At 66.1% G+C, this 115343-nt stretch carries 96 protein-coding genes and 1 tRNA gene (1 of these 97 running past the window's edge); 33 read left to right on the forward strand and 64 right to left on the reverse strand.

Going from position 1 to position 115343, the window contains the following annotated elements:
• Positions 1–415: 415 nt before the first annotated feature.
• Together AC1DYS_RS12940 and AC1DYS_RS12945 are read left to right on the forward strand one after the other, a co-directional pair.
• Positions 416–2851, forward strand: coding sequence for a penicillin-binding protein 1A (locus tag AC1DYS_RS12940; RefSeq protein WP_477899662.1), 2436 nt, complete (start codon positions 416–418; stop codon positions 2849–2851).
• Between the two features lie 31 nt (positions 2852–2882).
• Complete coding sequence (locus AC1DYS_RS12945) at positions 2883–3293, forward strand: hypothetical protein (RefSeq protein WP_477899664.1); 411 nt, start codon at positions 2883–2885, stop codon at positions 3291–3293.
• An 801-nt stretch (positions 3294–4094) separates the two neighbouring features.
• On the opposite strand, the gene AC1DYS_RS12950 is transcribed toward AC1DYS_RS12945, so the two are convergent.
• The 3 genes from AC1DYS_RS12950 to AC1DYS_RS12960 form a co-directional block, all read right to left on the reverse strand.
• Positions 4095–7322 (reverse strand): PAS domain-containing hybrid sensor histidine kinase/response regulator, encoded by a 3228-nt coding sequence (locus AC1DYS_RS12950; RefSeq protein ID WP_477899666.1) that lies wholly within the window; start codon positions 7320–7322, stop codon positions 4095–4097.
• A 134-nt stretch (positions 7323–7456) separates the two neighbouring features.
• Complete coding sequence (locus AC1DYS_RS12955) at positions 7457–7657, reverse strand: 2-hydroxymuconate tautomerase family protein (protein ID WP_477899668.1); 201 nt, start codon at positions 7655–7657, stop codon at positions 7457–7459.
• A gap of 16 nt (positions 7658–7673) precedes the next feature.
• Complete coding sequence (locus tag AC1DYS_RS12960; protein ID WP_477899670.1) at positions 7674–8669, reverse strand: NAD(P)H-dependent flavin oxidoreductase; 996 nt, start codon at positions 8667–8669, stop codon at positions 7674–7676.
• Between the two features lie 92 nt (positions 8670–8761).
• On the opposite strand from AC1DYS_RS12960, the gene AC1DYS_RS12965 reads away from it, so the two are divergent.
• Positions 8762–9718: a LysR family transcriptional regulator gene (locus tag AC1DYS_RS12965; RefSeq protein ID WP_477899672.1), complete on the forward strand. Its 957-nt coding sequence runs from the start codon at positions 8762–8764 to the stop codon at positions 9716–9718.
• Here the strand turns inward: AC1DYS_RS12965 and mltA are convergent.
• Positions 9636–11324, reverse strand: coding sequence for a murein transglycosylase A (mltA, locus tag AC1DYS_RS12970; protein WP_477899674.1), 1689 nt, complete (start codon positions 11322–11324; stop codon positions 9636–9638). The two genes, AC1DYS_RS12965 and mltA, sit on opposite strands and share 83 nt — an antisense overlap.
• Positions 11325–11483: 159 nt before the next feature.
• Between mltA and tssJ the strand changes: the two genes are divergently transcribed.
• From tssJ to AC1DYS_RS13005, 7 genes are all read left to right on the forward strand, one after another.
• Positions 11484–11990 (forward strand): type VI secretion system lipoprotein TssJ, encoded by a 507-nt coding sequence (tssJ, locus tag AC1DYS_RS12975; protein ID WP_477899676.1) that lies wholly within the window; start codon positions 11484–11486, stop codon positions 11988–11990.
• A gap of 58 nt (positions 11991–12048) precedes the next feature.
• Positions 12049–13395, forward strand: a complete 1347-nt coding sequence (gene tssK / locus AC1DYS_RS12980; protein WP_477899678.1) for a type VI secretion system baseplate subunit TssK — start codon at positions 12049–12051, stop codon at positions 13393–13395.
• A gap of 94 nt (positions 13396–13489) precedes the next feature.
• A complete protein-coding gene (locus AC1DYS_RS12985) occupies positions 13490–14824 on the forward strand; it encodes a DotU family type VI secretion system protein (RefSeq protein ID WP_477899680.1) in 1335 nt (444 codons plus the stop codon).
• 2 nt (positions 14825–14826) lie between these two features.
• Positions 14827–18420, forward strand: a complete 3594-nt coding sequence (gene tssM / locus AC1DYS_RS12990; RefSeq protein WP_477899682.1) for a type VI secretion system membrane subunit TssM — start codon at positions 14827–14829, stop codon at positions 18418–18420.
• 202 nt (positions 18421–18622) lie between these two features.
• Positions 18623–19339: a type VI secretion system-associated protein TagF gene (tagF, locus tag AC1DYS_RS12995; RefSeq protein WP_477899684.1), complete on the forward strand. Its 717-nt coding sequence runs from the start codon at positions 18623–18625 to the stop codon at positions 19337–19339.
• On the forward strand, positions 19336–21282 hold the full coding sequence (locus AC1DYS_RS13000) for a protein kinase domain-containing protein (protein ID WP_477899686.1): 1947 nt from the start codon (positions 19336–19338) through the stop codon (positions 21280–21282). The genes tagF and AC1DYS_RS13000 overlap by 4 nt, the downstream gene beginning before the upstream one ends.
• A gap of 235 nt (positions 21283–21517) precedes the next feature.
• Positions 21518–22417, forward strand: coding sequence for a DUF4399 domain-containing protein (locus AC1DYS_RS13005; RefSeq protein WP_477899688.1), 900 nt, complete (start codon positions 21518–21520; stop codon positions 22415–22417).
• Between the two features lie 62 nt (positions 22418–22479).
• Here the strand turns inward: AC1DYS_RS13005 and AC1DYS_RS13010 are convergent, their stop codons facing one another.
• A complete protein-coding gene (locus AC1DYS_RS13010) occupies positions 22480–22746 on the reverse strand; it encodes a hypothetical protein (RefSeq protein ID WP_477899690.1) in 267 nt (88 codons plus the stop codon).
• Positions 22747–22930: 184 nt separating this feature from the next.
• Between AC1DYS_RS13010 and AC1DYS_RS13015 the strand changes: the two genes are divergently transcribed.
• Positions 22931–23728 (forward strand): hypothetical protein, encoded by a 798-nt coding sequence (locus AC1DYS_RS13015; protein WP_477899692.1) that lies wholly within the window; start codon positions 22931–22933, stop codon positions 23726–23728.
• Between the two features lie 118 nt (positions 23729–23846).
• Entirely contained in the window at positions 23847–24194 is a 348-nt protein-coding gene (locus tag AC1DYS_RS13020; RefSeq protein WP_477899693.1) for a hypothetical protein, read from the forward strand.
• 109 nt (positions 24195–24303) lie between these two features.
• Here AC1DYS_RS13020 and AC1DYS_RS13025 read toward each other — a convergent pair whose 3' ends face one another.
• Complete coding sequence (locus AC1DYS_RS13025) at positions 24304–24999, reverse strand: hypothetical protein (RefSeq protein WP_477899695.1); 696 nt, start codon at positions 24997–24999, stop codon at positions 24304–24306.
• A 144-nt stretch (positions 25000–25143) separates the two neighbouring features.
• On the opposite strand from AC1DYS_RS13025, the gene AC1DYS_RS13030 reads away from it, so the two are divergent.
• Positions 25144–25437: a putative quinol monooxygenase gene (locus tag AC1DYS_RS13030; protein ID WP_477899697.1), complete on the forward strand. Its 294-nt coding sequence runs from the start codon at positions 25144–25146 to the stop codon at positions 25435–25437.
• A 15-nt stretch (positions 25438–25452) separates the two neighbouring features.
• Here the strand turns inward: AC1DYS_RS13030 and AC1DYS_RS13035 are convergent, their stop codons facing one another.
• From AC1DYS_RS13035 to dbpA, 7 genes are all read right to left on the reverse strand, one after another.
• On the reverse strand, positions 25453–25956 hold the full coding sequence (locus tag AC1DYS_RS13035) for a hypothetical protein (protein ID WP_477899699.1): 504 nt from the start codon (positions 25954–25956) through the stop codon (positions 25453–25455).
• Positions 25953–26735: a 3-hydroxybutyrate dehydrogenase gene (locus AC1DYS_RS13040; RefSeq protein WP_477899701.1), complete on the reverse strand. Its 783-nt coding sequence runs from the start codon at positions 26733–26735 to the stop codon at positions 25953–25955. Before AC1DYS_RS13040 ends, AC1DYS_RS13035 begins: the two co-directional genes overlap by 4 nt.
• On the reverse strand, positions 26732–27973 hold the full coding sequence (locus AC1DYS_RS13045; protein ID WP_477899703.1) for a patatin-like phospholipase family protein: 1242 nt from the start codon (positions 27971–27973) through the stop codon (positions 26732–26734). The genes AC1DYS_RS13040 and AC1DYS_RS13045 overlap by 4 nt, the downstream gene beginning before the upstream one ends.
• 215 nt (positions 27974–28188) lie before the next feature.
• The gene (locus tag AC1DYS_RS13050) at positions 28189–28848 is read right to left on the reverse strand and encodes a CHAP domain-containing protein (RefSeq protein ID WP_477899705.1); all 660 of its coding nucleotides are present in this window, start codon (positions 28846–28848) and stop codon (positions 28189–28191) included.
• Positions 28849–28917: 69 nt separating this feature from the next.
• On the reverse strand, positions 28918–29307 hold the full coding sequence (locus AC1DYS_RS13055; protein WP_477899707.1) for a ribosomal protein L7/L12: 390 nt from the start codon (positions 29305–29307) through the stop codon (positions 28918–28920).
• A gap of 81 nt (positions 29308–29388) precedes the next feature.
• Entirely contained in the window at positions 29389–29760 is a 372-nt protein-coding gene (locus AC1DYS_RS13060) for a VOC family protein (RefSeq protein ID WP_477899709.1), read from the reverse strand.
• 68 nt (positions 29761–29828) lie between these two features.
• A complete protein-coding gene (gene dbpA, locus AC1DYS_RS13065; protein WP_477899711.1) occupies positions 29829–31226 on the reverse strand; it encodes an ATP-dependent RNA helicase DbpA in 1398 nt (465 codons plus the stop codon).
• A 98-nt stretch (positions 31227–31324) separates the two neighbouring features.
• On the opposite strand from dbpA, the gene AC1DYS_RS13070 reads away from it, so the two are divergent.
• Positions 31325–33586, forward strand: a complete 2262-nt coding sequence (locus AC1DYS_RS13070) for a helicase-related protein (protein WP_477899713.1) — start codon at positions 31325–31327, stop codon at positions 33584–33586.
• A 64-nt stretch (positions 33587–33650) separates the two neighbouring features.
• Here AC1DYS_RS13070 and AC1DYS_RS13075 read toward each other — a convergent pair whose 3' ends face one another.
• The 15 genes from AC1DYS_RS13075 to AC1DYS_RS13145 form a co-directional block, all read right to left on the reverse strand.
• Positions 33651–34526 carry a peptidylprolyl isomerase gene (locus AC1DYS_RS13075; protein ID WP_477899715.1) on the reverse strand — a complete coding sequence of 292 codons (876 nt, stop codon included), beginning with the start codon at positions 34524–34526 and terminating at the stop codon, positions 33651–33653.
• A gap of 103 nt (positions 34527–34629) precedes the next feature.
• Positions 34630–35808 (reverse strand): ATP-binding protein, encoded by a 1179-nt coding sequence (locus AC1DYS_RS13080; RefSeq protein ID WP_477899717.1) that lies wholly within the window; start codon positions 35806–35808, stop codon positions 34630–34632.
• 81 nt (positions 35809–35889) lie between these two features.
• Positions 35890–36819 (reverse strand): sigma-70 family RNA polymerase sigma factor, encoded by a 930-nt coding sequence (locus tag AC1DYS_RS13085; RefSeq protein ID WP_477899719.1) that lies wholly within the window; start codon positions 36817–36819, stop codon positions 35890–35892.
• Positions 36816–37574: an SDR family oxidoreductase gene (locus AC1DYS_RS13090; protein WP_477899721.1), complete on the reverse strand. Its 759-nt coding sequence runs from the start codon at positions 37572–37574 to the stop codon at positions 36816–36818. The genes AC1DYS_RS13085 and AC1DYS_RS13090 overlap by 4 nt, the downstream gene beginning before the upstream one ends.
• Positions 37575–37645: 71 nt before the next feature.
• Positions 37646–37741: transfer RNA gene (locus AC1DYS_RS13095), tRNA-Sec, on the reverse strand.
• Positions 37742–37749: 8 nt separating this feature from the next.
• On the reverse strand, positions 37750–39660 hold the full coding sequence (gene selB, locus AC1DYS_RS13100; protein WP_477899723.1) for a selenocysteine-specific translation elongation factor: 1911 nt from the start codon (positions 39658–39660) through the stop codon (positions 37750–37752).
• A gap of 29 nt (positions 39661–39689) precedes the next feature.
• Complete coding sequence (locus AC1DYS_RS13105) at positions 39690–40913, reverse strand: ferritin-like domain-containing protein (RefSeq protein WP_477899725.1); 1224 nt, start codon at positions 40911–40913, stop codon at positions 39690–39692.
• The gene (locus AC1DYS_RS13110) at positions 40876–41736 is read right to left on the reverse strand and encodes a phosphate/phosphite/phosphonate ABC transporter substrate-binding protein (protein WP_477899727.1); all 861 of its coding nucleotides are present in this window, start codon (positions 41734–41736) and stop codon (positions 40876–40878) included. The genes AC1DYS_RS13105 and AC1DYS_RS13110 overlap by 38 nt, the downstream gene beginning before the upstream one ends.
• Before the next feature lie 189 nt (positions 41737–41925).
• Complete coding sequence (locus tag AC1DYS_RS13115) at positions 41926–43041, reverse strand: acyl-CoA dehydrogenase family protein (protein WP_477899729.1); 1116 nt, start codon at positions 43039–43041, stop codon at positions 41926–41928.
• 42 nt (positions 43042–43083) lie between these two features.
• Positions 43084–44559: an L-seryl-tRNA(Sec) selenium transferase gene (gene selA, locus AC1DYS_RS13120; protein WP_477899731.1), complete on the reverse strand. Its 1476-nt coding sequence runs from the start codon at positions 44557–44559 to the stop codon at positions 43084–43086.
• Positions 44559–45596 (reverse strand): formate dehydrogenase accessory protein FdhE, encoded by a 1038-nt coding sequence (fdhE, locus tag AC1DYS_RS13125; RefSeq protein WP_477899733.1) that lies wholly within the window; start codon positions 45594–45596, stop codon positions 44559–44561. Before fdhE ends, selA begins: the two co-directional genes overlap by 1 nt.
• A gap of 24 nt (positions 45597–45620) precedes the next feature.
• Positions 45621–46244 (reverse strand): formate dehydrogenase subunit gamma, encoded by a 624-nt coding sequence (locus AC1DYS_RS13130; RefSeq protein ID WP_477899735.1) that lies wholly within the window; start codon positions 46242–46244, stop codon positions 45621–45623.
• 12 nt (positions 46245–46256) lie between these two features.
• Complete coding sequence (gene fdxH, locus AC1DYS_RS13135; protein WP_477899737.1) at positions 46257–47180, reverse strand: formate dehydrogenase subunit beta; 924 nt, start codon at positions 47178–47180, stop codon at positions 46257–46259.
• 124 nt (positions 47181–47304) lie between these two features.
• Positions 47305–50394 (reverse strand): formate dehydrogenase-N subunit alpha, encoded by a 3090-nt coding sequence (fdnG, locus tag AC1DYS_RS13140; RefSeq protein WP_477899739.1) that lies wholly within the window; start codon positions 50392–50394, stop codon positions 47305–47307.
• 635 nt (positions 50395–51029) lie between these two features.
• Entirely contained in the window at positions 51030–51287 is a 258-nt protein-coding gene (locus AC1DYS_RS13145; protein ID WP_477899741.1) for a hypothetical protein, read from the reverse strand.
• A 77-nt stretch (positions 51288–51364) separates the two neighbouring features.
• On the opposite strand from AC1DYS_RS13145, the gene AC1DYS_RS13150 reads away from it, so the two are divergent.
• Both AC1DYS_RS13150 and AC1DYS_RS13155 read left to right on the forward strand, forming a co-directional pair.
• Positions 51365–52096: a glutathione S-transferase gene (locus AC1DYS_RS13150; protein WP_477899743.1), complete on the forward strand. Its 732-nt coding sequence runs from the start codon at positions 51365–51367 to the stop codon at positions 52094–52096.
• Between the two features lie 52 nt (positions 52097–52148).
• Positions 52149–52997, forward strand: coding sequence for a PA4780 family RIO1-like protein kinase (locus AC1DYS_RS13155; protein ID WP_477899745.1), 849 nt, complete (start codon positions 52149–52151; stop codon positions 52995–52997).
• 9 nt (positions 52998–53006) lie between these two features.
• On the opposite strand, the gene AC1DYS_RS13160 is transcribed toward AC1DYS_RS13155, so the two are convergent.
• The 4 genes from AC1DYS_RS13160 to AC1DYS_RS13175 all read right to left on the reverse strand — a co-directional run bounded on the left by AC1DYS_RS13160 (position 53007) and on the right by AC1DYS_RS13175 (position 57827).
• Positions 53007–53570: an OmpA family protein gene (locus AC1DYS_RS13160; protein WP_477899747.1), complete on the reverse strand. Its 564-nt coding sequence runs from the start codon at positions 53568–53570 to the stop codon at positions 53007–53009.
• A 95-nt stretch (positions 53571–53665) separates the two neighbouring features.
• Complete coding sequence (locus tag AC1DYS_RS13165; RefSeq protein WP_477899749.1) at positions 53666–54466, reverse strand: PP2C family protein-serine/threonine phosphatase; 801 nt, start codon at positions 54464–54466, stop codon at positions 53666–53668.
• Between the two features lie 12 nt (positions 54467–54478).
• Positions 54479–56377, reverse strand: coding sequence for a type VI secretion system-associated FHA domain protein TagH (tagH, locus tag AC1DYS_RS13170; RefSeq protein ID WP_477899751.1), 1899 nt, complete (start codon positions 56375–56377; stop codon positions 54479–54481).
• Positions 56378–56558: 181 nt separating this feature from the next.
• Positions 56559–57827, reverse strand: coding sequence for a lytic murein transglycosylase (locus tag AC1DYS_RS13175; RefSeq protein ID WP_477899753.1), 1269 nt, complete (start codon positions 57825–57827; stop codon positions 56559–56561).
• Positions 57828–57987: 160 nt separating this feature from the next.
• Between AC1DYS_RS13175 and AC1DYS_RS13180 the strand changes: the two genes are divergently transcribed.
• Positions 57988–58959, forward strand: coding sequence for a LysM peptidoglycan-binding domain-containing protein (locus AC1DYS_RS13180; protein ID WP_477899755.1), 972 nt, complete (start codon positions 57988–57990; stop codon positions 58957–58959).
• Between the two features lie 7 nt (positions 58960–58966).
• Here AC1DYS_RS13180 and AC1DYS_RS13185 read toward each other — a convergent pair whose 3' ends face one another.
• The 3 genes from AC1DYS_RS13185 to AC1DYS_RS13195 form a co-directional block, all read right to left on the reverse strand.
• Positions 58967–59779: a tetratricopeptide repeat protein gene (locus tag AC1DYS_RS13185; RefSeq protein ID WP_477899757.1), complete on the reverse strand. Its 813-nt coding sequence runs from the start codon at positions 59777–59779 to the stop codon at positions 58967–58969.
• Positions 59776–60783 carry a polysaccharide deacetylase family protein gene (locus AC1DYS_RS13190; protein ID WP_477899759.1) on the reverse strand — a complete coding sequence of 336 codons (1008 nt, stop codon included), beginning with the start codon at positions 60781–60783 and terminating at the stop codon, positions 59776–59778. Before AC1DYS_RS13190 ends, AC1DYS_RS13185 begins: the two co-directional genes overlap by 4 nt.
• A gap of 62 nt (positions 60784–60845) precedes the next feature.
• Complete coding sequence (locus AC1DYS_RS13195) at positions 60846–62669, reverse strand: protein kinase domain-containing protein (protein ID WP_477899761.1); 1824 nt, start codon at positions 62667–62669, stop codon at positions 60846–60848.
• 229 nt (positions 62670–62898) lie between these two features.
• Between AC1DYS_RS13195 and AC1DYS_RS13200 the strand changes: the two genes are divergently transcribed.
• Positions 62899–63174 carry a DUF2277 domain-containing protein gene (locus AC1DYS_RS13200; protein ID WP_477899763.1) on the forward strand — a complete coding sequence of 92 codons (276 nt, stop codon included), beginning with the start codon at positions 62899–62901 and terminating at the stop codon, positions 63172–63174.
• Positions 63175–63199: 25 nt separating this feature from the next.
• Positions 63200–63682: a hypothetical protein gene (locus AC1DYS_RS13205; RefSeq protein ID WP_477899765.1), complete on the forward strand. Its 483-nt coding sequence runs from the start codon at positions 63200–63202 to the stop codon at positions 63680–63682.
• Positions 63683–63784: 102 nt separating this feature from the next.
• Here the strand turns inward: AC1DYS_RS13205 and AC1DYS_RS13210 are convergent, their stop codons facing one another.
• From AC1DYS_RS13210 to AC1DYS_RS13340, 27 genes are all read right to left on the reverse strand, one after another.
• Positions 63785–64246, reverse strand: coding sequence for a GNAT family N-acetyltransferase (locus tag AC1DYS_RS13210; protein WP_477899767.1), 462 nt, complete (start codon positions 64244–64246; stop codon positions 63785–63787).
• A 27-nt stretch (positions 64247–64273) separates the two neighbouring features.
• A complete protein-coding gene (locus AC1DYS_RS13215) occupies positions 64274–66028 on the reverse strand; it encodes a hypothetical protein (protein WP_477899769.1) in 1755 nt (584 codons plus the stop codon).
• An 85-nt stretch (positions 66029–66113) separates the two neighbouring features.
• On the reverse strand, positions 66114–66293 hold the full coding sequence (locus AC1DYS_RS13220) for a hypothetical protein (protein ID WP_477899771.1): 180 nt from the start codon (positions 66291–66293) through the stop codon (positions 66114–66116).
• Positions 66293–67540, reverse strand: a complete 1248-nt coding sequence (locus AC1DYS_RS13225) for a TIGR02270 family protein (protein ID WP_477899773.1) — start codon at positions 67538–67540, stop codon at positions 66293–66295. The genes AC1DYS_RS13220 and AC1DYS_RS13225 overlap by 1 nt, the downstream gene beginning before the upstream one ends.
• Before the next feature lie 40 nt (positions 67541–67580).
• Positions 67581–68483, reverse strand: coding sequence for a beta propeller repeat protein (locus tag AC1DYS_RS13230; protein WP_477899775.1), 903 nt, complete (start codon positions 68481–68483; stop codon positions 67581–67583).
• 31 nt (positions 68484–68514) lie between these two features.
• Positions 68515–69663: an HNH/endonuclease VII fold toxin-2 domain-containing protein gene (locus tag AC1DYS_RS13235; RefSeq protein WP_477899777.1), complete on the reverse strand. Its 1149-nt coding sequence runs from the start codon at positions 69661–69663 to the stop codon at positions 68515–68517.
• On the reverse strand, positions 69660–70691 hold the full coding sequence (locus tag AC1DYS_RS13240; RefSeq protein WP_477899779.1) for a hypothetical protein: 1032 nt from the start codon (positions 70689–70691) through the stop codon (positions 69660–69662). The genes AC1DYS_RS13235 and AC1DYS_RS13240 overlap by 4 nt, the downstream gene beginning before the upstream one ends.
• Entirely contained in the window at positions 70688–71803 is a 1116-nt protein-coding gene (locus tag AC1DYS_RS13245; protein ID WP_477899781.1) for a DUF2169 family type VI secretion system accessory protein, read from the reverse strand. Before AC1DYS_RS13245 ends, AC1DYS_RS13240 begins: the two co-directional genes overlap by 4 nt.
• Before the next feature lie 16 nt (positions 71804–71819).
• The gene (locus AC1DYS_RS13250) at positions 71820–72374 is read right to left on the reverse strand and encodes a DUF6484 domain-containing protein (protein ID WP_477899783.1); all 555 of its coding nucleotides are present in this window, start codon (positions 72372–72374) and stop codon (positions 71820–71822) included.
• A 25-nt stretch (positions 72375–72399) separates the two neighbouring features.
• A complete protein-coding gene (locus AC1DYS_RS13255) occupies positions 72400–74715 on the reverse strand; it encodes a type VI secretion system Vgr family protein (RefSeq protein WP_477899785.1) in 2316 nt (771 codons plus the stop codon).
• A gap of 110 nt (positions 74716–74825) precedes the next feature.
• On the reverse strand, positions 74826–75638 hold the full coding sequence (locus tag AC1DYS_RS13260) for a papain-like cysteine protease family protein (protein WP_477899787.1): 813 nt from the start codon (positions 75636–75638) through the stop codon (positions 74826–74828).
• A gap of 35 nt (positions 75639–75673) precedes the next feature.
• Positions 75674–77029, reverse strand: coding sequence for a tetratricopeptide repeat protein (locus AC1DYS_RS13265; protein WP_477899789.1), 1356 nt, complete (start codon positions 77027–77029; stop codon positions 75674–75676).
• A 27-nt stretch (positions 77030–77056) separates the two neighbouring features.
• Entirely contained in the window at positions 77057–79768 is a 2712-nt protein-coding gene (gene tssH / locus AC1DYS_RS13270) for a type VI secretion system ATPase TssH (RefSeq protein WP_477899791.1), read from the reverse strand.
• Positions 79761–80840: a type VI secretion system baseplate subunit TssG gene (gene tssG / locus AC1DYS_RS13275; RefSeq protein ID WP_477899793.1), complete on the reverse strand. Its 1080-nt coding sequence runs from the start codon at positions 80838–80840 to the stop codon at positions 79761–79763. The genes tssH and tssG overlap by 8 nt, the downstream gene beginning before the upstream one ends.
• A gap of 199 nt (positions 80841–81039) precedes the next feature.
• Positions 81040–82917, reverse strand: coding sequence for a type VI secretion system baseplate subunit TssF (gene tssF, locus AC1DYS_RS13280; RefSeq protein ID WP_477899795.1), 1878 nt, complete (start codon positions 82915–82917; stop codon positions 81040–81042).
• Entirely contained in the window at positions 82917–83435 is a 519-nt protein-coding gene (gene tssE, locus AC1DYS_RS13285; RefSeq protein WP_477899797.1) for a type VI secretion system baseplate subunit TssE, read from the reverse strand. The genes tssF and tssE overlap by 1 nt, the downstream gene beginning before the upstream one ends.
• 94 nt (positions 83436–83529) lie before the next feature.
• On the reverse strand, positions 83530–84321 hold the full coding sequence (locus AC1DYS_RS13290) for a type VI secretion system accessory protein TagJ (RefSeq protein ID WP_477899799.1): 792 nt from the start codon (positions 84319–84321) through the stop codon (positions 83530–83532).
• Between the two features lie 3 nt (positions 84322–84324).
• Positions 84325–84828, reverse strand: coding sequence for an Hcp family type VI secretion system effector (locus tag AC1DYS_RS13295; RefSeq protein WP_477899801.1), 504 nt, complete (start codon positions 84826–84828; stop codon positions 84325–84327).
• A gap of 137 nt (positions 84829–84965) precedes the next feature.
• A complete protein-coding gene (locus AC1DYS_RS13300; protein ID WP_477899803.1) occupies positions 84966–85445 on the reverse strand; it encodes an Hcp family type VI secretion system effector in 480 nt (159 codons plus the stop codon).
• A 100-nt stretch (positions 85446–85545) separates the two neighbouring features.
• A complete protein-coding gene (gene tssC / locus AC1DYS_RS13305; protein WP_477899805.1) occupies positions 85546–87039 on the reverse strand; it encodes a type VI secretion system contractile sheath large subunit in 1494 nt (497 codons plus the stop codon).
• A 25-nt stretch (positions 87040–87064) separates the two neighbouring features.
• Positions 87065–87577, reverse strand: coding sequence for a type VI secretion system contractile sheath small subunit (tssB, locus tag AC1DYS_RS13310; protein WP_477899807.1), 513 nt, complete (start codon positions 87575–87577; stop codon positions 87065–87067).
• A gap of 32 nt (positions 87578–87609) precedes the next feature.
• Positions 87610–88617 (reverse strand): type VI secretion system protein TssA, encoded by a 1008-nt coding sequence (gene tssA / locus AC1DYS_RS13315; protein ID WP_477899809.1) that lies wholly within the window; start codon positions 88615–88617, stop codon positions 87610–87612.
• 89 nt (positions 88618–88706) lie between these two features.
• The gene (locus AC1DYS_RS13320) at positions 88707–92339 is read right to left on the reverse strand and encodes a beta strand repeat-containing protein (protein ID WP_477899811.1); all 3633 of its coding nucleotides are present in this window, start codon (positions 92337–92339) and stop codon (positions 88707–88709) included.
• A gap of 8 nt (positions 92340–92347) precedes the next feature.
• Positions 92348–93970, reverse strand: coding sequence for a ShlB/FhaC/HecB family hemolysin secretion/activation protein (locus AC1DYS_RS13325; RefSeq protein ID WP_477899813.1), 1623 nt, complete (start codon positions 93968–93970; stop codon positions 92348–92350).
• Positions 93971–93987: 17 nt separating this feature from the next.
• Positions 93988–96117: a CHAT domain-containing protein gene (locus AC1DYS_RS13330; protein ID WP_477899815.1), complete on the reverse strand. Its 2130-nt coding sequence runs from the start codon at positions 96115–96117 to the stop codon at positions 93988–93990.
• Positions 96118–96227: 110 nt separating this feature from the next.
• Positions 96228–97922, reverse strand: coding sequence for a sensor histidine kinase (locus AC1DYS_RS13335; protein ID WP_477899817.1), 1695 nt, complete (start codon positions 97920–97922; stop codon positions 96228–96230).
• Positions 97923–98036: 114 nt separating this feature from the next.
• Positions 98037–98648, reverse strand: a complete 612-nt coding sequence (locus tag AC1DYS_RS13340) for a response regulator (protein WP_477899819.1) — start codon at positions 98646–98648, stop codon at positions 98037–98039.
• Positions 98649–98999: 351 nt separating this feature from the next.
• Here AC1DYS_RS13340 and AC1DYS_RS13345 point away from each other — a divergent pair, with 351 nt between their 5' ends.
• Positions 99000–99806, forward strand: coding sequence for a hypothetical protein (locus AC1DYS_RS13345; protein WP_477899821.1), 807 nt, complete (start codon positions 99000–99002; stop codon positions 99804–99806).
• 28 nt (positions 99807–99834) lie between these two features.
• Here AC1DYS_RS13345 and AC1DYS_RS13350 read toward each other — a convergent pair whose 3' ends face one another.
• Positions 99835–100155 carry a hypothetical protein gene (locus tag AC1DYS_RS13350; RefSeq protein WP_477899823.1) on the reverse strand — a complete coding sequence of 107 codons (321 nt, stop codon included), beginning with the start codon at positions 100153–100155 and terminating at the stop codon, positions 99835–99837.
• Between the two features lie 285 nt (positions 100156–100440).
• Here AC1DYS_RS13350 and AC1DYS_RS13355 point away from each other — a divergent pair, with 285 nt between their 5' ends.
• The 12 genes from AC1DYS_RS13355 to AC1DYS_RS13410 all read left to right on the forward strand — a co-directional run bounded on the left by AC1DYS_RS13355 (position 100441) and on the right by AC1DYS_RS13410 (position 112692).
• Positions 100441–100818, forward strand: a complete 378-nt coding sequence (locus AC1DYS_RS13355) for a response regulator (RefSeq protein ID WP_477899825.1) — start codon at positions 100441–100443, stop codon at positions 100816–100818.
• A gap of 123 nt (positions 100819–100941) precedes the next feature.
• A complete protein-coding gene (locus AC1DYS_RS13360) occupies positions 100942–103845 on the forward strand; it encodes an adenosylcobalamin-dependent ribonucleoside-diphosphate reductase (RefSeq protein WP_477899827.1) in 2904 nt (967 codons plus the stop codon).
• A 96-nt stretch (positions 103846–103941) separates the two neighbouring features.
• On the forward strand, positions 103942–104115 hold the full coding sequence (locus tag AC1DYS_RS13365) for a DUF1328 domain-containing protein (RefSeq protein WP_047495600.1): 174 nt from the start codon (positions 103942–103944) through the stop codon (positions 104113–104115).
• Positions 104116–104303: 188 nt separating this feature from the next.
• Positions 104304–104954 (forward strand): DUF4254 domain-containing protein, encoded by a 651-nt coding sequence (locus AC1DYS_RS13370; RefSeq protein WP_477899830.1) that lies wholly within the window; start codon positions 104304–104306, stop codon positions 104952–104954.
• A 104-nt stretch (positions 104955–105058) separates the two neighbouring features.
• Positions 105059–106192 carry a glycosyltransferase family 9 protein gene (locus AC1DYS_RS13375; RefSeq protein ID WP_477899832.1) on the forward strand — a complete coding sequence of 378 codons (1134 nt, stop codon included), beginning with the start codon at positions 105059–105061 and terminating at the stop codon, positions 106190–106192.
• 211 nt (positions 106193–106403) lie between these two features.
• A complete protein-coding gene (locus AC1DYS_RS13380; RefSeq protein ID WP_477899834.1) occupies positions 106404–106835 on the forward strand; it encodes a CBS domain-containing protein in 432 nt (143 codons plus the stop codon).
• A gap of 11 nt (positions 106836–106846) precedes the next feature.
• Positions 106847–107014: a zinc ribbon-containing protein gene (locus tag AC1DYS_RS13385; protein WP_477899836.1), complete on the forward strand. Its 168-nt coding sequence runs from the start codon at positions 106847–106849 to the stop codon at positions 107012–107014.
• A 365-nt stretch (positions 107015–107379) separates the two neighbouring features.
• Entirely contained in the window at positions 107380–109593 is a 2214-nt protein-coding gene (locus AC1DYS_RS13390; protein ID WP_477899838.1) for a LamG-like jellyroll fold domain-containing protein, read from the forward strand.
• A 107-nt stretch (positions 109594–109700) separates the two neighbouring features.
• The gene (locus AC1DYS_RS13395; protein WP_477899840.1) at positions 109701–110450 is read left to right on the forward strand and encodes a fused MFS/spermidine synthase; all 750 of its coding nucleotides are present in this window, start codon (positions 109701–109703) and stop codon (positions 110448–110450) included.
• A gap of 140 nt (positions 110451–110590) precedes the next feature.
• Complete coding sequence (locus tag AC1DYS_RS13400; protein WP_477899842.1) at positions 110591–111742, forward strand: ABC transporter substrate-binding protein; 1152 nt, start codon at positions 110591–110593, stop codon at positions 111740–111742.
• Positions 111743–111877: 135 nt separating this feature from the next.
• On the forward strand, positions 111878–112108 hold the full coding sequence (locus AC1DYS_RS13405) for a hypothetical protein (protein ID WP_047495613.1): 231 nt from the start codon (positions 111878–111880) through the stop codon (positions 112106–112108).
• 92 nt (positions 112109–112200) lie between these two features.
• Positions 112201–112692: a low affinity iron permease family protein gene (locus AC1DYS_RS13410; RefSeq protein ID WP_477900821.1), complete on the forward strand. Its 492-nt coding sequence runs from the start codon at positions 112201–112203 to the stop codon at positions 112690–112692.
• A 166-nt stretch (positions 112693–112858) separates the two neighbouring features.
• Here the strand turns inward: AC1DYS_RS13410 and AC1DYS_RS13415 are convergent, their stop codons facing one another.
• Complete coding sequence (locus tag AC1DYS_RS13415; RefSeq protein WP_477899845.1) at positions 112859–113236, reverse strand: response regulator; 378 nt, start codon at positions 113234–113236, stop codon at positions 112859–112861.
• A 286-nt stretch (positions 113237–113522) separates the two neighbouring features.
• Here AC1DYS_RS13415 and AC1DYS_RS13420 point away from each other — a divergent pair, with 286 nt between their 5' ends.
• Positions 113523–115343 carry the 5' end (the start) of a HAMP domain-containing protein gene (locus AC1DYS_RS13420; RefSeq protein WP_477899847.1) on the forward strand. Its footprint extends 4512 nt past the window's final position, so 1821 of the gene's 6333 nt are visible here — the first part of the coding sequence; the start codon lies at positions 113523–113525; its stop codon lies off the right edge, out of view.

Below are 115343 nucleotides of genomic sequence, written 5' to 3' on the forward strand. Positions count from 1 at the left end.
GGCGTCGAGGGGCGTCGAGGAGCGCAGGGGTTTGGGGCCGCGTGCGCAGCACGCTTCGTCAACTGACTTCGCGCGGCTGTCTGAGCGCAGCGGCCGCAGGCCGCGTAGCGAGTTCGGCGCGAGGCCCCAAACACCGAGCACCGCAGAACAGTCGGCCATCGGCCGACCGCCACCGTCGGGTCGCCTTTTCTTTGGTGACTTTCTTTTGGCGAAGCAAAAGAAAGTTACTGCCCTGTCGGGGGCATATCCCGACAGCAGCCTCACGCAGTGAGAAGAAGCCCCATGCGAATGCACTCGCGCCCGTGCCTGCGGTGGTAACCAGCCCGCACGGGCACCCTCAGAAGCGAGCCCAGCCGACCCCCATTCAGCCTCCCGTCCTACAGCGCCCAACCCCGAGCTTGCGCACCATCACGCGATGACCACGCCGCCACCCAACCCCGAAGAACATCAACCCCCACCTCCGCGGCGAACCCGCCTTCGCCTCGCACTGCGCGTCTCGGCGATAGTCACGGTCGTGATGCTCGTGGTGGCCACCGGCTACGTCTTCGCCCTGCTGCGCATGTCCCCAACAGCCGACGACCTGCGCGAAGCCGAAGCGGCGCGCCCCTCGGTCCTGCTGTCGGCTGACGGCGAACTGCTCACCACCTTCGGCCGCACACAGCAGCAGCACGTCACGCTGGCCGAGATTTCGCCGCATGTCATCAAGGCCTTGATCGCCACCGAAGACCGGCGCTTCTACGAGCACCGCGGCATCGACATCAAGCGCACGCTGAGCGCGATCTTCCACACCGCGACGGGCAGCACGCAGGGCGGCTCGACGCTCACGCAGCAGCTGGCGCGCAATTTCTTCCCTGAAGAGATCGGCCGCGAACGCTCGCTGCACCGCAAGGCCAAGGAGCTGGTGACGGCCTTGCGCATCGAGCAGATCTACACCAAGGACCAGATCATCGAGGCCTACCTCAACACCGCGCCGTTTCTCTACAACGCGGTCGGCATCGAGATGGCGGCGCGCACATACTGGGACAAGCCGGCTGCCGAGTTGACGGCTGCAGAGAGCGCCACGCTGGTCGGCATGCTGAAGGGCCCGCGCTACTACAACCCGGTGCTCCACCCCGAGAGGGCGCTGCGCCGCCGCAACGTGGTGCTGGCGCAGATGGTGAAGACAGGTCTGCCTGAAGCGGAGTACCGCGCGCTGATTGCGCAGCCGATGCGCGTGACGCTGACTCGCCAGACCGAGAACCTGGGCAGCGCACCGCACTTCGCGGCACATGCCCGCAAGTGGCTCGTCGAGTGGGCCGATGCGAACGACCAGGACCTTTACGCCGATGGGCTGGTGATCGAGACCACGCTCGACACGCGCTTGCAGAAGGCGGCCGAAGAAGCGGTGGAGAAGCAGGCCGAATCGCTGCAGCAGGTCGCGAACATGGAATGGAGCCAGCCGAATCTGGCGGCCACCTCAGGCGGGCTCGAGAGCTATGCGCAGCGGCGCAGCAAGGTCGAGCCCTTTGCCCACTTCTGGAAGCAGCGCGGCGACCTGTTGGCGGCTGCCGTGCGAGACACGCCCGAGTTTCGAAGCGCGATCGAAGGCGGAGCCAGCGAAGCGCAGGCCTTCGCGCGCCTGAGTGCCGACGCTGCATGGATGAAACGCCTCAAGGCACAGAAGACACGCCTCGAAGCCGGCTTCGTGGCCATGGACCCGGCCACCGGCGAAGTGAAAGCCTGGGTCGGGAGCCGCGACTTCAACGTCGACCAATACGACCACGTGGCCCAGGCCGAACGCCAGCCCGGCTCGACCTTCAAGCCATTCGTCTACGGTGCCGCACTCGAGAGCGGCTTGCGGCCCGACCATGGCTACATCGACGAGGCGGTGGAGATCCGCAGCCCCGACGGCAGCGTCTGGCGGCCCACCGACATGGCAGGCGCCAGCGGCGCCATGCTGAGCCTGCGCGAAGGCCTGGTGTATTCGAAGAACAGCATCACCGCGCAGGTGATGCAGGACGTGGGCGTGTCGCGCGTGGTCTCGCTCGCCAAGGCGGCCGGCGTCGACCAGAGCCGGCTCGACCCGGTGCCCTCGCTTGCGCTGGGCACGAGCCCGGTCACCTTGCTGGAGATGGTCAACGCCTACGCAACCATCGCGAAGGAAGGCCAGCACCACCAGCCTGTTTTCGTGAAACGCATCCGAGACCGACACGGCAAGGTGATCGCCGAGTTCGGCTCGCAGGCGCAACGCGCGATGTCGGCCGACTCGGCGGTGGAGCTGATCGACATGATGCGCGGCGTGGTGTCGCAAGGCACCGGCACCATGGTCAAGACGCGCTTCGGCATCGTGGCCGACATCGCGGGCAAGACCGGCACCACCCAAAACAACACCGACGGTTGGTTCATCTTGATGCACCCCCAGCTCGTCGCGGGCGCCTGGGTCGGCTTCAACGACTCTCGCGTCACGATGCGCAGCAACTACTGGGGGCAGGGCGGGCACAACGCCGTCTTGCTCGTCGGCGATTTCTTTCGCGACTCGCTCAAGAGCGGTCTCATCGACCCGAAGGCACGCTTCGCAGCGGCCAAGCAGCCGCCGCAGGTGATGGCGAACTGGTCGTCAGGTGGCATCGACCGCGACACCGGCGCTTCTATCGCCCGGTTGGAGGTCGACCCGCATGCGTCGGATGAACAAGGCGCACCAAAGAGCTCCGAAGAACTCGACCGCGTGCTGACCAACCTGAGCCGCCGTGATTCACACACGTCGACGGCCGGTATCGCAGAGTCTGTTTCCCCACCGCCGCGGCCACGCGAGATGCCGGCACAACTGCTGCGGATCCGCAGCGAAGCTGGCGCGCCGTTGGCCGTCGACTGATTGAACTTACTTTTACCGAAGGAGTGACGACATGGCCCGCAGCAGCATTCTCGGAGGCGACCTCGCTCCCAAACAAGCGAGCGGCAACGACACCGATGCCCTGGGTCCGAGCGACACCTCGGACAGCGGCAGCGACATTCAAGGTGAACCGGAACTCGAAGGCAACTACGACCGCGAAGGACGCCTGGGCGCTGGGCACACCGATCGCGGGGGCGACAGTGATGGCGCCGGGACCGGCGAGCGCGGTTCGGCGTTGCCGGATGAGTTCGTTGAAGAAGGTTCGGACATTTCGCCGGATCACATCGAGGCGATCGGGCCCAGCGTGGGGGCTGATGAGAACGATGTGTCCTCGGAGGCGGTGAGGGGTGGAGTGGGGGATTTGGCGGAGGAGTCGGATGATGACTCTGATGAGGAAGATGAGGATGAGGACGAAGAGGATTGAGGCGCTGTCGCTCTTCGCGTGCCACCTAGTGCCTGCCTGCATTCGCATGAGGGTTCTTCTCACTGCGTGAGGCTGCGTCGGGATGTCGTCCCGACAGCCGACCTACTTTTCTTTGCTTCGCCAAAGAAAAGTAGGCAAAAGAAAGGCGACCCGACGGTGGCGGTCCGGCTACGCCGGACTGCTCTGCGGTGCTCGGTGTTTGGGGCCTCGCGCCCAACTCGCTTTGTTCGCTGCGCTCACGCCGCTCAGACAAACGTCGCGAAGTCAGTTGTTGATGCGCGCTCACGCGCGCGGCCCCAAACCCGTGCGCTCCTCGACGCCACCCACGGGGACCCACAGCAATGCGGTCGTTGCTCCGCAACTTCCCCACACCTCGCTTCGCATCGGGCGCGAGCGCAGCGACGCGTCATCCAGCCGATGCGAAGCGAGCTGAGTCCGGTGTTCGGGTCCCCGTGGGTGGCGTCGAGGAGCGCACGGCTTTGGGGCCGCGTGCGCAGCACGCTTCGTAATCTGACTTCGCGACGTTTGTCTGAGCGCAGCGGCCGCAGGCCGCGAAGCGAGTTTGGCGCGGGCCCCAAAGCACGAGCACCGCAGAGCAGTCGGCCTTCGGCCGACCGCCACCGTCGGGTCGCCTTTCTTTTGGTTCCTTTTCTTTGGCGAAGCAAAGAAAAGGGACTGCCCTGTCGGGGGCACATCCCGACGCAGCCTCACGCAGTGAACAAGAGATACGCGAAAGCAAGCACAGGGCTCCGGTACCTCAGCTCAGCCTCAGCGGGCGACCAAAGGCGCCACCCCCGGCAGTCACATCTGCTCCCTCAACCCCCTCACCACCCCCTCCAACGCCCCCTGCAAAACCTCCAACCGAGCCCGAACCTCCACATCCACCTTCCCACCCCGCAGCCGCGCATCCAAATCCAACGCCAACGTCTCCAGCACCACCGCCCCAATCGCCCCCGCCGCACCCCCCACCGTGTGCACATCACGCAAAGCCGCATCAGCCGCAGAGTCACCCGACAGATAAGCCCGAACCCCCGGCAACCCATCCGCATACAGATCAACAAACAGCTTGAGTGCCTGTAAATAGCTCTCCACATGCCCCGCACAGAACCGCAGCCCACGTGCGGTGTCCAGCCCGAGCACACGCGGCAGCGCCTTCACCGGAGCGGGCGGCGAAGGCGCAGCAGATGCCGGCGGTTCATCGAGCGCACCATGACCTGAATCGACACCCGCCACCCGGTTCTGCTCGATCACCAGCCAACGCAGCAAGGTGTCGTAGAGGGCAGTCGGCTCGACCGGCTTGCCCACGTGGTCGTTCATGCCGGCGGCCAGGCACGCTGTGCGGTCTTCGGCGAAGGCGTTGGCCGTCATCGCGATGATCGGCACGTCGGCGAGGGCAGGTTGGGCGCGGATGGCGCGTGTGGCTTGCAGGCCGTCCATCTCGGGCATCTGCATGTCCATCAGGATCAGGTCGTAGCGGCGCTGTTCGGCCATGCTCACGGCGCGCAGGCCGGTGTCGGCCACATCGACCTGCAGGCCGACGGAGTGCAGCAGTTCGCGTGCGACCTCCTGATTGACGAGGTTGTCGTCGGCCAACAGCACGCGGGTGCCGGCGTGGTGCTCGCGCAGTTGCGCCGCAGCGGGTCGGTGGGCCGATGTGGTCGGCGGCGGCACGGACTGGTCCGATGCGATCTGCAAGCGCGCCGTGAACCAGAACAGGCTGCCGACGCCGGGCTCGCTCTCGACGCCCACCGAGCCACCCATCAGTTCAGCCAGGTGGCGGTTGATCGCGAGGCCGAGGCCAGTACCGCCGAAGCGGCGCGTGGTGGAGCTGTCGGCCTGCTCGAAGGCGGTGTAGATGTGATCGAGCTGGTCCGCGGGAATGCCGACGCCGGTGTCGCGCAGCTCGAACCGCACCAACAGGTTCACGCCGTCTTGCTCGACCACCCGGCAGCGCAGCGAGATGCTGCCGCGTTCGGTGAATTTGACGGCATTGCTCAGCAGGTTGACCAGTGCCTGCGACAGCCGCACCTCGTCGCCGCGCAGCATGGCGGGCAGGTCACCTCGGTCAACGTGCAGCTCGAGGCCCTTGCGCCGCGCCTCGTCGGCGATGAGGCTGCAGCTGCGCGAGAGCAATCCGTCGAGCTCGAAGTCCAGCGCTTCCAGGTCGAGCTTGCCGGCCTCGATCTTCGAGAGGTCGAGCACGTTGTTGATGATGTTCAGCAGGTGCTGCGCGGCTTCGGCTACCTTGCCGAGCCGGTCGCGGCCCAGCGGCTCGCGCGTGTCGCGCAGCAGCAGGTGCGTGATGCCGATGATGGCGTTCATCGGCGTGCGGATCTCGTGGCTCATGTTGGCCAAAAAGGACGACTTGGCGCGTGCGCCGGCCTCGGCCTTGTCGCGCGCCACCACCAGCTCTTCGTTGAGTGCTTCGAGCCGTGCCTGGGCACGCTTGCTTTCGGTGATGTTGGTGGCCATCACCAGCAGGCCATGGATGCCGTCCGGGTGGCGGTCGGGGATGTAGTGGATGAGCCACGTACCTTCTTCGCCCGACGCGCTGACCTCGTGGCGTTCGAAGCGCTGCGGCTCCCCGGCGAGCGCGCGCAACACGTGCGAGCCAGGCTGCGGAATGCGGCCAAGCACCTCTTCCATCGTGCGGCCGATGATGTCCTCGCCGGTCTTGCCGAACCAGTCGCAATAGACCTGGTTGGCGAACTGGCAGCGTTGCTCGCGGTCCCAGTAGGCCAGGCGGCCGGGGATGTTCTCGGCGATGGTGCGCGTGAACAGCTCGGCCTCCGTGAGTGCCGCGTTCAAGGCTTGCAGGCGCTGCTCCGCCTCCTTCATTTCGGTGACGCCGGTGGCGATGAAGTAATAGCCCTGCACCTGGCCTTGGCGCAGGTCGGGCAGGCGGCTGATCCAGAAGTGGCCGAGCTTGCCGCCGGCACCGCGTATGTCATTCGGTAGGCTCACGGCTTCGCCGGCGAACACGCGATCGAGTACGCCGGCGGGTGCGGGCGTGAAGTCGTGCCCCATCACGTCGGCCAGGTTGCGGCCGAGAATCTGTTCGCGCGTGATGCCGAACCAGTTCAGGTAGGCCCGGTTGGCAAACCGCACGCAGAGCTGGCGGTCCACATAGGCGAGTAGCGCGGGCTGGGTGTCGGTGATGGTCTGTGCGAAGGCGGCGGTCTCGAGCCGTTCGGCGACCGCCAGCTGCAGCTCGCGGGTGCGGTCATGCACCAGGTCTTCGAGGTGGTTGCGGTGCTGCTCCAGTTCCTCTTCGACCTGCTTGCGCTCGGTGATGTTGCGAACCAGCCCGAGCACAGCGGGCTCGCCACGGTAGGCCGTGCGGTTGGCGACAAGCTCCAGGTCGACGAGCCCGCCGTCCTTGCGCAGGAAGCGCACTTCGTAGCTGCGCACCGGCTCTTCGCCAGTGCTCACGCGGCCGCGGAAGCGCTCCATCCAGACCTCGTAGTCTTGCGGCGCCACCACGCGCTCGAAGGGCAGGCCGACGAACTCGTCGTGGGCGTAGCCCAGCATCGCCGGCAAGGCCGGGTTGGCGAAGACGAAGTGATAGTCCTGAGCGACGAACACGCCGTCGGCCAGCGCATTCATCAGCGTGCGGTTGGTCTGCTCGCTGAGTTGCAGTTCTTCTTCGGCGCTGCGCCGAGCCGTCACGTCGTGAAAGACACCCAGCGTTGCCGGGTGGCCGCCCCTCTCGATGCGAGAGCCCGAGACGGCGATGCGCACGCTGCCGCCGGTGGGCAGTGCCACCTGGTACTCGTTGTAGCTGGTCTGGTAGACACCCGACAGCAGCGCATCCACGGTGCTTCGGTGTGTTTCTTCCTGCGCGGCTCCCAGCAGCCGGCCGACGTTGGCGCCGAGAAGTTCCTCCCGGGTGCGCCCGATCATGCGCGCAGCATGGTCGTTGGCGTAGACGATGGCGCCATGCTGCACGACCACGATGCCGGCGACGGCTTTCTCGACCAGGCTGCGGTACCAGCGTTCGTCGTCAGTGACAGCCTGGGCAACGGTCATTTCTCACCGGCGTTCGCCTGCAGTTGGAATGGCGCCCAGCATGCGCCAGCCGATAGTGGCTGGCAACCCAAATACGCGGTGTTGCCTTTGCGCTGGCGCAGGTCATCTCGTTTGATGACGTGGCGCGTACGAGGTCATTGCTTTCGTCGCAGCTCCGTCACCTGCTTGCCGCCGATGCCCCAGTTGTCGGTGTCGACCTCGTCGATGATGACGAAGGTGGTCGCGGGGTTCTTGTTCAGCACGCGCACCAGCAGCTCGGTGACGCCGGCGATGAGCTCGGCCTTTTGCGCCGAGGTGGCGCCTTCGCGGGTGATCTGGATGTTGACGAATGGCATGGGTGGGTTCTCCTTTTTACGCAATGAATTGGGGAGCCTGGCGCAGCCGCATCGCGGCCTCGCCGATCAGGCGCTGCATGAGTTCGGCGACGCTTGGCAGGTCGTGGATCAAGCCCACGGTTTCACCAGCGATCACTGCGGCGGTGTCGAAGTCGCCTGCGGCTCGCGCTGCGGCGTAGCGCTCTGCCACTTGCGGCTGTTCTCGCAACAGCTCCATCTCATGGCCGAACCAGCGGCGTAGGTGGTCGTTCTGCAGGCAGCGGCCGGTGTAGGGTGCAGGCCAGACGTTGCGGCGCGACATGTCGAACACGATGCTGCGCAGGGTGTCGTCGCCACTGGCAGCAACGATGCGCTGCTTGGCGGCGGCAAAGCCGGCCGCTTCTTCGGTGGCGTAGAGCCGCGTGCCCAGGGCCACACCGGCCGCGCCGAGCATCAGCGCAGCGGCGAGGCCGCGGCCATCGGCAATGCCTCCTGCGGCCACCACTGGCACGCCGGACCCGGCCATGTCGACCAGCGCTGGCACCAGCGCCAGCGTGCCGCGGCTCACCCCGTGGCCGCCGGCTTCGCCACCCTGGGCGACGAGCACATCGGCCCCGGCGTCGAGCGCGGCACGCGCCATCGCTTCGGTCTGCACCTGGCAGACGAGCAGGGCGCCGCTGGCCTTGATGCGCGCGGCGAACGGGGACACGTCGCCGAACGACAGCCACACGGCGCTGGGTTGCGCTTCGAGCGCGATGTCGAGCAGCTGCGGCTGGCGCGCGAGGCTCCAGGTAATGAAGCCGATGCCGAAGCGGCGGCCGGTCTCTGCGGCCCAGGGCTTCAGCAGTGCCAGCTCGCGGCGCAACCAGGCTTCGTCGCCGTAGCCGCCGCCGAGGAATCCGTAGCCACCGGCCTCAGCCACGGCGCGCGCCAGGCGGGCGTCCGCCACGATGTCCATCGCGGCGAGCAGCACCGGGTGGTCCACGTTCAGAAGTTCGGTGAGCGGCGTTTTCAAGTGAAGTGTTGAGTCCATGGCCCCAACCTTAGTGCTGCATCAGCATCTTGAAAAGTGAATTGTTAAGATGACTTCGTTCTCTGATCGAGATAGTACGTGAGGTACGCACCATGGATCCACTTTCCCTTTCAACCTTCTCGGCGGTTGCCCGCAAGGGCTCGGTGAGCGCAGCGGCGCAGGAGCTGCACACCGTGCAGTCCAACGTCACTTCGCGCCTCAAGCAGCTCGAAGCGGAACTCGGCGTGGTGCTCTTCACCCGCCACAGCCGCGGCATGCTGCTCACCGAGGCCGGCACACGGCTGCTTGGTTATGCACGACGCCTGAGCGAGCTGAGCGACGAGGCGCGCTCGGCGGTGCGAGACGATGGTCGCGTACAGGGCAGCCTGAGGCTCGGCTCGATGGAAACGACTGCCGCGGTACGCCTGCCTGCGGTGCTCGGCCGCTTTCACCGCGCCCACCCCGACGTGCAGCTCGAAGTGCGCACCGGTCCGACGGCCGAGTTGCTGGAGCACGTGCTGGCTCATCGGCTCGACGCTGCCTTGGTGGCAGGGCCGGTCGACCATGCCGACCTCGCCGGCGAAACCGTGTTCCGCGAAGAGCTGGTGCTCGTGGCCGCACGTGATGGGCAAGACCTCGATGCGCGGCTGCGTGCTGGCGGGCTCACCGCCATCGTCTTTCGCCAGGGCTGCTCGTACCGGCAGCGGCTGGAAGCGCATTTCTCGTCACGCGGATGGCTGCCGTTCCGGCGGCTGGAGTTCGGCACGCTCGAAGGCGTGCTCGGCTGCGTGGGCGCCGGCATCGGCGTGACCATGCTGCCGCGAAGCGCGGTAGAAGGCTACCGTGGGGTGGACGATTTGGAGGTGAAGGCGCTCACGCCCAAGCCGATGTGGGTCGAGACCTTGCTCGTGCGCCGCCGCGATGCCCAAGTGGGTGTGACGCTGCGTTCCTTCAGCGCGGCGTTGAAGGCTGACGACGCACCGGGCGTCAGTCCACCTCGGCGCAAAACTCCCCGTCCGGCACCAGGCACAAACCCGCCTCGGCGCCCGGCAGCGACAAGCCGCGCGTGACGAGCTTGCTCGTGGTGAGCCGGTTGGCCTCGGCGGTGGGCAGCAGCACCCACATCTGGCCGCGGTGCTTCGTGCTGCGGGCCATCTGCCCCGCTTCGTTGCCGAAGCCCCAGAAGTAGTCGGCGCGCACGGCACCGCGAATGGCGCCGCCGGTGTCTTGCGCGAACACGAGGCGCTGCATCGAGATCGTCGAGCCGGCCGGTGCCGGCGCACTGAGGAACACGGGGTAACCCAACGGCGTGACGCGCGGGTCGACCGCCACTGAACGCCCTGGTGTCAGCGGCACGCCCAGGGCGCCTTGCGGGCCTTCGGTCTGCGGCCGGTCACTCACCGTCTTGAAGAACACGTAGCTCGGGTCGGACGACAGGCGGCCAGCGACCGCAGGCTTGGCAGATGCGACAGGGCGGTTGGCTGCCGGTGCCGCCGAGCCGGCTGCTGGTTTGCGCGCGCCCTTGAGCAACTCATCCACCAGCGGGTCGGCCTTGGCGGCCGGAGGCGCGGTGCGCGGTGGCGCAGCCACCACGGCACCGCCGCGGGTGAGCACCGGCGCTTGTTCACTCGTCTCGGCCGGCGCGTCGCCCTCTATGGCGAATTGGTCGGCTTGCTCCGGTGCATCGCTGATGCCGCGCGTGGCCACCCGCGCGCTCGCCTTGGGCACCACGCGCAGCGGCTTGAAAGGGTGGCCGTTCTGTTCGGCGTATTGCAGCCGCAGGATCTGCCCGCTCGGCAGGCGCACGCGGCCCGAGCCCTGCACCTGCATGGCATACAAGGCCAACGGGTCGTTGACCCAGATCACCACCGGCGCGTTGATGCCCTGTGGCAGGCCCAGCGCGTCGAGTTCGGCGCGGGTGTAGTAAGGCTCGGCGCGCGCGCCGGGGCTGCCGGCATTGCCGACCAGGCGCACGCGCAGGCGACGGTCTCGGTCGTCGAGCTCGAAGCGGCGCAGGTCGAGCGCGTAAGTCGCCACGTCACTCGCAGCAGCCAGCATCAGCAGGTTGCCTTCGGGTTTGACGCGCACGACCGAGCTGCGCTGCGCCTTGGGCACGCGCGACCAATCGATCGTGAAGAGGTCGCGCGGCACGCCCATCACCGGCGTGTTGAATTCAGCATCTCGCTGCGGTTGGCCCTCTAGCAGCGGCTCGAAGTAGCCGGTGACGTCGCCATCGCCCTTGGCGTCGGTGTTCAAGATGCGCAGCAGCGTGAAGCGGCTTTCGAAGAAGCGGCGCATTGCCGGTGTGTTGGGCGGCACGGTCTTGGCCGCGTTGCAGATGTCGCGCCAGTCCTCGCGCTTCTGCAGCACGTCGCACGAGTTGCGAAACGCGCTCCAGCTCGCACGCATGTCGTCTTGCTGCCAGCCCGGCAGCTCGTCGTAGGCGGCGACCTTGAACATCGCGTTGCGCGTGCGGACCTCGCTCGCCGTTTTGGCGCCAGGCTTGGCGGGCGAGGGTGGGGGTGGCTTGGTGTTCGACTCGACCATCGGCTCAGCGGTGGCCGGTGCCGCGGGCTTGCTCTCTGCCACGGGTGCCTTGCTGGACGCGCAGCCCGCCAGCAGGCCGGCTGCGGCAAGGGCAAACACCAGGGTCGCGCGGATCGGCTGCAGGTTCATGCGGCAAGCCTATGCCGCCACTGCGGCGCTTCCTACTGACCTTCGTCAACCCTGTGTTCGTTGGCCGCGCGGATTACCTTAGTCACGCCGCACGCGCAGGCGTCGCCGGTATTCTGCGGACGAACCGTCCAGGCTTCGCGGCATTGAATGAACACACCCATGCAACTGACTTCAAGCTCGTCTCCTCTTGATCGCCGCCGCCTGTTGCTGGCCGCGGGCGTGTTGGCCGGAACCTCGTTGTCCGGCTGCGCGATGCTCGGCATGGGCGGCCCGGCAACGCTCAAGGCCGACGTGGTGGCCGGCGCCCAGGTCAACCCCGATTCGCGCAAGCGGCCTTCGCCGGTGGTGGTGCGTGTCTTCGAGCTGAAGACGTCCACATTGTTCGAGCAGGCCGATTTCGTGTCGCTGTTCGAGAAGGAGCAGGCCGTGCTCGGCGCCGAACTGGTGAGCCGTGAAGAGTTCGTGCTGCGGCCGGGTGAGACCAAGCCGCTGAACAAGCCGCTGTCGCCCGACACCAAATTCATCGGCGTGATGGCTGCCTTCCGCGAGCTGGAGCGCGCGCGCTGGCGCGTGATCGTGCCGGTGGCTGCGGGCAAGAAGAACGTGATGAACATCAGCCTCGACGACATCGTCCTGCAAGCCAAACGCACGTCGCCTTCGATGTGAGCCGGCTGCACGCGGCCCGGCCTCTTCGAACCTCCACCTCCACTCCAAGCACAACAACATGAGCTGGCGCGCCAAAGTCGTGTGGTCTTCGGGCATGTTCTTGCAGCCCCATCACTTCCAGCAGGAAACGCGTTACCTGGAGCGGCTGGTCGATGCGCGTGCGCGCTGCATCTCGCCGTTCGCCTGGGGCTTCAGCGAACTCGAACTCGACGAAGGGCTGCTGTCGCTTGGCAAGCTCGGCATCTCGCGCGCGAGCGGCCTGCTGCCCGATGGCACGCCGTTCAGCATGCCGCAGCTCGACCCGCTGCCCGCGCCACTGGAGGTGTCGTCCGACGTGAAGGGCGAGATCATCTACCTCGCCATCCCGCTGCAGCGTGAAGGCCTCAACGAGGTGGACTTTGCGGGTGTCAAGGCAGGCGACTCCGGCGAGTTGGCCCGCTACAGCGCGATCGAAGAAGACGTGCGCGACAACACCGACTCGGCCGACGAGCCCACCACCATCCAGACCGGCAAGCTCAGGCTGCGCCTGGTGCGGGCCAAGGAGGCCAGCGAAGCCTACGCCTTGCTCGGCGTGGCGCTGGTGGCCGAGCGCCGCAGCGACGGGCAGGTGACGCTGGAGCGTGCCTACGTGCCGCCGCAAGTGGCGATCGAAGCCACGGCGCAGCTCTCTGCCAACGCGTCGTTGTTGCACGGCTTGATCTTGCAGCGCGCGCAGGCACTGGCCGGCCGCATGGGGCAGCTGAGCCACGGCGTCTCCGAGCTGGCCGACTTCTTGATGCTGCAGACGCTCAACCGCAACGAGCCGGTTTTCAGCCAGCACGCCGCCACGCCGAATGCGCACCCGCGCGAATTGCATGGCGACTGCCTGCGCTTGGCGGGTGATCTCGCCACGCTGTCGAGCGCGGCACGCCGCCCGCCGGAATTTCCGCCGTACCGGCACGACGATCTGGCGCGCACCTTCACGCCGGTGTTCGACGAACTGCGCCGCATGCTGACGGCGGTGCTGGAGCAGAACGCGCTGCAAATCGACCTGGTCGACCGCAAGCACGGCGTGCGCACGGCCGTGGTCACCGACCTCGAACTCGCGCGCAGCGGCACCTTCGTGCTGGCCGTCAACGCGCAGGTGCCGGGCGAGCAGCTTCGCCAGCGCTTCCCGGCGCAGACCAAGATCGGCCCGCCCGAGAAGATCCGCGACCTGGTGAACTTGCAACTACCCGGCATCGGGCTGCGCTCGCTGCCGGTGGCGCCGCGACAACTGCCGTTCCATGCGGGCTACTTCTATTTCGAACTCGACCGCAGCACGGCCGACCTGTGGAAACCGATTGAGCAGAACGGCAGCTTTGCCATGCACACCGCGGGCGACTTCCCGGGGTTGGAGCTGGAGCTGTGGGCGATCCGGAAGTAGACACATCTCCGTTCGGGCTGAGCCCGTCGAAGCCAGCGGTGCGCACGCCGCTTCGACGAGTCCAGGCGAACGGGTGGCCAGTTGAGAGCACCTCATGAGCACCTCGAACCCCGACGATCCGTTTGCCGACATCGACACCGGTCGCACCTTCATCATGCCGACGCCGGGGGGCCGGGGGGCGGCGCAGAGCGCGCCGATGCCGCTCTCGTCTTCGCGCATGAACCTGCCGACCGGGGCCGACGTGGCGCCCGACATCGGCGTGGCCGAGAGTGGCCTCAACCCACTCGTCGCGCTGGCCAACCCGCTGCTCGCTCTCGTGCCGCAGATTCGTGCCACCACCCAGCTGCCCGACCCGGCCGGCCTGCGTGAATCCATCGCCCAGGGGGTGCGCGAGTTCGAGGCAACGGCGCGGGCCAAGGGCATCGCGCCCGAGCGCGTGCTGGCCGCCCGCTACATCTTGTGCACCTTGCTCGACGAGGTGGCCGCCACCATGCCCTGGGGTGCCTCGGGCCAGTGGGGCCGGCACAGCCTGCTGGCGATGTTCCACAACGAAACCGGCGGCGGCGAGAAAGTCTTCCAGCTGATGGCCAAGCTGGCCGAGAACCCTGCCGCCAACCGCGACCTGCTGGAGCTGATCTACGCCGTGCTGTGCCTCGACTTCCAGGGCCGCTACCGCGTGGTCGATGGCGGCAAGGCGCAGCTCGAAGCCGTGCGCGAACGGCTCGCGCAGATCCTGCAGAAAGAGCGCGGCCCGTACGCGCCTGCGCTGGCGCAGAACTGGATGGGCGAGAAGCCCACGCGCCGCTCCATGCTCACCTGGCTGCCGCTGTGGGTCGCGGCGGCGCTTGTCGTGCTGCTGCTGGTGGCCATCTACATGTTCCTGTCGTTCCGCCTGAGCGGAGATTCCGACCCGGTGTACGGGCGCATCCAGGAGCTTCGGCTCTCGCCGCCGCAGCCGCCGGTCAAGCAGCCTGCGCCGACGCCGCGCCTCGCGCAGTTCCTGGTGGCCGACATCAAGGCCGAGCAGGTCGCGGTGCGCGACGAGGTCGACCGCAGCGTGATCATCATTCGCGGCGACGGCCTGTTTGCCCCCGCCAGCGCTTCGCTCACCGCCGAGCGCGAGGCGTTGATGAAGCGCATTGCCGAGGCGCTGAAGCAGGTGCCGGGTGCCGTGGTCGTGACAGGCCACACCGACAACGTGCGCATCCGCACGGCGAGCTTCCCGTCGAACTGGCACCTGTCTGAAGAGCGAGCCAAGACCGTGCGCGAGATCATCGTCAGCAACGGCTTGCCGGCTGCGCGTGTGCGCGCCGAAGGTCGTGCCGACGGCGAACCCGTGGCGCCGAACGACACGCCCGCCAACCGCGCGCTGAACCGGCGTGTGGAGATCACCCTGTTTGTCGCGCGCACTGCCGCCGCGGGAACCTGAACATGAAGAAGATTCTCGGCCTCATCTTCAACCCCTGGGTGCTGCTGGTCCTGGGGCTGCTGGCCCTGTCGCTGGTGATCTGGATCGTCGGCCCGCTAGTGGCCATCGGCAACTGGCGCCCGCTCGAGAGCGTGACAGCGCGGCTGGTGTTCATCGGCCTGATCGTGCTGCTGATCGTGCTGCGCAATGTGTGGAAGGCGCTGGGCTCGCGCAAGAAGAACGACAAGGTGGTGAACCAGCTGCTGGCACCGGCTGCGTCAACCGACCCGGCCGATGGCGAGATCAAGACGCTGAACGAGCGTTTCACCAGGGCGCTGCAGACGCTCAAGACCGCCCAGTTCGAGCAGCCCAAGACCGGCCTGGCGGGGCTGTGGAGCGGCCTGTCGTCACGCGTCGGCAAGCGCTATCTGTACGAGCTGCCGTGGTACGTGATCATCGGCGCGCCCGGTTCGGGCAAGACCACCGCGCTCGTCAATTCGGGCCTTAACTTTCCGCTCGGCTCGGCCACGGGCGAGCATGCCGTGCGCGGCGTGGGCGGCACCCGCAACTGCGACTGGTGGTTCACCGACCAGGCGGTGCTCATCGACACCGCCGGCCGCTACACCACGCAAGACAGCCAGAAGAGCATCGACAGCAAGGCATGGGAAGGCTTCCTCGGTTTGCTCAAGCGCAGCCGCCCGCGCCAGCCGCTCAATGGCGTGCTGGTGACGGTCTCGGTGACCGACCTGCTCACGCAGAGCGCCGCCGAGCGCAACCTGCATGCGGCCACCGTGCGCCAGCGCCTGCAAGAGCTGCATCAGCACCTCGGCATGCGCTTCCCGATCTACCTGCTGGTCACCAAGTGCGACCTGCTGGCAGGCTTCATGGAAACGCTGGGCGATGCCGACAAGGAGACACGCGCCACGCCCTGGGGCATGACCTTCAAGCTGGACAAGCAGCAGCACACCGACTTCAGCGCCTTCGGCCCCGAATTCGACGCGCTGGAAAAGCGCCTCACCGACGGCGTGATCGGCAAGCTGCAGCTCGAGCGCGACCCGCAACGCCGTGCGCGCATCTATGGCTTCCCCCAGCAGTTCGAGGCGCTGCGTGGCCTGTTGAAGGACTACCTCGACCAGGTGTTCTCTCCCTCGCAATTCGAAGCCCACCCGCTGCTGCGCGGCGTGTACTTCGTCAGCGGCACGCAAGAGGGCACGCCGATCGACCGCATGCTCGGCCGCATCGCCCGCACCTACCGGCTCGAGCGCACGGTGCTGCCGCCCAACCAGGCCAGCGGCAAGAGCTACTTCCTCGCGCGCCTGTTGAAGGAGGTGGTGTTCGCCGAAAGCGGCCTCGCCGGAACCGACCTGAAGTGGGAGCGCCGCCGGGGCTACCTGGCGCTCGGCGCCTATGCGCTGGTGGGCCTGTTCGCCACGTTGGGGTTGATCGCCTGGGGCGTGAGCTACGTCGGCAACCAGCGCTACGTCGACAAGGTGAGCACCACCGTCGAAGAAGTACGCAAGCTGGTACAGAGCACACCCAACCGCAACTCGCCCGACGTGCTGGTGCTGCTGCCTGCGCTCGAAGCGACGCGTGACCTGGCCCGCACGGGCATCGGCGAGTCGGTGCCGTGGTCGCTGGGCTTCGGCCTGTACCAGGGCCGCAAGCTCGACGCCGCCTCGAAACAGGCCTATCGCCGCATGCTGATCGACGCGGTGCTGCCGCGCATCGCGCTCGGCATCGAAGAGCAGCTCAAGAACGGCAATGACAACCCCGAGCTGCAGTACGAGGCGCTGAAGGCCTACGTCATCCTGTACGACCCCGAGCGCTTCGACCCGGCAGCCCTCAAACTGTACGTGACGGCCGAATGGGAAACCTCGCTGCCGCGCTCGGTGACCACCGAGCAGCGGGCCGAACTCGAATCTCACCTCGATGCCTTGCTGTCCGAAGGCCCGGTCGTCTCGCCGCTGCCCGAAGACAAGACGCTGGTCGCGCAGACGCGCACGCGGCTGGTGGCCACGCCGCTCACCGAACGCATCTTCCGCCGCATGAAGCGCCAGGGTGTGGGCTCCGAGTTCCCCGACTTCAGCATTGCCAAGGCGGCCGGGCCGGGTGCTGCGCTGGTGTTCACGCGTGCCAGCGGTGAGCCGCTCACCAAGGGCGTGCCTGGTCTTTTCACCAACGAGGGTTATCACAAGGGTTTCCAGCGCGAGGTGGAGCGCGTGTCGAGCCAGCTGGCCGAAGAAGAAAGCTGGGTGCTGGGCGTGACCGACAGCAAGCGCCAGAGTGCACTGAAAGACCTGGACATCAAGCTGCAGCTCAACGACGAAGTGCGCCGCCTGTTCCTCACCGAATACGCCAAGGTGTGGGAAGACTTCATCGCCGACATCAAGATGGTGAAGACCTCCAACCTCGCACAGGCGGTACAGATGTCGCGCGTGCTGTCGGCGCCCGACAACCCGCTGGTGCCGCTGTTGAAGGCCATGTCGCGCGAGACCACGCTGCGCGAGAGCAAGGACGTGGCGGGCAAGGTCGAGACCAAGGCGCGTGATGCCTTGCAGCGCTCGCGCGAAGAGCTGTCGCGCCTGCTCGGCAGCAAGGCCGGCGTGTCGGCCGTGGCGCCGGGGCAGGCCATCGAGAGCATCGTCGACGACCGCTTCATCGGCCTGCGGCAGATGGTGTCGTCGCCCGACGGCAAGCTGCCCGCGCCGGTGGACGGCACGGTGGCGCTGATCAGCGAGGTCTACACGCTGCTGACCGCGGCCGACACGGCGGTGAAGGGCGGCAACGTGCCGCCACCGTCTGAGGTGCCGAACAAGGTGAAGGCCGAGGCCGCGCGCCTGCCGGAGCCGGTGCGCTCGCTGCTCAACACCTTGTCGGTGAGCGGCACCTCGGCCGCGCTCGAGATCACACGCAGCAATTTGGGTAATGCCATCAACTCCGAGATCGGCGAGTTCTGCCGCCAGGCCATCAGCGGGCGCTACCCGTTCGCGCGCAGCAGCCAGCGCGATGCGACGCAGGAAGACTTCTCCCGCGTGTTCGGCCCCGGCGGCCTGTTCGACACCTTCTTCCAGAAGAACCTGGTCAACTTCGTCGACACCTCGGCGCGGCCGTGGAAGTTCAGGAGCGTCGACGGCGCCAGCATGGGCACCGACAGCTCCACGCTGCTGCAGTTCCAGCATGCGGCCGTCATCCGCGACACCTTCTTCCGCGGTGGCGGCAACCAGGTCGGCCTGCGGCTCGACTTCAAGCCGGTGGAGATGGACGCAACGATCACGCAGTTCATCCTCGACGTCGACGGCCAGCTCGTGAAGTATGCGCACGGCCCGCAGATTCCCGCCAGCATCCAGTGGCCCGGGCCGCGCGGCAGCTCACAGGTGCGCGTGCAGATCACACCGGTGACTGCGAGCGGCAACTCGGGCCTGGTGAACGACGGGCCGTGGGCGCTGTTCAAGCTCTTCGATCGCCAGCAGCTCGAGAACGCCGGCGCGCCCGAGCGCTTCCGTGCGACCTTCAACGTGGATGGGCGCAAGGCCGTCTTCCTCATCACGGCGAGCAGCGTGCGCAACCCCTTCCGCCTGCCCGAGCTAGAGCAGTTCTCATGCCCCGGCAAGCTGTGATCTTGGCTTTGGCGGGAGGTTTCCACATGGGATGTGGGTTGAACGCCAGCGTTGACGCAAAGAACGCAAAGGAACACCGCGGAGAACGCAAAGAAAGCCTTCTTGTTTTTTCTTTGCGACCTTTGCGTTCTTTCTTTGCGACCTTTGCGTCAACGCTGGCGTTCAAAGACCGCACCCCGTCACGGCCCTGCAAGGCGCTGTCATGAACGAGAAGTCTCTCCTCGAGCTGCTCGAAGGCACGGGCATCGAGGCGCCCGGCTGGTACGGGAAGATGGCCATGCTCGGCGACTTTGCCAGCCGGCGACTGCCGCAAGACTTTGTCGACGCGTGCGATGCGTGGCTGGCGCGTGGCGTGGAGCAAAGCCGCGCGCAGCTCGGCGAGCGCTGGCTCGACGTGTACCTCACCGGCCCGATCTGGCGCTTTGCCTGGGCGCCGGGTGTGGTGGATGCCAGGTGGTGGATCGGCGTGATGATGCCCAGCGTCGACAAGGTCGGCCGTTACTTCCCGCTGATGATCGCCCGCAGCACAACGGCCTTGCCCGACACGGCCAGCGGCTTGAGTGCGCTGGAGGCCTGGTATGCACACCTAAGCGCCACGGCGCTTGGCACGCTGCGGCCGGGGGCCACGCTCGAAGACTTCGAATCCACGCTGGCCCGTGCGCCAGCCCGCGAGGAAGGGGCGCCGGTTGCCACTGCGATCACCAGCCCGCTGCCGGGTCGCGTCAGGCACACTTTGCCCGGTGCGGCTTCGTTGCAAACCTGGGCGCAAGGGCTGTTGGCGGGCGATGCGTTGCAGCGTTTCGCCGGCCAGAGCCTCTGGTGGCCCGACCATGCAGAGTCGCCCGACAACAGCCTGAGCGTGTCGCCCGGTTTGCCGCCTGCTCAGCATTTTTCCGAGCTGCTGGAGGGTCGCTGGTGAGTTCCCCCGTTCCGCCCTCTGACGAAAAGAAGGCCACAGAAACGCTCGACATGGGCACCCGCACCGGGCACGGCGGCGACATCGAGATCGACGGCAGCGGCAACACGCTGCCGCTGGGGCACCGCGTTCAGGAATACGTGATCGAGGGGCTGGTGGGCGAGGGCGGTTTTGGCATCGTCTACCTCGCACGCGACACGCAGCTCGGCCGCGTGGTCGCGCTGAAGGAGTACATGCCGTCGTCGCTCGCCACACGCGCAGCCGACCACCAGGTGTCGGTGCGCTCGGCGCGCCACCGCGAGACCTTCGAACTCGGGCTGCGCAGCTTCGTCAACGAGGCGCAGCTTCTTGCGGCCTTCGACCACCCGTCGCTGGTGAAGGTCTACCGCTTCTGGGAGGAGCACGGCACGGCCTACATGGTGATGCCGTACTACCGGGGCCCCACGCTCAAGCAGTGGTTGACGGAGAACGGCGCTCGACCGGACGAAGCCTGGCTGCTCTCGCTGCTGCACCCGCTGATCGATGCGCTGGAGCTGATGCACCACGAGCGCTGCTATCACCGCGACATCGCACCCGACAACGTGTTGCTGCTCAAGCAGCAGGCCACCCAGCTCGGCCGCCCGCAGGTGATGCGGCCGGTGCTGCTCGACTTCGGCGCTGCGCGCCGCGTGATCAGCGATGCGACGCAGGCGCTGACAGTGATCCTCAAATCCGGCTACGCGCCGATCGAGCAGTATGCCGAATCGACCTCGATGAAGCAGGGCGCCTGGACCGACGTCTATGCCTTGTCGGCGGTGCTCTACGCCGCCATCACCGGCCGCGCGCCACTGCCGTCGGTGAGCCGCATGGTCAGCGACGATTTGCAGCCTGCGTCCAAGGTGGGGGCGGGGCACTACACCGCGGAGTTCTTGGCTGCCGTCGACAAGGGCTTGTCGGTGCGGCCCGAGGGCCGTCCGCAGGACATGGCCGCCATGCGCGAGCTGTTCAGCTTCGGAGCGGGCACGCCGACCGTGGCGAGGCCTGTCGACAACGAAGCGACCGTCATCGTGCCGCCGCCGGCTGGCCGCAGCGACGCCGATGACGCGACGGTGCTGATGCCGCCAGCACCGCCTCCTAAGCCCCCCGTGGCCGGGCCGCGGCCAGCTGCACCGCCGGAGCCACCGATCAAGCTGCTGAACCCCGATCCCGCGCCACCGCCATCGCGCACCGGGCTGTGGGCGGGTGTTGGATTGACGGTTGTCGTGCTGGCCGGAGCGGGCTGGTGGTTCGGTGTGCACGATCGCTCAGCGGCACCGGCTCCGGCGGCACAGTCGGGCATCACCGATCCTTCGCTGCCTTCGGCCTCTGCGCCGGTGGCTCGCATCGAGCCACCGGCATCAGCGCCTGCCGTGGCGGCACCACCGCCACCCGCCGCACCCTTCGGCATCGTCACTGCGCTGCAAGACATCGTGCGCCACGCCGACCCGCTGCTGGGCGTCAATGCGCTCGCCGACAAGTCGGCCTTGGTGATCGGCAGCGACAAGCTGCAGTTCCGCGTCAAGTCATCCGAAGCGGGCTACGTGTACGTGTTCTTCGCCGGCACCGACAAGAACCACATGTACTTGCTGTTCCCGAATGCCATCGACAAGAACAACCGCGTCGAGGCCAACAAGGAGATGCTGCTGCCGCGCAAGGGCTGGCAGATCACTGCCGGTGGCCCACCCGGCACAAACCACATCGTGACCATGGTGTCGCGCCAGCCGCGTGACCTGTCGCAAGCCGGCTTGCGCTCGTCGAAAGAAGAGATCCCGGAGTTCGACCTGGCCCAGGCCCAAGCCATGTGGGCCACACGTGCCGGCAACGACAACCCGTTTGTTGGCAAGGCAGTTTGCTCATCGGGTGCCGCCTGCGATTCGAGCTTTGGCGCGACGCTGCTGACCATCGACGAGATCGACAAGGGGCGCTGATACGGAGAAGAGTCTGTCGCCCGCGACTTGCTCTCACGACGTTTCCTTGCTTACGGGTTTACGCCGAGAGTTGGCTCGACGTCTCTTAGCTCGCGAGTGCATCACGCTCGGACTGGGGGGTTGGCGCTCTTTGGGTCTGCATCGACACTGATCCTTGCAGTGTTCTCAACGTTTCAGGAGACCCATGGATCACGCGTCCCGACTTTCGAATCTTTCCCTGGCAACAGGGTGCGCAGTGGCCAAGAGAGCACTTCTTTCCATCCTTCTGTACGGCGCGGCGGCTTCGGCCTCTGCGGCGCTGCTGCCCACTGACAACGCCGAGCGTGATTGCTGGACCAGCTACACCCGCGAGCGCACCCAGACCAACCTGAAGGAGCTCACCAGCGTCGACTTCTCCAACCTGCGCGCCGGCTATGCGGTGTCGTCACCGGTGCTGGTGGAGTTTGCGGTGCGCGGCATGGGCGTCGTGCCGGCAGGCAAGCCGCTGAAGGGCACGGGGCACCATCACATCCTCGTCAATGCGCGTTTGCCGGCCAGCATCTCGGACACCATTCCGTTCAACGACAAGCACAAGCACTTCGGCAAGGGCCAGACATCGACGTTGCTCGATCTGCCGGCGGGCCGCCACACGCTGCGCCTGCTCTTTGCCGACCACGAGCATCGGCCGTACTTCGTCTTCAGCCCCGAGATCACGATCGACGTGCTCGGCCGTCGGAGCGACACACCGCGCCCGAAGATCGACCCGAAGAACTTCAATGCGAGCTGTGCCGCCTGGTACCAGGACGAGATCTCGCGCCCGCGTCCGCCCGATGAACCGCTGTACTTGAGCAACCTGCGCGGTGGCGAAGCGGTCACGAGTCCGTTCAACGTGCGCATGGGTGTCGACGGGTTCGGCATCTGTGCGGCAGGGCAGTCGGCCGAGAAGAGCGGGCACTTCATGCTTGAGCTGCTGACACGGTCTGGCCGCAAAGCCGTGCAGTCGATCGACCTGTCGAACGGCGCCACACAGACCAACGTGGCCGCAGCCACCGGCGCCTACATCCTCAGGCTGCGCTTCATCGACCCGGCCACCGGCAACGACCTGCTGAAGCCGAACGAGCTGCCGATCGAAGTGAAGGGTCAGGAGCGGCTCTGACGCGTGAGCGTCAAAGCTGCCTCGGGCTGCGCTCCCCAGTGTGAGCACAGCCCGCGTCGAACTCAATGGGTGATGCTGCGCGTGTGCTCCTGAATCGCCTTGGTGTGCGTGGCGGCGATGTCTCGCGCCAGCCCGATCAGCTGGGTGCGGGCCACGGTGTCCTTCACCTGTGCGGACAGCGCGGCCAGGCTGGTGGCCACGCCGAGATCGCGCGAGATTTCCGGGTCCCACGGCGGCACCCAGTGGAGCTTGCCGTCGGCGCCGATGATCCAGAAACCACCATCGCCGCCGAAGCCAGGGCCGAATGCCATCGATGCTGCTTTTGCCATGAATGTCTCCCATGTGGTCGTGAACAGCGAAGGTGCTGCTCAATGAACTTAGTTGTGCCAGCCTTGCATTGCGAGGCAGACACCTAGTTCAAAGATGGGGGAGACGCGCTCGAATGGGCGCGCCGTTTGCTCCGGTCACGTGAACCCACGTGCCTCGCTGAGGCGGGTGCAGGAGGACATGGAGATGGACCGTAAGACTGACGGCGAACCGGTAAATGTTTCTACCCCAGCGGCCCATGGCGTCGAGCCCGAGGTACCGCTGTGGAGAGGCCTCGCGTTGGGCGTGGCCGTGGCAGTGGGCGTGTCGGCCAGCATCGTGATCTTCGGGCGGCCCCATGCGGCGCCGTCGCCTGCCGCCCATGCGCCAGCTGCGGTGGAAGAAGCCTACGAGGCCGACGGCGCAGACGAAGCCACTCAGGTGGCGCGGTGGGCCGCCCGTTCGGGCGATGCAGGGCGCCGCCCGTTCATCATCGTCGACAAGGCCAATGCCCGCGTGATGGCCTTCGATGCCAAGGGCCAGCTGCGCGCCAGCACGCCGGCCTTGCTCGGTGCCGCGCGCGGTGACGACTCCGTCCCCGGCATCGGCACGAAGAAGATCGCCGACATCAAGCCCGAGGAGCGGATAACGCCTGCGGGCCGCTTTGTCGCGCGGCCGGGTGTGAACCTGGACGGCGAAGACATCGTCTGGATCGACTACGACGCCGCCGTGTCCATGCACCGCGTGCGCGCCACCAAGGCCAGCGAGCGCCGCTTGCAGCGCCTTGCGTCGCCGACCATTGCGGACAACCGCATCTCGTGGGGCTGCATCAACCTGCCGGCCGCCTTCTACGACGCGCAGATCAGCCCGATGGTCAAGGCGTCGCCGTCGGTGGTCTATGTGCTGCCCGAGACCCGCCCGCTGCGGGAAGTGTTTGCCATGGGCCGCCGAGCCGAGCGCCATGCTGCGCTGAGTGCTTCCTGGAAGAGCACTCCGTCACCCTGAACACGCACCTTAAAAACCGCTCAGCTCTGACCTCAGAGCTGAAATGAAAACCGGGCCCGAAGGCCCGGTGTCAGGTCGTGGATAGTCACCTCAGTTGCGATCGGCGCGCGGTGCAGCTGTGTCGGTGCTGCTGGTGGATGAGTCGGTGCTGGTCGAGCCGCTGCTTGTCGAGCCGGTGGACGGCGTCGAGGTGCTGGACGAGCTGTCGGTCGATGGCGCGCTCATGGTGCCCGAGGGCGCTGTCTGCGTGTCGGTCGATGTGCTCGGCGATGTTGACGTGCTGGGCGTCGTGGTCGTGCTGCTGTCCGGTGTGGTCGCAGGCGTCGTCGCTGGCGGGTTTGTGTCCGCAGGCGAGGGTGCGGTCGTCTGGGCGATGCTGATGCCGGCTGCCGTCACCAGCGCCACCACGCCGGCAATGCTCACGCTCTTGGGTAGGTTCTTCATCTGTCTGACTCCTTTTCCGTAAGAGATGCCGGCTTGGGGTGCCGACGCGAGACACCAAGCCTCGGTAACGGAAGCGGGCAAGTGGTGTGCCCAAAACCTCGTAGTTACCCGGAGTCAGACGAGAAAACCGATCACTTCACCAGCATTACCCGCATGCCCAGCGGTTTGCCACCGACGCGGTCGAGCACCTGGATCGTGGTTTCCCGTGGCTTGAAGCCCTCTGGGAGCGGCTGTGCGCCCCGAACGACCTCGTGGCTGCCCAGGGCGAGGGTTACCGGCTTCAAGGTCACCGTGGAGTCAGGGCCGCGGGTCGAGGTGCCGGCCACCACCAGTTGCAACACGCCCGTCATCGGCTTGCTGCCCGCGCGTTGTTCGCGTGTGAGCACCACGTCGTAGGCCAGCATGCCGCCCTGGACGGTGAAGCGGCCTGAGCGCACTTCGACACTGCCACCCCGCGGGTCGGGAGGCAGCGAGGCCACCACCGCGCTCATGTCTTCGCGCAGGCGCTCGGTGGCGCCGCGCGTGGCGGTGAGTTCTTCGGTGAGGTTCTTCTTGTCGGCCAGCGCCGCAGAGAGCTTCTGGCTGGTGTCGGCCAGCTCACGCTGCAGGCGCTGCCGCTCGGTATCGGCCGTCTCGTAGGCGCTGCGGAGCGTGGCCGTTTCGCTCTGCGAAAGCCGCGGCGGCAGATAGCGCTCCTGCACGAGCACCACGCCTGCGGCGCCGACGATCACGCCGCTGAGCAGCAGCACCAGCCAGCGCGGTGGGCGCCCGCGCTTGCGGCGGGTGCCATAGGGTTGCAGAACGACGGGTTTGGATTGACCGAACATGCGTGAGCGTCAGTGCGTTGACAGCGGGGCACGAAGGGTACAACCATCCCGAACGCCCCTTGAAACATGATGTGCCAGACCACCCGCGGCGCATCTTTTACCCGCTTGTAGGCCAATGTCTTTCAACCAACGGGAGAGCCGAAGATGTATGGATTGATCGGAAAGATGGTAGCCACCGCTGGGCACCGAGACGAGCTGATCTCGATCCTGCTTGAAGGCACGGGCCAGATGCCCGGCTGTCTGAGCTACGTGATCGCCAAAGACCCGGGCGAGGCCGACGCGATCTGGGTCACCGAAGTGTGGGACAGCGAGGCGTTGCACCGCGCCTCGCTGGCGCTGCCTTCCGTGAAGCAGGCGATCTCGCGCGGCAAGCCGCTGATCGCCAGCTTCGGCAGCATGGTGGTCACCGAGCCCGTCGGCGGCCACGGTCTGGCGTAGTCGCTTGCAGGCCGCTCAGCGCGGCTTGCGGAACTCGTCTTCGACCCAGGCCGTCGCGCTGGCCATGTTCAGCTTGAAGGTAGGTGTCACGCGCACCTGAGCGAGCTGCTCGCCCAGCGGGTTGCAGGCGGTCAGCACGCCGTGAGGGTCGTCTTCATCGGGCACGATGTCGAGCGTCACGTCGATGCGGCCCGACTCGGCGCTGACCGAGATACTCTTGTGCCTTTGCGCATGCAGCTGCTGCTCGTGGCGTCGCAGCACCTCTGCCGCGGTCTTCACGAGGGTGTTGAAGGCGTTGGTGTCCAACGGCTTCGGGTTCTTCTTGTCGCGGCCCATGGTCCAGGGGCCGACGAGCGCAGGTTCGGGCTCGCCGTCCTTGATCATCTCGACGGCCCAGCCGTCGTCGTCTTCGTTCTTGACGACGCGCGCCGTCCAGCCGTTGTCGCGCCACAGCGTGGCCTCGTGGATCGACTCCGGCAGCTCGGCCTCAGACATCTCGTTCGGTTCGGTGAAGCTCATTGCATGAACCAGCCGTGGCTCACCACCATCGATTGGCCGGTGAGTGCGTTGGAGTTGAAGCTCGCGAACAGCAGAGCCACTTCAGCCACGTCTTGCACGGTGGTGAATTCGCCGTCGACGGTCTCCTTGAGCATCACCTTCTTGATGACGTCTTCTTCGCTGATGCCCAGCGCCTTCGCCTGCTCGGGAATCTGCTTCTCGACCAGCGGTGTGCGCACAAAGCCCGGGCAGATCACGTTTGCACGGATCTTGTACTTTCCGCCTTCTTTCGACACCGTCTTGCACAGGCCGATGAGCCCGTGCTTGGCCGTCACGTAGGCCGATTTCAGCACCGAGGCTTCTTTCGAGTGCACCGAGCCCATGTAGATGATGCTGCCGCCGTTGCCAGACTTCTGCATGTGCGGCATGCAGGCCTTGGTGGTGAGGAAGGCGCCGTCTAGGTGGATGGCGAGCATCTTCTTCCAGTCGGCGAACGGAAACTCTTCGACCGGATGAACGATCTGGATGCCGGCGTTGCTGACCAGCACGTCGACCCCGCCGTAAGCGGCGACCACCTCGGCAACGGCCGCGTTGACCTGCTCTTCGCTGGTGACGTCCATCGCCACGGCCATCGCCTTGCCGCCGGCCTTGACGATCTCATCGGCCGTTGCCTGGGCTGCCACCTTGTTCATGTCGGCGATCACGACCTTGCCGCCTTCACGCGCATAGACGACGGCGATTTCCTTGCCGATGCCGCTGGCGGCGCCGGTGACGATGCAGACTTTGTCTTGAAGCTTCATGGGGATTGCCTCCGGGTGGGTGGGGTTGGGTTGTCGGATGGGGCGTGTTTGACGTGTTCGCGTGCCGTGGCCTTGACCACCGGGGCGTCCGAGGTGAGGTCGAACACGTGCACGCCGGTCTGGCTGCGCTCGTGCTGGATCCAGCGCGGGTCATGCAGGGTGTGCACCATGTCAGCTCGGCCTGCGTCCCAGTGTTCCTGCATCGACAGGCGCGAGAACTCGAAGTCCTTCGACTGGCTCTCGTAGTGCTTTCTGCGGTAGATGAGGTGCACCACGTCGACGGCATTTTCGCTGCGCAAGCKGGCGAGGGCTTTCACATCGGGGTCATCCCGCAAAGACGGCGGCAGCTTGGCCATCAGGCGCTTTGCTGTCTGCGCGATCACTTGCATGTCGAGTTGCACGTCGGTGTTCATGCGGGTGCGGCTGGAGAAGCGGATGTCCTTCTCGCGCTCGCTGACTTCGCTCATGGTGGTGGGCAGCGTGCCGAGTGCGGCAAACAGGTCAACCTGGAAGACGACGCGGCGGCGCTTGCCGGGCTGGTCGAGCACATGCTGCAGCGGCGTGTTGGAGACGAGGCCACCGTCCCAGTAGTACTCGCCGTCGATCTCGACAGGCGCGAAGCCCGGAGGCAGTGCGCCGCTGGCCATGATGTGCCGCGCGTCGATGCGTTGCTTGCTGGAGTCGAAGTACGCGAAGTTGCCGTTGCGCACGTTGACGGCACCCACCGAGAGCCGCATGGCGCCGCTGTTGATGCGGTCGAAGTCGACCAGCCGCTCCAGTGTCTCCAGCAGCGGCGTGGTGTCGTAGTAGCTGATGGCTTCGAGCGTACCGCGCAGCTGGAAGGGGGCTGCCGGGAAGCGCGGCTTGAAGAAGCCCGGCACGCCGAACACGGCCGCTTGCGACGCGCTGAGTTCGTTCAGCGTTTCGCGTGTGCTGACCGGGGCGGACGAGGGCATCTGCACCGCGGAGCTCACCAGCTCCCAGAACTCGCGCAGCCTCGCCACGCGCATGTCCGGTGCGTTGCCTGCGATCAGCGCGGCGTTGATCGCACCGATGGAGATGCCCGCCACCCAGGTGGGTTCGCAGTAGACCTTCGAGAGCGATTCGAACACCCCGGCCTGGTACGCGCCCAGTGCACCACCGCCTTGCAGCACGAGGATGCAGTCGTCATCGGCATGGCTTGCGGGGCGGTGCGCCGACTGCGTGGCACGGGCTGGTCTGGCTCTGGGCGGTGTCATGCGGTCGTTCGATGGTGGCAGGTGCAGGAGCGCAAAGCATAGCGCTGCGCTGCAGTGCAGCAATGTGTAGTGGCTTCGATGGTCGCGTCTTCTGAACGGTATGTGAACCGGCGCAAGAAATGCCGACCGGCTGACTCGAATGAATGTCAGGCTGCGCGCATCAGCATGCGAACACGAAGAGACTGAAGAAAACGGCAAGGAAAGGGCTGCCGGCGTCAAGACTTCACGCGGCCTGATGGAAGCGAACTCTGCCCACTGGAAGGCGTCAACACGATGGAAGGATTGAGCTGCTCGCGACGCAGCCAACCCAGAACGCGGTCGTTGCCAACGTGCAAACGGCCCTCTCTCTGCTCCAACGGGTACCGCTCGCGCGTGGACCCGAACGGGCCGGCGTTCTGCTGCACGACTTCGATGAAGTCCGCGCCGACCTCACTCACGATGGCCACGTGCCCGTAGCGGTTCAGCACCCATGGTGCGAACACGATCAGATCTTCCGTTGCCGGGCTGGAGCCTGCGCCATTCCGGTACTGAAAGAGCAAGCGCTCCTTGTTCAATTCGCCGTCGGCCAGCTTCGGGGAGAAGAACTCCTTGGCGTGGCCCATGGAGTTCGGCATCTTGTGTTTGAAGCGCTCGTAGTAGTAGCGCTTGACGAATTCCACACACTGGAAGCGCAGCCCCAGGTTGTACCCATCGCTCGTGGTTGCTCGCCCCAACGTGCTGTTGATTGCGCCGTTGTAGTACACGGCCACCCCATTGAACTCGTCGAGCTTGTCGCCGAGGGAGTGCGTCGGGTTGATATTGAAGCGCGTCGCGATGAAAAAGCAGAGAACTGACAGCGTGACGAGGAATGCTGTGATTTTGGCAATGCGACTCATTGAATCCAACGTTCGCGAGGGAGCGGGAGCTCAGGTTTCTCTGTATTTGAACTCCGCATTTGAACGCATTCACCGAAAGAAGAAATACAGCACAAGCAGTGCGAGCCCAACCGCGACGAGCCAGGAGAGCCGAAACCGCCGAGGTACTTCCCCCGGTGAGTACCTGGACGCAGCCGGAGATGCTTCGACGGCGTCCTTGGCCTCCTTGAGACCCATGCCGGTCTGCTCGCGCAGCAACCGAATGGCTTCGATCTTGTTGCCGGCTCGCATGGCCTCCACGACCTGTACGGGAAGCGTGCCGGGCATCTGTGGATACTGAACCGCCGGACCGCCGTGCTGCCCTTCGGCATCGATGCGGTCCTTCGCTTCCTTCAAGCCCAGACCGGTCGCCTCGCGCAACAGTTTGATGGCCTCGATGGCACGCCCGGCGCGTAACGCGGCCTGAACTTGCGGCGGCAATTGGTCTTTTGAAGTCGGCATTGATCAGTCCAGGGATGGCGCGCTCCATGCGCTCTGGCGAGAGCTATCTGTCACGGCCTATCAAGCCGTTGGTGCATGAAGTGCGACCCGGTTTCCTTCACTGTCGAGCACGACAGCCCGAAAGCCGTGGGGACCAATCTGATGAACGGCCTGAAGCACCTGGCCACCTTGCGCCGCAACCGCCTGGACAGCCTGCGCCAGGCGCCCCTCGGCGTTGAGATAGATGAGTGGGCCGACTTTCGACGGCGAGTTGTCGCCGTCCGGCGAATACAGGCAGCCTCCCACTTCGTTTCCGGAATGCTCCAGCAAGCCGAAGACGAAACCCGGGCCGCCTTCCTTTGTGACGGGGCGGCCCAGTACCGCCGAGTAGAAGGCGATTGCACGGTCAAGTTTGACGACGGGGATATCAACCCAGACGACGCAGTTGCTCATCTCATGCTCCTTTCAAGCCCATACGCAGATCAACGAACAGCAATGATGGGCGCCGCAATCGGTGGAGGTCAACCCTCCAGCAACCGCAGCTTCACACTGCGCCCCTTGACCTTGCCGGCCGAGAGCTTACGCACCACCTGCTGCGCGATGGCCCGCTCCACCGCCACGTAGGTGGAGAACTCGTTGACGTTGATCTTGCCGATCTGCGTGCCGGCGAAGCCCAGGTCTTTGGTGAGTGCGCCCAGCACGTCGCCGGCGCGGATCTTTTCCTTGCGGCCGCCGAGGATCTGCACGGTCCGCATCGGTGGCGTCAGCGGCTCGGCGCTGGTGCTCTTCAGCTCGGCGAGCGGCTGCCACTGGCTGGTGATGTTCATCGCCTTCTCGATGTTGCCCACGCGCCCCATCTCGTTCATGCTGGCCAGCGTGAAGGCCCAGCCTTCTTCATCGGCGCGGCCGGTGCGGCCGATGCGGTGGGTGTGCGTGTCGGTGTCGGCCGCCACGTCGACATTGATCACGGCTTCGAGCTGGGCGATGTCGAGCCCGCGTGCGGCGATGTCGGTCGCCACCAGCACGCTGCAACTGCGGTTGGCGAACTGCACCATCACCTGGTCGCGGTCGCGCTGCTCGAGGTCGCCGTGCAGCTCGAGCGCCGCGAAGCCTTGCGCGCGCAGCACCTGCACCAGGTCTCGGCATTGCTGCTTGGTATTGCAGAAGGCCAGCGTGCTGACCGGCCGATAGTGGTTGAGCAGCAGCGACACGGCGTGCAGCCGCTCGTCGTCGCGCACCTCGTAGAAGCGCTGGCGGATCTTGGTCTCGGCATGTTGCTGCAGCAGCTTCACTTCCTTGGGCTGCTTCATGAAAGCAGCACTGAGCTTGGCAATGCCTTCGGGGTAGGTGGCCGAGAAGAGCAGCGTCTGGCGCTGCTTGGGACATTGCTTGACGACTGTTGCGATGTCGTCGAAGAAGCCCATGTCGAGCATGCGATCGGCTTCGTCGAGCACCAGCGTGTTGAGCGCGTCGAGCTTCAGGTTGCCGCGCTCCAGAAGATCCATGATGCGGCCCGGCGTGCCGATGACGATGTGCGCGCCGTGCTCCAGGCTTGCCAGCTGGTTGCGCACCACCGTGCCGCCGCACAGCGTGAGCACCTTCACATGGTCTTCGGCGCGCGCCAGGCGCCGCACTTCGAGCGTGACCTGTTCGGCCAGCTCGCGCGTGGGGCACAGCACCAGCGACTGCACGGCGAAGCGGCGCACGTTGAGGTTGGCCAGCAGCGCCAGCGCAAAGGCAGCGGTCTTGCCGCTGCCTGTCTTGGCCTGGGCGATCAGGTCGTGCCCGGCCAGCGCCAGTGGCAGGCTGGCCGCCTGGATCGGCGTCATGCCGGTGTAGCCCAGCTGCGCCAGGTTGGCCAGCATGGCCGGGGGCAGCGGGAGGGTGCTGAAAGAAGGGACTGCGGGAGAGGTGCTCATGCGCGATTATCGAGGGCGCGGCCAGGGAGCCCCGCCGCGCAGCTCCGCTCGCATGCCATGCCCGGCCGCCCGATGCGCCGGGGCGGTTAGAGTCCCCTATGCCCCTGAACACGACAAAGAGCACGGCCCACAGCCTGCCTGAGACCCTGAACCTGCCCAATCCCCGCCATGCCAAGCGGGTGCCGCCCCACATCGACAAGGAGCAGTTCGCCCGCATCCGCCAAGCGGCGTACGTGCTGCCACAGGTGGTGAAGCCGGGCGACTACATCGCCGAGCGCACGGCCGGCTTCGAAGAACACCTCGACAAGCTGGGCCTGATCCTGCTGCAGAAGGCGGTGGCCGGCGCCCGCCCCAGCCGTTGGATCGCCCCGGATCTGCTGGACAGCGCCGTGGCCCATCTCGACGCCCTGGGCACCGGCCCCACCGTGCGGCCGCTGATGCTCGAGCGCGGTGCCGCGCTCGAGGCTCTGGGTGTGTCGCGCGATGCGGGTGTCTGGACGCGACTGATCAGCCACAACCTGCAGCTGGCAGAGCCCGGCTGGCGCGTGCCGGTGCTGTTCCGCGTGCCGGTCGACGCCGCGCCGGTCTGGGCCTTCTACCGCACGGGCGACAAGGCCGCGCTGCTCGCCGCACTGGGTTCGCCACCCGAATACCCGCACGCCGCCGAGCTGGTGGCGCACCTGAACGCGCTGGTGGCCCGCAGCCGCGCCCATAAGCCGCGGCACATCGAGTCGCTGCTGCCGCGTCTGCAATCGGAATGCGCCACGCCCAGCACAGCGGCCGATTTCACCGAGCTGAAGGCCGCCTGCACACGCGCGCAAGACCGCTGGGAACACCGCGTCACCGAACTCGAGACGCTGGAGGGCCTGAACAGCGAGCTGGCCTTCCAGGGCTACCCCGACACCTTCGAGAAGGCGCGGCGCCTGCAGCGCACCGTGACGCTCTACGTCGGCCCGCCCAACAGCGGCAAGACGCATGCGGCCTTCGAGCGGCTGGCCCAGGCGCACGACGGCGCCTACCTGGCTCCGTTGCGCCTGCTTGCACTCGAAGGGCGCGACCGCCTGGTCGGCCGTGGCGTGGCCTGCTCGTTGCTCACCGGCGAAGAGAACGTGCCGGCCGACAACGCGCGCGTGGTGTCGAGCACCATCGAGATGGTCGCCACCAACAAGCCGATCGACGTGGCGGTGATCGACGAAGCGCAGATGATCTTCGACCCGTACCGCGGCTGGGCCTGGACGCAGGCGATCGTCGCGGTGCCGGCCAACGAGGTGATCATCATCTGCTCGGCCTATGCCGTGCCGGCGATCGAGAACCTGCTGGGCCTGTGCGGCGAGCGCTGCGAGGTGCGGCACTTCGAGCGCAAGCAGCACGTGCAGCTTCTGCCGCACCCGGTGCCGATCTCGCAGCTGAAGCTCGGTGACGCGGTGGTGGCCTTCAGCCGGCGCGACGTGCTGATGCTGCGCGACCAGATCGCTGCCAACGGCCACCCGGTATCGGTGATCTACGGTGCCTTGCCGCCCGAAGTGCGGCGCCGCGAGGCCGAGCGCTTCGCCACCGGCGAGTCGCACGTGCTGGTGGCTACCGACGCCATCGGCATGGGCCTGAACCTGCCGATCCAGCGCGTGCTGTTCAGCACCATGACCAAGTTCGACGGCCAGGCCGACCGCACGCTGAACGAATCCGAAGTGCACCAGATCGCCGGACGCGCAGGGCGCTTCGGCATGCACGACGAAGGCTTCGTCGGTGTGCTGAAAGAGGCCGAGCCCTCGGCCGCGCGCGTGCTGAAAGAGCTGCTGCCGAAGGCGCCGCGCGCACCGCGCGATTTCAAGGCGCCAGTGGCGCCCAACGGCTGGCATGTGGACACGATCTCGTCGCGCCTGCACAAGACGGCGCTGCGCGAGGTGCTGGGCGTGTTCATGGAGCAGTTGAAGCTTGACGACGCGCACTTCGCGGTGGCCGAGCTGGAGCAGATGCTCGAACTGGCCGAGCAGCTCGACAAGAGCGCCGCGCGGCTCACGCTGAAAGAGCGTTTCATCTACGCCCAGGCACCGGTCGACACGCGCACCGAGTCACAGGTACAGGAGTATTTGGACTGGAGCAGCAGCCACGCGCTCACCGGCAAGGCCGGCAAGCCGTGGTTCCTGGATGCGGTGGACAGCCACAGCCGCCTCGACCGCATGGAGCAGGCGCTGCGGTCTTGCACGCTCTGGCTGTGGCTGGACCTGCGCTTTCCCGGGGTCTACGGCCACGTGGAAGAGGTCGTTGCGCTGCGCAGCCTGCTCAACGACGGCATCGAGCGCCAGCTGAAGGGCAAGCGCCCTCTGGCGCAGGTCAGAACGGGGATGAGGCGGCGCCACTGAGCGGGCCGCTCAGCGCCCGATAGAACGCTGCGGAGGGCGGCAGTGCCACCCTCCGCCAACGCCATTACTTGCTGGCCGGCGAGGCGGCAGCAGCCGGTGCGGAGGCCGCGCCACCCACCACTTCGATCTTCGCGGCAGCCTTCAGGGTGTCGAGCTGCTTCTTCACGTTCTGCTGCATCAGCTGCTGGCTGAGTTGCGGCTTCACGGCTTCCATCGGAGGCGCTTGCACCGCACGCGAGTCTTCGAGCAGGATGACGTGGTAGCCGAACTGGGTCTTCACCGGCTCTTCGGTGAACTTGCCTTTTTCGAGCTTGCTCAGCGCCGCGCTGAACTCCGGCACCATGCGTTGCGGGTCGAACCAGCCCAGGTCACCGCCGCTCGGCTTGGAGCCTGCATCCTTCGACTTCTCCTTGGCGAGCTTCTCGAAGGCCGCTGGCGTCTTCTTGAGCGTGGCGATGATGGCCTTGGCCTCGGCTTCCTGTTCCACCAGGATGTGCCGAGCCTTGTACTCGGTGCCGGCCGTCGTCGACTTGATCCGCTCGTACTCGGCCTTCAGCATGTCGTCGGTGACCGGGTTCTTCTTGACGTAGTCCTCGACGTAGGCATTGGCCAGGGCCGACAGCCGGATCGCTTCCATCTGGTTGACGAACTCAGGCGTCTTGTCGAGGCCTTGCTTGGCGGCTTCTTGCGCCACCACCGTCTGCAGCACCAGGCTGTCGACGATGGCCTGGCGCGACTCCGGCGTGGCCGGGCGGCCTGACCCGTCGCGCTGCTTGGCGACCAGATCGATCGTGCCGTCTGTGATCGCAGCGCCGTTCACCGTGACCTCCGTCTTGCCGGTGGGTGCTGCGGCGGCCTTGTCTTTGCCCCCGCCGCAGGCGCTGAGAACAAGCAAGGAAATGGCACTGGCCAGAAGGACGCCGGATTTGACGGTTCGCATGGGTAGATCCTTGGATCGTGTTGAATAACCTCGGAGTATCGCAAGCCGCGATCACCCCGAATCGTCACCGCACGTAACGTGAATTGCACCAGCAAGGGAACGCCTATGGCAGGCGGTCGACCTTGTTCAGTGGTGGGTGAGCGAGACGCCGGACGCAGATGCGCGGCAGCCTGAGTTCGAACCGGGTGCAAGAGTCGTTGGAAGAAACCTCCACCGTGCCGCCATGGGCCGTGGCGATCTCGCGGACGACGTACAGCCCGAGGCCCAGGTTGGCGCCTGCCACTTGTGAGTCGGACGCGCCTTCGACACCATCGGCGCGCGTGAGCGGGTCGAACAGCTTTGGCAGCAAGCTCGGCGAAATCGGATTGCCATCGTTCTCGACGGCAAGCACCACCTCGTCGCTGTGCGTTCCATCGAGATGGACCCGAACCGGCGAGTTGGGAAAGCCGTACTTCAAGGCGTTGAACACCATGTTGGACAAGGCTTGATGCAGGCGCCTGGCATCCCATTCACCGTGGAGATTGCCGTGTGAACTGAGCTCGAGAATCCGCCCTGAACTGATGGCATCAATCTCCTGCAAGGTGTTCTGGGCGAACTTGTCGAGCTGAAGAGGCGCTGGATCGATGGGCAGGCCCGAGCCAAGCCGGTGACGCGAATACTCTACCAAGTCATCGAGAAGCGCCTTCATCTGCCCGACGCTGCGTTGCACCACGGCCAGCTGGCGCGCATCCTCCGGGCGCGTGCGCAGGGCCAGGGCGGCATAGCCTGAAATCGTGGCGAGCGGCCCCCGAAGGTCATGGCCCAGCATGCCGAGGAACAGATCGCGCGTTCGGTTCACTTCCGTGACGAACACACTCAAGGATTCGGCCATGGCCTGGTCGACGGCCTCGTTGAAGCGGGTGACGTCGTCGAGGTCCTGAACCTGCACGTCGCTCGACGAAGCGCTCCAGAGCCGCAAGACCGTGGCGCGCAGGGCCCGGTACTCGGCCACCATTTGCTCCACCTCGAACCCCTGGCGCTCGCGCTGGCGGGCATGGCTGCGCGACGGGACGCTTCTCAGGGCGGGCGCTGCGTCGCTCTGGCCTTCGGATTTCGCCTGCCGCTCGTCGTCGTCTTGCGGTCGGCGCATGTCTGCAGAAATCTCTTGCAGGATCAGCCTGCCGTGGTCGAGCAGGGCGACCTCGTCCATGTCGGCGGCGGCGGGCATCTGGTTGCGCGCAAACGCAACCCAGTCCAGCAAGATTGCATCGAGATTGGCATTGATGAAGCTGGACAGGCGCATCCGTCATTCTGCGCCCCAATGTGGAGTCGCGCCCGGTAGCGGCAAAACTTGCATGCTGCCGACGCCGAAGGCGGCACTGTTTCAGCAGGTGCCGTCTGCGGACGCGGCGTCCGCTGCGATCGTCAGCTCTGCATCGGCGGCAACGTAGCGAACATGGCGGTAGTCGTGGATGTAGCTGACGCGGTCGTCGCGCCATTCGAGCCACATGAGGTAGCTGGGTTTGGGATCGGCGCGGTCATCGAAGACCGCGATCACCTCGCGGCCCTCCAGCCAGGCGGGGGCGAGCCGCACGGCATCGCTCCTGGCGTAGATGGTGAAGAACATGCCGACATCTGCCTTGCCGGAGCGAAGCGGGTACGACAATTGGTTGAGCTTCACGTCGTCGGCGAGCAGTGCGCGCAGGCCATCCCAATCGCGCTGGTTGAAGAGCGCCACATAGCGCAGCACGGCCGCAGAGGCCGTCGATGCGGCGGGGAGTGCAATCGCTGTGGCGTTGATCTCGCGCAGGCGCGCACGGCCGCGGGCCAGGTGGCCTTTGACCGCATCGACCGTGAGATCGAGCAGCGCAGCAATCTCCGTCAGCGACTCGTCGAGCACGTCTTTCAGGATGACGACGCTGCGCTGCAGAACGGGCAGTTCGGCAAAGCGCGACACCGCTGTCTTGACCGCTTGTTGGCGCATCAGCATCTCCACAGGATCAGGGTGGGTCGGGTCAGCGACGTCTGCAGCGGACTCCATCGAATCGGTTTGCCGGAGCACCCGGCCGCGCAGCAGATCGAGGGCGCGGTTGTGGGCGATGCGAAACAGCCAGGGCCGAAGCGGCGTGGCCTCGTCCAGCGATGGCAAAGCTCCGAGCGCGCGCACGAGAGTGTCTTGCACCACGTCTTCGCCCTCGATGACAGAGCCCATGAGACGCGCGCAGTAGCGGTGCAACTCGGGTCGCAGCTCTGCGGCCACGGCCACAAGCTGGGCCTGGCGCTCATCGTTCGATGGGGTCTGCGTTGCGCTCAAGCGGTCGCTTCCTCGAGAACGGTGATGCCGGTGTCGCCTTTGAGCCCGAAGGCGAAGCCCTTGGCGTATTGGGGGTCGTCCAGCACGGCGACGACTTTCTCGCCAAACATCTGCGGTGGCATCGGCGCACCGAAGCGCGCGAGGAAGGCCTCCGGCGTGATGCCCATGGCGCCCGCATAGGCACGCGCACCGGTGTCGCCAACGCCGGTGCCGCCGATCATCTGCTGCGGCACGATCACCTGGAAGCGAATGCCCAGGCTCTTCTGTTGCGAGATGCCGTTGGCGTACTTGGCCATGAACCACAGCATGCGCTTGGCGCCGGCGTAGCCGCCCGACATCGGCGAGCCGTTCTGCGCGGCACCGCTGGAACCCACCAGCACACGACTGCCGGGCTTGAGCGGCAGGTTCAGCGTTGCCTGCAGCCAATGGAACCCGGCCTTGACGTCGGTTTCCCAGGGCACGGTGAAATCGGCCCAGCTCATCTGGTCCAGTCGCCCCATGCCCGGCTTGGCGCCGGCGTTCAGCACCAGGATGTCTGGCTGTATCTCGGTGAGGATGCGCTGAGCGGCCCACTCGTCTGCCACGTCGGCAGTGAGGGTCGCGACACCGTGATGCGCGCGGACGGATGCGAGCGTGTCGGCGTCTCGCGCCACGACCGTGACCCTGGCGCCCTGCGCGACGAGTGCGCCGACCAATCCCAGGCCCAGGCCGCGGCTTCCGCCGGTCACGACGACGTTCATGTCTTTGAGGCTCATTTGCTCTGCTCCGATGTCCAAGGTATCGCTAAGACGATCGAAGCAGGTAAAAGGAGTCAAGCAGGAGTGAGTGGCGGAGGGGAATGGGAGTCGAACCCACCCGGCGACGCATGGCGCCACCCACCGGGTTTGAAGCCCGGCCGTCCCACCAGGGACGCTTCCCCTCCCGTGTCTGTCAAGGCATTGTGGACGTGAACAGCGAGGTGTCGCTGCGCACCCTGTGCGCTTCGCCGACACGGCGCAGCAGGCCGATGCGGTCGAAGTATTCGAGGATCTGGATGGCCCGTTTGCGGCCGAGGGCGGTGGCGTCGCGGAAGCTGGCTGCCGTCACTTCGCCGTGGGCCTCTGCCGCCACTGCGCGCGCGTGGTCCGCCAAGCGCTGCATCGTGGCGGGCGCGTAGTAGAGATCCTTTACGACCTGGTGCATCTCGCCGCGCTGCGCCAGCCTTGCGAGCGTGGTGCGCATCAGCACCTCGCCTTCGCGTGTGTCGCGCGCCAGGTCACGCACCCAGGTGCCTTCGAAGGTGGCAGCTGCCAGCAGCGGCGCGACCTTCTGGGCCAGTCGCTCGTCCGTTGCAGAAAGCCGCAAGCCATGCTCGGGCAGGTGCACGAACGCACCGTGCACGACGACCACGCCCTCGGCCTGCATGCCGGACAGCAGCGAGCTCCACAGCGGCTGCGCGAGGCGAGGCGCCGCAAGCCGGCGCAGGCGCGCGCTGTCGGGGCCGAGCACGTCTGGGTCACGCGCGTGGAATGCTTGCAGCGCATCGAGCACGGCAGCTTTCACGCTCTCGCGTTGCGTGGTACCCAGCTGCCAGTCGTCCGCAGCCGTTTGCGCCTCGGCCAGAAGCCCTTCGGCCGCAGCCCAGCGGTGCCGCGACAGGCCGTGCGGTGCGGTGTTGAGCAAGGCGGCCCAGCGCTCTGATGCCGTTGGCAGCGACCATGCCGCGAGTTCGGCCAGCCGCTGCGGTGTGCGCCGGTAGCGCATCGGCGCGAACGGATCGAGAACGATGCCGCCGCCGATCGTGCGGCCGGCGGAGTTGTCGCGCAGCACGATGCGCTCGCCGTGCCAGGCACCGACCGGCGCGCGCAACACGAGTTGCACGAACGCTTGCTGACCGGGTGCGAGGCTGTCTGCCGAGGCCGTGCCGCCCAGCACCGCCACCGTGCCCATGGTGTCTGCGGCACCGAGGTGCACGTGCACCGGCGTGCCCGAACGCAGTGGCTTGGCTTCGTCGTGCCACAGCGTGAGCAACGCATCGAGCCGATCCGTGGCGACGCCTGCACCGGCCGTGACCAGCCATTGGCCGCGCGACACCTCGTGCTTGTCCACGCCCGCCAGCGCGACGGCGCAGCGCTGGCCTGCGTGCGCCTGCGTGGCGGCGCGGTTCTGCGTGTGCAGGCTGCGCACACGTGCGCGTCGATGGTTTGTCGATGGGCACACCTCGAGTTCGTCGCCGACCGCGATCTGGCCTGCGTGCACTGTGCCCGTCACCACGGTGCCGACACCGTCGAGCGTGAACGCACGGTCGATCGCCAGCCGGAATGCTTCGCCCGCCGTTTCGCGCACGGCCGTGTCGCGTGCGGCAGCGAACAGCAGCTCTCGCAACGCAGCCAGTCCGTCGCCAGTGTGGGCCGAGACGGGCAGCACGGGCACGTCGGCGAGCGGGCTGCGTGCGAGCAAGGCGGTGACCTCGGCCTGCACTTGTGCGATGCGCACTGCATCCACGCGATCGCACTTGGTGATCGCGACCGCGCCGCGCGTCAGGCCGAGCAGCGAGAGCACGGCCAGGTGCTCGCGCGTCTGCGGCATCACACCGTCGTCGGCGGCTACCAGCAGCAGGGCGAAGTCGATGCCGGTGGCGCCGGCGAGCATCGTGTGCACCAGGCGCTCGTGGCCGGGCACGTCGATGAAGCCAATGCGCTGCTGGCTGTCAGCCCCGGGAACATCGAGGAATGCATAACCGAGTTCGATCGAGATGCCGCGCGCTTTCTCTTCCGGCAAGCGATCGGTGTCGACCCCGGTGAGCGCGCGCACCAGCGTGGTCTTGCCGTGGTCGATGTGGCCTGCGGTGCCGACGATCATGTTCCAACGATCATGTTGCGATGCCCGGCCTACATGAAGTTGCGCGTGTGCAGATCGGCCAGGCGCTCGGCCTCGGCGCGATCGAAGCCGAGACGGCTCAGCCGGGCACGCCGGCCCGCGGCCATGTCGAGCTTGAGCTGCTGCACGGCCGCATGGCCACGCGCCACGGCCGACGGAGTCAACTCGCCGCCGGCCAGCAGCACCAGCGCGTCGAACACCTCCTCGTTCAGCCCGGCAGTGTTGGCGAGCGCGTCGAAGCGCTGCTCGATGGCGTTGCGAAGCCTCACCTGGTAGTCCGGCTCCACCAACAGCCGGTATTCGAGGTGGGCCATGCCGAAGGCCACGTGGCGCGCCTCGTCGCGGGCGGCCAGCCGCGCGATCTGGCGGGTCACCGGGTCGGGTGCGTACTCATGCAAGAAGTTCAGCAGATTGACGAAGCTGCCTTCGCCCAACACCGAGAGCAAGAAGGTGGCGACCGAGAAATCGGGCGCATCGAACAGCGTGCGCAAGGATTCCTGGCCACCCGCGGTGGACAGTGCCTTGAGCGGACCGCGAAGCGTCGCACGCCGCGTGAACACCTCGACGTGTCGCGCTTCATCGGCGCACTGCACGGCGAGCAACTGCAGCACCTCGCGGTAGTGCGGGTGGATCTGCCCGAGGTGGCGCGCGGGCACCAGCAGTGCGGCATTCTCGTTCTCGATCAAGTAGGCCATCACCTGCACGACGGCGGCTTCGACCTCGGGCGCCAGCTCGAAAGGCAGTTGCCAATCGATCGCGGTGGCCGGGTCCCACTGCGCGGCTGTGGCCTGCGCATACAGATCGGCGGCGGTCGCTGCCCACAGCTCGTGCCGGCGGCGCAAGGCGAACGCGAAGGGTGGGCTGCCGGCTTCCACTGTGGCGCCCCGGGCTGCGAGGCCCCAGCCCGGCAGCGCTTCGGCCGCAATGCCGTCTGCGTCATCGGCGTTGTCTGCACTGCCTGCCATGCTCGCGCTGCGCCAGCGGCCAAGGGCCGAGCCGCCGCGTTTCACGCACGCCTGCACCGTGCCGTCATCGCCAGCTTCGAAGCTCACGGAATGGCCTTGTGCGCGGCACCATGCAACGAGGTGCATGTCCCACGCAGGCGCGGTGCCTCGCACGCGCAGCACCGCCCCGTCGGGCAAGGCCACGAGCGCACGACGGATCAGGAGCAGGGCGCCCTGGTCCAGCCCGAGCGATTCAATATCGATAGTCGGAGGCAAGGATGCGGCCGTCATGGCTGTAGAAGTGTTCGTCGTCGACGGCACGTTCGAGCAGCGCGTAGCCGCTGGTGCGGCCGACGCGCCACTCGCGCAGGCCCTCGAGCTCAAGCAGCGGCCGCACCTGCGGGTCGTCCCAGCGCATCGCCATCAGCAGCGCGGTGAAGCGATCGATCAAGGCCGCAGGTGCGCCCGGGCTGGTGGTGAAGTTGCAATGGTCGTAGGGCGCAGTGCGCGCGACGATGCGCGTGCTGCCGGCGGGCAGCGTGCCGTCGAGGCCGAACGCGAGGTGGTTGCCGTCGATCAGGCAGCAGGCGTCGACCTCACCGGCGAGCAGGGCCACGGCGGCAGCGCGTTCGCCCCCGATGTGGTCGCCGTGTTTGCCGCCGAGCACGTCGAAGCGGCGCAGCTTGAAATCGCGTTCGGCCACCAGGCCTTGCTCGCGCAGGTGGCCGAGCGGGATGAGCGTTGCCTGCGGCGAATCGATGGCGCCGCTGCCGAGCGTCTTGCCGCGCAGATCGGCGGCGGTCTGCAGCTTGCTGTCGGCCCGCACGACGATCACCGAATGCAGGTCGCAATCGGTGTCGCGCATGGCCACGGCCTGCACGCTCTGGCCCTTGGCGCGCGCCATGCGATCGGCGCGCACCCACGCCAGCGGCGAGTTCCAGGCGAGGTGGATCGACCCGTCGAACTGCGCCTCGACTTGGCGCTCGTAGTTGGAATAGAGCACGTAGTCGAACGCCAGCCCGTGCTGCGCGAAGAAGGCCTTGAAGCCTTCCCAGATGGTGACGACCTTGGGCGCGTAGGCCACCGCTCCCATCATCAATGTCGGTTCGGTCATGACTGCCCCTCGTCCGCCGAGTACGTCGTCCGATCCCCCGAGGGGAACGCAGGCCGCGGCTCCATGCCCGCCTGCGCGGGCATGGACGGCCGGAGTGCGAGCCGCGTCTCGCGGCTCGCGCGGGCCGGCTTGGGAGCGGCCCGGCGCCCGGCCCGCTTCCGGCTTGACACGGTTCTCATCAGGCGCTCCTCAGAACAGCGGCAGGCCGGTGATGGCCTTGCCGATGAAGTCGTAGAGCACGTCGGAGGTGGGTGCCATCACGCTCGATGCGCGCGCATCGCGGAACAGTCGCTCTACACCAGCCTCCTTGCGGAAGGCGGCGCCGCCGCAGACGCGCATGGCCGTGTCGGTGACCTCCAGCGCCGACTCGGCGGCGGCGGCCTTCACTTCGAGCACCCGCAGCATGGTGTCGGCGCGGCTGGTGGTGATGGCGGTGAGCGTGTCGTCGAGCAGTGCCTGCGTCATGTCGGTCTGGATGCGCGCGCGGGCCAGGTAGGCGCGGATCGTCGGCAGGTCGGCGAGCGAGGTGCCGAGGTGCAGGTGACGCGTGCCACCTACGTGGCCGATCGCGCGCGACAAGGCGCCTTCCATCAACCCGACCGAGCACGATGCGCTGAGCACCGAGAACCAGGGCAGCACCGCGCCCATCATGGTGTCGAAGCCCTTGCCGTCTTCGCCGAGGCGCTGGTCGGCGGAGATGCGCACGCCTTTGGCGGTGATCGGCGTGGAGGCGTTGCCGCGCAGGCCCAGGCCGTCGAAGGCGCCGGGCTGGCTCAGGCCGTCTTGCTTGGCGTCGACGAACCACAGCGTGCTGGCCCCTTCAGCAGCCAGCGGCTTGCTCGACCAGACGTAGCTGTCGGCCTCGAAGGCCGAGGTGACCCAGCTCTTGCGTGCGTCGAGCAGCACGCTGCTCCCCTCGGCGCGCGCCGTGCCGGTGGGTGCCCAGAAGTGGCTGCGCGAGTCCGCTTCAGAGAACGCGAGCGTGCTCAGGTGCTTGCCTTGCGCGATGGCCTGGCGCACCGGCTCCTTGCCGGCCTGCTCGATGACGGCGGTCGCGCAGTAGTGCATGCAGACGATCATGGCCGTCGACGGACACGACTGTGCAACGCGCGACACCACCTGGCTGGCCTCGCGCAGGCCGAGGCCGAGACCACCGACCGACGTGGCCGACACCAGGCCCAAGAGCCCGGCCTCGCCCAGCGCCGAGATCGTCTCTCGTGGAAAGCGGGCTTCGCTGTCGGTGCGCAGCGCGAGCGGCTCCACGGTGTCGGTGACGATCCGGGCGAGGGCGTCGAGATGGTTCAATCGTTTCTCCTTGAGTTGACGTGACGGGGACTGGTTTCGCGATCAGCTCAGCAGCGCTCGAAGCGCGGGCAGCTGGCTGGTGAATGAGGTGCTGTCTTCGAGACAGCGAAGGTCGAGCAGAAGGCGGTCTTCGGCGATGCGGCCGATCACCGGCTGGGGCAATGTGCGCAATGCGCCGGCCAGCGCGTCGAGCGCGGTGCCGGTGCCTTTCTTCGACGTGCCGGCCGGCGCGAGCGCCAGGCCGGCCGAGGGCAAGCGCTCGATCGGCAACGAGCCGGAGCCGATCTGCCCCTGCAGCTCGACGACCTCGGCGGTAAAGCGCGGCGCCACGGCTTCGGCCACGGCCGGCAGCAGTGCATGCGCCTGTGCGCGGATGGCATCGGCGGATCGCGTGAGCAGGCGGAGCGTCGGCAAGTCTTGCCTGAGTCGCTCGGGTCGCAGGTAAAGCATCAGCGTGGCTTCGAGCGCAGCCAGCGGCAGTTTGCTCATGCGCAGCGCGCGCTTCATCGGGTACTTGCGAATGCGATCGACGGCTGCCTTGCTGCCGACGATCAACCCGGCCTGCGGGCCGCCCATCAGCTTGTCGCCGGAGAAGGTGACGATGTCGCAGCCGGCGGCCAGCATCTCCTGCGGCAGCGGCTCGCGCGGCAAGCCGTGGTGCGCCAGGTCGACCAGCGAGCCGCTGCCGAGGTCGGTGGCCAGTGGCACGCCGTGCGCGTGCGCAATGCCAGCAAGCGTGGCCTCGTCGACAGTGGCGGTGAAGCCCTGCACCATGTAGTTGCTGGTGTGCACCTTCATCACGAGTGCAGTGCGCTCGTTGAGCGCCAGCTCGTAATCGCGAGGGTGGGTGCGGTTGGTGGTGCCCACCTCGACCATGTGCGCGCCGGCGCTGGCCATCACGTCGGGCATGCGGAAGGCCCCGCCTATTTCCACCAGCTCGCCGCGCGAGACGATCACTTCGCGCCGGTCGACGTGTTCATGAGCCAGCGCGGCGATGGTCAGCAGCACTGCGGCTGCGTTGTTGTTGACGACGGTCGCCGCCTCGGCACCGGTGAGGGTGCACAGCAGCTCTTCGACGATGCTGTCGCGGTCGCCTCGGCCGCCTGAGGCCAAGTCGTACTCGAGGTTGTTGGGCGCGGCCATGACCTTGAGAAGGTGCTGAAGCGCCGCGTCGGCCAGCACGGCCCGGCCGAGGTTGGTGTGGATGACGGTGCCGGTGAGGTTCAGCACCGGGCGCAGGCGGGGCGCGAGACGGGTATCGACCCGGGCCGCAAGCGCCGCGGCCAGGGTGTCGATCTGCACCTGGCTACGTTCGATGCCGCCCGCCAACACCTGGATGCGCAAGCCGTCGAGCAGCCCACGCGCCTCGCCTGCCACCAAGGTGTGGCCATGGGCCACGAGCAGGCCGCGCACAGCTTCTGTACGCAGCAGCTTGTCGATCGAAGGCAGATCCTGGGGCTGGGCCCTTTCCCTGTCTGACCCCGAACCGTGAACCACGGATTCGTCGGTCGCGGCCATCAGCCGCCTCCGCCGTCGGGTGGGTGCGCCGGGCCGCTCTCGGGCGACGCCTCGTCGGGGTCGCCGAAGAGCAGCATGAGGTTCACGCCGTGGCGCTGGAAGCCGGCTTCGGACACCAGCAGATCCAACGTCACCGAGGCGAGGTCATCGGCCACCGGTTCCACATGGGCATCGCGTTCCATGTGAACGATCTTGAGGTAGTGGCCGCATTCGTCGCAGGTCTCGGCTTCGACCGGCTGCTTGGCGTGGGACGACGCACCTTCGGCAAGTTGCAGCGACTGGTAGTGGATGCCCTTGGTGCTGAGGCAGTGCGAGCACTTGATGCGCACCATGTGCCATTGCGCCGAGCAGAGCGAGCAGTGCAGGTAGCGGTGGCCGGCATCGCCGCCGATGCGCGACACGCTGGCGGTGGGCCGGCTGCCGCAGCAGGGGCACAGGGTCATGTCGTCAGTGCGACCGAAGGGCGCGGGCTGATCGGCAGTGCGAGCCGCTTCGGTGGCCAGCACGAGGTGCGTCCAGTAGGCCTGCAGCGCGGCTGCGATCAAGGGGGCTGCGGCCAGATCGAGCCCGAGCATCACGCCGTTGAGAAGCCGATCGGCCTGTTGCTCGATCCAGTCGTCGTCGAGCTGGGCCGCCGCTTGAAAGGCAAGCACCGGGGCCTGCGCCGGGCTCCCATCCAGGCGGGGAAGCAGCTTGCCGATCAGCTGGCGCAGCCCGTCGCGCCAGACCGGGTCGCGTGTCCACAGCGCAGAAGGCAAAGGCGGCAGGCCGGCACGAGAAGCGGCATCGAGGGCGGCGCGGTCGGGCAGGGCGGCAGTGGGGTACGCCTGCAGCAGCTCGTGCTGCACATGCGTGAGCTCGGCCATGAACAGCAGAAAGTCGCGCATCGAATGGCCGTCGGCACGCTGGCGCAAGCGCATCTCGCGTTCGCCGAACAGCGTGGAGCGCTCGGGCAAGCGCAGGTACGTGACCAGCTGGCCGGCCTGGACGGCAATTTCTTCCGGTGAGAGCAGTCGGCTGGTGGACGTCAGGGCCATCGATGCATCGGTTCGGGTTGCTGCCTACTTCTCGCGGCTGATCTCTTGGTGCCAGAGCGAGTGGTTGTGTCTCGCCCAATTCTCACTGACCTTACCGCGTGTCATGGCCCGTATCGACCCTTTGACCCAGATGGCGGCATAGACATGCACGATGACGCTCAGGATCAGCACGACCGCCGAGATGGCGTGTACGACGACCGCGATGCGCCGCAGCGGGATCGCGAAGTAATCGGCGAACCACGGCTGCCAGAACACGAAGCCGGTGATGAACAGCAGCACCAGGCTGATGCCGAACAACCAGAACACCGCCTTCTGCCCGCCGTTGTATTTGCCGATGGGCGGCATGCCGTGCTCGTCGCCGGTCTTGATCAAGCGGGGCGCCGCCTTGACCCACTCAGTGTCATGCGGCTTCCACACGTTCTCGCGCCACACCTTGCCGAACAGGATCACGAAGCCGAGCACCATCAGCACGCCGAAGAACGGGTGCAGGATGCGCGTCCACGTGCCGCCGCCGAAGAGCGCGGTCAGGAAGAAGAACGCAGGGTGGAAGAACGCGAGGCCGGACAGCCCGGCGCAGATGAACAGCAGGGCCACCGCCCAGTGGTTCATGCGGGTGCCGGCGGGGTAGCGCTGGTAGAAGCGTGTCATGGCGGTGCTCCTTCAGGCGTCTTCGTGCTCGCGGCGACCATCGCCGGGCGGCTTGGTTTCATCAGCGTCACCATCGGCCTCGACCGGCCCGACCTTGATGTAGTGGAAGAAGCCGGCCACGGCAGCGCCGATCATGGCCGCCACCGCGAGGGGCTTGGCGGCACCCTTCCACAGCGAGACCCAGGGGCTGATCGACGGATCGGCCGGCAGGCCGTGGTACAGCGCGGGCTTGTCGGCATGCTGCAGCACGTAGACCACGTGGGTGCCGCCCACACCGGGCGGGTCGTAGACACCGGCCTGCGCGAAGCCGCGCTCCTTCAGGTCGGCGACGCGCTCGGCGCCGTAATCAAGCATGTCTTCCTTGGTACCGAAGCGGATGGCACCGGTCGGGCAGGCCTTCACGCAGGCCGGCTCCAGGCCCACGCCGACGCGGTCGGAGCACAGCGTGCACTTGTAGGCCTTGTTGTCCTTCTGGCTGATGCGCGGCACGTCGAACGGGCAGCCGGTGATGCAGTTGCCGCAGCCGATGCAGTTCTCTTCGATGAAGTCGACGATGCCGTTCGTGTACTTGACGATCGCACCGGGTGCCGGGCAGGACTTCAGGCAACCGGGGTCCTCGCAGTGCATGCAGCCATCCTTGCGGATCAGCCACTCGAGCTTCATCTCTTCGTTCGGTTTCTGCGTCTCCACTTCCGAGAAGCGCATCACCGTCCACGACTGCGCGCTCAGGTCGGCCGGGTTGTCGTAGACGCCGACGTTGTGGCCGACCTCGTCGCGCAAGTCGTTCCACTGCATGCAGGCCACCTGGCAGGCCTTGCAGCCGATGCAGCTGGGAACGTCGATCAGTTTGGCCACCTGAGGCGTGGTGCGTGCCTGCGGACTCGGCGTGGTGGTCGCCGAGCGCGCGGCGATGTCGAGGGATTGCAACGAACTCATGCGAGGTGCTCCTTGACGTCCATGACGAGTGACCGAGCGAACACCGCGGAACCGGCTCTGCCGGGCCGCTGGTGTTGCCCCCTTGAGGGGGCGCGCGAAGCGCGTAGGGGGTGGGTCATGTTCATCAAGCTTTCTCGATGTTGACGATGAACGACTTGTACTCAGGTGTTTGGGTGTTCGCGTCACCGACGAACGGCGTGAGCGTGTTCACCAGGTACCCCTGCTTGGCCACCCCGACAAAGCCCCAGTGGTTGGGCAGCCCGACCGTGTCGATCTTTCTGCCGTCGCAATCGAGTTGCGGGATGCGCTTGGTCACGAGGGCCACGCATTTGATGAACCCCCGCTTCGACGACACCTTGACCATGTCGCCATTCGCGATGCCCTTGGCCTTGGCCAGCTCCTCGCCGATCTCGACGAACTGCTGAGGCTGGAGCACCGCGGATGTCTTGACGTTCTTGGTCCAGTAGTGGAAGTGCTCGGTCAGCCGGTAGCTGGTCGCGACGTAAGGGAAGTCTTTGGCCGAGCCCATGCTTTCCAGATCGCCCTTGAACACGCGCGCCGCCGGGTTGGCACGGGCCTTCGGGTTGTTCGGGTGCATCAGGTTCGCCAGCGGCGACTCGAAGGGTTCGTAGTGCTCGGGCAGCGGGCCCTCGGCCATGCCGGTGGGCGCGAACAAGCGGGCCACCCCCTCGGACGTCATGATGAAGGGCTGCACGCGATCGGCATCGCCGGGGTTGGCGTCGGGCCGGATGTCCGGCACGTCGGCACCGCCCCAGGCCGTGCCGTTCCACTGCACCACCTTGCGTTTGGCATCCCACGGCTTGCCGTTGGGTGCGCTGGACGCAGCGTTGTAGAGGATGCGGCGGTTGGCCGGCCAGGCCCACGCCCAGTTGAGCGTCTGCCCGATGCCCCACGGGTCACTGTTGTCGCGCCGCGCCATCTGGTTGCCGGCCTGCGTCCAGGCGCCGGCGTAGATCCAGCAGCCGCAGGCTGTGGAGCCATCGTCGCGCAGCAGGCCGAAGCCCGATACCTGCTCTCCTGCCTTGGCCAGAACCTTGGGCGGCGCCTTCGGGTCTTTCGGGTCGGGCGGTGCCAGCACGTCGGCCAGGGCTTTGCCGTTGTATTCCATCGCCAGCTCCTCGGCCGAGGGGCTGTGCGGAATCTTGTACGGCCAGGTCAGCTTGACGATGGGGTCGGGGAAGGCGCCACCGTCCTTCACATACGCCGTCTTGATGCGGTTGAAGATGTCCGCAATGATCTCCGGGTCTCCGCGTGCTTCACCGGGTGGGGGCGCGCCTTTCCAGTGCCATTGCAGCCAGCGGCCCGAGTTGGTGAGCGAGCCGTCTTCTTCGGCGAAGCAGGTTGACGGGAAGCGGAAAACGGTTGTCTGGATGTCTTCGCTCTTCACGTCGTTGTACTCGCCGTAGTTCTTCCAGAACTCGGCTGTCTCGGTGTTGAGCGGGTCGATGATGACCAGGAACTTGAGCTTCGACAGCCCGTCGACGATCTTCTTCTTGTTGGGGAACGAGCCCACCGGGTTGAAGCCCTGGCAGATGTAGCCGTTCATCTTGCCCTGGTTCATTAGCTCGAAGGCCTGCAGAACGTCGTAGACCTTGTCGATCTTGGGCAGGTAGTGGAAGGCCCATGAGTTTTCGGCCGTGGCCGCCGCACCCCACCAGGCTTTTTGCAGACTGACGAAGAACTTCGGGTAGTTCTGCCAGTAGCTCATCTGGTTGGGCCGCAGCGGCTTGAGCGCGCGGGGCTTGTAGTACGTGTCGAGGTCCTGCTCGGACTCGCGGGCCAGCGACAGGTAGCCCGGCAGCGAGTTCGACAGCAAGCCCAAGTCCGTCAGGCCCTGGATGTTGCTGTGGCCGCGCAGCGCGTTCATGCCGCCGCCGGYGATCCCGATGTTGCCCAGCAGCAGCTGCATGATGGCGGCGGTGCGGATCATCTGCGAGCCCTGGCTGTGTTGCGTCCAGCCCAGCGCGTAGAGGATCGTCATCGCCTTGTTCGACGCAGACGTCGTGGCGATCATTTCGCAGACCTTGAGGAACTTGTCCTTCGGCGTGCCGGTGATCCGGCTCACGAGTTCGGGTGTGTAGCGCGAATAGTGGCGCTTCATCACCTGCAGCACGCAGCGCGGGTGCTCGAGCGTCGGGTCGACCTTGGCGAACCCCTTTTCATCGAGTTCGTAGCCCCAGCTCGAGTTGTTGTAGCTGCGCTTTGCCTCGTCGTAGCCGGTGAACAAGCCGTCCTGGAAGCCATAGGCTTCGCCGACGATGAAGGGGGCGTTGGTGTAGTTCTTGACGTATTCCATCTGCAACTTGTTGTTGCCGATGAGGTAGTTGATGACGCCGCCCAGGAACGCGATGTCGCTGCCCGCGCGGATCGGCGCGTAATAGTCGGCCATGGCGGCCGAGCGCGTGAACCGCGGGTCGACGACGACCAGGTTGGCCTTGTTGTGGTGCTTGGCTTCGATCACCCACTTGAAGCCGCAGGGGTGCGCCTCGGCGGCGTTGCCGCCCATGATGAGTACGAGGTCAGCGTTCTTGATGTCCACCCAGTGGTTGGTCATCGCACCGCGTCCGAACGTCGGGGCCAGACTGGCCACCGTCGGTCCGTGTCAAACGCGCGCCTGGTTGTCGAAGACGAGCATCCCCATCGAGCGCATCGCCTTGTGCGTGATGTAGCCCGATTCGTTGCTGGATGCCGACGCGCACAGCATGCCGGTGGTCGTCCAGCGGTTGACCACCTGGCCGGCTGCGTTGTTGGCCACGAAGTTGGCGTCGCGGTCGGCCTTCATCAGCTTGGTGAGGCGCGTCATCGCGTCGTCCCAGGAGACGCGCTTCCACTCCTTGCTGCCAGGCTCGCGGATCTCCGGGTACTTGAGCCGGTTCTCGCTGTGCACGAAATCGAGCAGCCCGGCGCCCTTGGGGCAGAGCGTGCCGCGGTTCACCGGGTGATCGGGATCGCCCTCGATGTGGATGATGTCGGCGGTGACGTTCTTCGCCCGATCACCCAGGCTGTACATGATGACGCCGCAGCCCACCGAGCAGTACGGGCAGGTGTTGCGTGTTTCGGTGGTGCGCGCCAGCTTGAAGTGCCGCGTCTCGGCCAGCGCGGTCGCTGGCGAGAAGCCCAGCGCCACGAGAGTGGACGCTGCCAGCCCCGCACCGCTGACGCGGAAAAACTGCCTTCGGTTCATGTCCATCAAAAAGCCTCCTGCGACGCACCGGCCGCGTGAAACACCAGAATTGAAGTGAACGGCAACGGCCTCATGCTGCACGCCCGATGCGAACCGAAAGCCGGCTCGCAGAGAGGCCGAGTGCAGCGAATGAGACCTGTCATTTCGAAGCGGCAGTGCTGGGCGCTGAAGCTGCGCCATCTCCGCCGGTGGGCGCCGATGTGTTGCCCGCGCCGGCCTTGCCGGTTCCCTGATTCGTCACCATGCCGCCGATCGCTGTGGCGCCATCGGCAGGGCCGGCTGCAGACGAGGCCGGCAAGTCGCCGGAATGAGGTGTGACTGTCGCGTTGGCTGCGCTCGCGCCGTTGGCCGCTGGCGAGGTGGTCGGGGTGGGCGATGTTGCATCGCGGCGTTCACACGCCCCCAGCATGAGCAGGGGCGCTGCGAGCGCTACCCAAGCGAAACGGACGCAAGGCAGTTTCATTCGATCCCCAAGGATGAAGAAAGAGGCCGCGCTAGACGGCCGGTGCGATTTGCCGCGCCGAGTGTAAGCACACGGCCCCGCGCACCGCAAGTTGAATCAACCTATCTGGGTCGTTGCATGCCCGACGGGCATTCCGGAAAGCCGATTCTTCGGCCCGGTCTGCTCTCTGCCCCAAAGAGGCTCAGTCCGGTGGCAACTTGTTCAGCACCGATCGAATCCGGGCAATCGTGTCTTCCACGCGCGCATGGATCGAAACCTCCAGCCCGAGGGTGCGGCCGATGGCGTTGACGCGTGCCGGGTTCAGCGGAATGCCGCCGGCGTCGATGGCGGCGATGAGGTCGATGGCGCGCTGCCTGTCTGAAAGAGGCACGTTCTCCGGAGACGGGACCAGTAGATCCTTCATCCACCGGAACGGGCTCGGTTTGCGCGGCATGCTCATGCGCCGATCATCCGCCTTTCGCCAAGCGTTTCCGCCCACTGTCAGTGAGCCTTGCGACAGCCGACTACAGTCGCGCAATGAGCTATGAACTTCATTATTGGCCCACCATCCAGGGCCGCGGCGAATTTGTTCGATTGGCGTTGGAGGCTGCAGGCGCACCGTATGTGGACGTGGCGCGGGGCGCCGGCAAGGCCGGGCAGGGAATGAAAGCCATGCTGCACTGCATGGAAGACGAAAAACTCGTCCACCCGCCTTTTGCGCCACCGTTCCTGAAGGACGGTGCGGTGATCGTCGGGCAGACAGCGGCCATCCTGCACTACCTTGGGCCGCAGTTGAAGCTGGTGGCTCGCAGCGAGCAGGCGCGTGTGTGGACGCAGCAGATCCAGCTCACCATTGCCGACATGGTGACCGAGGCGCACGACACGCATCACCCCATCGGCAATGGCCTCTATTACGAAGACCAGAAGGCCGAGGCGCTGCGCCGCGCCGAGCAGTTCTGCCGCGATCGCCTGCCCAAGTTCCTGCAGTGGTTCGAGCGCATCGTGGTGCGCAACCCGGGTGGCCCGCGCTACCTGGTGGGTGGCAAGCTGAGCTATGCCGACCTGTCGTTGTTCCAGCTGATCGAAGGCCTGAGCTACGCATTCCCGAAAGCGACGCAGCGCGTCTTGCGCTACACGCCCAGCATCGTGCAGCTGCGCGACCGCGTGGCTGCGCTGCCACGCGTGGCCGCCTACCTGGGCAGCGACCGGCGCATCCCGTTCAACGAAGAAGGTATCTTCCGCCGCTACCCTGAGCTCGACATCGGCTGAGACCTGTGCAGCGACTGCGCAGACCCGTGATGCCTGACAGGCAGAATGCGGCATGAAACCTCCGGCAAGACTCCAATCCCTCATCGAAGAGGGTCTCATCGACACCGTGGTCCGCCAGCTCATGAGCGGCAAGGAGGCCATGGTCTTCGTCGTCAGAAGTGGCGGTGAAACGCTCTGCGCCAAGGTCTACAAGGAAGCGACCCACCGCAGCTTTCGCCAGGCCGTCGACTACACCGAGAACCGCAAGGTCAAGAACACACGGCAGGCCCGCGCGATGGCCAAGGGCACGCGCTTCGGCCGCGAGGCACAAGAAGCGGCCTGGCAAAGCGCCGAGGTCGATGCGCTCTACCGCCTGGCTGCCGCCGGCGTGCGTGTGCCCAAGCCGCACAACTTCTATGAAGGCGTGCTGCTGATGGAACTGGTGGCCGACGAAGGCGGCGACGCCGCGCCGCGCCTCAACGACGTGGTGTTCACGCCGGAAGAGGCCAAAGCCCACCACGCCACGCTGCTGGTCGAAGTGGTGCGCATGCTGTGCGCGGGCGTCGTGCACGGCGACTTGTCGGAGTTCAACATCCTGCTGTCGGCCGACGGCCCGGTGATCATCGACTTGCCGCAGGCGGTGGATGCCGCCGGCAACAACCACGCGAGCCGCATGCTGCTGCGCGACGTGGCCAACCTTCGTGGCTTCTTCGGCCGCTTCGCGCCCGAATTGCTGCACACGCAGTACGGTCCCGAGATCTGGAGCCTCTACCAGCGCGGCGCGCTGAGCCCGGACACTCCGCTCACCGGCCGCTACGAACACCAGGCCGGCGCGGTCGACCTCGGCAGCATCATGCGAGAGATCGACGATGCGCGCGCCGAAGAAGCCGCACGGCGTCTGCGCATGCAGACCGCGCAGTAGTGACGCGGTTTACTGCGTGTTCGTCACGATCGTGACGCGGCGGTTCTCGGGTGCGGTCGGCACCTTGCGGTTGAGCAGGTCCGTGTCGCCCTTGCCCTCGGCCTTGAGGCGGTCGGCGGCGATGCTGTGGGCGGTCACCAGGTAGCTGCGCACGCTCTCGGCGCGCTGCTGTGAAAGAAGCATGTTGGCGTCGTGCAAGCCGCGCGGGTCAGCGTGACCTTCGACGTTGAAGGTGTACTCGGCAAGTCGGTCGTTCTTCAACGCCGCGGCCACCACGTCGAGCTGTTGCTTGGCCGGAGCCGTGAGCTCGGACGAGTTGGTCTCGAAGGTGATGAGCAGCGAGGCGCTGGCCTTCTTCGGCGGTGCAAGTACGGCGTCGGTGCTGCGGCTGACTTTCAGACTGCGCGTCAGCACCGGGGCGGGCGGTGGCGTGAGGGCATCCAGCAGGTTGGATTCGGTGACCTTGTCGCCCTTGAGCAGCGTGGTTTCGTCGGCCCAGGTGGTGGTGCAGGTGCCCGCCAGCAAGAGCAGGGCGGCGGCAGTTTTCGACAGGGTGTTCAGGGTCAGGCGCATGAGAGATCTCCGGGCATCGAAGCTTGGTGTGGATTGTTGAGCGATTGGCAAACGGACTGGAAGCGACCAAGGTCATGCAAGGGGTCTTCAGGGTCTCAGCCTGAAAACGGTCCCGGCACGGTTTCGCCCCACAGGCTCGAAAGCCGCGTGGTCTCGGCCGGGTCACCGACCCATACCGCGATGGCGCTGTAGTTGTCTTGCCGCGGCGTGGCGGCGGTCTGGATGGCATCGGCCATGCGTGTGAGCCACTCGTCTGGTGACTTGGATGCTGCGAATGCGGTTTCGATGGCGTGTTTGTCGAAGTGGTCCCACCAGCCGTCGGAGCACAGCAGGAAGGCGTCGCCATCTTCGACGGCCATGTGGCTCTCGATGGTGTTCGGCTCGATGCCGCCTTCGGCCCCCATGGCGGCAAGCAGCTGGTTCTTCTTGGGGTGCGTAAGCGCTTCTTCGGGCGTGAGGTAGCCGGCATCGACCATGCGCTGCACCACGCTGTCGTCTTGCGTCACGTGCAGCACGCGGCCGTGGCGCAGCATGTAGAGACGCGAGTCGCCCACGTGCGTCCACAGGGCTTCTTCGCGGCGAGCATCGATCCACAGCGCGACCAGCGTGGCGTGCATGCGGTCGCGGCTTTTCTTGTCCTGCTTCTGCGCAAGCGCTTCGTTGGCGTCGCACACAAGCTGTGTCAGGTAGGCCGGCGTGGCCTGCGAGGCCGATTGCAGACCGAGCGCCGTCATGCGCACCACGATGTCGGAGGCGATGGCACCGCCGCGGTGGCCTCCGGCGCCATCGGACAACACGGCGTACCAGAACGAGCCGCTCTGGCCGTGGCGCAGATCGTCTTCGTTGTGGGTGCGCCCGCCCACCTCGCAGCGGGTGGCGATTTCGACCTGCAGCATGGAGTGCTTCGGTTAGACGGGGTGCCGTGCAGCGTCGAGCCGGTCCAGCTGGTCTTCATACGCGTCGATGAAGGCCTTGCCGAAGAGGTCGTGGAAGTCGTCCTGCGCATCGTCTCGGATGCGCTTGTAGTGCTGCAGGTAAAGCTCCCACAGCTTCGCGCGCCGGTTCATCGGCAGCACGCTGTCGAGCACGCTGTGGCTTGAGATCTTGCCTTCGAGCTTGGAGGGCTCGAAGCGGTCGAGCACGCCGGTGAGCGCGGCCCGCATGCCGGCCATGGTGCCGATGGCGTGGCCCAGCAGGTCGTCCATCACGTCGGTGACCGCGGCTGGGCCCATCATGAAACCGCGCATCGGCGGCTGCAGCAGCTGCTCGATGGCGACGCCGGCATCGGGCGAGAACTTCAGCGGGTTGTTGTTGCGCGCCTGGATGGTGGTGACGTCGGCCTTCAGCTCCTGCTTGGCCGCGGCACGCACGGCCACGAGCTTGATGGTGCCGTCGATCGAATGGTTCAGCACCTGGCCGATGACCTTCATCAGCTCCGGCGTGAGGCCTTGCGGCAGCTTGATGTTGACGCCGGCACCTTGGCAGAACGCAGCCCAGAGCTGGTCGGTCGGCGCGTTGGCTGTGCCCGTCGGGGGCAGGGCATCCAGCGGCGCCGGGGCCGAATCGAAGGTGGGGCGCGAGGGCTTCACGCCGGGCACGGTGCCCTGGGGCGTGAGGTCTTGCGGCCGCACCTGCAAGGGCGGCGAAGGCACCGGGCGCGGTGCGGGTGCGGGGGGCATGGCAACCGCCGGCGGCTTGGGCGTGGCCCTGATGACCGTGACTTCCGGCGGAGCCGCGGCCACGGGAGGCTTAACCGGCGCCACCGGTGGCGCCGCAGGCTTCACGGCGGGCGGCACATAGGCCGCCTTCATCTCGGGCGTGTGGTTGAAGTCGGACGGCCGGGCCGATGGTGGCTCGGCCGCAGCACCGCCGCCGAACATCGCCAGCGGGTCCTTGTTCTCGCTGTTGCTGCCGGGCGTTGTGCCGGGTTTCGGGGCGGACAGGAACGCTGCCAGCGGATCGGCGCCGGGTGCGGCCGGAGCATTCAGGCCGAACATCGCGTCCAGGCTGCCGCCGGGTGGCGAAGCGGCGTTGCCGAGCAGGTCCCCCAAGCCCAGGTCGGCCGGCAGGGCCGTCGAGGGCGCCGCCTTCGGGCTCCCGCTCATGAACGAGTCCATCGCCGCACTTGCCGGTGCGGCGGGCGGCGACGACGGCAGGTCGGCGAAGGGGTCGAAGTCGTCGGGCAATCGTGCCACCGGCGCCGCGGGTGGCGGGGGCGCAGACGGCGGCATGACGGGCGCGCGCACGTGCACGGCCGTGGTCGGCGGGTTGGCGGGGTGGCCGTCGAGCAGGCCGGCGAACGGGTCGCTGGCGTTCGATGAGACGCCGCTCCCGAGCAAATCGGCGAAGGGGTTGGATGGACTGGTGGCCGCCGGTGCAGGCGCCCCCGACAGCGGCGCACGCAGCTTGGGGTTGGTGCGGCTCTCGGTGGCCGAGGCTTTGATGACGGTGCGCGCGTCGACCGGTGCTTCGGTCGGTGGCTCGGCGCTGTCAGACACGGTGGCACGCATGCCGTAGCCACCGACGAGGATCTCGTCCCCGTGGCTCAGCGTCGAGCCTTCGCCGGGGTTGACCGGGCGGCCGTTCACCGTGATGGCGTTGGCGCTGCCCACGTTGCGGATGGAGAAGTTGCCGTTGCTGAACCACACCTCGGCCTGCAGACGCGAGATGTGGCGCTCGGGGTCAGGCAGCGTGAGGGTGTTGGTGTCGGAGCGGCCTATGGTGCCGCCGCGCTCGTCGAAATGGCCGGTGATGGCCTGGGACAGGGTTTCGCTTTTCAGTGTGTGGGCGCGAATCACGAGATTCATGGGGGCTCCATTGGCGGGCTGGCCTTCTCTGACCGGTTCAAGAAGACATGGCTTGCCAGAGTTGCCTTTATCGGGCGCGGGGTGACGAATGGCAATCAACGAAAGTCATGCGGCACCGCGCGCCGCTTGTGCCACGTGTGAAATTCCCGCTGTCGGTCGCCGACTGGACGGGGCTCCTGAGCTAGCGAATGCAGGCTTGCTCGGGTGGCGTTTCTCGCCGCAGCTGTTGCAGCAGCGCGTCGGTGGTGCGCCCGGTCACCTTCCAGCCGAGCCGGGTTTCCTCGTCCGAGATGGCGAGGCGGGTCTTGGTCCCCGGGCGGCCGTCGGCCTTCAGCTCGGGGTGCGAGGTCGACAGCAGGCACTGAAGCTCCTGGATCTCGCGCCGCGTGAGTCCCCTCTGGTTGTCGCTCCAGGTCACGGGGATGGCGGGGAGGCCTTTGAGGGCGTCGGCCAGCAGGCCGATCGAGAACGCGTAGTTGAGAGAGAAGTTGTACTTGTAGTGCGCCTCGAAGTTTGACGAGGCCAGCAGGTAGGGGCCTTCGGTGTCGTCGTTGAGGCTCAGCAGCACGAAGGGGGTGTCCACGGGCACGCCCTCCAGGGGGCTGATCGGGACGACGCCCAGCCGCTGCCATTCGGCCAGCGGGCGGCGATTGGCATCCAGCAGCTTCTTGGCCACGGTGGAATACAGCGTGCCGCCGAACGCCTTCTCACGCAGCGCGAGCGAGCGGTCGACAGTTGGCGGCAGGGTGACTGCCAAAGCCCAGGGCAGGCCGGGCAGCCAGCCATCGGCGCGAACCTTTCTGGCGGTGAGCATCAGCGCATCGGGCACGCTGTGGATGCTGTCGACCTTGCCGTCCTGGTCGCCATCTGCCAGTGGTTCGCCAGACTTTCCGCGATGCTCAAGGTACGTGGAGGGAATGAACTGCGTGAGCCCGAAGGCGCCGGCGAACGAGCCGAGAAATTCCTCGGCTGCCACATCGCCCAAGCGCAGCACCTCGATCGCCGCATACAGCTGTCGCCGCGCCCGCGTCTTGGCTGCGGCCGTGGCAGAGATGGGTCCGCAAGCCCGGTTGGCCAGGGCTTCGACGACGCGGTAGCCGCCCTGGTGGCGCCCGAAATCGGTCTCGACCCCGAAGAAGGCCACCACGGTTTCGGGCTCGACGCCGGTCTGCGCCTGGATGTACTGCAGCTGCGGGCGCCAACGCTCCAGCACCTCGCGCCCTTCGACGACCTTCTGCTCGTCGACCAGGAAGCCCGCGTACTCCCAGGTTGGGTTGATGAACTCGGGTTGCGGTATGCCAGGCTCGGCGAGCTTCGGGTCGTAGGCGATGCCGGTCATGAACTTGTCGAACACGGCCGGTGCGATGCCCGCCTGCGATTGGGCGCTCGCACGCAGCTGCCGCAGGCAGGGCGCGATGTCGGTGTCGGCAGCCTGGGACGGCAGGCTCACGAAACCCATCAAGAGGAGCAGGGCGATTCTCATGCTGTTGCGGGCCATGCTAACGCGCTGATGCAGCACAGCGTTCAGTGTCAGGCTGCACAGCGCCAAGGTGGTGGCACGCAGGGTGATGCAGGCACAATGTGCCGGTTTTGAGCATCCAGGCACCCACATGACCCCATTCACTTGCCAAGGCAAGGCGCCTGCCACTGCGCTTGTGTTGACGGCCATCGTCACCGCGCTCCTCGCCGGCTGCGGCACCAATACGCCGAAGCCCGAAGCGGCGCCCGCGCCGGCCACGTCGACGACCTTGCCTCCCTTGTCGTCCACCTCATCGCAAGCGCCCATGCAGTCGCCGGCCCCAGCTCCCACAGCGGCTGCCCAGCAACAGGCACAGAAGTCGGCGCAAAGCGTGGTCGAGCTGCTTGAAGTGGGCAACGAAGAGCAGGCACGCAAGGAGCTGCAGAACGCCTTGTCGCTGGATCCGAACAACAAGCTGGCCGTGAGCCTGATGAAGCAGATGACCGAAGACCCGGTCGCCACGCTGGGCAAGGAGTCGTTCCCGTACGTGGTTCGCAGCGGCGACACCTTGTCGCGCATCTCTGGCCGCTTCCTCGGTGACATCTACAGCTTCCACATCCTCGCTCGCTACAACAACATCAAGGTGCCGCGCCAGGTCGGCGCCGGGCAGACGCTGCGCATTCCGGGCAAGGCACCGCCGCCCGGGGCGTTGACGGCGAACGAGCCGGTACGGCCTGCGGCGGCTCGGTCCGATGCGGCAGTTGCTGCGCCGACACCTCCGGTGCCCGCACCGGCTGTCGAGGCGGTGAGCCCGGCAGAAACGGCTTTCCGCAGCGGCGATGCGGCCTCCAAGGCTGGCATGCTGGAGAAGGCTCTCTCGGACTACAAGAAGGCAGCTGCGCTTGGCCACCCAACGGCCGCAACCCAGGCCGATGCCACGGCCAAGCGGTTGATCGACATCCATTCGCGCAATGCGATGGCCGCGATGGCCCGCCAGGATCTCGACGGCGCCGTGCGCTCCTGGGACCGCGTGCTCGAGATCGAGCCCGACAACGAGACCGCGCGCCTGGAAAAGCAGAAGGCACTGCGCCTGAAGGACAAGGTTAAAGCCCTGCCGGGTTGATGAGCCCTCAGGGGCGGGCGTTGCTCGCCCCTGAAGCCGCCGGCTTGTTGCCCGGCAGCTTCAGCAATGAATTGCACCCCGGGTGACGGGGTGACACCTGCAGGCAACGCTTGACCGCTGCCTGTGCGCCGGCCGGGTCCTTCGGCTGAAGCCCCCACGCTTTCTTGTAGTACAGCTCGGCCAGCAGATCGCGTGCGGCTTGGTCGTTCGGCGCGGCCTTGAGCTGGCCCGCCATCTGGTCGATGGCTTCGTCGATGTCGCCTTGGCTCGCGAGGTTCGACGCCTGCTCCATCAACAAGGAATTGGCCGGAGCAGGTGGCTGGGCAGGCTGTGCGCGGGCCGGCAGTGACAAGGTCTTGCCCGGCTTCAGAAGGTGCTCTTGCCGAATGCGGGCGCGCTCGATGGCGCGCAGCGAATCAGCGGCTTCCTTGTTTTGCGGCTGCAGCGCCACGGCGCTCAGGTACAGCTGCTCGGACAACGGCAGGTTGCTCTTGAGCTCCACGCGCGCGCGGGCCAGGTAGTCCTGCACCATCGTGTCGATGCGCTTTTGCAGTGACGCCAGCCGGCCGTCGTACTCGCCGGGCCTCAGCAGCACGAGCACCTCCCAGGTCGCTGCCGCGTCGGCGAGCGCGCCTTGCTCTTCCAGTGCCATGGCCTTGTCGAGCTGCTGCCGTTCGAAGGCACGTATCTCGTTGGATGCGGCGGTCGCGGGCGGCTCGGTGGCTGGTCGGGATGATCGTGTCGTTGCGGGCGTGCCGCAGCCGCTCAGCAGGGCAACGGCCAGCATCGACGCTGCCAGGTATTGCAAACGATGGGTCATGGCAGCGAGATAGGCCGGCTGATTTGCAGCCGGGCCTTGAAGGCTTCCAGATCGTGGTTGCCGTAGATCATGGTTCGCCGCAGCATCAGCGGTGTCGCGTAGAAGGGTGTGCCGCCGGGGTTCACCGTCACGCCCAGCCGGTAGTTGTTGCGCGCCAGCACGTCGAGCACGATCTCGTTGGCGTCGCCGTACGGGTAGGCAAACTGCTTCACCGGCAGTTTCAGGCGGCGCTCGATCTGCTCGCGCGGCACGCGGGCTTCGGTGTCCAGGCGCTGCCGATAGGCGGCTTCGCTTTCCTCGCGCAGGCGGTTGATCAGGTTGGCGTGGGTCTTCGAATGCGCCTGGATGTCGATCAGGCCCGAGGCCGTCATCTCCTGCATCTGCGGCCAGGTGAGCGCGTCGCCGGCGCCGACGAAGTCGGTGTACAGGAACACCGTGGCCGGAAACGCGTGCTTCTTCAGCAGCGGATAGGCGTAGCGGTAGTAGGACTCGTAGCCGTCGTCGAAGGTCAGCACGACCGACTTCGCCGGCAGCGCCTGCTTGCCCTCGAGAAAGGCCGCCACGTCTTGCAGCCGCAGCACGCGGTAGCCGTTGGCGTCGAGCCAGTCGAGCTGTTCGGCGAAGGCCGTGGTCGACACCGTCATGCGGTTCGTCGAGTTGCCCACGCGGTGGTAGCAGAGGATGGGAATGGTCTGGAAGCGGTCGCTCTTCACGCCCGTCGGGTTGGTGGGCTTGAGCGGCACGATGGTGGGATAGTCCGCGCGCGGCTTGGCACCGGGGTTGGCCTCGGCCACCTCCCAGTCGCGTTGGCCGCTGCCGAGGAAGCGCGCCGCAATCGACCCGTACGTGTCTTGCGGGTGCGGCAGGTAGAGCAGCCAGCGGTCGTTGCGAGCCAGCACGCCTTCGTTGGAGGCGGCACTCGGTGGTGCCGGTGCAACCGGCGCGGGGCTTGGCGACGGCGTGGAGCAGCCGCCCAGTAGCGCCAGTGCGAAGGAGAGAAGCACAGCCCAGCCCGCGGCGCGACGGGCGCACGGAGCCGGCTGCAGAGCAGTCGCGCGGCGCACGGTCAACGCGACAACTTCTGGGTGTCGCCGCTGGCTCCGGGTGCCGATGCGGGAGCGGGTACGGTCGGCTTGATCGCGGGTGGGCGCGGCCCCGGCGTTTCCTGCGCTGCCGGCCGATTGGGCATGAAGCGCTGCTGCAGCGCCTGCGCCATGCTGTCGAAGGCCTTGAACAGCTCGCCGAATTCGTCCTTGCGGTCTTCGGTGATGCGGTGTTCCAGCCGGCCCATGGCCACCTCGCTCATCGACTTGGTCAGTGTCTTGATGGGCCGCGCAAACCAGTTGGCCAGGAAGTACATCGCCAGCGCCACCGCGATCACGGTGACCAGCACCAGCACCACCATCAGCGTGAGGCTCAGGCGCGCCACGTAGGCCAGCGGCTTCTCGGCAATGCCCAGCGCCACGCGGCCCACGGCCTTGCCCTGGAAAGTCATCGGTGCTTCGAAGCCGAGCACGTTGCCGTTTTCATCGACATAACGCGTGACCGTCACGCCACCGGAGCGCGTTCCCAGTGCCTGGCCGGTGCGCGCGGTGTAGGGCTTGCCGACCCACGCGGCCTGGCTGGAGGCGCGGACCACACCGGCGCGGTCGATGACGGTGATGTCGGTGAAGTCGCGTGTCTTCATGATCTCCTGCACGGACACCTCGACCGCCACCCATTCGTCGGACAGCGCCGAGACGGCGTTCTGCGCCGCGATGAAGCGGCTGAGCGACGCGCCATAGTCGGTGACCTGCCGCATCATCGCGGCCGTCTGCTGCTGGTTGACCACGCCGCCGGTTGCGGCCATCACCACGAACACCACGAAGCCCATCGTCAAGGCCCACTTGACGCGCAGCGGCATGATCTTCGATTTGCCTTTTTCGCGCGCCTCGTCCTCGAGCTCGCGCTGCAGGCGGATCATCGCGTCTGCCAACTCACGGCCGGTCTGGAAGCGGCGATCGGGATTCTTGGCCAGGCAACGCTCGACGATGCGGCGCAGGTCTTGCGGAATGTCAGGCCTCAGCTTCTGGATGGGCACCGGCTCGTCGTTGGCGATCATCACCGCCAGCGCCACGATGCTGTCGGACTTGAACGGCGCCTGACCCGAGAGCATCTGGTACAGGATGATGCCGACCGAAAACAGGTCGGACCGCCCGTCGACCTTCGAGCCCTTGGTCTGCTCGGGCGACATGTACTGTGGTGTGCCCAGCACGTCGCCGACACGTGTGTCGCCACCGGCCGACGAAGAGGTGACGTGCGCAATGCCGAAGTCGGTCACCTTCACGAGCTGCGCGCCCGAGACGCACATGATGTTCGACGGCTTGATGTCGCGGTGCACCACACCCTTGCTGTGCGCGTAATCGAGTGCCTTGCCGAGTTGGATGCCGAGCGAAATCACATCGCCGAGCGGCATCGGCCCCACGCGCGACATCAGCTCGTTGAGCGGCTCGCCCTCGATCAGCTCCATCGCCATGTAAGGGCGGTGGTCGATCTCGCCCACGTCGTGCACCGTCACGATGTTGGGGTGCGACAGGTTGCCAGCCGCGCGTGCCTCGCGCAGAAAGCGGCCGCGGTATTCCTCTTGCTCGCAGTATTCGGGGTGCAGAAACTTGATGGCCAGCGCGCGATCGATGCTCGGGTCGTGCGCCTTGTAGACGCTTGCCATGCCGCCGCGGCCGATGCGGTTGATGACGCGGTAGCGCCCAACCTGCCGTGGCGCATTGGCGGCGCGGTCGGCACGGTCTGCGGTAGGCAGGGTGTCGAAACGCGATGGCGCGCCCGTGCCGCCAGTGACGCGGGTCGAGTCGGTGTCGAAGAGAGAGCGGCCGGGGGTATCGGGTGATGACATGGAGCTAGCCTTGGTTCGCACGGCGCGTCGCCAGGGTGGCAGTTATCGACCCACGCTCGGCAATTGGCAATCAACGAAAGTCATGATGACATGCACGGGGTTACGTCCGCTTGCATTACCTTTGTCATGTGCCTCGGCGTGGGGGCCGATGCGACACTTTGAAATTCAGCCGTCAACACCATGAGCGGGTTCTCCGTATCGTGATGCTGGCCGACCATGGAGAGCCGCCATGTGCAGAAACATCCGAACCTTGTTCAACTTCGAGCCGCCGGCCACCGAGCTGGAGATACGCGACGCTTCGCTGCAGTTCGTCAGAAAACTCTCCGGCTTCAACGTGCCGTCCAAGGCCAACGAAGCCGCCTTCGACCGCGCGGTAGAAGACGTGGCTGCGGCCGCACGCACGCTGATCCAGTCGCTCGTCACCACGGCCGAGCCCCGGGACCGCGAGATCGAAGCGGCGCGCGCACGCGCCCGATCGGCCGCGAGATTTGGCACCCGCACCTGATTCACTCACTGTTACCCTCCACCGCATGACATCACACACCTTCACCGCCTTGACGCTGGCCCTCGCGTTGACAGCCTGCGCCGCACCGTCGCCGCAGCCCATGGTCGACGCCGCCACTGCGCCGCTGAATGACCTGAACATCATTCACGCGACCATTCCCCCTGTGCTCGTCGAGGCGCAGAAGAAGCCCTATGCCGCACCTGCGGACAGGAGCTGCGTGGCGCTCGCGTCCGAGCTGAAGGCACTGGATGAGGTGCTCGGCCCCGACCTCGATGCGCCGGCCTCGATGGCCAACCCGGGTTTGATCGAACGCGGCGCGACATTCGTCACCGACGAAGCCGTGGGCACGGTGCGCAGCGCCGCCGAAGGCGTGATGCCCTACCGGAAATGGGTGCGCAAGATCAGTGGTGCCGAGCGCTATGCGAAAGACGTGGCTGCGGCCATCGCGGCGGGCACGGTACGCCGCGGCTTCGTCAAGGGCATGCGTGTGGCGGGCAGCTGCGCTTGAGCTGACTGGTGACACGTTCACCGTGAGCAGCCTTCTACCGTTCGGGCCGAGGTATCGAAGCCCTTCGATGCCGCGGGTCAAACGGGGCCTGCCTGAGGCAGGTCAGCCGCGAAGCATGTCGCGGTAGAGGCCTGGTTTGGAGCCTTCGATTTCGACGGCTCCCGCCACGCGCCGGAAGAAGTCCTTCGGTCCGACGTATCCAGCGACCGCGTAGGCATAGCCCATCGCCTGCATGTCGTGCAGGCACGCCAGCAGCAAGGCCTCGCCGACACCGCCACGACGCGCGGCAGGCACCACCCCGATGGGACCGAAGAGCCCGCGCGCCGTGGCGTCATAACAGGCAAACCCGATGGGCGCGCCCGCCTGGGTGGCAATGAAGATACTTACCGGCCGGTTGGCCAGCGCCACGCGCGCTTCACTCGCCCAGCCGCTGCCGAATTGCGAGATGACCCAATCGATCACCACGCCCTGTTCGGCACCGATGGGTTTGCGCACCGAGACACCATCTGCCAGCACGTGCGACGCCGTGGTAGGCAAGGCATAAAGCTTGATCAACATGTCCATGGCGGGATTGCACCACAGGGTGTCGGCTCATGGTGAGATCAGGGCACTCATCATTGTGGCGAAGGCATAGGGCAGCTTCGAGCGAGCGGGCGAGCTGGTTGGCGACCCAGCAGAGATGGCCGAGATCGTCAGGAAGTAGACCTCGCCCGGTTGCATCAGATCGGGCGGCACGACCATCGAGGTCTCGCTCGTGTAGAAGCGGCCCACGGTGCGCGATTCGCTGCGCGGGCCGGTGGCGAAGAGCCGACGCAGCGTGACGAGGTAGCGGTCGGGCGCGCCGATGGCCGGTGTTGTCCAGCTGAAGGTGGGCGAGGCGCCGACAGCCAATTGGTTGGCGAACAAGCTCTTGCCGTTGACGCTGGGCGAGCGTACCGGTGTCATGCGGGGCTTGAGGTTCAGTGCCGGGTCGGCCGATGCGGTCGGCACCAGGTCCACGCCGTACAAGAAGCGCTCGAAGGGCAGGGCCACCGTGGCGCCAGGTGCCATGTAGCGCACCGTGAAGCCGTAATACGACTCCATGATCTGCGCCCAGTCGCTGGGGAAGGGGTTGCCGTAGTGCACGCGGCCGAAGTCGAGGGCCGTGCTGCCGAAGGTGTTGAACTCCATCAGCGAGAAGGCGCCGCTGGGAATGCCGTAGTCCGGCGCGAGGGCGGATGTGCTCAAGGCCAATGCCGTCGATGAGCCCACGGCGGTGGGGTTCACCTCGGCCAGGCGGCTGGCGAACGAAGGCCGGTCCCACTTCAGCTTCAGCGTGCTCGAAGGTGTGACGTCGAGGAAGCTCGAATTCACGGCGCTCGGTGAGCCATCGGTCTGCGTGAGTGCCGGCATTACCAGCGAGCGGACAAGGGTGCGGTAGTCGTTGCCTGCAGCGGTGCCGAGCTGGTTGAGATAAGCCTGATCGCCCTTGGTGGCGGACAGCAAGGGGATGAAGATCGCACCCGTCGGGTCGGGCCCGAAGTCGAGCCCGAAGTTGCCGAGCGCCGTGTCGCCGGTGACTGGCGCGTTGGTGACCGATGGGCTGGTCAACGGCAAGGTGAGCGAGGTGCCTTGCATCGGCACACTCCACGCCAACCCGTCGGTCGACTGCCATGCATTGAGGTTGCCCGCATTGACGGTGAGTGGCGTCGGGTTGTTGGCGAACTCGGAGTCGACGCGTCCGAAGCGATCGGAGCCCCAGTCGATGAACGGTGAATCGGTCCACACCCAAGTGGTGTTGATGTGCACCCAGTGGCCGCCTTCCGGTACGCCGTTGATGAGGTAGCTGCCATCGGGGCGCTGGCTCGTCGCAGCGATGCGCTCGAAGCCGCCCAGGCCGTCCGGCGCCAAGGCTTCGACTGTCGAGCCCATCAGGTCGAACGGGAGCTGGGTCGCGCCGGTGGCGGTGTGATACGAGTCGGAGAACAGGCCGGTGACGGTGCGGCGTTGCACCGCCACCGAGGCGGGCAGAGTGCTCGGTTTCTCAATGGCGCGCTTGATGACCAGGCGGATCGATGCCGCCTGCACCTTCTGTGTTTCGTCAGCGCTGAGCCCCGTGACCGTCCCCGCCACGCTCGGCGCGGGGAACAGGTGCGCAAGGTTCGCACGAATGGGCACATCGCTGGCCCAGAACGGCAACGGCATGACGCGCTGGGTGGTTTCAGTGGGCGGTGACGTGGGCGCTGCAGGCGCGTTGTTGCCGCCATCGCTGCCACCTCCACCGCAAGCGGCCAGCGACAACACGGCGGCGGTCAACAGGGCATGAATCAGAGGACGGACAACACGATCGACTTGCAGGTCTGACATGGCGTTTGCTCCTGGATTGAGTCAATCAATCTAGGCCTGCAAACCACCCCTGTCCGGTGACCAAAGTCGCCGCGACGACTTCAAGTTAGGGATGGCCGGGGCCGAACCACAGCCAGGCTGACACGGCGCTGAAGATGATGCCGATGATTAGCCAAGCCTTGGCTTGCGGGACAAGCTTGCCTGCGCTCACGGCGCGCCAACCGGCGAGGAGCAGGAAAAGGGGGCCGAGGATGGTGAAGACCATGCGTGCGTCGATCGATGGCATCAGGCCTCCATCTGGGCGAGCAGGCGCTGTTGCCGGTGAGCGGGTGCGGCGCAGTTGAAGAGCACGCTGCCGGGTTTGAGCAGGCTCATGTACAGCGCCGCAGCCATTCGGCGACGCTGCGTGTGTTCCTTGAGAACCTTGAAGCAATGGTTGATGGAAGGCGGCGCACCGGCGAACAGCCGAATGCCCGGTGGGTACTGGCCGGCATTCTTGTTCCACCACGCGCTGAGCTTCGGTGGATCAGGCCAGGGCAGGCTTTCGTCTTCGTCGAGCGCGACGTTGTCGTCATTCGGGTCATCGCTCGGGCCACCCGGCACTTTCTCGGGCGGCTTGCGGTCGAGGTCGAGAAAAGCGAGGTCGATGCCAGTGATGAAGCTGAAGGCCTCGCCAGCCACGCGGGCGTGGCTGGCGTCTTCCATGTGCTTGAAGAGCCAGGGCACGACTTGCGCGTCTCCGGCCCAACCAGCGGCCTTGATCAGGGTGCGCGGCGGTGCACCATCGGCTGCGAGTTGCTTGACCAGCGCACGAGCGGCATCTGCGTTGCAGGTAAAGAGCGCAAGCGAGAGCATTTCCAGCTGGACGGGGCCGGGTGCCAGCGCCAATGCTCGCAGTGTGCTCAATGCCGCGCTGCGATCACCCAGCAAGGTGGCCGACCATGCTGCTGCCGAGTTGACGATCCCGGGCTCATCATGCAGCCGGGCGATGCAGTCGGGCAGCAGATCAACGCGGCCCAATTCCCCGGCTGCCCGCAATGCACGGGCTCGCAGGCGCAGGTCAGGCTGCTCCGTCGCAGCTTCCAGCGCAGCGCCCGGATCAACGCGATGCTGTGCGCAAGCCGCCATGCCCAGCCAGCGGGCGCCAGCTGATCCATTTGCCAGCAACTGGGCGGTGAACCCGCGCAGCAACCCGGGTGTCACCCAGCCAAAAGCCGAGGCCAAGGCGCGGGGTGCGTCGGGCACGACGTTCAGCAGTGACAGCAGGCGGTCGATCTGAGCGGCATCGCGGCGCTCGATCGCGAGGACGGTGGCGACGAACATCTGGCCGACACCAGGCACATCGAGCGCAGCCCGGCTCAGGCCTGCACCGAGATCGCCGGAAACCGACAACCCATCCAGATGCGCCGCCAGACGCTCGTCGGTGCGGCCAAGTTGGAACAGCTTCACATGAGGCGCACGAACCAACACGCCACGAACCGAGCGCAACGCTGCGGCGTCATCAAGGTGCTGGGCGACGACGACCGGGATCATGGCTCGCTGAGACGTGGTGTCTCGGACTCCCGATGGGCGATCATTCCAGTCTCGTCCAACTCTGGCCATCGTGCAGCATGACGTCCTTGGCGCCGATCGAGCACAACACGCCATCGCCGGTCGCCAGCTTGTAATAGGTCTCCGGCTCGTCTTCGCCGAAGTCCGCGGCGTCGAGCGCCTTTCCATCAAATGTCAACAGTTCCACCGTCGAGCACAGATACAGGCGATCCTGATGCCAGGCGACTCCCCAGATGTCATCGGAGTATTCGAGGCCTTCAATTGTCTGCCACTGGTTGCCGCGGCCAACAACCAGGGTGCCACTCTGGCCAGCCGCATACACCTTGCCATCGCCGGCACAACAGACATCATTGAGAATCATGTTCGTCGGGCTGTCGATCTGCGTCCAGGCGTGGCCGTCGAAGTGGCAGATCGAGCCATTCCATCCGACGGCATAGAGATCGTTGGAATTGAACCCATCGATCGCCTCGAATCCGCCGACCTCCAGGCTCTTTCCGGAGGCATGCAGGCCGGAGTCGATGGCAGCCCATTTGCCTCCCGAGCGCTTGTAAACCTGCCTGCCCATGCCGACTGCATAGATGTCGTTCTCGATCGTCCGGACTCCGCGCAACGGGCCGCTGTCAGAGACAGTCTTGAGCTTTGGCGTTACCTTCTCATTGGACTGAACGCCACCACCTCGAACGTACACCTCACCGAACTCTCCAACGGCGACCAGTTTCGGTGTGCTCGCTCTGTCGACGCCAATACCGGCACAGAGCCAGTCCTGGTCGCCTCCGTTGAGCCAGGTCCCGCTTTTCCAGCCGAGGAACATGGCTGAATCGATTTTTTTTGCGGCGAGCTCGTCGTTGGACACGAGGTAAAGGATGTACTCCTTGTTAACGACGCAGCCATTGATGAACGAAAACTCGTCTTTCCACTTGGACATTGCTTTCTCCGGATTGTCTGTCTTCTCGGTCTCAAATCGACCCACTGGTTCTCGCGTCCTTGATGGCTTTCTTGAGAGATGCGAGAGCTGAATCGGCTTGCGTGAGATCGGTGCTTCCTGTCTTGACGGCCTTGATCTCGGTGTCGTTTCGAATGCCGCATTGACGATGATAGTTGTCGAGCTGTGCATCAATGCACTTCTTGCTGCATTTGGAATTCGGGAAAACCTTCGTCATCGCCTCATGGGCACTTTTCTTGGCCTCGCCATAAGTGGTCGTCTTCGCACTGACGGTCTTTCCACCCGTCAACTTGAGCGTCCCGTCCGGGCAGCCAGCGGCTACTGCACTCTGGTAGGAGTGCATCAGCCCGTGGGTGCCCACGTTTTGCGTTGGCCCCTCGGCGCAAACGCAGGGAGCATCGTTCTCCTTGTAGTTCGATATTCCTTGCAGCGGCGTTGATCCCTTTCCACCTCGCCCCTTGTCGAAAAGTGCGCTCGCCTCGATCAGATGGTGAGGCGTCTGCGGCGGGCAGCATGTGTTGGGGCTGTAGGTCTGGAGCGCACAGCGACGCGCTGCCAGGCAATCATTTGCGCCGGTCTTGGCAGCGAGATTGAACGCCGTCTTGCTCTTCTTTCTTCGCGACGGCTTGGCGGCGCCCATGCCAGCACAGGGGTCAGCGACGCCCTTGCATGCTGTTTCGATCTTCTTGACTTCACTGGCGCAGGCGCCTTTCGGATTTGCTACCGACGCCTTGCTGAGGTAGGGCCACGTCGGCGTGTCACCGGGAAAGGACGCGTGGTTGTGGGTCGTCAGGTCGAGGTTGCGTACAAGGTTCTCGCCTTCGACCTTCACATCCATGGACCAGGCGTTGAAGTAGACCTTGCCGGTGTTCTTGCTTGTGACCATCCCCTTCTTCGGGGCCGCGCCAGCTTCATCGCCCGAACTCTTCTTGAAGCAGCTCTTGTTCTTGAGCATGATCTCTTCGCCCGAGATCTTCACCGAGGTCGAACCGTCGGTGGCGTCTGCATCCAGTCCAGTGTTCGGATATGGAATGGGTACCCCCGGTGGGGTGGCTGGCGTCTGAGGTGGGGTGAAGCACACGTCGGGAAACGCGCAGATCGCCTTGCCAGACCCCTGCTTGCAGGAGACCTCCATGTTGTTGGCATATACCTCGTTGCTCATCGCGCCACCCGGTATTGCAACGACATCGCAGCACGCTGACCCGCGTCGTTGGCCATATGGACCAGGATGTTGGTCCCCACGGTGTAGCCCTTCCTGCAGGCAGCATGCGCCATGGAGACGATGCTGAAGCCGGAAACCGCGCCCATCTCGCCGGTGCATTCCGCCGGATGCCAGATGTCGAAAGCCTCTTTCCGCTGACGGAGCAGGCGCGCCAGAACAAGCGCAGCTTCCTTGAAGTAGTACTGCTCGCCGGAGTTGTCGGTGATGCGAAAGTCCATGTCGTGCATCTGGCATTCCGCATCGGCCAACGCGGCCTTGACGGCTTCTGACAGGCCATCGCCACGCAGGGGCTGTTCGCTGTCGATGTGCGCCGCTTCGCGCGCGAACCCGATGCCGGTGCAGACCAGCTCAGGGGCTCCAGGAGTGGGCGGTCCGATCAGCAAGGCGCCGGCTCCTTCGCCTGGCATGAAGCCATTCGAGTTGCCCTCGGTGAGCAAGCGGCCGTTCTGCTCGTAATGGCTGAGCGTGGGCCATGCCAGCAGGCTGTCGGTTGCGACCACGAGAACGCGCCGCGGCTGTGCTTGTGATACCAAGGCACGTGCCCTCGCCAACGCCACGGCGAGGCCCACACGGCCCTGGGTGACGATCGCCGACTGCGAATGGAACCGCACGCCCAGCTCGCCTTGAATCTTCAGCAGAAGCGCGTCGTCCAGCCCGGCTTGCCGACCTGGCCTTTCGGCCTCGGCCACGCACAGGATCAAGGGCAACTCCGACCAGTCGCTCTTCGGAATGTCTTCAAGTGCCCCTGCGATGGCCATCGAAGCCATCTGGGCGAGCTTGGTCAATCCGCGCACTGGCTGACTGAGAGGCACTTCATGGGCCATGATCCATCCTCCATCGGAATCGATGAATCGGGTTTCAACAGGGTTGGTGACCTTGGCGCGAAATGCCGCGCAACTCGACGCTGCGTCGAGGCCGACTGAAGTGACGAGGCCAGTACGAAGGATGGCAATCGGAAATCCGCTCACAGGGGCTCCGCCAGGTTCTTCAGGGCTGCTGCTCTGGACGGAACCATCACGACAGGGATCGGGAAGTTCACCTGGTCGCGCTGTTGCCACCACTCGCTGCCTCGTTTGCCGATCATCACCTGGGCGATCTCGTGCATGCTTTTCTTGAGCGGCCGGGCAACGCGCCAACTCATCGTGAAGCGTTCGTGGTCGGGTTCGAACAGGATGGTGTCCAGGGTCGCGGCGAGATCTTCCCGCTCCCCGTGCTTCGGGAAAATATGCACCGGAGCTTCGAAGTGGGGCAGCACGAAGTGGCGCGATCCATCGGACGTGAAGCCGTTCAGCACTACATTCATCGGCCCTTTCGGCACCGGCACCTGCTGGTCTTCAGGCGCGGCCAGGTAGTAGCGCTCGTCGAAGTCCTTCGGCAGAAACGGGAACACTTCGGCCAGCCACTTGTCGTCGTAGGTGCCAGCGAAGCGCGCGCGTTGCGGCCAGCCTCGGCCGACCGGGCCGAGCGACATCGGTTTGCATTTGTCTCTCGGGGAGTTGACCGCGTTGCCGAGCTCTTCGGTATTGGGCAGCGGTGTGCCATCGACCCAGGCGTTCTTCAGGTGCTTGTGCCAGCCCCGTCCGACAGGGTTGGGCAGGTAGGCGTCGTGTTCGCTCTCGTCATCGCTGTAGCGATCGGCACCGCCGAAGGCCAGATCGTATGAAATCGGCATCGTCGAGAAGGGCTGCGGCACCGATGCGCTGATACCGGTGAGACCTGCTTGCCAGACACGATCGCCAATGACGTCAAACGACTTTTCCATCGACGCGACGCGCAGGCCCACACGCATGCGTGTGACTTGTCGACCTTCGGGAGCATGCGCGCTGCCCAGCAGCAAAACGTCGCAGGACTGCTTGCGGGGGGCAAAGTCGATCTCGTGGACCGGCGAGCTGAAGCCGGGTTCACCCGTGAAGGTGTCGGCCATGATCAGCGGGAGCTGCTTGTCGGCAAGGCGCACGGGTTCGCCGGTCTTGGGCAGCGTGAAGGTGCCCTTGATCACGATCACCAGAAGCTCGCGCCCGCTCGGCTCGAGCCCCATGTTGAAGCCCGCGACCATGCGGGTGGCGTTGATGAGTTCCATGCGGGAGTCCGCGGGCTCAGTTGAGTTGAACCGATCCGCCTTTGATGCGGTTCACGCCGGTCGAACGGCTCGACACATAGCTGCCCTGGATCAAGACCTTGCCTGCCTTGGTGAGCGTGATGCTGGCCTTGCCACATTTGAGTACCAACTCGTCCCTGGCGCTGACAATCATGCGTTCGCCATCGGCGTCGATCTGCACGTACCCCGGGGCATCCGGCGCGAGGTTTTCTGCCTGGCGCAAGACACCCATGACGATGGGGCGCGAGGCGTCACCGCCATCGAACGACAGGACCACCGACTTGCCGATGTGTGCGCCATGCAGATCGAGCACGGAGCGTGCGCGCAGTGCTGCCGTGCCGGGCTGGCCGGGGTAGATCACCAAGGGTGACAGCCCTTCGTCGGCGATGGCGACCAGCTCTCCGATCACGACCTCTGGAACAGGCCGCGCACTAAGCGAGACCGCTCTCGACAACAACAATGGTGCCAGTGCGTCGTGTTCCACAACCTGCCCGCAGGGTGTGTCGGTATCGGCCAGCGCCAGTGGTTCGTCGATGGAATCTCTGCTACCCATGTGGGGCCTCCGTGCAGTTTCGTTTTCAGTTGTGAAGAATCTTTGAGCCCTTCATCACGATGTCGCTACTCGCCTTGGCGTTGATCTTGCCGGAGCCTTCGATCGTGATGTCCTTGCCCTTGATCGTGATGGTGCCGTCTTTCTTCATCGTGATGCTGGCATCACCAGTCTTGATGGTGATCGAATCCGCGGCCGTGATGCTGAGGTTCTTGCCCACGGTCAGCGAGTCGTCCTCGGCGATGGACGTGGTGCGCGCCTTGCCCACCGAGGTGGTCTGGCCGCCGCCCACGCTCAACGCCCGGTCCGCGCCGATGGTGTTGTCTTGCTTCGAGCCAACCGAGGTGGTCTGGTCGGCGCCGATCGTGTTGCTCTGGTTGATACCCACATTTGTCGACTGGTTGGCACCCACCGTGATCGATTGCGCCGCACCCACCGCAATCTCTTGTGCCGCCCCGATGGCCACCGATTCGTTCACGCCCACAGCGCGTGTGCGTTGGAGTGCCACTGTCTCCGTCTTGCTCGAACCGATGGTGACCGAGCGGTTCGATCCGATCGTGATCGTCTCGTTGGCACCAACCGACTCGGTGCGGTTCGCGCCAATGGAGATGTCTTCGTTCGCCCCCACGCTCTCGTTGCGGTTCACGCCGATCGTGATCTTCTCGTTGTTGTCGACGGTTTCCGTGCGGTCGTGGTGGACCGTGATCGTCTCGTTGTTATCGACCGTCTCCGTGCGGTCATGCTTCACATGCACCGTCTCATCATGGTCGACGGTCTTGGTCCGGTCATGCCCGACCCAATGCGTCTCGTCGTTCTCGACCTCGATGTCCTGGTTCTTCTCGGCGTGGATCCACAGCTGCTCTGACCCGGCCTTGTCCTCGAAGCGGATCGCGTTGGCGTTGCCGTAGCCGCCGCCTTTCGACGAGCGGGTGAGGATGCCGCTTTGCGTCGCGTTGGCGGGCAGGTCCCAGGGAGGCATCTGCTCGGCGTTGTAGACGCGGCCGGTGATGAGTGGCTGGTCGGGGTCGCCTTCGAGGAAGCTGACCACCACCTCCTGGCCGATGCGTGGAATGTGGATGGCGCCGAAGTTCTTGCCGGCCCAGGGGTAGGAGACACGCACCCAGCAGGAGCTCTTCTCCTTCATGTCCTTCTTTTTGGCTTCGCGGTCCCAGTGGAACTGCACCTTCACGCGGCCGTACTTGTCGGTGAAGATTTCTTCGCCGCCGGGGCCGACGACAACGGCCGATTGCGGGCCTTGCACGAAGGGCTTGGGCGTGCGGCGCGGCGGGCGGAACTGCTGGTCCGACGGGATGGCGGAGAAGTCGCACTGGTAGCTTCCACCGCTACCGCCGCCCGACTCTTGCGCTGCTACGTGCGCGCGGATCGACAGGGCGGTGATCAGGTACTCGGCGTTYTGGTCGTCGCGCGGGTGGCGGTCTAGCTTGAGCAGCTTGCCGACTTCGATGCTGTGGCCGTTGGATGTGCCGCGCAGAGACTGGAAGCGTGACTGCATTTCGTCCATGCGGTCTTCGGCGAGTTGGGTGCCATCGGCGGCCTGGATGTAGTCGCCCTGGAAGTCAAACATCTCGTAGTCCGACAGGTCGTAGCTGCGCGCCTTGTCTTTGTCGACTTTCAGGTCGGTGGAAGGGCGCTCGAAGTCGTAGCTGGTGAGCACGGCCTTGCCGGTTCTCACTTCACGCGAGAACGACCAGTTAGACACGTATTCGGTGTCGGGCGGCGCGCTGGCGGTGTTCTCGAAGTAGGGCAGCGTGTCGTGGCGCTCGACGGCGTTGTGCGCGCTTTGCGAATCGACGAGCACGAGCTTGTGCTTGCCGTCGGTGTGTTCGAAGTACCAGTAGATGCCTTCGTGCTCGAGCAGGCGTGCAATGAAGTTGAAATCCGTCTCGCGGTACTGCACACAGTACGTCCACTTGCGGTACGAGCGGAAGAGCTTGAACTCGAAGTTGGCGACGCTGTGGTCTTCGAACACCTTCTTGACGATGTCGGGGGCGCTCAGGTCCTGGAAGATTCGGCAGTCGGAGGTGCGTGTCAGGAACCAAAGCCAGGGCCGCACGGTGGCCTGGTAGCTGTAGTGGCGGCCGCGGTGCGCGCCGATGGCGAAGCGGGTCACGTAGCCGTTGAAGTGGCGCTTGGCGTCGTCGGGCAACTCGGTGTGGACGGTGATCGCCTTGCCCAGCAGGTCTTCCGGCTTGATGGTGGCGCTCGGGCTCAGCAGAGAGATTTCGATCTCACCGAGCATGCTAAGTCCGGCCGACGCGGCCATCGACTCGAAGATCAAGTCGCTTGGCGGCAGCGGTGTCGTGAGCGTGATGGATGCTGGCATGTCGTTGAGCTCGGGCCGCGCTGTTCGCGCGATGGTGAGAAGGTAAGGGCGGGCCGTTGCGGGGTAAAGCGACGAAAGTCATAGCTGGGCCAAACGCACCCGTTTGAACGCTAACTCCTCAGCCGTGCCGGTCCCTGGATCATTTGGCGGAAGGCGGTGCTGAACTCGGCCATCATGTCGTCGAAGGTCCAGCTCTGGATGCCCGCCGTGACGCTGACCGATTGCGGGTCGTAGCGCAGACAGGCCGTGCCGGCTTCGCTGCCGTCACCGCGCATGCCCGCCAGAACCCATGCATGGCTCCCACTGCTGCCGCTGTCTTCATCACGCCAATTGCTGGCCACCATGATCGGCCCCTGGTGCAAGGTGGTCGCGAGGGCGGAAGGCGTCCAGGCACCGTGTCGCAGGTAGCGCAAGCCCAGGCGTTCGGCCAGGCGTTCGTGGGCACTGTCGGCCGCGCTGTCCAGGCCTATGGCTCCGCGGCGAAACACGTCGTGCCATCTCTCTCCTACTTCATCACTGTGACCCCGACCGGGCGGCAGAGACCGCATCGTCCAGGGGGCTGCCTCGCCTTCGTGCACGGGCCGTTCAAGTTCCACGTTGTGCCCCAGCAGCATGGCCAGGCTGGCCATCTCACAGCCGGTGAGGTCGGTTCGTTGGTGAACGAGCGTGATGTCGTGGCGTACGTTGAAGGTTTCGGTCTGATGCAGAGCGATCCAAGCCGTAAGGTCGCAGGCATCGTCCATCGGCAGCAAGGCGCGCAGGAACCCGGGTGCAGCGGTCTCACGACGGCGTTCAATGGGAAGCCAGTTTGCTCGTCGGAACGCGGCCAGAGCGCTTCTCGTCGCCACGTCGAACTCACCCGATTCAGTCACTCTTTGGTCGGGGACCCGCAGAGCGAGATAGTGCTGCAGTTCCTGGATCAAGGCGGGGCTCGAGCCGGCGGACACGACGATGTGCGTCATGCTGGGCGCTCCTGGTTGCGTTGCGCGGCCACCAGCCAGCCGTCGACGTGCTTGCCTGCTTCGGATCGCAACACCACCTGCGCCAAGTGCCGTGGCGAGAAGCCAGCGGCGACGACGGATGACTCGATATAGCCCCGTGCATGCGCATATCGCCCGTGCGGGTGCAGGCGGAAGGAGGGGCTGTCTGGCGTGAGCAGTGCTTCGACGGTGAACACCAGCAGCCCATTGGGACGCAATGATTGCATCGCAGCTCGCATGGCGCCGCCCAGCTCACCGAAGTAGCAGAACGTGTCGGCACAGATCAAGGCGTCGTACTTCGCAGGGTTCGCATTCATGTGCGCCACCAGTTCGGCGTGCTGCAGGCTGTCGTAGACATGCCGACGCTCGGCCTTGTCGAGCATGCCTTGCGAGAGATCGCAGCCGCTCAGGTCGCTTGCCCAGTCGCGCACCATCGGGCCGCACAGGCCGGTGCCGCAGCCGAGGTCGTGGATGTCGAACTGCCGTGCGGGCGGCGGCAGCAGTTCGCGCAGCAGGTCAGCCACGAGCTGCGGTGCGCGGTAGCCCAGGGCCGAAAGGTTGGCGTCGAAGGTAGCGGCGAAGGCGTCGAAGGTTTTCTCCACGTACGCATCGCTCGCCCGCTCGGGCACGGCGCCGCCGGAGCAGGCGGCGAGGTGGTGCTTGATCACCGGGTTGTCGGGGTCGGTGGCCAGCCATTCGCGGTAGAGCTGCGCTGCCTCATCGAGCCGGCCCAGTTGCACCAGTGCCTTGGGCACGGCGTTACGTGCCTGCAGGTGGCGCGGCCACAGCACGATGGCCTGGCTGTGAGCCTTGAGCCCTTCGTCGACGCGGCCTTGCTCCAGCAACGTGAGTGAAAGGTTGTACCAAGCCTGGGCGAAATCGGGCTTGGCTTCGAGCGCCCGGCGGCACAACGCTTCGGACTCGGCGTGCTCGCCGCGCTTTCGCAGCATCGTCGCCAGGTTGTTCAGCGCGTCGATGCTGTCGGGTTGGATGGCCAGGCAGTCGCGGTAGGCGTTGACAGCCTCGTCGAAGCGTTGCGTCTCCACCAGCACGTTGCCCAGGTTGTTCAACGGCCCGGCGCGCCCCGGCATGCCGGCGATGGCCTGTCGGATGAGCGTGAGCGCCGCTTCGCTGTGGCCACGCGTGTGCTCCAGCACACCCAGGAAGTGCAGCGCGTCGGGCTGACCGGGCCAGCGCTGCAGGATGGACAGCAGCACCGGCTCGGCCTCGGCGTGCATCTTGTCGCGCAGCAGGTCGACGGCTTGCTGCAGCATCTGCCGCTGCGCCAGGCGCGCGACACCGCTCACGGGTTTCGATGCTGCTGGGGTCTTCATGTCGCCTGACCGAACGACGATGTGTCGCTAGTCGAACGCATACGCAAAATCACCCGCGTCCACGCTCAGCTCCACCTTCTTCAGCGGCGCGCCCGAGGCCAGACGCGTGAGGTACTCGTGGCTGATGCGCGGCAACACGGTGTTGGTGAGCAGCGCGTCGATCACGCGGCCGCCGCTTTCCACCTCGTTGCAGCGGCTCACCACCAGCTTGACCACCTCGTCGCTGAAGGTGAAGGGGACGTCGTGGTTGGCCTCCACGCGCTTCTTGATGCGGTTGAGCTGCAGGCGAACGATCTGGCCCATCATCGTCTCGCTCAGCGGGTAGTACGGGATGGTGACGATGCGGCCCAGCAGCGCCGCCGGGAAGACCTTCAACAGAGGCTCGCGCAGCGCCTTGCCAATGGCCTCGGGGCTCGGCATCAGCTCCGGGTCCTTGCACAGCGTCATGATCAGCTCGCTGCCGGCGTTGCTGGTCAGCAGGATGATGGTGTTCTTGAAGTCGATGAGGCGGCCTTCGCCGTCTTCCATCCAGCCCTTGTCGAACACCTGGAAGAAGAGCTCGTGCACGTCCGGGTGCGCCTTCTCCACCTCGTCGAGCAGTACCACGCTGTAGGGCCGGCGCCGCACGGCCTCGGTCAGCACGCCGCCTTCGCCGTAGCCCACATAGCCCGGTGGCGAACCCTTGAGCGTGGAGACGGTGTGGGCCTCCTGGTACTCGCTCATGTTGATGGTGATGACGTTCTGCTCGCCGCCGTACAACGCTTCGGCCAGGGCCAGCGCCGTCTCGGTCTTGCCGACACCCGAGGTGCCCGCGAGCATGAAGACACCGATCGGCTTGCTCGGGTTGTCGAGCATCGCCCGCGAGGTCTGGATGCGCTTGGCGATCATCTCCATTGCATGGTCTTGCCCGATCACGCGGGCGCCGAGCAGCTTGGGCAGGTTGAGCACGGTCTCTATCTCGTTGGCCGCCATGCGGCCCACCGGGATGCCCGTCCAGTCGCCGACCACACTGGCCACGGCCTGGTAGTCGACCGTTGGCAGGATCAGCGGGCTCTCGCCTTGCAACGCGGCCAGTTCGTCCTGCACGCGCTTCAGCTCGGCCAGCGTGGCTGAACGGTCGGCATCGGAGAGTTTGGGCACATCGACTGCAGCGGCCTCCGCTCCCTTCTCGAGCTTGCTGCCCGTGCCTTCCACCGGCTGTGCGGCGCCGCGCAGCTTGGCGCGCAGGTCCAGCAGCTGGTCCACCAGGGCCTTCTCGGCCTGCCAGCGCGTCTGCAGCTTGTCGAGCCGCGCTCGCTCGGTGGTGAGTTGCTGCTCGACGAGGGCGGAGCGCTTCTTCGTGTCGATGCCGATCGCGCCTTCGCGGCCGATGATGCCTTGCTCGGTTTCCAGCGCCTCGATGCGCTTCATGCAGTCGTCCACCTCGGCCGGTGTGGCGTGCAGGCTCACGGCCACGCGCGCGCAAGCGGTGTCGATCAGGCTCACCGATTTGTCGGGCAGCTGGCGGCCGGGAATGTAGCGGTGCGACAGTTTCACCGCGGCTTCGAGCGCCTCGTCGAGGATCTGCACCTTGTGGTGCTTCTCCATGGTCGAGGCCACGCCGCGCATCATCAAAATGGCGCGTGGCTCGTCGGGCTCGTCGACTGTGATGCTCTGGAAGCGGCGTGTCAGCGCCGGGTCTTTCTCGATGTGCTTCTTGTACTCGGCGAAGGTGGTGGCGCCGATGGTGCGCAGCTGGCCGCGAGCGAGCGCTGGTTTCAGCAGGTTGGCTGCATCACCGGTGCCGGCCGCACCGCCGGCGCCCACCAGCGTGTGCGTCTCGTCGATGAACAAAATGATGGGCTTGGCCGAAGCCTGTACCTCATCGATGACCGAGCGCAGGCGCTGTTCGAACTCGCCTTTCATGCTGGCGCCGGCCTGCAGCAGGCCGACGTCGAGCACGCGCAGCTCCACCTCCTTCAACGAGGGCGGCACATCACCGCGCGCAATGCGCTGCGCAAAGCCTTCGACCACCGCCGTCTTGCCCACGCCTGCCTCGCCGATCAGGATCGGGTTGTTCTGGCGGCGCCGCATCAGGATGTCGACCACCTGGCGGATCTCATCGTCGCGCCCGACGATCGGGTCCATCTTGCCGCCGCGTGCCTGCTCGGTGAGGTCGGTGGTGAACTGCTTGAGTGCTTCCTGCTTGCCCATGGCGGCAGGCGAAATCGCGCCGCTGGCCTCGCCGGGGGCGGCACCGCTCTCGCTCGCTGCCTGCTGGTCTTCGGGCGAGCCGCCGACGATCTTCAGGAAGTTCTCCGTCAGGTCGTCGGTTTGGATGCGTTCGAACTGCTTGCTGATCGACATCAGCACGTTGCGCAGGTTCTTGGTCTTGAGCAGGCCGATCACCAGGAAGCCGGTGCGCACGTGGCTGCCGCCGTACATCAGCGAGCCGTAGACCCAGCCGCGTTCGACCGCGTCTTCGACGAAGCTCGACAGGTCGGTGACGGACGAAGCGCCGCGCGGCAGCCGGTCCAGCGAGTTCTGCAGGTCGGCCACCAGGTTCGAGGCATCCATGCCGTAGTGCTTGGTGATGCGGTGGATGTCGGAGTCCTGGTTCTGCAGGATCTGGAACAGCCAGTGCTGCAACTCCACATACGGGTTGCCACGCAGCTTGCAGAACACGGTGGCACCCTCGATGGCCTTGTAGGCCAACGGATTGAGCTTGCCGAAGAGGGCGGAGCGACTGATTTCAGCCATGGTGATCTCCCAGTGAAGAAGGCCTCGCGACCAGGCGCGAGGGATGCAGGCGAAGCTCGCCGCGGTCAGGGTGAGGCGTCTTGCGGCCCAGCCAGGTGCTGCGGCCCAGCGGCGTCTTGCCGCCGACGGCGAGCGCCGGCACTTCATCGCCTTTGAGGACGAGCTGCACGTCCCACAGCATGTCGAAGCCGAGCAGCTGGCGCATCCAGTCGCGCAGCTCGATGAGCGAGGGTTGGCCTGGCAGAAACTGCTGGTACTGCGCGAACGTGAGCGGGCCGATGTGCAGGCGCAGCTTGTACTGCCTGTCCCACACCTTCGCGCCGGCGACCACCGAGACACCCAGCGGCGCACTGCGGCGCGCGCCGGGGCGGCCCAGCCGGCTGCGGTCTTCGGCGCGCAATGGCAGCCAGTGGCCCACGTAGGGCTCGATGCGAATGGGCACGTCGAAGTACTGGCGCAGCACCTTGGTGATGGCCTCGGGGTTGCGCGTGGGCCGCGCCAGGTGGCCGGCGGCGAAGCGCTTGGCTGCGTCCGGCACGGCGTCGGCATTGCGCATGGACGCGGGTGCCTGGCCGAAGAATGCGCTGACCCATTTGGCGAACTGGTCGTCGTTCGGCCGGTCGGCTTGCACGCTTGGCTGACTCTGCGCCCAGGCGCGGTAGAACAGCAGCAGTGCGCGGTGGTGGAAGATGTCTGCAAAGCGCGCCAAGGTCGCGTCGCCATGGTTCCGCTGGCGATCGCGCGCGTACTCGGTGACGTGCAGCGGCAGCGGGCCCATCGGGCCGAACAGGCCGAAGAAGCGCGCGCCGAGCCGTGGCGGCTTGTTGCTGTCCGCCTTGAACGACATCAACGCCGCGGGCGCGAAATCGAGCTCGGGGTCTTGCCCCATGCGGATGGGCTCGGCATTCGGGCGCAAGGCCTTGCCCAGCCGTGGTGACGCAGGCGCGAGCGATTCGATTTGGCGCAGCACCGCGTAGAAGTCGTGAGCCCACGGCTCGGCGGCGAGGCTCTGAAACAGGCGCTCCCGGCGTTCGTCGAGCTGGCGCGCTGAATCGTTGGATGAAGACACCATGATCAGTGCGTTAGAAAGCGAGCGAAGCGACGCGCTTCATCAAGCAACGCCCCAAGCCCGGATCTCCCAGGCCGATGGGTGGCGCCCCTTGGGGGCCGAGGCCGGACACAAATAGTCCGGGGGACTGTTTGCGCCTGACGAGGAGCTGGGCCACCTGGACCAGCGCGGCCTGCAAGGCGGAGCGAAGCGACTGGGGGGCTCATAACACCGCATGACTGCCAATGCGCGGCTTGCAGCGCATGATTTCGCCGCGCGACGCGGAGCGCAGCACGGTCTCGCAGAAGCTGTTGGCTGCCGCGTGACGGGCAAAGAACTTGTCGAGCACGTTGCCAAGCAGGAACGCGCTCGACCCCTGGAATCCCAGCTCGTCGACCAGCGCCGTCACCTCGACTCCGCAGCCGAAGGTCAGCGGGCCGGGGAAGGGCAGGCGGCGCACGACCGACGTGGCCTCCAGCCACTGAATGCTGTCGACCTGCTTGGTCCAGGCCACGTCTTGCTCGGGGCCGTGCAACGAAAGCAAACTGCGCAGCGCAGAGGCCGCGCGTTTCGGGTCTTCACCGGCGATGCTCAGGTAGTTGAGCGTGAGCAGGCTCACCATGGACCAGCCCACGTCGCCGCGGGCGAGGCGTTGCGCCGGTCGGGTCGGGCCGCGCAGCGTTTCGATACGACCCGCGGGGCCGGCCGAGTCGAGCACCCAGGTGGTCGAGTTGCCGGGCAGCAGCGTGGGCAGGTCGCGGTTCGTCACGAGGGCGGAGACAGACAACTGGCGGATGTCTTCGCGGTACGGCGCGTTCTGCGTGTCCACGAGAGACAGAAACGCCTCTTGTCCCACATAGGCGGAACGTGGCCCGTCGAGCCGCTGGCGCGACGACAGCATGCGCGGCTCGCGCCGCACGGTGTAGTAGGCGCCGTGGCTGCGCGCAGCGTCGTGGTAGCTGGCGTAGAGCGGCAGGAACTTCTGCTCCGCGACCTGGGCAATGCCGTAGCCAGTCACCGATTCCAGCGTGTGGATCTCGTAGTCCATCGGCCGCGTGCGGTCGGGCACCACGTGGTGCTCCCAACTGCCCGTGCCGAGTTGGATGCGATCCAGCCGCTTGGGAAACAGGTTGACGGCAGGCGTACAGAAAAGCGCGAGGCTGCCGGCGTCCACCAGCGATTCAAGGGCGGCCTCCCCGCGCGAAAACAGCACGACGATCTCGGCCTCGGCACTGTCCACCGTGGCCAGGCGGCGCGCCAGATCGTTGATCTCGAAAAACAGGAAGCGCTGCGGCATGGCCGCCAGCTCTTGCAGCAGGCGGTGGCCGCTGAACCCGCGCAGGGTCTCGGGCAGCAGGGCCTGGTCGTCGTCGTAGCCGACGGGCTTGACGGAGTCGCCATCGGCAAAGCCCGCGCTCGGGCTGCGCCCGTTCGGTCCGCCGGGTGCGCTGACCCAGGTGCCCACCGTGTTGCCCAGCACCAGCTCGTGCAGGCGGAAGGCCACGTCGTCGGGTGCCGAGATGAAGAGCGGCAGCTTCTCCAGCTTCAGCTGCTTGAACTTGAGCCCGCCGTGCAGCTTGAGCTTGATGCGCAAGCCGCCGCGCAACTGGCGCGCCACCGGCAAGTGGGCCAAGGGCAGGTCGGGTGCGTGGCTGAAGTACTGCACCGAGTCGATCTCGATCGGCCACAGCGTCACCTCGTGTGCGGTGCGGAACTCGCAGCGTGTGTTCTGCCCGCGCGTCAATTCGCTGGTGAGCGAACTGCCGCGCTTGAGCGTGAAGCCCCGTGCCAGGTTCGGGTCCAGCGGATCGGGCCGCATGCGCGCAATCATCATCGACGGCACGGGCGACAGGAAGCCGGGGTACACCGTCTCGAGCAGGTGCTGCACGAAGCGCGGGTGCTCGGCGTCGATCTTGAGCTGGATGCGCGCGGCCAGGAAGGCAAAGCCCTCGAGCAGGCGCTCGACGTACGGGTCGCTGACTTCAAGCCCATCCAGCGACAGCCGCGCGGCGATCTTCGGGAACTCGGCCGCGAACTCGGCACCGACCTCACGCAGGTGCGTGAGCTCGTCGTTGTAGTGGCGAAGGAGATTGGGGTCCATCAGCCGATGACTCTGCGAGCGGACCCGCTGGCGTCTCGCACCTCCACCTGGCCGGCCTCGAGGTCGACCTGGGTGCGCAACAGCAATTCCAGTGGCACGGGCTGCGCCCACATGAAGCCGCGGATCTCGAACTCGATGACGTTGTGCGTATCGAGCACGTTGGAGGCTTCGAGGGCACGGACTTCGAGCGAGTCTTCCATCACGCGCGGCTCGAAGCGCAGGATCGCCTGCTTGATGGTGCGCTCGAGCAGACTGACGTCCACACGTGACGCAAGCTGGCCGGACATCGCCGGCAGCCCGTAGTTCAGCACCGAGTCGGCCGCCTGCGGGAACAGCGTCGCCACGTTCTTGTTCAGTGGCTGCACGGAGTTGAGCAGCCACGAGAGATCGCGCAGCACCGCATCTCGGATCTGCGACTTGTTCATCACGCGGTTGTCGTCGGCCTCGACCTGGGATTGCGGCGCGAAGTCGGTCAGGCGGTCCAGCAGTGCTGGCTGCAAGCGATCGCGGAGGTTCATGTGGCCACTCCAAGCGGGTCGAGCGCCGGGCCGCCCCAAGCCGGCCCGCATCCCCGTGGGGGATCGGCCGATGTACTCATCGGACGAGGGGTTGTCATACCTCGAGCTTGATCTCGCGTGCTTCCAGCAAACCCATCTCGGCACTACTTGTCGAGAGAAGACGTTGGCCGAGACCTGCGAACTGGTCGGTACCGATCGGCAACCATTCGGTGGCGCGGGCAAGCTTGAGCTTGCCCTCGGGCTGCTCGCGTGTGCCGGGGTAGCAGGTCGGCACGAGCGCCACCGTGTCGCCGCCGTTGGTGAAGGTCAGGTGTACGGGCGCCCAGACCATGTCGCGCAGGTCTTCCGGCGCTTCGACGGTGATGGCCGAGAGCGCGTTGAAGGGAATCCAGGTGTAGCGGCCGTTGAGCACCGCTTCGAGCACGGGGCCGATGCGCGAGTCGGCATCGGCGATCCAGTCGAAGGGCTCGCCGTTCAGGCTGCCGGCGGTGGTGGGCGCTTGTTCGAAGGCATTCGCCCTCAGGTGCTGCGCCTGGGCCGACTGGCCCTGTGCGTCCTGCCCCAGCGCTTCGATCAGCATCGCAACCCAGGCCGCCGGCTGGCCGAAGACGACGGGGGTGGTCTTGCCGGCGAACACCGAGTTGCGCACCGCTTCGCATTTGATGGCTTCGCGGTAGGTGTTGACCATCGACAAGGTGCCGTGGTCAAGCTCGCCGCAGACCTCGAGTTGCGCCATCGCGCGCTCCCACTGCCCGAGCACGCTCAGCAGTTGGAAGAGGAAGACGCGCAGCTTCGCGTCGCCCGGCTTCTCGCGCACCTGAGCCTGCAACGCGGCCAGCGCCTGGGCCGGGTCGCCGGCGGAAAGCAATTCTTGTGGGGTGGCCATGGTTCAGACCGGCAGGATCTCGTCCTGGAAGGTGGTGCTGCCGCCGCGTTGGCCAGTGGCCTGCTGCAGCTCGTAGTTCACCTCGATCTTGGTGAAGGCGAAGCTGATGCGTTCGAGTGCGTCGCCGTCTTCGCCGCATTCGATGTCGAGCGCGCTCACGCGGGCATTGCTGAGCTTGATGGTGAAGTAGTCGCGCTGTCCTTCACCGGCTTTGCGCATGGTGAGCTTGGCTTCCTTCACTTCGTCGTTGGTGGCCAGCACGCTCATCAGCGAGGTCGACGACGAGTCGATGCGCTTGGTGACGGTGAGGTTCTTGTAGCTGCGCCGCCCGGTGGCCTGCGCCGAACCGAGTGCGGAACTCGCGCTCATGCCCCAGGCCCAGCCGTGCACCGAAATCTCCTCCTTGTGGTCGACCGCCTGGCTTTCGCCTTTCAGCTTGCCGGCGCGCTTGGTCTGCACGGAGAGAAAGACGTCGATGGCACCGCCGGGTAACGGGGATGAAGGCATGGTGAATCCTTTTGCGCACGCCGTCTCGCACGGTGCGCCATGCTGCGATGAGGTGGACGCAGCCTCGTGGCCGCGTCATCGCCTCGGGTTGCACCTCGCGAGAGGTGCGCATTTCCGTCAATGAGAGACGCGCAGGCTCAACGCGTTTCGGTGGTCGCGGTGTTCCAGCCGAACTTGACTTCGCCACCCAGACCACCCTTGTCGTCCTGGGCCTTGTAGGCGAACTCGATGTCCTTGTAGGAGCACATCACTTCTTCTTCGATGTTGCCCTCTGAGCCGGCTGACGGTGCCACGCTGGTCACGAACACTTCTTTCAGGGTGACCACGAGGAATGCCTTCTGGCCCTCGCCGGCCTTGCGGGCGGTGAGCTTGGCATCCTTGAAGTGCTTGCCTGCCGCGCAATGCTTGGCCAGCACGGGCGAAGCCTTGTCGTAGACGTGGCTGAATTTGAACGAACCCGGCTCGGCCTTGCCACGGCCCGAGCCGCCGCCGGTGTTGGCGCCGGACGGCTGCGTCACTTCCCAGCTCCACGAGAGAAGCTCGATCTCTCCCTTGTGGTCCTTGTGTGTGGCTTCGCCTTCGACGCCGTCAAACTTGATGTGAAAGTCACCGCTCATGATGAAAACTCCTAGATGGTTTGTAGATGAAGCTGCCTGCGCTGGTTATGACGCTGAATGGCAAGAAACACTGATCGATCGATTCGGAGGCCTGTAGTAACTACTGCTGCTTCTGCGAAGGCAGCTTGGAGACGAGACGCAAAGACACCGTGAGCCCTTCGAGTTGGTAGTGGGGCCGCAGGAAGAACTTCGACGAGTAGTAGCCGGGATTGCCAGGGATCTCTTCCACCGTCACTTCAGCCGCCGCGAGTGGCTTCTGTGCCTTGGTGGTCTCGGACGAATTGGCCGGGTCGCCGTCGACGTAATTCATGATCCAGTTGTTGAGCCACTTGGCCATGTCTTCCCGCTCCTTGAAGGAGCCCACTTTGTCGCGCACGATGCACTTCAGGTAGTGCGCGAAACGGCAGGTCGCAAAGAGGTAGGGCAGGCGTGCGGCCAGGTTGGCGTTGGCCGTGGCATCGGGGTCGTCGTACTCCGCAGGCTTCTGCAGCGACTGGGCGCCGATGAAGGCCGCGAAGTCGGAGTTCTTGCGGTGCACCAGCGGCATGAAGCCGTTCTTCGCCAGCTCGGCCTCGCGGCGGTCGCTGATGGCGATTTCGGTCGGGCACTTCATGTCGACGCCGCCGTCGTCAGTGGGGAAGGTGTGCGTGGGCAGGCCTTCCACCGAACCGCCGGACTCGATGCCGCGAATGCGCGAGCACCAGCCGTATTGCTTGAACGAGCGGTTGATGTTGACCGCCATTGCGTACGCCGAATTGGCCCAGGTGTATTTGGTGTGGTCGGCGCTGCCGGTATCTTCCTCGAAGTTGAATTCCTCGACCGGGTTGGTCTTGGCGCCGTAGGGAATGCGCGCCAGGAAGCGTGGCATTGCCAGGCCGATGTACTTGGCATCGTCACTCTCACGCAGCGAGCGCCAAGAGGCGTACTCCGGTGTGGTGAAGATTTTGGTCAGGTCGCGCGGGTTGGCCAGTTCTTGCCACGAGCCCATCTGCGCCAGGGTCGGGTCAGCCGCAGCGATGAAGGGCGTGTGGGCGGCCGCGGCCACCTTGGCCATTTCGCCCATCAGCTCCACGTCTTGCGGGCCGTGGTTGAAGTAGTAGTCGCCGACCAGGCAGCCGAAGGGCTCGCCGCCGAACTGGCCGAACTCTTCTTCGTAGACGCGCTTGAAGATCGGGCTCTGGTCCCAGGCTGTGCCCTTGTAGCGCTTGAGCGTTTTGCCGAGCTCGTTCTTGCTGATGTTCATCACGCGGATCTTCAGCTGCTCGTCGGTCTCGGTGTTGTTCACCAGGTGATGCAAGCCGCGCCAAGCCGACTCGATCTGCTGAAAATCAGCGTGGTGCATGATCTGGTTGATCTGCGAGCTGAGCTTCTCGTCGAGCTCGGCGATCATCGCTTCGATCGAGGCGACCACGTCGCTGCCGATCAGCTGCGTCTTGCTGAGCGCCTGCTGCGCGAGCGTGAGCACCGCGGCTTCAACGGCGGATTTGGCTTCGTCGCTCTTGGGCTTGAATTCCTTGTTGAGCAGGCTGGCGAAATCGCCACCCTGGAATTCGACGCCGGTGAGTGCGGAGGATTGACCTTGTGCTTCTGCCATCTCTGTTCTCCGTTCGGGGATCGGCTTATTCAGCCTTGGGTTCGTCGGCAGCCTTCTTGGCGCTGGCCAGGCTGTTCAGCAGAGCCGGGTCCTTCACGACCTTGGCGAGCAACTCTTCGGCGCCGGTCTTGCCGTCCATGTAGGTGATGAGGTTCGACAGCTGCTGTCGCGCGGTGAGCAACTGGTTCAACGAATCGACCTTGCGGGCCACCGCGGCAGGCGAGAAGTCGTCCATGTTCTCGAAGGTGATGTCGACACTCATGTTGCCTTCGCCCGTCAGCGTGTTGGGCACCTGGAAGGCCACGCGCGGCTTCATCGACTTCATGCGGCTGTCGAAGTTGTCGACGTCGAACTCGAGCAGCTTGCGCTCGGCCACGGGCGGCAGCGGCTCGGCCGGCTTGCCCGACAAATCGGACAGCACGCCCATCACGAAGGGCAGCTGCACCTTCTTCTCGGCGCCGTAGAGCTCCACGTCGTATTCGATCTGGACGCGCGGGGCACGGTTGCGTGCGATGAATTTCTGACTGCTGGTGGCCATGGAAAAACTCCTCTACGGTGTGGACGGACGAACTATTCGTTGGGGGTGCCGGCGATGTTTTCGATCTGGTCGATGCCGGCCGGCGCCAGGTCGCGGATGATCTCCAGAAAGCTCTTGCCCATGAGCCGCTGCGCGCGGCGGATGAGCAATGGCGCGGGGTTGGTGGGTTCGTTGCGCTCCAGCCATTCGCAGGCGCGGTCGAGGCTGCGGACCACGTCTTCGCGCGTCTGCAGCGAGCCCGAGGCGCCGCGCGATGCGGGGGTTGTGGAGGTGCTGGTCGAGCCCTCTTCGGTGTCGGGTGTCACGCCAGCGCCTTCGGCTTGAGCTGCCACGTTGGCCAGGGTCTGGGTCAGCACGCGCAGTGGGCGCAGATCGGGGCCTTGCGAGGCGCCGACCTTGTCGCCCAGCACGGCTTCGATGCGGACCACTTCGGCGTGGGCCTGCTTGAGGGCAGCCTGTACGCCAGCGCGCTGCGCTTCGGCAGCCTGAACGGCTTGCACGGCGCCTTCGAGCGTGGGCACGGTTTCGCCGGGCAGCGGCTCTACTTTGCCGGCGGCCAGCTCCAGCTGGCGCACGCTCAGCGCCGCGCGGCCGGTGCCCACGATGGCGGCGCGAAAGTCGGCCAGGCCGCTGTCTGCGTCGACAAGCGGGGCGAGGGCGTTGAGCCGCATCGTCGGGTCGTTGTTGTCGTCGGTCTCGAGCATAGGGAACACGTGGTCCCAGTGGCGCTCGAGCAGGCCGGCGATCAGCGACAGCGCGCTGACGTAGGCCGTGACGCCGTGGATGCGGGCACCTGCGCGGGCCAGCATCACGGCCACGCGGATGTCGCGGGTGCGGCGGGCCACTTCGAAGGCTTGTTCGTGTGCCACGCGCCAGTCGGGCTCTTTCGCTGGGATCACGGTCTCGCCGAATTGCTGCTCCGACTTGACTTGAGCCGCTTCGTCGAACGCGAGGAAGGCCGGGTCGTATTCGAGGTCGGTACCACAGGGTGCATCGTCACCGAGGGAGGCCAGCAGGTCTTCGACGGGGAGGGCGTTCATGTGGGGCGGCGGCTGGGTTGGATCACGATGGGTGGACTTTATGAAGCCGCGGCCTTCGCGACATCAGCCGAAAGTCATCTGCACGCTCCCTAGAACGCGGAGCACGAGCCTCCGTCGGTCACGTTCAGGCAGCCCGCGAGCTGAGGCTGGTTGCGCACCTTGCCCCATTCCGAGGCGAGCGGGTCGTTTTGCTTGTCGTCGGCCAGCGTGCCGCGAATCACCGAGGCCGCCGTGCAGATGTAGGGTTGGTCGAGATTGCGGCCGTAGACGTCGGATGCCATCTCGGCCAGGAAGCTCGACTGCAGCATCTGCCGCGTGATGGTGCCGGGGCGCAGCGTGAGCGTCGACGGCGTGAAGGCCACGTTGTAGCCCGTGGGGGACGTCAGCGTGCCCTGGGTGATGGCCAAGGTGTTGGTGCCTGTGGGTGTGGTGCCGAGTGCGCCGCTGAGTGCGCTGGCGGCGGTGTCACCGTTCTGCAGGCCGGTGGTGGTGTAGGTCAGGGCCGGCAGCGCGAGGCCCAGGTAGCCCGTTGCCGGGTTGGCCGCCACGGCGAGTGTGGGTTGATTCGGGTGCAACAACTGGGTGCCGGTGGTCGGCAGCGCAATGCCCGAGACGCCGCAGGTCGCCTGGTCACCGAACACGCAGCCGTAGAAGTTGGTGCCCGGGGCCGCGCCCGTGAAGTTGGTGGCCCACAACTGGGCCGAGCCACCGACCGGCGCGGTGACGGTGGCGCCAGGCGCCAGCGCAATGGTGGGCGCCACGATGTCGAGCGTGGCATTCGCGCCCGACATGCTGATCGACTGGTTGATGTTGACCGCGGTGTCGGACTGGATGAGCGCAGTGGTGCCTCCGACGCTGTTGGTGATGTTCAGCGGTGTGAAACCGGTGCCGGGCGTGTAGCCGCCTGTGCCGGCAGCGCCGATCGTCAGCGCGCCAGTGTTCTGCAGCGTGAAGGAGGCGGGCGGGTCGAAGGCGAGGGTGCCGATGGCATTGCCGGCGTCAGCCAGCGTGACGGTGCTCTGTGCGCCACCTTCGACCACCAGGTTGCCGGTAACGGTGAGGGCGCCGGTCTGGGTGACATTGCCGCTGCTGCGAAGCCCGAGGTTTTGCAGCGCGTTCCCGCCGCCCAGCGTGATCCCAGCCGAGCCGGCGCCCTGGTTCTGTAGGGTGACCGACACGTCGCCGTGCTGCGTGAAGGCGCCGTCTTCGACGGTGATCGCCCCAGTGTGGGTGCTCGACCCGATGACGACACCGCCTGTCGCAGCAATGCCCGGCCGTGACACATTTGGCGTCAGCAGCCAGTTGGTGTCGACGTAGAAGAGGCCAGCGGTGGGCTCGACGCCGAGCTGGATGCCAGTGGCCAGTTGCTCGACCAAGTCACCGGCCACGCTCACACCGACCGGCCGCAGGTTCACCGTGCCGGTGGTCTGGACGATGGTGCCGGCACTGAGGCCGAGATCAACGCCCGGGCTGGTGTCGGAGCTGCCAGCGAGCACAACGTTGGCGCCCGTGGCCACTGTGTTTTCGCCGCCCACACCACCGTTGATGGTCAGCGGCCCGCCTTGTGCGTTGAAGTACGCCAGGCCGCCCAGCCCTGCGTTGCCTACCAACTCGCCGGCGAGCGTGATGCTGCCTTTGCTGTCGGGTGCCGCCACGATGTTGGTGTTGCGGTAGCGCACGCCGGCGGGTCCGAAGGTCGTGCTCGAGCGGTTCACAGCCCGGCCCGCCACGTACAACGAGCCTGCGCTACCGAGATTGACATTCAGCTGGTCCAGCACCACGCCGGTGGTGTTGCCAGCGGTCGAGACCACGCCATCGGCGAAGCCGCGCACCGAGATCAGGCCGCTCGCGGTGTCGAGCGTGGAGGGCGTTCCCGCGGAGCCGCCGAGCGCCACGGCGGCGCCCTGGCTGCCCAGCCCCGCGATGGTGATGTTGTTCGCGGCGATCGAGCTGCTGATGAGGGACACGCCATTGGCGTTGGAGCCGCTCGGTGCCTGGCCGCGCATCGAGACGTCACCGCGACCGGTGGCGCCGCTGGTGTCGATCACGGCACCATTGAGAGCCACGCCATCGATCTGGTTGTTGCTCAGGGCAAAACCGGTGGCAGGTGCCGTGCCGCCACCGATGTCCACACTGCCACCGCCGGTGAGCACCGTGCCCGAGACGATGACGCTGCCAGAGCCCGTGCCATCGCTGTTGCTGTAGAGCTTGACGTTGAGCGGGCTGTTGTTGCTGGCCTGCAGGGTGCTGCCGGTTTCGAGCGTGATGTCGTTGTGCGCGCTGAGGGTGAGCGTGGTGGTGCCTGTGCCTGCGGTGTGGGAAACCGTCGTGTCTCGCGCGAGGTTGATGTTGCCTGTCTCGGTGCCGGCTTGCGCCGTACCGGTGGTGATGGTGACGCTGGTGCCTGCGTCGAGGGCCGCCGACAGGTCGGCCGCGTTGATGTTGGCGCCCGGCCCGGTGGGGACGAAATTGCCATCGACCCCGCTGGCGGTGGCGTTGGAGATGGTCACGTTGTACGGGTCGAGTGTCCACGTACCGGCGGTGCCGCCTGCGGCCCGGGCGCTGGCGTCGACGACCCCGCGGCGGGTCACGGTGCCGTCAGCGGACGCGAGCCGCGTGTTGACCGCCGTCCCCGAGGTCTCGACAGAGCCGCCGTTGCCACCGTTCACGCCGCCTCGCGCGCGCAGGTTGCCGTACACCTCGGTCACGCCGTAGTCGGCGCGTGCCACCGGGTTGGCGCTGTGGTCGTTGTACATGGCGCGCAGGGTGATCGAGCCGCCGTTGCCCGCACCGGTGGCATCGGCCGACAAGGTGGCGCCTTGATCGATGACGATGGAGCGCGTGTCGTCGTTGCCCACGTCGATGCGGCCACCGCCGGTGCTGCCGTCGGCCGACACCTGGCTGCCACCGTGCAGGCGGATGTCATCACCCTGAATGTTCACCCGTCCGCTGTTGGCAACGGTGAGTGATTGAGCGCCCAGCTCCACACGGCCGGTGCCGGGTTGCAGCGTCAGTAGCTCGACGAAGCCGCTGTTGCCCACAGGCCGCAAGGTGGCAGCGCCGCCGCTACCGAGATGGATGCTGCCGCCGGGCGCGGCAATGCTGCCGTTCTGCACCACCTGGTCGCGGCCGACCAGCACGACGGAGCCACCCTCGGCTACCTTGATCTGTGGCCGCTGCGGGTCGATGGCGCCGAGCACTTGAACGTTGCCGCCGCCACCGCTGAGCTGCACGTTGGCGCCGCTCATGAGGCCCTGGTAATTGTTGGCCGTCATCGAGGGGTCGAGGTCAAGGCTGGTGGCGACCAGCGAACCGACGTTGACCTGTGCAGACCCACCGAACACCACACCGCTCGGGTTCACCAGGAACACGCGGCCGTTGGCCGACAGGCTGCCGTAGATTTCGCTCGCACTCGGGCCGGAGCCTGCGCTGCCCACCACGCGGTTGACCAACACGCTCTGYGCATTCGGCTGAACTATGTTGACCCGCGCTTGGCTGCCGATGCTGAAGCTCGACCATTCCACCAGGCCGCGGTTGCTGCCGCTGGCCGTCTGCGTGACGGTCAGGCTGTTGTTGGCGGGCGCGCCCACGTTGGCATTGATGGTGGCACCGCCTGGGCGCTGCACTGGCAGCTGCGTGGCGGCGGGCTGGGCGAAGGCACTGCCTGCACCGAGTGCGAGCAAGGCGGCCAGGGCGATCGGGGTGTACGTGGGTGCGCGCATGGCGGCTCCTAGAACGAATGTTGGATCTGCACCAGCAAACGAGCCTTCGGGTTCTCGTTTTCGGACTGCACCGCATCGTTGCCGCGGATGCCCACGCTGGCTTTCAGCGTGAAGAGGTCGGGGTCGGTGTATTGCACTCCGAGGCCGTAGCCGTGGAGGGTTCGGGTGTTGTCACCGGTGAGCGCATCGGGTGTCTTGCGGATGCGCCCGTAGCCCCAGTCGAAGAAGGTGTAGGTGGTCCACAGCGGGCTGATCCAGTAGCGCAGCTCGGTGTTGATGATGGCGCCCACGTCGCTGGAACCTTCGGCCGCAGGGTAGGCGCGCACGCCTTTGTCGCCACCCAAGGTGAACTTCTCTGCGTTGTCGAGATTCTTGTTCGCCCACTGACCCGCGCCGCCGACGAAGAGCGCCAGCGTGCGCGTCAGCGACTGCAGCCGCGTGGCCTGCGCGGTCACCTTGGTGAAGTTGCCGAGCGGCGTGGTGTCGGTCGGCGGGGTGGCGGAGTCGTCGCTCAGCTTGCCGAACTGCACGCCGAGGTTGCCGCCGTTGTAGCCGCCGCCGAACACGGTGCTGCGCGACTCGAAGGCCAGCGTGAATTCGGCTGCGCGAATGGTTTTCTTGGACGATGCGACGTCGGCGATGTCGTCGGTGAGCTTCTTGTTCATCACCGCCATGCGGCCCACCAGGTTGCCGTCACGGCTGCGCAGGAACGGGTAGGACAGCGAGGCGTCGAACACGTCGGCCTTGCCGGTGAAGCCGGCGTCTTCGAACTGCTCGCCCAACTCGTAGCCCACGCGCGAATAACCGAGGCCGCCGCGCCAGGCCGAGGCGCCGATTGGTGCCTCGTAGCCGAGCCGGCCGACTGTCGTGCCCGCGCCGTTGGAGACGAGCAGCCGCAGGTCGAGGTTGTCGCCGATGCCGCTCGGATTGTTCCAGCGCAGCAAGGTGCCGAGCCGATAACGGCCGCTGACCGACGAGCCGTGGTTGTCGAAATCGATGCTCGCGTCCCAGGGCCGGCGTGCTTCGGTCTGCACGCTGACGCGGTACTTGCCTTCGTCGCCGGTGGGCAGCAGCGTGGCTTTGGCGGCTACGCCTGGCCAATCGTTCAGCGTGAAGAGCGCGCGGTCGAGCATTTCAAGATCGAGCGGCTCGCCGGCGCGTACGCCGGCGTTGTCGAGTACCCTGGCCACGCGCGCCTCTGACACCGGCGGCTTGGGCGAGGCTTCGATGATCACGCGCTCGACCTGCGGTTCGACGATGGCGATCTGCAGCACGCCTTGCGTCAGGTCTTGCGGCGGGTAGCCGACGCCGGCCATGCCGAGACCGCGCTCTTCGTAGGCTCGCCGCACGGCGGTGGCGATGACGGTCAGCTCGGCGGCGTCGATCTCGCGGCCGACGAAGGGCTTTACCAGGGCCTGCAGCTCGGCGGGCGACACCAGGCGCGTCGCGCCGAAACGAACTTCCTTCAGCAGGAACTTGCCGTCGGTGGTGCTGCTGCTCATGCTGCCGACAACGCCCGATGCGGCAGGCGCCGGCGGTGAGTTGCGAAGCGGCTGCGTCTGTGCATGGGCCGCCGATGCAAGAGCCGCGAGCGTGGCAAGTGACAGGCAGATCGATCGGAGGGGATTCATGTCGTGTCCTTGGCCGCTCATCGCGCCGCCTCGCCGCCTGCGATCAACAGCCGGCCGTTGCCGATCACGTTGAACGGTGCCCAGAAGAAGGGGTGGGCGAAGCGCCGGTTCTTCTGCACCTCGAGCTGGGCGAGCTGCATGCTGGCCATCAGGTCGCGCCCGGCGGCCAGCTCGCGGTAGAGCCGGCCCATCAGCAGGTCGGTGGAGTCGTCGGCGACCGGCCAGAGCGAGGCAACGATGCTGTTTGCTCCGGCCGAGAGCAGCGAGCGCGTGAAGCCGATGATCTCGTCACCGCGCGCCACGCGGCCGAGTCCGCTCTCGCAAGCCGACAGCGTGATGAGGCGCACGCCGCGCAGGTCGAGCGTGTAGATCTCGCGCGCTTCGAGCAGGCCCGGCTCGGTGCTGCTGGCCGCGAACAGGATGCGCGAGAACAGCGGGTCGGCATCGTCCAGCTCGGCGTGCGCGGCCACGTGAACCATGTTGGCCTGGCCGGCACCGGCCTTGAAACGCTCCTTGGTGGCTTCGCGCTGGACGAAGACCTCGCTGTTCCTGAAGAGGCGGGCCACCTGCTGCACCTCGCGCTCGGCACCCGGCAGCGGCACGTTCTTGTCGGTGCTGGGGTTGCCGAAGCCAAGCAGCGCCGGTGCGGGCGCATTGCCGCGCGCCAGCAGGCGTGCACCCACGGCCGACGAAGGCCAGACCGTGAGGGCAGTGCGCTCGATCAGGTAGCTGCGGCCATCGTTCAGCGCCTGGAAGGGCAGGTAGTGCAGCGGGCCGTGCGGCACCACGAAGAGCCGCAGCACCGGCGTGAGGTCCATGTCGGCCAGCAGCACCTTGTTGAGTGCCACGGCCAGCGTGCTGGTGTCTCGGCGGCGCTCGATCACGCTGCTGCGGAAGTTCTCGACCAGCGCAGCGAGGCCGGCCTGGCCCTGGTTGATCACCGAGGCCGACATGCCGGCGCGGGTGATCAGCCAGACGATGCTGCGGTTCTCCAGCACATGGAACTGCAGCACCGCCTCGCCGGAAGCCAGCGTCTTCTGCAGCTCTGCGAGCGTCACGCGGTGTTCGGCCAGCGTGTCTGCCGCGCGGTCGCGGATGGAGTCGAGCAGTTGCCGCGAACGTGACGCTTCGGAGAGCGTCCACGCGGCCTCGAAGTCACGCGCGCCGATGCTCAGGTCGAGCGCGGTGTCGAAGACTTTCTGGATGTTGCCGAACAGGCCGGTCTTGAATTCTTCGCTCTGGAACTTGCCGCGCAGGCTGTCGGCCAGGCGCACGGTTTCAAGGTACGCCTTGAGCGCAGCAGGCTGGTCCCCGCGCTTCAATTCGACGCGGCCGATGCCTTCATTGGCCCACAGGCGGTTGTAGCCGGCGTCGGCAGAGGTGCTGTCGTTTGCGATCTGCTTAAACAAGACCAAGGCCTGATCGTTCAGGCCCGCGGCGAGCAGCGCATTGGCGCGGCTTCTCCCATAGAAACCGCCGAGCTTGGCTGCCTCGCCCTTCGGCAGCAGGTCGAGTTGCTGCAAGGCTTCGCTTGGGCGGCCTGCGGCGGTGTAGGCATTGGCCAGCGACACCAGCACCAGCGGGCGAAAGCGCTCGCTTGCGAGTTCGAGGCTGCGCTTGTAGGCGTCGGCCGCGTCACCGTAGCGGCCGCGACGAACAGCCACGTCGCCCAGCACCTTGTGGGCCGGCGCGTGGGCTTGCTGCGGCTGCTTGGGCTTGAGCGCGAGCGCGCCTTGGGCGAAGCGCTCGGCTTCGTCGAGCAGGCCGGCATAGTTGTACGCGATGGCGAGGTCACGCTGCGCGAGCGAGCGCAGGTCTTCGTTGTCGGTGGTGTTGCCCACGTGCAGGGCTTTGCTCGCCGCCCGGATGCTCTGGCGGAATTCACCTTGCTCGGCCAGCGCAATCGAGCGGCCGCAGTAGCCATAGCCGTCGAGCTTGATCACATCACGCTCGTACAGCGCGCGTCCTTCGGCGCTGAGGGCGAGCAGGCCGTCTGCATCACGGTGGCGGGCGAGGGCATCGCGTGCCACCGCGCTGGCCGGCGCCAGGGCGTCCTGGGCCAACGACGGCATGCTGAGGGAAAAGAGCACCGCGCAGGTGCCGGCGAGAACCGCTCTATGGAAGACCCGCACGGACTTTCCCTTCATGTCGAACTACAGGGCCGAACGATGACAAGGCGATCATCGCTTCACAAGTGACGAAGGTGACTCGCTCGGCCCTTAAGCATTCTGAAATCGCGTCTGCTTGACGTCGGCATCTACGGCACGCTGCGCAGCACGGCGTAAAGCTCGCGTGTTCGCACCGGCTTGAACAAGACCTGGTGTCCGCTGCTGTGCACACGCTTGACTTCGTCGGGCGAGGTGTCGCCGGTGATCAGCAGCGCCGGCAGCGGGGCGCCGTAGACGGCGCGCACGCGTTCGATGGCGTCGATGCCGTCTTCATCGTTCGCGAGGCGCAGGTCGGAGACCACGATGTCGATCACACCCGCATGGCGCCGCACCTCGGTACAGGCCTCGTGGATGGTGGCGGCCGTGAGCACTTGGTAGCCCCAGGTCTGCAGAAGGTCGCTCATGCCGACGCGGATGCTTTCTTCGTCGTCGATGAGCAGCAGCGTGCGGCTCGAGTCGATGGGCGAGGGCACGGTGTCGGCCGCAACGACGAGGTTGTCCAGTTCGTCGAACTCGGTCGCCTTGATCAGGATACGAAACACCGTGCCGCGCCCGGGCGTCGACAGCACCTCGAGCTGGTGGCCCATCAGCAGCACCAGGCGCTTGACGATGGCCAGGCCCATGCCCAGGCCGCGCGAGCGGTCACGGCCCGGGTTGCCGACTTGGTAGAACTCGTCGAACACCTTGGGCAGCTCGTCTTCGGAGATGCCGATGCCGGTGTCCCACACCTCGATGCTGACGGCGTTGGCGCGCGTGCGCSCCACGACCACGATGCCGCCTTCGGGCGTGTAGCGGATGGCGTTGTGGATCAGGTTGCTCAGCACCCGCTCGAGCAAGTGCGGGTCGCTCATCACGATCTTGCCGCCGGCCTTGAAGCGCAGCCCGAGGCCGAGCTCTTCGGCCTGCCCGGCGCAGTGCATGTGCAGCACGCGGAACAGATCGCGGATGGGGAAGGACTGCAGGTTGGGCTCGATCACGCCGGCGTCGAGCTTGGAGATGTCGAGCATCGAGGTGAAGGACTGCTCCAGCGCGTCGATGGAGCGGATCATGTTCTTCACCAGCGGCTGCAGCGGCGTGTCGGCGAGGCGTTTTTCCAGCGTGGCGGTGAAGAGGCCCAGCGCATGCATCGGCTGGCGCAAATCGTGGCTGGCAGATGCGAGAAAACGGCTCTTCTCCCGGTTGGCCCGCTCCACGAGAAACACCTGCTGGCGCAGCGCGTGCACCAGCGCGTCGTTGTCGAGCTTGGTCTGCAACTCCTTCATCAGCAGCCGGTGGCGCGCGCTGGCGAAGAAGGCGCAGGTCAGCAGAAACACCGCGGCCAGCGGCGCGATGGTGAGCGTGAGCGGAATGCCGAGGTACACCATGTAGGCCGTCAACGGCGCGAGCAACGGCAGCAGCCACAGGTAGATGGCCCAACGGTGTGCCGACACCAGGTGCGCACCGGCGGCGGCGAGCGCGAACATGAGCAGCACCAGCGGCACCGTCGGTACGACGCCTAGATACACGAGCAGCAGGCCGGGCGCCACGCCCCAGCTCAGCGACATCAGCAGCACCACGACCAGGTAGCGCCGTAGCCATTGCGCCGCCTGCGCCAACGCCGCGCGACCTTGGCGCTTGAAAGACCAGATCAGCAGCCCGTGCAGCGCTTGCGCACCGTGAACCAGCGCGGCCCAGATCCAAACGCTCGGCCCCGGCGACCACCAGATGGCGAATGACACCCAACACACCAGGGCGAGTGCGAACGACACGCCCAGCTCCGCGTAGCCGTAGCGGAACAACTGCATCAGCTGCGAAGCGCGCGTTCTTTCGCGCCTGCGCTCAGGCCCTTCTTCGGTGGGTGCGTCGGCGAGACCGGCGGCGGTGGAAGGCGAAAGCTGAAAAGCCACTGGGCTCTGGAGCTACCTGAACAGGCTGATCAGGTGCGAGCGGGACTTGACGTCGAGCGCCAGCAGAATGGTCGACACGTAGTTCTTGATGGTGCCGAGAGACAAGCCGGTGGCTGTGCTGATCTCCTGGTTCGAGCAGCCCGAGAGCACGAGTTCGAGAATCTCGAGGTGGCGCGGGCCAAGCTCGGCCACACGGTCGTAGCGCGATGAACTCGGGAAGCGCGGGAACCCGCCGTTCGCGCTGCCTTGCGCCGCGGCCAGAAGGCCCATCACCGTGTCGCACATGGCGCGCGGAGCCTGCCCCTTGGTGACGTAGCCAACGGCGCCGAGCGCGCGCACCTGGCCGATCACGAATTCGTCTTGCGTGCCGCTGATGACGGCCACGCGCGCTTGCGGAAAGGCTTCGAGAAACTGCTTCAGGCCTTGCAGGCCCTTGCAGTCGGGCATGTTGAGATCGAGCAGCACGAGCGCGATGTCGGGTTCGCTGCGATACAGGCTGATCGCGTCGGTCAGCGTGCTGGCTTCGAAGAGCTGGAGGTTCGCGTTCTCGACCGCTTCGAGGCTGGTCACGATGCCTACGCGAACCAATGCGTGGTCGTCGACGATGAGGAGTTTGGACATCATGCGTGCGGGCTCATCGGCGAGGTGGCTTCGCGGTGCCACGGAGGAGGCTCCGATGGAAGCCGTCGCATAAGGCAACATCTGGCTCATGGAAGTACCTCTTGTCGATGTGTTGATGCATCAATTCGTACAAGCAAGGCGTGTGCTGCTTGCCGGGCGCTATTGTTGATTCAAACCGGGTACCGCTCACATCCCTAACTACCGGGATGCGGGTACACCCTGAGTTTTCGAGCCGCGAGCGTAGCAGCATCCCAACGCATTGCGTTCTTGACGCAGGCTTGCGGGACGGGTCCACTGCGCGTCGCCGCAAATGGCGAGACAACGGGGCCTCGGGCCTTTTGAACAGGGGAAAGCATGGGTTGGATCAGCGTGGTGGTTGCAGTCGTTTGCGGGGCGTTGGCCGCGGGTGTCATCGTGCCGGCCATGGGCAAACGGACGCAGCTTAAATCGATGCTCGCAGCGGCCTGGCTGGTGCTGGCAGCGGCGCTTTTCGCGCTTGCGCAACAGTTCGTAACTCCCGCGCTCCAGGCTCGTTATGACGCGAGTCGGCTCGACGATTCACTCGCCGGCAATGCGACCTTCGCTGCCTTGAAGAAGCACGACCCGCAGACCTACGAACGCATGATGTCTGGGCTGCGTGACGGACTCATGAAAGGCCGCGACAAGACTGAACTCGTCGAGTCCATGCGCAACGAGATGACGACGCTGGTGCAAAAGCGCCTGCCGGTGGCGTCCGACGAAGCGGCCACCGAGTACATGCGGGTCATGGTGCAGGAGATGGGCGAACTCAGGCGCCAGAGCGGCGATCTGTGCTACCGCTTTCTCTTCGGCGGGCCCGACAAGCGACTCGATCTCACGCGTTACGTGTCAGCCAACACCATCGAGGCCGACTCTGCTGCGTTGAGCCAGGTGGTGCGCAGCTCCACGCTGTCGCCGCAAGCGGTACCGCAGCAGACCGACGTCGCGCCCAAGCTGCAGCCGGTGGTTGCTGCGCTGCACGGCCGGTACGGCGGCGACCTGGCCTTGCTGCAGAACCCGCAGGCACCCGGGGTGGACCGCGACAAGCTCTGCTCGATCAGCATCGACATGTACTCGGTGATCCTGCAGATGCCGCCGGCCGACAGCGGCAAGCTCATCCGCTACCTGATGGGCCAGAACTGAACTCCTGAATTCCTGGCCCGGTGAGGTGTCAGTTCTGCAGGCCGCTGCTGCCTTTTTCCTCGCCACAGCAGTTCTTGCAGGTGGTTTGTTCAGGCGATTGCAGCAGCTCGTCCCAGCCGATCGGTTCCTGGCAGATGTCGCAAAAACCATAGCGGCCCAGGCCGAGCCGGGCCTCGGCTTCTTGCACTGCAGCAAGAGATTGCTCGGCGATGCGAAGGCGGGCGCGCATGGCGTCCCGTTCGTCCTGATCATCCTGCTTGTCGCGCCCGTAGGCCGACAGCCGTTTTCGTTGCAGCTGGATCACCTGGCCGAGGTGCAGCGATCTCTCGCGCAAGCGGCTTTGAAACAAGGCCATCAGGATCAGGTCAGGCGCGCCTTGCCCGGGCGGCGTGTCACGGCTTCCGCTAGTCATGCTTGTCTCCACAGCGTGAGTGCTTTTAAGTGCTCTCTTGTTCGGGCTGAACGCTTCGCTGGGACGGGCTCGCCCGACCCCAGAACATAGGCCCTGCCAAGCCTCGCATCAAGCGCCCTGATGCGACGCGGGTCTCTTGCCGTGAACCGCTTCCCAACCTGAGAGGTTTGACAGGTGTGCCAACCCGCTCTGGGTGCTCCAATCGGGTACGAGAAAACCCGCATGGCACGAATCCTGATCATTGAAGACGAAGCAACCAACCTCGAAATCGCGCAGCTTCTGCTCGAGCGTGGAGGGCACCGCGTGCTCGTGGCGACCGACTGCCGGGCCGGGCTCCTGGCGGCGCGGCGCGAGCGGCCGCACCTCATCATCTGCGACCTGCACGAGCCGGCGCTTCAAGGCTTCGGCGTGCTGGAGCAGCTGAAGCTGGACGCCGCCTGCGCGCAGACGCCGATCGTGGCGGTTACCGACACCTCGGCACCGGGCAGCGCGCATGAGTCGGGGCTGGCGGGCTTCGACGGCTACTTCTCCAAGCCGATCGAGCCGGCGCGCTTCGTGGCGCAGATCGAGACCTTCCTGCCGCAACGCCCCGGGGATTGATTCGTCGGGCCGCTGCGGCAGCGCAGCAAAAAGCGCGAGTCCCTGCCTCCGGGGTGGGGTCTTGCGCTGCAGCATTCGCGATGCGTGCCCCCTTGCGCCACAGTGGCTGCCAGGAGTGCGCCCATGCAAGACACACGCGAAGCCGCAAATCACACCGTCGCCAATCTGCCCGGCCAGGCCATCAGCCGCGAGGTGCTGCTCGAGAAGTACGCCAAAGGCGGCGAGCGTACCGCCGAGGCGGTGAACGAGCGCGTCGCGCGGGCGCTGGCGCAGGCCGAGCCACCCGCCGAGCGCGCGCTATGGGAAGCGCGTTTTGCGCAGGCGCTGCGCCAGGGCTTCGTGCCGGCAGGGCGGATTCAGTCGGCCGCCGGCACCGACATGTCGGCCACGCTGATCAACTGCTTCGTGCAACCGGTGGGCGACTCGATCGCCAAGCCGGAAGACGGCCACCCCGGCATTTACGTCGCGCTGACCGAAGCGGCCGAAACCATGCGCCGCGGCGGCGGGGTGGGATACGACTTCTCGCGCATCCGCCCGCGCGGCGCCTGGGTGGGCAGCACGCAAAGCAGCGCCTCGGGGCCGGTGAGCTACATGCGGGTGTTCGACCGATCGTGCGAGACGGTGGAGAGCGCCGGCGCACGCCGCGGCGCGCAGATGGGCGTGCTGCGCTGCGACCACCCCGACGTCGAGGAATTCATCCACGCCAAGGACGAAGGCGACCTGAAGAACTTCAACATCTCGGTCGGCGTGACCGACGCGTTCATGCAAGCCGTGAAGGCCGACACCGAGATCGAGCTCGTCCACCGCGCCGAGCCGGGCGTGGCGCAGAAGGCCGCCGGTGCTTATGCGCGCGGACCCGTGTGGGTCTACCGCAAGCTGAAGGCACGCGAGCTGTGGCACCAGATCATGCGGTCGACCTACGACCACGCCGAGCCCGGCGTGCTGTTTCTCGACGCGATCAACCGTGACAACAACCTGTCGTACTGCGAGACCATCGCGAGCACCAACCCGTGCGGTGAGCAACCGTTGCCGCCTTACGGCTGCTGCTGCCTCGGCTCGATCGACCTCACGCGCTTCATCAGCAACCCATTCGAGCCGCATTCGCGCTTCGACGAAGCGATGTTCGCCGAGGTGGCCCGCACGGCGGTGCGCATGCTCGACAACGTGATCGAAGTGACGGTGTGGCCGCTGCCGCAGCAGCACGACGAGGCGCGCAACAAGCGGCGCGTCGGCCTGGGCTTCACCGGCCTGGGCGACGCGCTCATCATGCTCAACCTGCGCTACGACACGCCCGAGGCCCGCGCGATGGCACGGCGCATTTCCGAGCTGCTGCGCGACGCGGCCTACGAGGCCTCGGCCGATCTGGCACAGGAGCGCGGGGCCTTCCCGCTGTTCAACGCCGACCTGCTGCTCAGCAGCGGCACCTTCGCGTCGCGCCTGCCGCAGCGCCTGCGCGAGCGCATCCGCGCACAAGGCTTGCGCAACTCGCACCTGCTGTCGATCGCACCCACCGGCACCATCAGCCTGGCCTTTGCCGACAACGCCAGCAACGGCATCGAACCCGCCTTCAGCTGGAGCTACACCCGCAAGAAGCGCATGCCCGACGGCAGCTTCAAGGAGTACGCCGTCGAAGACCACGCTTGGCGGCTGTACCGCCACCTGAAGGGCGAGCAGGCGCCGCTCACGCCAGCCTTCGTCACCGCGCTGGAGATGAGCTCGCTCGACCACGAGGCCATGGTGGCAGCGGTCGGCCCGTGCATCGACACCGCCATCTCGAAGACGGTGAACGTGCCGGCCGACTACCCGTATGCAGACTTTCAGAACCTCTACTTGCAAGCCTGGGAGTCCGGCTTGAAGGGCCTGGCGACCTACCGGCCCAACGCCGTGCTCGGCTCGGTGCTGAGCACGACGCCGGCTGCCACCACCACGAACGCCGCCACGGTGATGAAACTCAACGACGCCAACCAGCGCCTCGCGCTCGAGCGCCTGCCGGCGCCGGTGCTGTCATCGCTGCGCTGGCCCGGCCGCCCCGAGCTGCCGGGCGGCAACGCGGCGTGGACCTTCATGATCCACCATCCCTTCGGCGAGTTCGCGCTCTTCGTCGGCGAGCTGGCCACCGAGGGCGGCTCGCCCAAGCCGTTCGAGGTGTGGGTCAACGGTGCCGAGCAGCCGCGCGGCCTGGGCGCATTGGCCAAGACCTTGTCGATGGACCTGCGCGCCGACGACCCGGCCTGGCTGCAGCTCAAGCTCGATGCAATGGCCACCGTGGCCGAAGAGCGCGCATTCGAGATGCCGTTCCCGCCCGACGGCGAGCGCCGCCTGTTCCCGGGCGTGGTGGCCGCCACCGCCGCCGTGATCCGCTGGCGCTGCGAACAACTCAAGGCCTTGCCGCATGCGTCGGCCCCGGCGAGCCGCGCCGCGCCCACGCCGGTGATCGATGCCATGTTCGCCCGAGACGAGCCGCACACCGGCCCCTCGGGCACGCTGGCCTGGGCGGTCGACGTGAGCAACCCCGCGACCGACGAAGCCTTCACCCTCACGCTGAAGGAGGTGACGCTGCCCGGCCCCGATGGCTCGCCCGTGACGCGCCCCTGCGCCGTAGGCTTCTCCGGCAACTACCCGCGCGCGCTCGATGGCCTGGCCCGTGTGCTCTCGCTCGACATGCGGGTGATCGACCCCGCCTGGATCGGCATGAAGCTGCGCAAGCTGCTCAACTACGCCGAGCCCCTCGGCCACTTCATGGCCTTCGTGCCGGGCCTGCCGCACGGTGAGCGCCGGCAGCAGACCTGGCCCTCGACCGTGGCCTACCTCGCGCGACTCATCATCCACCGCTACGCGATGCTGGGCGTGCTGACCGAAGAGGGCTTCCCTGTGCGGGACATGGGCGTGCTCGAGACGCCGGCCGACACCGCTCCATCACCGATGCTCAGCGGCAAGGTGTGCCCCGAATGCGGCAACCCCAACGTGATCCACAAGGACGGCTGCGACTTCTGCACCGCGTGCGGTTACGTGGGGCAGTGCGGCTGAGCAGAGTCGTCGGCATGTAGATTCTGTTCTCGGAGCAAGCGTAGAAGCTCCGAGAACACCGCATGCACAAGCATCAAACCAACAAGGAGTCATCACATGCTGAAGTGGGCCATCATCTTTTTCATCGTCTCGCTGATCGCCGGCTTTTTTGGCTTCAGTGGCGTTGCTTCGGGAGCGAGGTCGATCGCGAAGGTCTTGTTCGTCATCGCTCTCGTGATCTTCCTCATCGTGCTGGTGTTCGGGGTCTTTCTCGGGCAGCTCGTGTTCTAGGCCTGTTCCGCGTCTCACGTCTTTTGCAGCAGGACGTGCAGAAACGTACCTGCGCGAACACGGCTCGTGTGCTCGGGTTTGAGGGGTCGCAGATGACGCGTCAGGGGTAGCACTGCGGGCTTGAGCCTCTGCGCGGTGGCGGTACGGCGCTTGCCATGTCGACCTCTATCGACATGAGGAGTGCCCCCGTGAATGCGCAGAGTCAGCCCTCTCGCCGTCTGGTTGTGACTGGTGGTGCCTTGCATCCGCCGGTCGCTCTCAGGACCAGCGCGCAGGTAGATGCCTTGCAGCGCGTTCCGTTGACGGGAAGTACAGGCGAGATCCTCGGGGACGACGGCTCGGCGCTGGCGCCGGTGGTGGCGAACCACATGTGGAACAGCCTGCTGTGGGAGCAAGAAGACCAGGCGCGCCGCGCCGATGCGTCCGACGCTGAGATCGTGGCCAACAAGCGCGCGATCGACCGCTACAACCAGCGGCGAAACGACGCGGTAGAAGCCATCGACGAGCGCCTGCTCGCAAGCAGTGAGCCCCTGTGCCCTGGCGCCTGGATCAACAGCGAGACCGCCGGCTCGGTCATCGACCGCCTGTCTATCAACGCGCTGAAGCTGCATCACATGCGCCTGCAGGCAGAGCGTGACGACGTCTCTGCCGATCACCAAGAGTGCTGCCGCGCCAAGCTCGAGTGCCTGCAGGCCCAGCGCAGCGACCTGCTGCAGTGCCTGCAGCGGCTGCTCGACGGTCTGCGCGATGGCACGTGCGGCTTTCGCCTCTACCGCCAGTTCAAGATGTACAACGACCCCTCGCTCAACCCCTATCTGTATGGCAACGGCAAGCACTGAGCAGCCCGCCGAGAAGAGCTTGGTGCCGGTAGCCAACCGCCGCGTCGACATGCCCAAAGTGCTCGATGCGCGTGGTGCGTGCGAACCCGCCGGCATCAGGAGCGATGCCTGTGCCGGCTGACGGCGCACTCGACACGGCGCGCTGGGGCTCCGGCGGGCTGTACCCAGGGCGAGGGGAGCGCGTGGCCGAGGTGAAGCGCATCGCGGTGTTGCGCGCCAACGCGGTGGGTGACCTGGTGGTGTGCCTGCCGGCACTCACGGCGCTGCGCTGCGCTTACCCTGCGGCCCAGATCAGCCTGCTCGGGCGCAGCTGGCATGCCGAATTCTTGCGTGGCCGACCGTCGCCGGTGGACGAGGTGATCGTGCTGCCCACGGCGATCCACCTCGGCTCGCCGCGCGAGAGCAGCGCGCACGATCACGGCGAGGCCGAGACATGCGTTGCCGGCCTGCAATCACGCCGCTTCGACATCGCCTTGCAGCTGCACGGTGGCGGGCGCCACAGCAATGCCTTCATGCAGCGGCTCGGCGCACGCGTGACAGCGGGTCTGCAGGCCGCCGATGCACCACCGCTCGACCGCAACCTGCCTTACCGCTTGCTGCACCCCGAAGTGTTGCGCCTGCTCGAGGCGGTGTCGCTCGTCGGCGCACAAGGCTGCGACGTGGAGCCGCGGCTCGCCGTCACGCCGGCCGACCGCCACGAGGCGGATCATGCGTTGGCGCCGGCCGATGAACGCCCACTGGTCGTGTTGCAGCCGGGTTGCACCGACCCGCGTCGCGCCTGGCCGGCCGAGGCCTTCGCCCAGGTGGGAGACGTGTGTGCACGCCGCGGTGCACGGGTGGTGCTCAACGGCACGCAGGACGAGGCGCCTCGCCTTGCGGCCGTGCGCGCAGCCATGCGAGAGCCTTGCCTCGACCTGGCCGGCGTGCTGTCGCTCGGTGGCCTGTTGGGGCTGCTCGAGCGTGCACGCCTGGTGGTCGCCAACGACACCGGGCCGGCTCACCTCGCGCGGGCGCTCGACGTGCCGAGCGTCACGCTGTACTGGATCTGCAATCTCGCTCCCTATGTACCCATGAGCACGCTGCGGCATGCGGTGGCAGTCTCGTGGCAGCTCCATTGCCCGCGTTGCGGCCGCTTCAACATCGGGACGCGGTGCGAGCACGACGATTCGTTCATGGCGCAGCTGGGCCCCAAAGAAGTGCTGTCGCTGGTCGATTCCTTGTGGCCGGCCGGCGCCTGAAGCCACGCGTGGCATGCGATCACCTGGTTCGGCGGCGGTGCAATTTCTGAAAGCTGAGCAGCAAGTATTGCCACGGCGGGTGGGTTCGCCGCGACCTGTGGTTCACCTCCACCGTGATGACGGCCTTGGCGCAGATGACGCGCTTCGACGTGTGCGCGGAATGGTGCTTGCCCGCTTGAAGATGTCGTTTCCACTCAGTAGGAGCAATGCCATGACCCAGGTTTCAGAAGTGATGACGCGCGGAGTGCACACCTTGCCACCGACGGAGTCCATCCTCAAGGCGGCGCAGGCGATGAAGGAGATGGACGTGGGCGCGATCCCGGTCTGCGATGGCCAGCAGCTGTTGGGCATGGTCACGGACCGCGACATCGTGCTGCGTGCCGTGGCCGAAGACCGCGTGGCGCACGACACGCCCTTGTCCCAGGTGATGACGCAGGACGCATGCTGGTGCTTCGAGGACCAGTCGGTCGACGAGGCCGCCGAGGCGATGCGGGAGGCACAGGTGCGCCGCATGCCGGTCGTCGACCGCGAGAAGCACCTGGTCGGAATGCTGTCGCTCGGCGACGTGGCGACCAAGGCCGGCGAAGAGCAGGCCGGGCAGGCGCTCGAAGGCATCTCCGAGCCTTCGCGCCCTGCACGCTGAGGTCAGCAGCCATGAGCGCACATGCCGGCGAGGAAGCGCAGAAGACAGGCGACTTCCGCTGCCAGAAATGCCACGAGAAAGTGCACGTCAAGAAGGGCGGCAAGATCCCGAAGTGCCCGAACTGCGGCAGCGCAGTCTTCGATACGCGACTCAACGAACCCGGCAACAAGTCGAGTTGACCCGGCTCTGCCTCCTGCGCACAGCCAGCTGACGAGGCGAGGTGCGCTCCAAGTCCACAGGCCTCAAGACAAGGCAGGTTCAGCTTCGCAACGGGACGTTTCCGCAAGCAAGCTTGGCCGCGAACGAAGCGGCGAATCCAAGCTCAGCTTTGAGCGCAAGCGTCGCTGATACYGCGCATCAGAGCGCATTCGCCGGCCTGAATCACCAAGGGCAAGCCCACCGGCGGCGTAAACGCGCGTTCACGCTGTTACGCCGCCGTCAGTGTTTGGTCATGACTCGGGTCGGTGCCGCGATGACACTGCGGCGCTATGAAACCGACGGCCCATCACCGGCCTCGTGAACCCCGCACAGAAAGAAGACACCCATGGCAAAGCATCCCTCCCAAGACCTCGCTGGGGCCGACGACATGCTGCTGCGGCGTCGGCTGCTGTTGAGCCTGGGGGCTGTGCCCATGGTTGCTTTCATGCCCGCCTGCGGCGGCTCCAACGACGGAGGTTCAAGCGTTGCCGCGGATGCTGGCGAGACCGAGTCCGCCACGGCCGCGACCGCTACGACAACGACCACAACGACGACGACCGCCACCACGGCCACCCGCACCTTCACCCACCCCGGCCTGCTGCATACCGAGGCCGATTTCACCCGCATGCGCGACAAGCTCGCCAAGGGCGAACAGCCTTGGGTCAGCGGGTGGGATGCGCTCACGAAGAGCGGCCGCGCCCAGCTCGGGAGGGCGCCCACGCCGCTGGAGACGGTGATCCGGGGCGGCACCGGCGAGAACCACCGCGCCATGGTCGAAGACATGCAGCGCGCCTACCAGTTCGCACTGCGCTGGAAGGTCTCTGGCGACACCGCCTATGCAGACGCGGCAGTGACCTATCTCAACGCCTGGTCGTCGACGATGAAGACGCTGACCGGCAACAACGACCAGATCCTCGCAGCCGGCCTGTACGGCTACCAATGGGCCAACGCCGGCGAGATCATGCGCACCTACACCGGCTGGGCCGCTGCCGACCTCGCGCGCTTCCAGAAGATGCTGCTGGAGTTGTTCTATCCGTGGATCAGCGGCTTCCTGGTCAACCACGCCGGCTCGAAGATCACCAACTTCTGGGCCAACTGGGACCTGCAGGCGATCTGCGGCATCCTCGCCATCGGCATCTTCTGCGACCGCAGCGATCTCTACAACGAGGCGGTGACGTACTACAAGACGGGGCGCGGCAACGGCTCGCTGCCGCACATGGTTCACTACGTGCACCCCGGTCACCTCGGCCAGTGGCAGGAGAGCCCGCGCGACATGGGCCACACCACGCTCGGCATCTCTCTCGGCAGCATGCTGAGCGAGATGGCCTGGAACCAGGGCGACGACCTGTACGGCCTGTGGAACAACCGCCTGCTGGCGGGCGCCGAATACGTGGCCAAGGCCAACCTCAACGACGCCGCCGGCCAGCGCTACACGCTGCCGTTCACGCCGTACACCACCAACAAGGGCACCTTCACCACCGTGGCCACCGACGGCCCGAACGGCCGCTATGCGTGGGAAGCGGCGTACAACCACTACGTCAACCGCAAGGGCCTGTCGGCCCCGTACATGTCGACGATCGCCGCTTCGCTGCGCCCCGAGAAGCTCGACTGGGTCGGCGATGAGCCGGGCTTCGGCACGCTGCCCTACAGCCGTGACGGTTATGCCAGCTTGATTGCACCGAGCGGCGTTTTCGCCAACGTGGTCAACGGCCAGGTGGTCCTGTCGTGGTGGGGTAGTGCGCGGGCAAAGAGCTACAACGTCAAGCGCGCCAGCTCGGCCAACGGCCCGTTCGCCACCATCGCAAGCGCGACCGACCCGCGCACCCACACCGACGCGCCTGCCAAGGGCGTCTGGTACTACAGCGTCACATCGGTCGGTGATGCCGGCGAGAGCCAGCCATCGAGCGTCGTGCGTGCCGCGACCGCGCCCGAGCTTCTGGCGCTGCTGCCGTTGAACGCTGCAAGCGGTACCACCGCCAGCGACACGGCGGGCCGTGCCAAGAGCGGCAAGCTGGTCGGCACCGCCGGCTGGGGAGCCGGCCGCAAGAGCGGCAACGCTTTGTCGCTCGACGGCAAGGGCGCGCACGTGGCCTTGCCGGCGGACGTGCTGGCCCAGACCTCCGACTTCACCGTGGCCGTCTGGGTCTACTGGAACGCCGCCGTCAACAACACGCGCATCTTCGACTTCGGCACCAGCGACATCGCCTACATGGCGCTGATCCCGCGAGACGCCAGCGGCAAGCTGCGTTTCACGGCCACGCGCAGCCACTACTTCGGCGAGCAGAACATCGTCGCGACCAGCGCGCTGCCCACCGGGCGCTGGGTGCACGTTGCGGTCAAGCTGGCGGGCGACGTGGGCAAGCTCTATATGGACGGCGTCCAGGTCGGCGAGGGCAGCGGCATCGTCGTGACGCCGTTCCAGCTCGGCGACACGCCCAACGCATGGCTCGGCCGTTCGCAGTACGGCAGCGACCCGAGTTTCAATGGGCGGATGCAAGACCTGCGCATCTACAACGGCGCGCTCAGCAACGCAGAGATCGCGGCACTAGCCGCCGCCTGAAGGTCGCGCCGAAACGGCCAGGAAAGAAGGGAAGGGTGCGGGGGAAAGCCCCGCGATGACATGATGTGAGGCCAACGCCTCCTCCCGCACCTTGGGGTCCACGCCGCATGTCATCACCCTTCGCGCACGCCAAGCCCTTCGTCCACGAGGACGACAAGACCCGCTCGCTGCACTTTTCGCTCTGCGAGCTGCAAAGCCGCATGCGCCTGCAGAACCCTGATGCGCTCGACGTGGAATACACGCGGGCCATGATGGGCTTCCTGCTATTCAACAGCCGGCCGCAGTCGATTGCGATGATTGGCCTGGGCGGCGGCTCGCTCGCCAAGTTCTGCTATCGCCACTTGCCCGAAACCCGCATCACCGTGGTCGAGATCAACCCGCATGTGATTGCCCTGCGAGACCAGTTCAAGGTACCGCCCGACGACCGGCGCTTTCGCGTGGTCGAGGCCGATGGCGTTCAGTTCGCCGCGCAAACCGAGCAGCGCTTCGACGTGCTGCTGGTCGACGGCTTCGACGACGCCGGCATGCCCGACGGCCTGGGCACGCAGGCCTTTTACGACGACTGTTTCCAGATGCTCGCGCCCCAGGGCATCCTGGCCGTGAACCTGCACACCGAGCACCCGGACTACCGGCTGTTCGTCGGCCGCATCGAGCGCAGCTTCGACTTCAGCGTGCTGACGGTCAACGTCAAGCGCGAGGGCAACGCCATCGTCTTCGCGTCACGCGGTGCGCTCGCCGAACTGCGGCACAACGGCGTGATGCGCCACCCCGAACGCCTGGCACCAGAGGCCTGGACCGAACTCCGGCCCACCTTTGCGCAGATCGTGACCTCGCTGGGGGCTGTTCACGCTGGATGAACGCCGCGCCGGACGAGGCTGCGAATTACGTCCGTGAATTGTCAACAGAACGGCGTGCGTCTTTGAAAGAGGAGCAATCCGTCATCAGCCCATCAGGGTTCGAGCAAGACGGGAGGCGGCTGGCTTTCTAGCATCGTCGGATGCGTATTTCATCTCGACGCCGAGCCGTCTTCCTGTCTCCTTTGTTGTTGCCGATCGCAGCGCATGCGCAGTCCGTCGACGAGAACGGGGTGACGCGTTCAACAGTGACGGTGGGGCGGCTCTCGCCGCAAAGTTCCAAGCTCTTCGGTGCGATGGCGCGCCAGCATGCCGATGGTGCCGATGCCTACATTGCCGAAGTGAATGCGAAAGGCGGCGTCGCGGGCCGGCACATCGTTGTCAAGGACCGCGACGATGGCTACAGCGCCGAACGGGCCGAGGTGGAACTGAAGGCGCTGATCGAGACCGACAAGGTCTTCGCCTTGATGGGCGCGTTCGGAACGCCGACCCTCCCGACCGTCGTCAGGATCGCCGATGGCGCGGGTGTTCCACTCGTCGGCGCCAATGACGTTGCCGACGACGCGCGGCGGCCGATCCGCAAATATGTGTTTCCGGTTCGCGCGTCTGCATTCACCGAGGCGGTTGCTTCGGTGAAGCACCAGGCCATGATCGGCGCGAAACGCTTCGTCGTTCTGTCGTGCAAGGAATCCTTCGGCCCGGCTGGCGCGGCGGCCTACAAAACCGCGTTGAAGCAAGCCGGCCTCGAGGCGCCAGAGATCAGCTTCAGCATCAGCTCGGACGATCCGAAGCTCATCGCGAAACGCTTGATCGATGTCCAGCCGGAGACCATCCTGGTGTCGGTCCTGCCCAAGGCATTCGCAGCGGTCGCACGCGAGTACATCAGGCTCCGGGGCAAGGCAGTCATGATGGGCCTGTCTCCCATCCGCATCGACGATCTGCACACTGAACTCGGGCCGCTCGCGGCCGGCATCGTGCTTGCGCAGGCCTTGCCGTCACCGTTCACCGCGGCATCGGCCTTGGCCAATGAATACCGGCGGCTGATGTCACTTCACAAGCCGGGCGTGGAAGCCTCGTACTTCGGCCTGGAAGGCTTCATCGAGGCGAAGGTCCTCGTCGAAGGACTCAAGCGCACGGGCGCCAGGCTGACGCGTGATCGGTTCCTGTCGGCCCTCGAGTCCATGACAGACCACGACCTGGGCGGCTTCTTCGTGCGTTACGGCAAGGGCATCCGCACCGGCGTGACGTTCGTCGAACTCGTCATGCTGAAGGCCGACGGGTCCATCTTGCGGTAGTCAGCCGGAACGCCTCGCCGGTGTAGGACTTGTCCGTTTCTCATGAAAGGGGCCTGTTCGCCGAGCGCGCCGCTTCGTACTCTTCACACATCGGCTTTCGACAGACCAACTTCAAGTAACCATCCGCCAGACACCATGAAAACCACCCCTAACTTCATCGTCGGCGTGACCGCATTCGCTGCGCTGAGTGCCGGTGTCTTGTTGGCAGTGGAAGACCCCGCGCTGTTCGACCCCAAGCAGGCCATGCTGGTGAACGCCGATGAACACCAGGTCGACGGCACCGAGGGCTTGTTCTCCGCCCCGCCGCGTGCGGGCTTCTCGGTCTCCAGGCCGGCTTCACCGGTGGTGCAGCCGCTGCGGCAGTGAAGCATCATCCGCCGAACGGCGCTGCCCGGCGCGCCCGGCGGCAGCAGACGCTGAAAGGCACCGAACTCGCTGACGACGAGCCGCTCGGCTCGATGCCTTCCACGAGCAGCGTCTCGTACGCCGCCACGCATTCGCCGCTGCTCACTGCGTTCGATCGATTCGCCTCCGGCGTGACCCGCTGGGCCGGTTCGCCAACGGCCTTCTGCGTGGCCTTGCTGACCGTGGCGGCCTGGGCGGCGGTGGGGCCGCTGTTTCACTTCTCCGAGAACTGGCAGCTGGTGATCAACACGGGCACCACGATCGTCACCTTCCTGATGGTTTTCCTGATCCAGCAGAGCCAGAACAAGGACAGCGTGGCCGTCCATCTGAAGCTCAACGAACTGCTCGCGGCAAACCGCGAGGCCAGCAACCGCATGATCGGCATTGAAGACCTCGACGAGCAAGACCTGCGCGAGGTGGCGAACTTCTACCTGAGGCTGTCGGAACGTGCCAAGACTGCCGGCCCGGTGAAGGAACTGCACTCCATTGACGAAGAAGGCCTGCCGGTGGAGGCGGAGCCTCACGCCACGCACACCGCCGGCTAAGAACCTGAGAGTCTTCGCTCATGCCCGCTCATCACGTCAAAAGACGCCGGCTCGTCGTTGCAAATGCTCGCCATAGCCAGAGCTATGGCTGTGCTTTGCGCCTAGATCCGGCGCCTTTTGACGCGCTGCTCGGGCACGCACGAAAAACCCTCGAGCTCTGAGGCCGTCAGTTCACGGCGTCGCGGACCTTGCTGGTGATGTCGACGAGCAGGGCTTCGAGGTCTTCGGGTTCGAAGGGCTTGAGCAGCGAGCGGACGTTGGGGCCGAACTGGCTGACCGCGTCTCCGAATGGGTAGCCCGAGCACAGCACCACCCACTGGTTGGGGCGGGTCGCCAGCAGCTTGCGGGTCATGTCGGTTCCCGACATGCCGGGCAGGCTCACATCGGTGATCAGCACGTCGAACTCTCGTTCGGCAAACACAGCCAGTGCTTCTTCCGCGGTGGCACAGGTGGTGATGTCCCGGTCAGGGGCCTCCATCAGCATGCCGATGGTCTCGCGCAGATCGTCGCTGTCTTCGACATACAGAATGGTGACGGGGGGCAAAAGAATCTCCAGCGGGGGACACGGCGAAAAGTCTACGCCGACGCGGCTGCCCGTCGACTCCCGAGGGTGAGCGGGCGCAGCGACGTCACACAGCCCTTGGCAGGTAAACGTGTCTGAATGTAGGCGCTGTCCTACACCATCTGGCGCGGTCGTCCTTCAAAGCCGTGAGTCCGCGTCAGCCTACGCTTATGAGGCATAAATTTCGGGTGCAGGTCTGATCCTGTGCTCGCTTCACGCCAAGCCGCTTGCCCAGCCCCGTGCGGCAAGTTTTGAGGAAAGCCCGCCCATGAGAGTCATAGAAGACGCGGCAATTGCCGTACCCGAGCGCGAGATGGCCGTCACTCTGCTGGCCGCGCTGACCCAGCTTCGCCGAGGTGACGCAAGTGTCAGGCTCCCGGTTCACTGGGAGGGTTTGCCGGGCAAGGTGGCCGATGTCTTCAACGACCTGGTGGAACAGAACGCGGCCATGGCCGACGAGCTCGGCCGCCTGCGCCAGGTGGTCGGCAAGGAAGGCAAGCTCAAGCAACGGGCGACGCTGAACGAGACGCGCGGCTTCTGGGGCGCGTCGATCAACTCCATCAATGCCTTGATCGACGACCTGGTTCACCCGACGAGCGAGGTGGCGCGCGTGATCGGCGCGGTGGCACAAGGCGACCTGAGCAAGAGCATGGCGCTGGAGGTCGAAGGCCGCGAGCTCGAAGGCGAGTTTTTGCGCACTGCCAAGACGATCAACAAGATGGTGGAGCAGCTCGGCAACTTCTCGGCCGAAGTGACGCGCGTGGCACGCGAAGTGGGCACCGAGGGCAAGCTGGGCGGCCAAGCAAAGGTGAAGGGCGTGGCCGGCACCTGGAAGGACCTGACCGACTCGGTGAACTCGATGGCCGGCAACCTGACCGACCAGGTGCGCAACATCGCCGACGTGACAACCGCGGTGGCCAAGGGCGACCTCTCCAAGAAGATCGACGTGGACGTGAAGGGCGAGTTCCTCACGCTCAAGAACACCATCAACACGATGGTGGACCAGCTGCGATCGTTCGCGTCTGAAGTGACACGGGTGGCGCGGGAAGTGGGGACGGAAGGTTCCTTGGGCGGCCAGGCGCGGGTAGAAGGTGTGTCGGGCACGTGGAAGGACTTGACAGACTCGGTGAACTCGATGGCCGGCAACCTGACTTCGCAGGTGCGGAACATCGCTGACGTGACGAAGGCGGTGGCGGCAGGCGACCTGTCCAAGAAGATCACGGTGGACGTGAAGGGCGAGATCCTCGAACTGAAGAACACCGTCAACACCATGGTGGACCAGCTGCGAAGCTTTGCCGCCGAAGTGACGCGTGTGGCGCGAGAGGTGGGCACCGAAGGCAAGCTCGGCGGCCAGGCCGACGTGCAGGGCGTGGCCGGCACGTGGAAGGACCTGACCGAGTCGGTCAACTTCATGGCCGGCAACCTGACCTCTCAGGTGCGCAACATCGCCGAGGTGACGACCGCGGTGGCAGCCGGTGACCTGTCCAAGAAGATCACGGTGGACGTGAAGGGCGAAATCTCTGAGCTCAAGAACACCATCAACACCATGGTGGACCAGCTGCGAAGCTTCGCGGCCGAGGTGACGCGCGTGGCGCGAGAGGTGGGCACCGAAGGCAAGCTTGGCGGCCAAGCCGACGTGCAGGGCGTGGCCGGTACCTGGAAGGACTTGACCGACTCGGTGAACTCGATGGCGTCGAACCTGACCTCTCAGGTACGCAACATCGCCGACGTGACGAAGGCGGTGGCGGCGGGCAACCTGTCCGAGAAGATCACGGTGGACGTGAAGGGCGAGATTCTCGAACTCAAGGCGACGATCAATACCATGGTGGATCAGCTCTCGTCCTTCGCGGCCGAAGTGACCCGCGTGGCGCGAGAGGTCGGCACCGAAGGCCGGCTGGGCGGGCAGGCCGAGGTGAAGGGCGTGTCGGGCACCTGGAAGGACCTGACCGATTCAGTGAACTCCATGGCCGGCAACCTGACGAGCCAGGTGCGCAACATCGCCGATGTGACCAAGGCCGTGGCGGCGGGCGACCTGTCCAAGAAGATCACCGTGGATGTGAAGGGCGAGATTCTCGAACTCAAGGCGACG

Source organism: Rhizobacter sp. P2_G4 (assembly GCF_056403575.1).

Excerpts from the sequence above, each read along its gene's own strand:
- AC1DYS_RS12940 (WP_477899662.1), top strand. The coding sequence starts at position 416 with ATGACCACGCCGCCACCCAACCCCGAAGAACATCAACCCCCACCTCCG.
- AC1DYS_RS12945 (WP_477899664.1), top strand. The coding sequence starts at position 2,883 with ATGGCCCGCAGCAGCATTCTCGGAGGCGACCTCGCTCCCAAACAAGCG.
- AC1DYS_RS12950 (WP_477899666.1), bottom strand. The coding sequence starts at position 7,322 with ATGACCGTTGCCCAGGCTGTCACTGACGACGAACGCTGGTACCGCAGC.
- AC1DYS_RS12955 (WP_477899668.1), bottom strand. The coding sequence starts at position 7,657 with ATGCCATTCGTCAACATCCAGATCACCCGCGAAGGCGCCACCTCGGCG.
- AC1DYS_RS12960 (WP_477899670.1), bottom strand. The coding sequence starts at position 8,669 with ATGGACTCAACACTTCACTTGAAAACGCCGCTCACCGAACTTCTGAAC.
- AC1DYS_RS12965 (WP_477899672.1), top strand. The coding sequence starts at position 8,762 with ATGGATCCACTTTCCCTTTCAACCTTCTCGGCGGTTGCCCGCAAGGGC.
- mltA (WP_477899674.1), bottom strand. The coding sequence starts at position 11,324 with ATGAACCTGCAGCCGATCCGCGCGACCCTGGTGTTTGCCCTTGCCGCA.
- tssJ (WP_477899676.1), top strand. The coding sequence starts at position 11,484 with ATGCAACTGACTTCAAGCTCGTCTCCTCTTGATCGCCGCCGCCTGTTG.
- tssK (WP_477899678.1), top strand. The coding sequence starts at position 12,049 with ATGAGCTGGCGCGCCAAAGTCGTGTGGTCTTCGGGCATGTTCTTGCAG.
- AC1DYS_RS12985 (WP_477899680.1), top strand. The coding sequence starts at position 13,490 with ATGAGCACCTCGAACCCCGACGATCCGTTTGCCGACATCGACACCGGT.
- tssM (WP_477899682.1), top strand. The coding sequence starts at position 14,827 with ATGAAGAAGATTCTCGGCCTCATCTTCAACCCCTGGGTGCTGCTGGTC.
- tagF (WP_477899684.1), top strand. The coding sequence starts at position 18,623 with ATGAACGAGAAGTCTCTCCTCGAGCTGCTCGAAGGCACGGGCATCGAG.
- AC1DYS_RS13010 (WP_477899690.1), bottom strand. The coding sequence starts at position 22,746 with ATGGCAAAAGCAGCATCGATGGCATTCGGCCCTGGCTTCGGCGGCGAT.
- AC1DYS_RS13015 (WP_477899692.1), top strand. The coding sequence starts at position 22,931 with ATGGACCGTAAGACTGACGGCGAACCGGTAAATGTTTCTACCCCAGCG.
- AC1DYS_RS13025 (WP_477899695.1), bottom strand. The coding sequence starts at position 24,999 with ATGTTCGGTCAATCCAAACCCGTCGTTCTGCAACCCTATGGCACCCGC.
- AC1DYS_RS13030 (WP_477899697.1), top strand. The coding sequence starts at position 25,144 with ATGTATGGATTGATCGGAAAGATGGTAGCCACCGCTGGGCACCGAGAC.
- AC1DYS_RS13035 (WP_477899699.1), bottom strand. The coding sequence starts at position 25,956 with ATGAGCTTCACCGAACCGAACGAGATGTCTGAGGCCGAGCTGCCGGAG.
- AC1DYS_RS13040 (WP_477899701.1), bottom strand. The coding sequence starts at position 26,735 with ATGAAGCTTCAAGACAAAGTCTGCATCGTCACCGGCGCCGCCAGCGGC.
- AC1DYS_RS13050 (WP_477899705.1), bottom strand. The coding sequence starts at position 28,848 with ATGAGTCGCATTGCCAAAATCACAGCATTCCTCGTCACGCTGTCAGTT.
- AC1DYS_RS13060 (WP_477899709.1), bottom strand. The coding sequence starts at position 29,760 with ATGAGCAACTGCGTCGTCTGGGTTGATATCCCCGTCGTCAAACTTGAC.
- dbpA (WP_477899711.1), bottom strand. The coding sequence starts at position 31,226 with ATGAGCACCTCTCCCGCAGTCCCTTCTTTCAGCACCCTCCCGCTGCCC.
- AC1DYS_RS13070 (WP_477899713.1), top strand. The coding sequence starts at position 31,325 with ATGCCCCTGAACACGACAAAGAGCACGGCCCACAGCCTGCCTGAGACC.
- AC1DYS_RS13075 (WP_477899715.1), bottom strand. The coding sequence starts at position 34,526 with ATGCGAACCGTCAAATCCGGCGTCCTTCTGGCCAGTGCCATTTCCTTG.
- AC1DYS_RS13080 (WP_477899717.1), bottom strand. The coding sequence starts at position 35,808 with ATGCGCCTGTCCAGCTTCATCAATGCCAATCTCGATGCAATCTTGCTG.
- AC1DYS_RS13090 (WP_477899721.1), bottom strand. The coding sequence starts at position 37,574 with ATGAGCCTCAAAGACATGAACGTCGTCGTGACCGGCGGAAGCCGCGGC.
- selB (WP_477899723.1), bottom strand. The coding sequence starts at position 39,660 with ATGATCGTCGGCACCGCAGGCCACATCGACCACGGCAAGACCACGCTG.
- AC1DYS_RS13105 (WP_477899725.1), bottom strand. The coding sequence starts at position 40,913 with ATGACGGCCGCATCCTTGCCTCCGACTATCGATATTGAATCGCTCGGG.
- AC1DYS_RS13110 (WP_477899727.1), bottom strand. The coding sequence starts at position 41,736 with ATGACCGAACCGACATTGATGATGGGAGCGGTGGCCTACGCGCCCAAG.
- selA (WP_477899731.1), bottom strand. The coding sequence starts at position 44,559 with ATGGCCGCGACCGACGAATCCGTGGTTCACGGTTCGGGGTCAGACAGG.
- fdhE (WP_477899733.1), bottom strand. The coding sequence starts at position 45,596 with ATGGCCCTGACGTCCACCAGCCGACTGCTCTCACCGGAAGAAATTGCC.
- AC1DYS_RS13130 (WP_477899735.1), bottom strand. The coding sequence starts at position 46,244 with ATGACACGCTTCTACCAGCGCTACCCCGCCGGCACCCGCATGAACCAC.
- fdxH (WP_477899737.1), bottom strand. The coding sequence starts at position 47,180 with ATGAGTTCGTTGCAATCCCTCGACATCGCCGCGCGCTCGGCGACCACC.
- AC1DYS_RS13145 (WP_477899741.1), bottom strand. The coding sequence starts at position 51,287 with ATGAGCATGCCGCGCAAACCGAGCCCGTTCCGGTGGATGAAGGATCTA.
- AC1DYS_RS13150 (WP_477899743.1), top strand. The coding sequence starts at position 51,365 with ATGAGCTATGAACTTCATTATTGGCCCACCATCCAGGGCCGCGGCGAA.
- AC1DYS_RS13155 (WP_477899745.1), top strand. The coding sequence starts at position 52,149 with ATGAAACCTCCGGCAAGACTCCAATCCCTCATCGAAGAGGGTCTCATC.
- AC1DYS_RS13160 (WP_477899747.1), bottom strand. The coding sequence starts at position 53,570 with ATGCGCCTGACCCTGAACACCCTGTCGAAAACTGCCGCCGCCCTGCTC.
- AC1DYS_RS13165 (WP_477899749.1), bottom strand. The coding sequence starts at position 54,466 with ATGCTGCAGGTCGAAATCGCCACCCGCTGCGAGGTGGGCGGGCGCACC.
- tagH (WP_477899751.1), bottom strand. The coding sequence starts at position 56,377 with ATGAATCTCGTGATTCGCGCCCACACACTGAAAAGCGAAACCCTGTCC.
- AC1DYS_RS13180 (WP_477899755.1), top strand. The coding sequence starts at position 57,988 with ATGACCCCATTCACTTGCCAAGGCAAGGCGCCTGCCACTGCGCTTGTG.
- AC1DYS_RS13185 (WP_477899757.1), bottom strand. The coding sequence starts at position 59,779 with ATGACCCATCGTTTGCAATACCTGGCAGCGTCGATGCTGGCCGTTGCC.
- AC1DYS_RS13195 (WP_477899761.1), bottom strand. The coding sequence starts at position 62,669 with ATGTCATCACCCGATACCCCCGGCCGCTCTCTCTTCGACACCGACTCG.
- AC1DYS_RS13200 (WP_477899763.1), top strand. The coding sequence starts at position 62,899 with ATGTGCAGAAACATCCGAACCTTGTTCAACTTCGAGCCGCCGGCCACC.
- AC1DYS_RS13205 (WP_477899765.1), top strand. The coding sequence starts at position 63,200 with ATGACATCACACACCTTCACCGCCTTGACGCTGGCCCTCGCGTTGACA.
- AC1DYS_RS13210 (WP_477899767.1), bottom strand. The coding sequence starts at position 64,246 with ATGGACATGTTGATCAAGCTTTATGCCTTGCCTACCACGGCGTCGCAC.
- AC1DYS_RS13215 (WP_477899769.1), bottom strand. The coding sequence starts at position 66,028 with ATGTCAGACCTGCAAGTCGATCGTGTTGTCCGTCCTCTGATTCATGCC.
- AC1DYS_RS13220 (WP_477899771.1), bottom strand. The coding sequence starts at position 66,293 with ATGCCATCGATCGACGCACGCATGGTCTTCACCATCCTCGGCCCCCTT.
- AC1DYS_RS13225 (WP_477899773.1), bottom strand. The coding sequence starts at position 67,540 with ATGATCCCGGTCGTCGTCGCCCAGCACCTTGATGACGCCGCAGCGTTG.
- AC1DYS_RS13230 (WP_477899775.1), bottom strand. The coding sequence starts at position 68,483 with ATGTCCAAGTGGAAAGACGAGTTTTCGTTCATCAATGGCTGCGTCGTT.
- AC1DYS_RS13235 (WP_477899777.1), bottom strand. The coding sequence starts at position 69,663 with ATGAGCAACGAGGTATATGCCAACAACATGGAGGTCTCCTGCAAGCAG.
- AC1DYS_RS13245 (WP_477899781.1), bottom strand. The coding sequence starts at position 71,803 with ATGGAACTCATCAACGCCACCCGCATGGTCGCGGGCTTCAACATGGGG.
- AC1DYS_RS13250 (WP_477899783.1), bottom strand. The coding sequence starts at position 72,374 with ATGGGTAGCAGAGATTCCATCGACGAACCACTGGCGCTGGCCGATACC.
- AC1DYS_RS13265 (WP_477899789.1), bottom strand. The coding sequence starts at position 77,029 with ATGAAGACCCCAGCAGCATCGAAACCCGTGAGCGGTGTCGCGCGCCTG.
- tssH (WP_477899791.1), bottom strand. The coding sequence starts at position 79,768 with ATGGCTGAAATCAGTCGCTCCGCCCTCTTCGGCAAGCTCAATCCGTTG.
- tssG (WP_477899793.1), bottom strand. The coding sequence starts at position 80,840 with ATGGTGTCTTCATCCAACGATTCAGCGCGCCAGCTCGACGAACGCCGG.
- tssF (WP_477899795.1), bottom strand. The coding sequence starts at position 82,917 with ATGGACCCCAATCTCCTTCGCCACTACAACGACGAGCTCACGCACCTG.
- tssE (WP_477899797.1), bottom strand. The coding sequence starts at position 83,435 with ATGAACCTCCGCGATCGCTTGCAGCCAGCACTGCTGGACCGCCTGACC.
- AC1DYS_RS13290 (WP_477899799.1), bottom strand. The coding sequence starts at position 84,321 with ATGGCCACCCCACAAGAATTGCTTTCCGCCGGCGACCCGGCCCAGGCG.
- AC1DYS_RS13295 (WP_477899801.1), bottom strand. The coding sequence starts at position 84,828 with ATGCCTTCATCCCCGTTACCCGGCGGTGCCATCGACGTCTTTCTCTCC.
- AC1DYS_RS13300 (WP_477899803.1), bottom strand. The coding sequence starts at position 85,445 with ATGAGCGGTGACTTTCACATCAAGTTTGACGGCGTCGAAGGCGAAGCC.
- tssC (WP_477899805.1), bottom strand. The coding sequence starts at position 87,039 with ATGGCAGAAGCACAAGGTCAATCCTCCGCACTCACCGGCGTCGAATTC.
- tssB (WP_477899807.1), bottom strand. The coding sequence starts at position 87,577 with ATGGCCACCAGCAGTCAGAAATTCATCGCACGCAACCGTGCCCCGCGC.
- tssA (WP_477899809.1), bottom strand. The coding sequence starts at position 88,617 with ATGAACGCCCTCCCCGTCGAAGACCTGCTGGCCTCCCTCGGTGACGAT.
- AC1DYS_RS13325 (WP_477899813.1), bottom strand. The coding sequence starts at position 93,970 with ATGAATCCCCTCCGATCGATCTGCCTGTCACTTGCCACGCTCGCGGCT.
- AC1DYS_RS13330 (WP_477899815.1), bottom strand. The coding sequence starts at position 96,117 with ATGAAGGGAAAGTCCGTGCGGGTCTTCCATAGAGCGGTTCTCGCCGGC.
- AC1DYS_RS13340 (WP_477899819.1), bottom strand. The coding sequence starts at position 98,648 with ATGATGTCCAAACTCCTCATCGTCGACGACCACGCATTGGTTCGCGTA.
- AC1DYS_RS13345 (WP_477899821.1), top strand. The coding sequence starts at position 99,000 with ATGGGTTGGATCAGCGTGGTGGTTGCAGTCGTTTGCGGGGCGTTGGCC.
- AC1DYS_RS13355 (WP_477899825.1), top strand. The coding sequence starts at position 100,441 with ATGGCACGAATCCTGATCATTGAAGACGAAGCAACCAACCTCGAAATC.
- AC1DYS_RS13360 (WP_477899827.1), top strand. The coding sequence starts at position 100,942 with ATGCAAGACACACGCGAAGCCGCAAATCACACCGTCGCCAATCTGCCC.
- AC1DYS_RS13365 (WP_047495600.1), top strand. The coding sequence starts at position 103,942 with ATGCTGAAGTGGGCCATCATCTTTTTCATCGTCTCGCTGATCGCCGGC.
- AC1DYS_RS13375 (WP_477899832.1), top strand. The coding sequence starts at position 105,059 with ATGCCTGTGCCGGCTGACGGCGCACTCGACACGGCGCGCTGGGGCTCC.
- AC1DYS_RS13380 (WP_477899834.1), top strand. The coding sequence starts at position 106,404 with ATGACCCAGGTTTCAGAAGTGATGACGCGCGGAGTGCACACCTTGCCA.
- AC1DYS_RS13385 (WP_477899836.1), top strand. The coding sequence starts at position 106,847 with ATGAGCGCACATGCCGGCGAGGAAGCGCAGAAGACAGGCGACTTCCGC.
- AC1DYS_RS13390 (WP_477899838.1), top strand. The coding sequence starts at position 107,380 with ATGGCAAAGCATCCCTCCCAAGACCTCGCTGGGGCCGACGACATGCTG.
- AC1DYS_RS13395 (WP_477899840.1), top strand. The coding sequence starts at position 109,701 with ATGTCATCACCCTTCGCGCACGCCAAGCCCTTCGTCCACGAGGACGAC.
- AC1DYS_RS13400 (WP_477899842.1), top strand. The coding sequence starts at position 110,591 with ATGCGTATTTCATCTCGACGCCGAGCCGTCTTCCTGTCTCCTTTGTTG.
- AC1DYS_RS13405 (WP_047495613.1), top strand. The coding sequence starts at position 111,878 with ATGAAAACCACCCCTAACTTCATCGTCGGCGTGACCGCATTCGCTGCG.
- AC1DYS_RS13410 (WP_477900821.1), top strand. The coding sequence starts at position 112,201 with ATGCCTTCCACGAGCAGCGTCTCGTACGCCGCCACGCATTCGCCGCTG.